The organism is Nonomuraea sp. NPDC049695 (assembly GCF_040674955.1).
Taxonomy (GTDB): domain Bacteria; phylum Actinomycetota; class Actinomycetes; order Streptosporangiales; family Streptosporangiaceae; genus Nonomuraea; species Nonomuraea helvata.
On record NZ_JBFANV010000004.1, the window covers coordinates 168,933 to 269,437 of the forward strand.

The 100,505-nt window shown below is 68.8% G+C and carries 102 protein-coding genes and 1 rRNA gene (1 of these 103 only partly in view); 48 read left to right on the top strand and 55 right to left on the bottom strand.

The annotated features are described in order from the left end of the window. The 6 genes in view from AB0J64_RS05615 to AB0J64_RS05640 are tightly spaced (at most 15 nt apart) and all read right to left on the bottom strand, a layout consistent with a single transcriptional unit that may run on beyond the window. A protein-coding gene (locus tag AB0J64_RS05615; protein WP_364021135.1) for an ABC transporter permease crosses the window boundary here: on the bottom strand, positions 1 to 479 show its 5' portion. 511 nt of this gene lie to the left of the window's left edge; only the first 479 of its 990 coding nucleotides appear in the window; the start codon lies at positions 477 to 479; the stop codon falls past the left edge of the window. After that, on the bottom strand, positions 476 to 1,957 hold the full coding sequence (locus tag AB0J64_RS05620) for a sugar ABC transporter ATP-binding protein (RefSeq protein ID WP_364021138.1): 1,482 nt from the start codon (positions 1,955 to 1,957) through the stop codon (positions 476 to 478). The genes AB0J64_RS05615 and AB0J64_RS05620 overlap by 4 nt, the downstream gene beginning before the upstream one ends. Then, a complete protein-coding gene (locus tag AB0J64_RS05625) occupies positions 1,957 to 2,979 on the bottom strand; it encodes a sugar ABC transporter substrate-binding protein (RefSeq protein ID WP_364021142.1) in 1,023 nt (340 codons plus the stop codon). The genes AB0J64_RS05620 and AB0J64_RS05625 overlap by 1 nt, the downstream gene beginning before the upstream one ends. A gap of 15 nt (positions 2,980 to 2,994) precedes the next feature. Next, entirely contained in the window at positions 2,995 to 3,729 is a 735-nt protein-coding gene (locus tag AB0J64_RS05630; RefSeq protein ID WP_364021145.1) for an SDR family oxidoreductase, read from the bottom strand. Then, a complete protein-coding gene (locus AB0J64_RS05635; RefSeq protein ID WP_364021148.1) occupies positions 3,726 to 5,024 on the bottom strand; it encodes an L-fuconate dehydratase in 1,299 nt (432 codons plus the stop codon). Before AB0J64_RS05635 ends, AB0J64_RS05630 begins: the two co-directional genes overlap by 4 nt. Continuing rightward, on the bottom strand, positions 5,021 to 5,866 hold the full coding sequence (locus tag AB0J64_RS05640; protein WP_364021151.1) for a fumarylacetoacetate hydrolase family protein: 846 nt from the start codon (positions 5,864 to 5,866) through the stop codon (positions 5,021 to 5,023). The genes AB0J64_RS05635 and AB0J64_RS05640 overlap by 4 nt, the downstream gene beginning before the upstream one ends. A gap of 508 nt (positions 5,867 to 6,374) precedes the next feature. Here AB0J64_RS05640 and AB0J64_RS05645 point away from each other — a divergent pair. After that, entirely contained in the window at positions 6,375 to 7,559 is a 1,185-nt protein-coding gene (locus AB0J64_RS05645) for a cytochrome P450 (protein WP_364021154.1), read from the top strand. Positions 7,560 to 7,933: 374 nt separating this feature from the next. Here the strand turns inward: AB0J64_RS05645 and AB0J64_RS05650 are convergent, their stop codons facing one another. The 5 genes from AB0J64_RS05650 to AB0J64_RS05670 form a co-directional block, all read right to left on the bottom strand. Beyond that, a complete protein-coding gene (locus tag AB0J64_RS05650; RefSeq protein WP_364021157.1) occupies positions 7,934 to 8,716 on the bottom strand; it encodes a DUF559 domain-containing protein in 783 nt (260 codons plus the stop codon). A gap of 160 nt (positions 8,717 to 8,876) precedes the next feature. Continuing rightward, complete coding sequence (locus tag AB0J64_RS05655) at positions 8,877 to 9,287, bottom strand: DUF2000 domain-containing protein (protein WP_364021160.1); 411 nt, start codon at positions 9,285 to 9,287, stop codon at positions 8,877 to 8,879. A gap of 55 nt (positions 9,288 to 9,342) precedes the next feature. Continuing rightward, on the bottom strand, positions 9,343 to 10,176 hold the full coding sequence (locus AB0J64_RS05660) for an SRPBCC domain-containing protein (protein WP_364021162.1): 834 nt from the start codon (positions 10,174 to 10,176) through the stop codon (positions 9,343 to 9,345). Between the two features lie 24 nt (positions 10,177 to 10,200). After that, a complete protein-coding gene (locus AB0J64_RS05665) occupies positions 10,201 to 10,776 on the bottom strand; it encodes a helix-turn-helix domain-containing protein (RefSeq protein ID WP_364021165.1) in 576 nt (191 codons plus the stop codon). Between the two features lie 117 nt (positions 10,777 to 10,893). Further along, positions 10,894 to 11,913 (bottom strand): GDP-mannose 4,6-dehydratase, encoded by a 1,020-nt coding sequence (locus AB0J64_RS05670; protein WP_364021168.1) that lies wholly within the window; start codon positions 11,911 to 11,913, stop codon positions 10,894 to 10,896. Positions 11,914 to 12,162: 249 nt separating this feature from the next. Between AB0J64_RS05670 and AB0J64_RS05675 the strand changes: the two genes are divergently transcribed. The 4 genes from AB0J64_RS05675 to AB0J64_RS05690 all read left to right on the top strand — a co-directional run bounded on the left by AB0J64_RS05675 (position 12,163) and on the right by AB0J64_RS05690 (position 16,312). Then, positions 12,163 to 13,419 (top strand): glycosyltransferase family 4 protein, encoded by a 1,257-nt coding sequence (locus AB0J64_RS05675; RefSeq protein WP_364021171.1) that lies wholly within the window; start codon positions 12,163 to 12,165, stop codon positions 13,417 to 13,419. A gap of 3 nt (positions 13,420 to 13,422) precedes the next feature. Next, positions 13,423 to 14,133: a methyltransferase domain-containing protein gene (locus AB0J64_RS05680; RefSeq protein WP_344992041.1), complete on the top strand. Its 711-nt coding sequence runs from the start codon at positions 13,423 to 13,425 to the stop codon at positions 14,131 to 14,133. Further along, positions 14,130 to 15,185: a prenyltransferase gene (locus tag AB0J64_RS05685; RefSeq protein ID WP_364021174.1), complete on the top strand. Its 1,056-nt coding sequence runs from the start codon at positions 14,130 to 14,132 to the stop codon at positions 15,183 to 15,185. The genes AB0J64_RS05680 and AB0J64_RS05685 overlap by 4 nt, the downstream gene beginning before the upstream one ends. 131 nt (positions 15,186 to 15,316) lie before the next feature. Further along, positions 15,317 to 16,312: a DUF1702 family protein gene (locus AB0J64_RS05690; protein ID WP_364021176.1), complete on the top strand. Its 996-nt coding sequence runs from the start codon at positions 15,317 to 15,319 to the stop codon at positions 16,310 to 16,312. Between the two features lie 163 nt (positions 16,313 to 16,475). Here the strand turns inward: AB0J64_RS05690 and AB0J64_RS05695 are convergent, their stop codons facing one another. Further along, positions 16,476 to 17,105 carry a class I SAM-dependent methyltransferase gene (locus AB0J64_RS05695; protein ID WP_364021409.1) on the bottom strand — a complete coding sequence of 210 codons (630 nt, stop codon included), beginning with the start codon at positions 17,103 to 17,105 and terminating at the stop codon, positions 16,476 to 16,478. Between the two features lie 86 nt (positions 17,106 to 17,191). Between AB0J64_RS05695 and AB0J64_RS05700 the strand changes: the two genes are divergently transcribed. The 3 genes from AB0J64_RS05700 to AB0J64_RS05710 are packed head-to-tail and all read left to right on the top strand — an operon-like array spanning position 17,192 to position 18,954. After that, positions 17,192 to 17,644 (top strand): pyridoxamine 5'-phosphate oxidase family protein, encoded by a 453-nt coding sequence (locus AB0J64_RS05700; protein ID WP_364021179.1) that lies wholly within the window; start codon positions 17,192 to 17,194, stop codon positions 17,642 to 17,644. Next, the gene (locus tag AB0J64_RS05705; RefSeq protein ID WP_168009876.1) at positions 17,641 to 17,832 is read left to right on the top strand and encodes a ferredoxin; all 192 of its coding nucleotides are present in this window, start codon (positions 17,641 to 17,643) and stop codon (positions 17,830 to 17,832) included. The genes AB0J64_RS05700 and AB0J64_RS05705 overlap by 4 nt, the downstream gene beginning before the upstream one ends. 33 nt (positions 17,833 to 17,865) lie before the next feature. Continuing rightward, positions 17,866 to 18,954 (top strand): Zn-dependent alcohol dehydrogenase, encoded by a 1,089-nt coding sequence (locus AB0J64_RS05710; protein ID WP_364021183.1) that lies wholly within the window; start codon positions 17,866 to 17,868, stop codon positions 18,952 to 18,954. A gap of 55 nt (positions 18,955 to 19,009) precedes the next feature. Here AB0J64_RS05710 and AB0J64_RS05715 read toward each other — a convergent pair whose 3' ends face one another. Further along, positions 19,010 to 20,263, bottom strand: a complete 1,254-nt coding sequence (locus tag AB0J64_RS05715; RefSeq protein WP_364021186.1) for a hypothetical protein — start codon at positions 20,261 to 20,263, stop codon at positions 19,010 to 19,012. A gap of 221 nt (positions 20,264 to 20,484) precedes the next feature. Further along, positions 20,485 to 20,973: a hypothetical protein gene (locus AB0J64_RS05720; protein WP_364021188.1), complete on the bottom strand. Its 489-nt coding sequence runs from the start codon at positions 20,971 to 20,973 to the stop codon at positions 20,485 to 20,487. 78 nt (positions 20,974 to 21,051) lie between these two features. Between AB0J64_RS05720 and AB0J64_RS05725 the strand changes: the two genes are divergently transcribed. Next, entirely contained in the window at positions 21,052 to 21,708 is a 657-nt protein-coding gene (locus AB0J64_RS05725; protein WP_364021191.1) for a helix-turn-helix domain-containing protein, read from the top strand. Positions 21,709 to 22,024: 316 nt separating this feature from the next. On the opposite strand, the gene AB0J64_RS05730 is transcribed toward AB0J64_RS05725, so the two are convergent. The 8 genes from AB0J64_RS05730 to AB0J64_RS05765 form a co-directional block, all read right to left on the bottom strand. Beyond that, on the bottom strand, positions 22,025 to 23,026 hold the full coding sequence (locus tag AB0J64_RS05730; protein ID WP_364021194.1) for a sugar phosphate isomerase/epimerase family protein: 1,002 nt from the start codon (positions 23,024 to 23,026) through the stop codon (positions 22,025 to 22,027). Positions 23,027 to 23,029: 3 nt separating this feature from the next. Next, on the bottom strand, positions 23,030 to 24,181 hold the full coding sequence (locus AB0J64_RS05735) for a Gfo/Idh/MocA family oxidoreductase (protein ID WP_364021197.1): 1,152 nt from the start codon (positions 24,179 to 24,181) through the stop codon (positions 23,030 to 23,032). Between the two features lie 11 nt (positions 24,182 to 24,192). Next, positions 24,193 to 25,239 (bottom strand): ABC transporter substrate-binding protein, encoded by a 1,047-nt coding sequence (locus AB0J64_RS05740; protein WP_364021200.1) that lies wholly within the window; start codon positions 25,237 to 25,239, stop codon positions 24,193 to 24,195. Continuing rightward, positions 25,236 to 26,234: an ABC transporter permease gene (locus AB0J64_RS05745; protein ID WP_364021203.1), complete on the bottom strand. Its 999-nt coding sequence runs from the start codon at positions 26,232 to 26,234 to the stop codon at positions 25,236 to 25,238. Before AB0J64_RS05745 ends, AB0J64_RS05740 begins: the two co-directional genes overlap by 4 nt. Continuing rightward, the gene (locus tag AB0J64_RS05750) at positions 26,234 to 27,718 is read right to left on the bottom strand and encodes a sugar ABC transporter ATP-binding protein (RefSeq protein WP_364021206.1); all 1,485 of its coding nucleotides are present in this window, start codon (positions 27,716 to 27,718) and stop codon (positions 26,234 to 26,236) included. Before AB0J64_RS05750 ends, AB0J64_RS05745 begins: the two co-directional genes overlap by 1 nt. 14 nt (positions 27,719 to 27,732) lie before the next feature. Continuing rightward, entirely contained in the window at positions 27,733 to 28,890 is a 1,158-nt protein-coding gene (locus AB0J64_RS05755; protein ID WP_364021209.1) for an ROK family transcriptional regulator, read from the bottom strand. Between the two features lie 174 nt (positions 28,891 to 29,064). Beyond that, positions 29,065 to 29,937 (bottom strand): SDR family oxidoreductase, encoded by an 873-nt coding sequence (locus tag AB0J64_RS05760; protein ID WP_364021212.1) that lies wholly within the window; start codon positions 29,935 to 29,937, stop codon positions 29,065 to 29,067. A gap of 51 nt (positions 29,938 to 29,988) precedes the next feature. Further along, complete coding sequence (locus AB0J64_RS05765) at positions 29,989 to 31,047, bottom strand: MBL fold metallo-hydrolase (protein ID WP_364021215.1); 1,059 nt, start codon at positions 31,045 to 31,047, stop codon at positions 29,989 to 29,991. Between the two features lie 45 nt (positions 31,048 to 31,092). On the opposite strand from AB0J64_RS05765, the gene AB0J64_RS05770 reads away from it, so the two are divergent. Then, positions 31,093 to 31,938, top strand: coding sequence for a glutathione S-transferase C-terminal domain-containing protein (locus tag AB0J64_RS05770; RefSeq protein ID WP_364021217.1), 846 nt, complete (start codon positions 31,093 to 31,095; stop codon positions 31,936 to 31,938). Here AB0J64_RS05770 and AB0J64_RS05775 read toward each other — a convergent pair. Then, a complete protein-coding gene (locus tag AB0J64_RS05775) occupies positions 31,886 to 33,169 on the bottom strand; it encodes an MFS transporter (protein WP_364021219.1) in 1,284 nt (427 codons plus the stop codon). The two genes, AB0J64_RS05770 and AB0J64_RS05775, sit on opposite strands and share 53 nt — an antisense overlap. After that, positions 33,166 to 33,732, bottom strand: coding sequence for a helix-turn-helix domain-containing protein (locus AB0J64_RS05780; protein ID WP_364021221.1), 567 nt, complete (start codon positions 33,730 to 33,732; stop codon positions 33,166 to 33,168). Before AB0J64_RS05780 ends, AB0J64_RS05775 begins: the two co-directional genes overlap by 4 nt. A gap of 75 nt (positions 33,733 to 33,807) precedes the next feature. On the opposite strand from AB0J64_RS05780, the gene AB0J64_RS05785 reads away from it, so the two are divergent. The 5 genes from AB0J64_RS05785 (at position 33,808) to AB0J64_RS05805 (ending at position 40,190) form a co-directional block, all read left to right on the top strand. Next, positions 33,808 to 34,452: a phenylalanine--tRNA ligase beta subunit-related protein gene (locus AB0J64_RS05785; RefSeq protein WP_364021223.1), complete on the top strand. Its 645-nt coding sequence runs from the start codon at positions 33,808 to 33,810 to the stop codon at positions 34,450 to 34,452. 204 nt (positions 34,453 to 34,656) lie between these two features. Continuing rightward, complete coding sequence (locus AB0J64_RS05790) at positions 34,657 to 38,298, top strand: multifunctional oxoglutarate decarboxylase/oxoglutarate dehydrogenase thiamine pyrophosphate-binding subunit/dihydrolipoyllysine-residue succinyltransferase subunit (protein ID WP_364021225.1); 3,642 nt, start codon at positions 34,657 to 34,659, stop codon at positions 38,296 to 38,298. A gap of 71 nt (positions 38,299 to 38,369) precedes the next feature. Then, positions 38,370 to 38,549, top strand: a complete 180-nt coding sequence (locus tag AB0J64_RS05795; RefSeq protein ID WP_357602224.1) for a DUF6104 family protein — start codon at positions 38,370 to 38,372, stop codon at positions 38,547 to 38,549. Positions 38,550 to 38,649: 100 nt separating this feature from the next. After that, positions 38,650 to 39,453, top strand: coding sequence for a DUF4097 family beta strand repeat-containing protein (locus AB0J64_RS05800; RefSeq protein WP_364021227.1), 804 nt, complete (start codon positions 38,650 to 38,652; stop codon positions 39,451 to 39,453). Beyond that, complete coding sequence (locus tag AB0J64_RS05805; RefSeq protein ID WP_364021229.1) at positions 39,450 to 40,190, top strand: PadR family transcriptional regulator; 741 nt, start codon at positions 39,450 to 39,452, stop codon at positions 40,188 to 40,190. The genes AB0J64_RS05800 and AB0J64_RS05805 overlap by 4 nt, the downstream gene beginning before the upstream one ends. 45 nt (positions 40,191 to 40,235) lie before the next feature. Here the strand turns inward: AB0J64_RS05805 and AB0J64_RS05810 are convergent, their stop codons facing one another. From AB0J64_RS05810 to AB0J64_RS05840, 7 genes are all read right to left on the bottom strand, one after another. Beyond that, entirely contained in the window at positions 40,236 to 41,096 is an 861-nt protein-coding gene (locus AB0J64_RS05810; RefSeq protein WP_364021232.1) for an oxygenase MpaB family protein, read from the bottom strand. Between the two features lie 77 nt (positions 41,097 to 41,173). Continuing rightward, positions 41,174 to 42,130, bottom strand: a complete 957-nt coding sequence (locus AB0J64_RS05815; RefSeq protein WP_364021235.1) for a zinc-binding dehydrogenase — start codon at positions 42,128 to 42,130, stop codon at positions 41,174 to 41,176. A 29-nt stretch (positions 42,131 to 42,159) separates the two neighbouring features. Then, positions 42,160 to 43,047: a hypothetical protein gene (locus tag AB0J64_RS05820; protein WP_364021238.1), complete on the bottom strand. Its 888-nt coding sequence runs from the start codon at positions 43,045 to 43,047 to the stop codon at positions 42,160 to 42,162. A gap of 47 nt (positions 43,048 to 43,094) precedes the next feature. Further along, a complete protein-coding gene (locus tag AB0J64_RS05825) occupies positions 43,095 to 43,523 on the bottom strand; it encodes a type II toxin-antitoxin system VapC family toxin (protein ID WP_364021241.1) in 429 nt (142 codons plus the stop codon). Next, the gene (locus AB0J64_RS05830) at positions 43,510 to 43,803 is read right to left on the bottom strand and encodes a DUF6364 family protein (protein ID WP_364021244.1); all 294 of its coding nucleotides are present in this window, start codon (positions 43,801 to 43,803) and stop codon (positions 43,510 to 43,512) included. The genes AB0J64_RS05825 and AB0J64_RS05830 overlap by 14 nt, the downstream gene beginning before the upstream one ends. An 82-nt stretch (positions 43,804 to 43,885) precedes the next feature. Continuing rightward, positions 43,886 to 44,206 carry a hypothetical protein gene (locus AB0J64_RS05835; protein ID WP_364021247.1) on the bottom strand — a complete coding sequence of 107 codons (321 nt, stop codon included), beginning with the start codon at positions 44,204 to 44,206 and terminating at the stop codon, positions 43,886 to 43,888. A gap of 30 nt (positions 44,207 to 44,236) precedes the next feature. Then, complete coding sequence (locus AB0J64_RS05840) at positions 44,237 to 45,322, bottom strand: acetyl-CoA synthetase (RefSeq protein ID WP_364021250.1); 1,086 nt, start codon at positions 45,320 to 45,322, stop codon at positions 44,237 to 44,239. Between the two features lie 284 nt (positions 45,323 to 45,606). Here AB0J64_RS05840 and AB0J64_RS05845 point away from each other — a divergent pair, with 284 nt between their 5' ends. The 3 genes from AB0J64_RS05845 (at position 45,607) to AB0J64_RS05855 (ending at position 49,472) form a co-directional block, all read left to right on the top strand. Further along, a complete protein-coding gene (locus AB0J64_RS05845; protein ID WP_364021253.1) occupies positions 45,607 to 46,719 on the top strand; it encodes a serine protease in 1,113 nt (370 codons plus the stop codon). Positions 46,720 to 47,008: 289 nt separating this feature from the next. Continuing rightward, the gene (locus tag AB0J64_RS05850) at positions 47,009 to 48,112 is read left to right on the top strand and encodes a hypothetical protein (RefSeq protein ID WP_364021256.1); all 1,104 of its coding nucleotides are present in this window, start codon (positions 47,009 to 47,011) and stop codon (positions 48,110 to 48,112) included. A 196-nt stretch (positions 48,113 to 48,308) separates the two neighbouring features. Further along, complete coding sequence (locus AB0J64_RS05855) at positions 48,309 to 49,472, top strand: hypothetical protein (RefSeq protein WP_364021259.1); 1,164 nt, start codon at positions 48,309 to 48,311, stop codon at positions 49,470 to 49,472. Between the two features lie 174 nt (positions 49,473 to 49,646). Here the strand turns inward: AB0J64_RS05855 and AB0J64_RS05860 are convergent, their stop codons facing one another. Continuing rightward, a complete protein-coding gene (locus AB0J64_RS05860) occupies positions 49,647 to 50,228 on the bottom strand; it encodes an NUDIX domain-containing protein (protein WP_364021263.1) in 582 nt (193 codons plus the stop codon). Next, positions 50,212 to 50,493 (bottom strand): hypothetical protein, encoded by a 282-nt coding sequence (locus AB0J64_RS05865; RefSeq protein WP_364021266.1) that lies wholly within the window; start codon positions 50,491 to 50,493, stop codon positions 50,212 to 50,214. The genes AB0J64_RS05860 and AB0J64_RS05865 overlap by 17 nt, the downstream gene beginning before the upstream one ends. Positions 50,494 to 50,629: 136 nt before the next feature. On the opposite strand from AB0J64_RS05865, the gene AB0J64_RS05870 reads away from it, so the two are divergent. The 4 genes from AB0J64_RS05870 (at position 50,630) to AB0J64_RS05885 (ending at position 56,806) form a co-directional block, all read left to right on the top strand. Next, positions 50,630 to 51,022: a transposase gene (locus AB0J64_RS05870; RefSeq protein WP_364021269.1), complete on the top strand. Its 393-nt coding sequence runs from the start codon at positions 50,630 to 50,632 to the stop codon at positions 51,020 to 51,022. 634 nt (positions 51,023 to 51,656) lie between these two features. Further along, a complete protein-coding gene (locus AB0J64_RS05875; RefSeq protein ID WP_364021272.1) occupies positions 51,657 to 53,183 on the top strand; it encodes a hypothetical protein in 1,527 nt (508 codons plus the stop codon). A gap of 435 nt (positions 53,184 to 53,618) precedes the next feature. Then, positions 53,619 to 55,139 carry a hypothetical protein gene (locus AB0J64_RS05880; protein ID WP_364021275.1) on the top strand — a complete coding sequence of 507 codons (1,521 nt, stop codon included), beginning with the start codon at positions 53,619 to 53,621 and terminating at the stop codon, positions 55,137 to 55,139. 173 nt (positions 55,140 to 55,312) lie between these two features. After that, complete coding sequence (locus AB0J64_RS05885; RefSeq protein ID WP_364021277.1) at positions 55,313 to 56,806, top strand: hypothetical protein; 1,494 nt, start codon at positions 55,313 to 55,315, stop codon at positions 56,804 to 56,806. An 88-nt stretch (positions 56,807 to 56,894) separates the two neighbouring features. Here AB0J64_RS05885 and AB0J64_RS05890 read toward each other — a convergent pair whose 3' ends face one another. Next, positions 56,895 to 58,253 (bottom strand): hypothetical protein, encoded by a 1,359-nt coding sequence (locus AB0J64_RS05890; RefSeq protein ID WP_364021280.1) that lies wholly within the window; start codon positions 58,251 to 58,253, stop codon positions 56,895 to 56,897. Between the two features lie 145 nt (positions 58,254 to 58,398). Next, a complete protein-coding gene (locus AB0J64_RS05895) occupies positions 58,399 to 59,589 on the bottom strand; it encodes an NADP-dependent malic enzyme (protein WP_364021283.1) in 1,191 nt (396 codons plus the stop codon). 278 nt (positions 59,590 to 59,867) lie between these two features. On the opposite strand from AB0J64_RS05895, the gene AB0J64_RS05900 reads away from it, so the two are divergent. The 4 genes from AB0J64_RS05900 (at position 59,868) to AB0J64_RS05915 (ending at position 62,805) form a co-directional block, all read left to right on the top strand. Beyond that, positions 59,868 to 60,725: an ABC transporter substrate-binding protein gene (locus AB0J64_RS05900; protein ID WP_364021286.1), complete on the top strand. Its 858-nt coding sequence runs from the start codon at positions 59,868 to 59,870 to the stop codon at positions 60,723 to 60,725. 3 nt (positions 60,726 to 60,728) lie between these two features. Then, positions 60,729 to 61,556, top strand: a complete 828-nt coding sequence (locus tag AB0J64_RS05905) for an amino acid ABC transporter permease (RefSeq protein WP_364021289.1) — start codon at positions 60,729 to 60,731, stop codon at positions 61,554 to 61,556. Further along, positions 61,553 to 62,296, top strand: coding sequence for an amino acid ABC transporter ATP-binding protein (locus AB0J64_RS05910; RefSeq protein WP_364021292.1), 744 nt, complete (start codon positions 61,553 to 61,555; stop codon positions 62,294 to 62,296). Before AB0J64_RS05905 ends, AB0J64_RS05910 begins: the two co-directional genes overlap by 4 nt. Before the next feature lie 71 nt (positions 62,297 to 62,367). Next, positions 62,368 to 62,805: a CGNR zinc finger domain-containing protein gene (locus tag AB0J64_RS05915; RefSeq protein ID WP_364021295.1), complete on the top strand. Its 438-nt coding sequence runs from the start codon at positions 62,368 to 62,370 to the stop codon at positions 62,803 to 62,805. On the opposite strand, the gene AB0J64_RS05920 is transcribed toward AB0J64_RS05915, so the two are convergent. Then, a complete protein-coding gene (locus AB0J64_RS05920) occupies positions 62,787 to 63,095 on the bottom strand; it encodes a S24 family peptidase (protein ID WP_364021298.1) in 309 nt (102 codons plus the stop codon). The genes AB0J64_RS05915 and AB0J64_RS05920 overlap by 19 nt on opposite strands. A gap of 172 nt (positions 63,096 to 63,267) precedes the next feature. On the opposite strand from AB0J64_RS05920, the gene sodN reads away from it, so the two are divergent. The 3 genes from sodN (at position 63,268) to AB0J64_RS05935 (ending at position 65,040) form a co-directional block, all read left to right on the top strand. Continuing rightward, positions 63,268 to 63,669, top strand: coding sequence for a superoxide dismutase, Ni (gene sodN, locus AB0J64_RS05925; RefSeq protein WP_344992164.1), 402 nt, complete (start codon positions 63,268 to 63,270; stop codon positions 63,667 to 63,669). A 127-nt stretch (positions 63,670 to 63,796) separates the two neighbouring features. After that, positions 63,797 to 64,243, top strand: coding sequence for an anti-sigma factor (locus AB0J64_RS05930; RefSeq protein ID WP_357602155.1), 447 nt, complete (start codon positions 63,797 to 63,799; stop codon positions 64,241 to 64,243). A gap of 17 nt (positions 64,244 to 64,260) precedes the next feature. Next, a complete protein-coding gene (locus AB0J64_RS05935; RefSeq protein WP_176573444.1) occupies positions 64,261 to 65,040 on the top strand; it encodes an RNA polymerase sigma factor SigF in 780 nt (259 codons plus the stop codon). Here AB0J64_RS05935 and AB0J64_RS05940 read toward each other — a convergent pair. Together AB0J64_RS05940 and AB0J64_RS05945 are read right to left on the bottom strand one after the other, a co-directional pair. Then, positions 65,037 to 65,420: a hypothetical protein gene (locus AB0J64_RS05940; RefSeq protein WP_364021302.1), complete on the bottom strand. Its 384-nt coding sequence runs from the start codon at positions 65,418 to 65,420 to the stop codon at positions 65,037 to 65,039. The genes AB0J64_RS05935 and AB0J64_RS05940 overlap by 4 nt on opposite strands. 117 nt (positions 65,421 to 65,537) lie before the next feature. Then, a complete protein-coding gene (locus tag AB0J64_RS05945) occupies positions 65,538 to 67,055 on the bottom strand; it encodes an IS200/IS605 family accessory protein TnpB-related protein (protein ID WP_364021305.1) in 1,518 nt (505 codons plus the stop codon). A 389-nt stretch (positions 67,056 to 67,444) separates the two neighbouring features. On the opposite strand from AB0J64_RS05945, the gene AB0J64_RS05950 reads away from it, so the two are divergent. After that, complete coding sequence (locus tag AB0J64_RS05950; protein WP_364021308.1) at positions 67,445 to 68,407, top strand: diacylglycerol kinase family protein; 963 nt, start codon at positions 67,445 to 67,447, stop codon at positions 68,405 to 68,407. Positions 68,408 to 68,680: 273 nt separating this feature from the next. Further along, entirely contained in the window at positions 68,681 to 68,935 is a 255-nt protein-coding gene (locus tag AB0J64_RS05955) for a WhiB family transcriptional regulator (RefSeq protein WP_344992174.1), read from the top strand. Between the two features lie 92 nt (positions 68,936 to 69,027). Here the strand turns inward: AB0J64_RS05955 and AB0J64_RS05960 are convergent, their stop codons facing one another. After that, positions 69,028 to 70,497 (bottom strand): histidine kinase N-terminal domain-containing protein, encoded by a 1,470-nt coding sequence (locus tag AB0J64_RS05960; protein WP_364021311.1) that lies wholly within the window; start codon positions 70,495 to 70,497, stop codon positions 69,028 to 69,030. A 452-nt stretch (positions 70,498 to 70,949) separates the two neighbouring features. Between AB0J64_RS05960 and AB0J64_RS05965 the strand changes: the two genes are divergently transcribed. Together AB0J64_RS05965 and bioD are read left to right on the top strand one after the other, a co-directional pair. Beyond that, entirely contained in the window at positions 70,950 to 71,669 is a 720-nt protein-coding gene (locus AB0J64_RS05965) for a GntR family transcriptional regulator (RefSeq protein WP_344992180.1), read from the top strand. 223 nt (positions 71,670 to 71,892) lie between these two features. Then, positions 71,893 to 72,603, top strand: a complete 711-nt coding sequence (gene bioD, locus AB0J64_RS05970; RefSeq protein WP_364021314.1) for a dethiobiotin synthase — start codon at positions 71,893 to 71,895, stop codon at positions 72,601 to 72,603. A gap of 3 nt (positions 72,604 to 72,606) precedes the next feature. On the opposite strand, the gene AB0J64_RS05975 is transcribed toward bioD, so the two are convergent. Continuing rightward, positions 72,607 to 73,185, bottom strand: coding sequence for a hypothetical protein (locus AB0J64_RS05975; RefSeq protein ID WP_364021317.1), 579 nt, complete (start codon positions 73,183 to 73,185; stop codon positions 72,607 to 72,609). Positions 73,186 to 73,333: 148 nt separating this feature from the next. Between AB0J64_RS05975 and AB0J64_RS05980 the strand changes: the two genes are divergently transcribed. From AB0J64_RS05980 to AB0J64_RS05995, 4 genes are read left to right on the top strand one after another with little or no spacing between them, the layout of a single operon-like run. Beyond that, complete coding sequence (locus AB0J64_RS05980) at positions 73,334 to 74,497, top strand: sensor histidine kinase (RefSeq protein WP_364021320.1); 1,164 nt, start codon at positions 73,334 to 73,336, stop codon at positions 74,495 to 74,497. Then, on the top strand, positions 74,488 to 75,144 hold the full coding sequence (locus AB0J64_RS05985) for a response regulator transcription factor (RefSeq protein WP_364021323.1): 657 nt from the start codon (positions 74,488 to 74,490) through the stop codon (positions 75,142 to 75,144). Before AB0J64_RS05980 ends, AB0J64_RS05985 begins: the two co-directional genes overlap by 10 nt. Then, the gene (locus AB0J64_RS05990) at positions 75,141 to 75,914 is read left to right on the top strand and encodes a hypothetical protein (RefSeq protein WP_364021325.1); all 774 of its coding nucleotides are present in this window, start codon (positions 75,141 to 75,143) and stop codon (positions 75,912 to 75,914) included. Before AB0J64_RS05985 ends, AB0J64_RS05990 begins: the two co-directional genes overlap by 4 nt. A gap of 49 nt (positions 75,915 to 75,963) precedes the next feature. Further along, entirely contained in the window at positions 75,964 to 77,610 is a 1,647-nt protein-coding gene (locus tag AB0J64_RS05995) for an acetolactate synthase (RefSeq protein WP_364021328.1), read from the top strand. A 5-nt stretch (positions 77,611 to 77,615) separates the two neighbouring features. On the opposite strand, the gene AB0J64_RS06000 is transcribed toward AB0J64_RS05995, so the two are convergent. Further along, a complete protein-coding gene (locus tag AB0J64_RS06000) occupies positions 77,616 to 79,196 on the bottom strand; it encodes a serine/threonine-protein kinase (protein ID WP_364021331.1) in 1,581 nt (526 codons plus the stop codon). A gap of 251 nt (positions 79,197 to 79,447) precedes the next feature. Here AB0J64_RS06000 and AB0J64_RS06005 point away from each other — a divergent pair, with 251 nt between their 5' ends. Further along, a complete protein-coding gene (locus AB0J64_RS06005) occupies positions 79,448 to 79,831 on the top strand; it encodes a thioesterase family protein (protein WP_364021334.1) in 384 nt (127 codons plus the stop codon). Here the strand turns inward: AB0J64_RS06005 and AB0J64_RS06010 are convergent. The 7 genes from AB0J64_RS06010 to AB0J64_RS06040 form a co-directional block, all read right to left on the bottom strand. After that, positions 79,821 to 80,033, bottom strand: coding sequence for a biotin/lipoyl-binding carrier protein (locus AB0J64_RS06010; protein WP_364021337.1), 213 nt, complete (start codon positions 80,031 to 80,033; stop codon positions 79,821 to 79,823). The two genes, AB0J64_RS06005 and AB0J64_RS06010, sit on opposite strands and share 11 nt — an antisense overlap. Before the next feature lie 32 nt (positions 80,034 to 80,065). Next, entirely contained in the window at positions 80,066 to 81,421 is a 1,356-nt protein-coding gene (locus AB0J64_RS06015) for a biotin carboxylase N-terminal domain-containing protein (RefSeq protein ID WP_364021340.1), read from the bottom strand. A 123-nt stretch (positions 81,422 to 81,544) separates the two neighbouring features. Then, a complete protein-coding gene (locus AB0J64_RS06020) occupies positions 81,545 to 82,840 on the bottom strand; it encodes an HD domain-containing phosphohydrolase (protein WP_364021343.1) in 1,296 nt (431 codons plus the stop codon). Continuing rightward, a complete protein-coding gene (locus tag AB0J64_RS06025; RefSeq protein WP_364021346.1) occupies positions 82,837 to 84,186 on the bottom strand; it encodes an HD-GYP domain-containing protein in 1,350 nt (449 codons plus the stop codon). Before AB0J64_RS06025 ends, AB0J64_RS06020 begins: the two co-directional genes overlap by 4 nt. Before the next feature lie 221 nt (positions 84,187 to 84,407). Next, on the bottom strand, positions 84,408 to 85,349 hold the full coding sequence (locus tag AB0J64_RS06030) for an NAD-dependent epimerase/dehydratase family protein (RefSeq protein WP_364021349.1): 942 nt from the start codon (positions 85,347 to 85,349) through the stop codon (positions 84,408 to 84,410). A 10-nt stretch (positions 85,350 to 85,359) separates the two neighbouring features. Next, positions 85,360 to 85,626: a mycothiol system anti-sigma-R factor gene (gene rsrA / locus AB0J64_RS06035; protein WP_364021352.1), complete on the bottom strand. Its 267-nt coding sequence runs from the start codon at positions 85,624 to 85,626 to the stop codon at positions 85,360 to 85,362. Next, positions 85,623 to 86,228, bottom strand: coding sequence for a sigma-70 family RNA polymerase sigma factor (locus AB0J64_RS06040; protein WP_364021355.1), 606 nt, complete (start codon positions 86,226 to 86,228; stop codon positions 85,623 to 85,625). Before AB0J64_RS06040 ends, rsrA begins: the two co-directional genes overlap by 4 nt. A 233-nt stretch (positions 86,229 to 86,461) precedes the next feature. Here AB0J64_RS06040 and AB0J64_RS06045 point away from each other — a divergent pair, with 233 nt between their 5' ends. Beyond that, positions 86,462 to 87,217 (top strand): methyltransferase domain-containing protein, encoded by a 756-nt coding sequence (locus AB0J64_RS06045; protein ID WP_344992240.1) that lies wholly within the window; start codon positions 86,462 to 86,464, stop codon positions 87,215 to 87,217. Between the two features lie 12 nt (positions 87,218 to 87,229). Here AB0J64_RS06045 and AB0J64_RS06050 read toward each other — a convergent pair whose 3' ends face one another. Both AB0J64_RS06050 and AB0J64_RS06055 read right to left on the bottom strand, forming a co-directional pair. Next, the gene (locus AB0J64_RS06050; RefSeq protein WP_364021359.1) at positions 87,230 to 87,562 is read right to left on the bottom strand and encodes a TraR/DksA C4-type zinc finger protein; all 333 of its coding nucleotides are present in this window, start codon (positions 87,560 to 87,562) and stop codon (positions 87,230 to 87,232) included. Between the two features lie 157 nt (positions 87,563 to 87,719). Continuing rightward, a complete protein-coding gene (locus AB0J64_RS06055) occupies positions 87,720 to 88,466 on the bottom strand; it encodes an SOS response-associated peptidase (protein ID WP_364021362.1) in 747 nt (248 codons plus the stop codon). Between the two features lie 112 nt (positions 88,467 to 88,578). Between AB0J64_RS06055 and aroA the strand changes: the two genes are divergently transcribed. The 3 genes from aroA (at position 88,579) to hisN (ending at position 92,112) form a co-directional block, all read left to right on the top strand. Beyond that, entirely contained in the window at positions 88,579 to 89,865 is a 1,287-nt protein-coding gene (gene aroA / locus AB0J64_RS06060) for a 3-phosphoshikimate 1-carboxyvinyltransferase (protein ID WP_364021365.1), read from the top strand. A 163-nt stretch (positions 89,866 to 90,028) separates the two neighbouring features. After that, positions 90,029 to 91,069 carry a ribosome small subunit-dependent GTPase A gene (gene rsgA / locus AB0J64_RS06065; protein ID WP_364021412.1) on the top strand — a complete coding sequence of 347 codons (1,041 nt, stop codon included), beginning with the start codon at positions 90,029 to 90,031 and terminating at the stop codon, positions 91,067 to 91,069. Positions 91,070 to 91,293: 224 nt separating this feature from the next. Continuing rightward, on the top strand, positions 91,294 to 92,112 hold the full coding sequence (gene hisN / locus AB0J64_RS06070) for a histidinol-phosphatase (protein ID WP_364021368.1): 819 nt from the start codon (positions 91,294 to 91,296) through the stop codon (positions 92,110 to 92,112). On the opposite strand, the gene AB0J64_RS06075 is transcribed toward hisN, so the two are convergent. Both AB0J64_RS06075 and AB0J64_RS06080 read right to left on the bottom strand, forming a co-directional pair. Further along, positions 92,109 to 92,894, bottom strand: coding sequence for a fructosamine kinase family protein (locus tag AB0J64_RS06075; protein WP_364021371.1), 786 nt, complete (start codon positions 92,892 to 92,894; stop codon positions 92,109 to 92,111). The genes hisN and AB0J64_RS06075 overlap by 4 nt on opposite strands. After that, positions 92,881 to 93,354, bottom strand: a complete 474-nt coding sequence (locus AB0J64_RS06080) for a low molecular weight protein-tyrosine-phosphatase (RefSeq protein ID WP_364021374.1) — start codon at positions 93,352 to 93,354, stop codon at positions 92,881 to 92,883. Before AB0J64_RS06080 ends, AB0J64_RS06075 begins: the two co-directional genes overlap by 14 nt. Before the next feature lie 121 nt (positions 93,355 to 93,475). On the opposite strand from AB0J64_RS06080, the gene pstS reads away from it, so the two are divergent. From pstS to AB0J64_RS06105, 5 genes are read left to right on the top strand one after another with little or no spacing between them, the layout of a single operon-like run. Next, on the top strand, positions 93,476 to 94,579 hold the full coding sequence (gene pstS / locus AB0J64_RS06085) for a phosphate ABC transporter substrate-binding protein PstS (RefSeq protein ID WP_364021378.1): 1,104 nt from the start codon (positions 93,476 to 93,478) through the stop codon (positions 94,577 to 94,579). Between the two features lie 6 nt (positions 94,580 to 94,585). Then, entirely contained in the window at positions 94,586 to 95,566 is a 981-nt protein-coding gene (gene pstC, locus AB0J64_RS06090) for a phosphate ABC transporter permease subunit PstC (RefSeq protein WP_364021381.1), read from the top strand. Next, positions 95,563 to 96,438, top strand: a complete 876-nt coding sequence (gene pstA, locus AB0J64_RS06095) for a phosphate ABC transporter permease PstA (RefSeq protein ID WP_364021384.1) — start codon at positions 95,563 to 95,565, stop codon at positions 96,436 to 96,438. Before pstC ends, pstA begins: the two co-directional genes overlap by 4 nt. A 15-nt stretch (positions 96,439 to 96,453) precedes the next feature. Continuing rightward, entirely contained in the window at positions 96,454 to 97,230 is a 777-nt protein-coding gene (gene pstB / locus AB0J64_RS06100; RefSeq protein WP_344992270.1) for a phosphate ABC transporter ATP-binding protein PstB, read from the top strand. Then, entirely contained in the window at positions 97,230 to 97,955 is a 726-nt protein-coding gene (locus tag AB0J64_RS06105; RefSeq protein WP_364021387.1) for a response regulator transcription factor, read from the top strand. Before pstB ends, AB0J64_RS06105 begins: the two co-directional genes overlap by 1 nt. Here AB0J64_RS06105 and AB0J64_RS06110 read toward each other — a convergent pair. Both AB0J64_RS06110 and AB0J64_RS06115 read right to left on the bottom strand, forming a co-directional pair. Then, complete coding sequence (locus AB0J64_RS06110) at positions 97,924 to 98,868, bottom strand: serine hydrolase (RefSeq protein WP_364021390.1); 945 nt, start codon at positions 98,866 to 98,868, stop codon at positions 97,924 to 97,926. The two genes, AB0J64_RS06105 and AB0J64_RS06110, sit on opposite strands and share 32 nt — an antisense overlap. A 33-nt stretch (positions 98,869 to 98,901) precedes the next feature. Continuing rightward, positions 98,902 to 99,789, bottom strand: coding sequence for a phenylalanine 4-monooxygenase (locus AB0J64_RS06115; protein ID WP_364021393.1), 888 nt, complete (start codon positions 99,787 to 99,789; stop codon positions 98,902 to 98,904). 126 nt (positions 99,790 to 99,915) lie between these two features. Here AB0J64_RS06115 and AB0J64_RS06120 point away from each other — a divergent pair, with 126 nt between their 5' ends. Next, positions 99,916 to 100,368: an Lrp/AsnC family transcriptional regulator gene (locus tag AB0J64_RS06120; protein ID WP_364021396.1), complete on the top strand. Its 453-nt coding sequence runs from the start codon at positions 99,916 to 99,918 to the stop codon at positions 100,366 to 100,368. Between the two features lie 55 nt (positions 100,369 to 100,423). Here the strand turns inward: AB0J64_RS06120 and rrf are convergent. Then, positions 100,424 to 100,505, bottom strand: a 5S ribosomal RNA gene (rrf, locus tag AB0J64_RS06125); the annotation flags it as partial.

Genomic DNA, 100,505 nt, shown 5'->3' on the forward strand with positions numbered 1-100,505 from the left:
AGCTGGAAGAGCGTCTTGCCCTCCGTCGGCCCCTGCAGGAAGCCGTGCACGATGATCAGCATCGCCAGCGTGACGATGAACGCCGACAGCTGGAACCTGATGATCAGGAAGCCGTTGAACGCCCCGATGGCCGCGCCGATCAGCAGGGCCAGCGGGATCACCAGGGCGCCCGGCAGCCCGATGCCGAACCCGCCCGCCGACGCCGGGATCACCAGCATCACCGCGATGGCCGGCGCGGTGCCGACCGTCGACTCCAGCGAGAGGTCGAACTTGCCGGCGATGAGGATCATCGCCTCGGCCAGCACGAGGAGCGAGATCGCCGCCTGCTGCTGGAGCACGTTCGTGAGGTTGCCCGCCGTCAGGAAGGTCGGGTCGAGGAACGCGCCCACGACGAGCAGGATCACGATCACCGGCACCAGCGTCAGGTCACGGAACCTGGCGAGGCGCATCCGCGGGGGCGGCGCAGTCAATGTGGTCAATCTTCTATGCCTTCCATCACGGCCACGAGCTCGTGGTCCGCCCAGCCACGCGGCACGTCCTTCACGACCCTTCCGTGGAACATCACCAGCACCCTGTCGCAGATGCGCAGGTCGTCGAGCTCGTCGGAGACCACCACGGCCCCGGCCCCGCGCTCGACCGCGTCCTCGACGGCGCCGAGCAGGGCCTGTTTGGCCTTGACGTCGACGCCGGCGGTCGGGTTGATCACGACCAGCACGGTCGGATCGTCCACGAGTGCCCGCGCGAACACCACTTTCTGCGCGTTGCCCCCGGACAGGTCAGCGACCGGCTGGTCAGGCCCTTCCGTCTTGATGTCGAGATCCCGGATCAGCCGGCCGGCCTTGGCCCGGCGGCGCGCCGGCGACACGAACCCGTACCGGCCCAGCTTGCGCGCGATCGGGAACGTGGCGTTCTCCCCCACCGAGAGCAGCGGGACGAACCCCTCGTGGTGGCGGTCCTCCGGCACGAACCCGAGGCCCGCCCGCATCGCGGCCGGCACGTCACCCGGCCTGACCCGGGTGCCGTTGACCGTGACCGTGCCGGAGTCGGCCTTGCGCAGCCCGACGAGGGTCTCGGCCAGGCCGACCTTGCCGCTGCTCGCGGACCCGGCCAGGCCGACGACCTCGCCCGACTTAACGGAAATATCAATATCTGAGTAGCGGCCGCCGAGCGAGAGGCCCTCGCCCGACAGCACCACCGTGTCGCCGGGCGTGCGGGCGCGCGACTCGTACGCCGCCGTGGCCTCCCCCGTCATCGCGGCGACCAGCTCGTCGTGCGGGAAGCCGGCGACCGGCCTGGTCACGATGTGCCGCGCGTCGCGGAAGACCGTGACGCTCTGGCAGATCTCGTACACCTCGTCGAGGTGATGGGAGATGTACATCATCGTGACGCCCTGCTCGCGCAGCGAGCGCATGCGGGCGAACAGCCGCTCGATGGCCGGCCCGTCGAGCCTCGCGGTCGGCTCGTCCAGGATGATGAACCTGGCGCCGAACGACAGCGCGCGGGCGATCTCCACGAGCTGGCGCTGCTCGACAGTCAGGTCACCGGCCAGCGCCTGGGCGTCGACGTCCACCTCGTACGTCTCCAGCAGCTCACGCGCCCTGGCCCGCAGCGCCCGCCAGTTGATCGTGGCGCCCTTGGCCGCCTGACGGTTGAGGAAGAGGTTCTCCGCGACCGTGAGCGCCGGGATGATCGTGGACTTCTGGTAGACGCAGGCGACGCGCTGCCGCCACGCGTCACGGTCGGCGAGGGCGGGCGCCGGCTCTCCCGAGAACAGCACCTCGCCCTCATCGGCCGGCTGGAGCCCGGTGAGGATCGACACCAGGGTGGACTTACCCGCGCCGTTCCGGCCGACGAGCGCGTGGGTCTCACCCTCGGCGATCGCGATCCCCGCGCCGTTGAGCGCCACGGTCGGGCCGAAGCGCTTGACGACGTTTCGGGCTTCAACGTGATTTTTCATCACTTGACCTGATTACCCCAAAGGCTCTTGTCGTCCACGTTCTCCTTCGTCACGAGCGGCGCGGGGAGCTGGTCCTCCAGGCCGTTCGGGAGCTGGATGATGGTGCTGTCATGGTCGGTGGGGCCGGGCTTGAACGTCTTGCCCTCCAACGCGGCCTTGGCATAGAAGAGCGCGTACTTGGCGTACAGGTCGGCCGGCTGCGACACCGTGGCGTCGATGTCGCCCTTGCGGATCGCCTCGTACTCCTGGGGGATGCCGTCGTTCGACACCACGAAGATGTGCTTGGGGTCGCTCGGCGGGACGAGCAGCCCCTTCTGCTTCAGCGTCTGCAGCGTCGGAGCCAGGTGGACGCCGCCGGCATGCATGTAGATGCCCTTGATGTCAGGGTTCTGCTCCAGACGGGTCTGCAGCATGGACGCGGCCTTGCTGCCCTCCCACTCCGTCGGCTCGCTGAACACCGTGATGCCAGGGAACTTGGTCTTCATGCACTCCAGGAACGCCTCCGACCTGTCACGGCCGTTGATCGAGCTGAGCGCGCCCTGGAGCTGCACGACCTTGCCCTTGCCCCCCAGCTTCTCGCCGAGGAACTCGCAGGCCTTCGTCCCGTACGCGCGGTTGTCGGCGCGTACGACCATGTAGACCTTGCCCTTGTCCGGACGGGTGTCGACGGTCACGACGGGGATCTTCTTGTTCTCCAGCTGCTGCAGGAGATTGGCGACGGCGCCGGTGTCCTGCGGGGCCATGACGATCGCCTTGGCTCCCTGGCCGACCAGCGCCTGCACGTTGTTGACCAGCTTGGCCACGTCGTTCTGCGAGTTCGTGGCAGGCATGAGGTCCACCTTGAGCTCGCCGGCCATCTGGGGGACGTACTTGATGTAGGAGTTCCAGAAGTCGGAGTCGGCGCGCGGGTGGTCGATGCCTATCTTTCCGCCGCCCCCTCCTCCTCCCGACGTTGCGCCTGAGCCACACGCGGTGACGACCGCCAAGAGGGCCGCTGCCGCGACCGCCGATCCGAACTTCATGGGGGGTTACCTTCCTTAGTTGGTCGCCCTGAGGCGGAGCCCCTGCATCCCGCCGTCGACCGCGATCGAGGTCCCGGTGGTCGCACCGGCTTCCGGGCCGGCGAGGTAGGCGATCGCCGCGGCGACCTCCTCCGCGCTGACCAGACGGCCCATCGGCTGCCTGGCGTTGAGTGCGGCACGCTCCGCCTCGGGGTCGTCGGCGGAGTCGAGCAACCTGCCGACCCACGGTGTGTCCGCGGTGCCCGGGTTGACGCAGTTGACCCGGATGCCTTCACGGATGTGGTCCGCGGCCATCGCGAGCGTCAGCGACAGCACCGCGCCCTTGGTCGCGCTGTAGAGCGCCCGCTGCGGCAGCCCCGCGGTGGCCGCGATCGAGCAGGTGTTGACGATGGAGGCGTGCTCGGACCTCCTGAGGTACGGCAGCGCCGCCCGCGCGACCCGGACCATGCCGAGCACGTTGACGTCGAACACCTTCTGCCACTCGCTGTCCGGGTTGTCCTCGATGGTGCCCTGCGCGCCGATGCCCGCGTTGTTGACGAGCACGTCGATGCCGCCGAGGCGGTCGGCGGCCTCCGCCACCGCCGCACGTACCCCGGCGTCGTCCGTCACGTCCACCTTGATCCCGATGAACGGCTCGCCGGGCGGGTTGATGTCGAGGCAGGCGACCTTCATGCCGCGCTCGGCGAGCAGGGTGGCGGCGGCCAGGCCGATGCCGGAGCCGCCGCCGGTGACGATCGCTTTCAGGCTCACGCGTCCCTCCAGATCTCGCCGCCGGGGAAGGTGTGGGCGGCGATCGATTCTGCGTGCATCTCCGCGCTGAAGCCGGGCGCGGAGGGTGCGACGTACCTGCCGTTGCGGATGACGACGGGGTCCACGAAGTGCTCGTGGAGGTGGTCGACGTACTCGATCACGCGGCTGTCCATGGAGCCCGTGACCGCGACGTAGTCGAACATCGACAGGTGCTGCACCAGCTCGCACAGCCCGACACCGCCCGCGTGCGGGCACACCGGCACGCCGAACTTGGCCGCCAGCAGCAGGATCGCCAGGTTCTCGTTGACACCGCCGACCCTGGCCGAGTCGATCTGCAGGTAGGAGATGGCGTTGGCCTGCAGGAGCTGCTTGAACACGATGCGGTTCTGTACGTGCTCGCCGGTGGCCACCGGGATGGGCTCGATCCCCCTGGCGATGGCGGCGTGGCCGAGCACGTCGTCGGGGCTGGTCGGCTCCTCCACCCAGTGGGGGTTGTACTCGCGCAGCGCGTTGATCCACTCGATGGCCGAGCCGACGTCCCAGCGCTGGTTGGCGTCGATCGCGATCGGGAAGTCGGGGCCACAGACCTCGCGGGCCACCCTGAAGCGGCGCCGGTCGTCGTCGAGATCGGCGCCGACCTTGAGCTTGATCTGCTTGAAGCCCTGGTCGAGCGCCTCCTTGCAGAGCCTGCGCAGCTTCTCGTCGTCGTAGCCCAGCCACCCGGGGGAGGTCGTGTAGGCCGGGTAGCCGTCCTCGATGAGCCGGCTTATCCGCTCCTCCTTGCCCTTCTCGGCATTCCTCAGGATCTGAAGGGCTTCGTCGCGCGTGAGGGCGTCGCTCAGGTAGCGGAAGTCAATGAGGTCGACGATCTCCTCGGAGGACATCTCGGACAGCAGCCGCCACAACGGCTTGCCCGCCCGCTTGGCCTTGAGGTCCCACAGGGCGTTGACCACGGCGGAGATCGCCATGTGCATGACCCCCTTCTCGGGGCCCAGCCAGCGCAGCTGCGAGTCGTTGACCATGTCCTTGTAGAGCGCGCCGAGGTCTTCGACGTCCTTGCCGACCACGTACGGCTCGAGCGCGCTGATGGCCGCGGTCTGGATGTCGTTGCCGCGCCCGATCGTGAACGCGAACCCGTGCCCCTCGAACCCGTCATCGGTCTTGAGCACGACATAGGCCGCGGAGTAGTCGGGATCGGGATTCATCGCATCCGAGCCGTCGAGCTCGCGCGATGTCGGGAAGCGCACGTCGTGCGTCTCCATCCCGATGATCCGGTACGAGCCTGGAGTCGTCATGCCTGCCCCACCGTCTGACGCTGCCGGCCGAGCCCTTCGATCTCCAACTCCATCACGTCACCCGCACGCAGGTACGGCTGCCCCGGCATGCCCATCGCCACGCCGGCCGGCGTGCCCGTGTTGATCACATCGCCTGGCTCCAGGACCATGAACTGGCTCAGGTAGCGCACGATCTCGGCCACATCGAAGATCATGTTCTTCGTCTCGCCGTCCTGGCGCGTCTCGCCGTTCACCCAGAGGCGCAGGGCCAGGCTCTGCGGGTCGGCCACCTCGTCCGCCGTCACCAGCCAGGGGCCGAGCGGGTTGAACGTCTCGCACGACTTGCCCTTGTCCCACTGGCCGCCGCGTTCGAGCTGGAACTCGCGCTCGGAGACGTCGTTGGAGATGGCGTACCCGGCGATCACGCCGAGCGCCTCCTCCCGGCTGCCGAGGTAGCGGGCCTCCTGCCCGATGACGATCGCCAGCTCCACCTCCCAGTCGGTCTTCACGCTGCCCCGAGGGACGAGCACCTCGTCGTACGGGCCGATGACGGTGTTGGAGGCCTTCATGAACACGACCGGCTCGGCCGGCACGTCGAGGCCGGACTCGGCGGCGTGGTCGCTGTAGTTCAGGCCGATACAGACGACCTTGCCGGGACGCGCGATCGGAGCGCCGATGCGCAGCCCCTCGGCGTCGACGATGGGCAGGGCACCGCGCTCGAGCGCGTCCCGGACGCGCGCCACTCCCCCGGAAGCGAGGAAAGCCCCATCGATCTCGGGCTCTCCGATGTCGCGCAGGTTACCGGCGTCATCCATGACCACCGGGCGTTCCTGACCGACAGGTCCTACTCGCAGCAGCTTCACACCGCATCCTTCACATATACATCGGATGTCTCGTTTCACGATGCTCGTGCGACCAGCGGGAGCGTGTCAAGGGCGGCGAGAGGGATACCTCCGATCCGTGACCTCGAAAGACATCCTCACGAGCCGGTCGACGCCTGTGAATCGACTTAACCGCTCCGATGGTTACGTTCACATACACGAATGCAAGCCCTCCAAAACATCGGAGGTGAAACCCACCTCAAAGCCCCTCACCAAAGGCGGTTGCGCGCAGGTGACAACTGCGATCAATACCCCTACCCGCCATCAAAACGACACACCCCCCACACCGGGCCAGGAGGCGCAACGCCACACCGGCCGGACGATGTCACGTCACCGCGCCCGCACAGGACCCTGTCGACGCCGGGACCCCATTGGCCCGGCGACATGCGGCCATCGCACACCTACATTCCTCCTTGACGACCGTACAGGGACGTAATAGAACACGTTTCAATAGGACTTAACCAAGCGCTTGATCAAGAGGGTGAATCGGGTGCACATCAACCTCGTCGACAGGGACATTTACGCGACAACCGGACCACCACTCGAGCAGCTCGCCTGGCTCCGCGCGAACTCTCCCGTCCACTGGCACGACGGCGCGCCCGGCTTCTGGGCCGTCACCCGATATGAGGATGTGGTGCACGTATCGCGGCACTCGGACCTCTTCTCCTCGTACCGCAAGCTCGCCCTGTTCGAAGAGCTGACCCAGGAGCAGATCGACCTCCAGCGCCACATGATGCTCAACCAGGACCCGCCCGAGCACACGAGACGGCGTTCGCTGGTCAACCGGGGCTTCACCCCGCGCACCATCGGAAGCCTCGAAGAACACATCCGGGACATCTGCGACGACCTCCTCGACAAGTGCACCGGCGAGATCGACTTCGTCACCGAAGTCGCCGCGCCGCTCCCTCTGTACGTGATCTGCGAGCTGCTCGGCGCGCCCGTGGCCGACCGCGACAAGCTCTTCACCTGGTCCAACCGCATGATCGGCAGCCAGGACCCCGACTACTCGAGCACCCCCGAGCAGGCCTCGGCCGCCGCCATGGAGGTCTACGCCTACGCCAGCGAACTCGCGGCGCGGCGCAAGGCCACCCCGAGGAACGACATCGCCACCAAGCTCCTCCAACCCGACGAGCACGGCGAGACGCTCGACGAGGACGAGTTCCAGCTCTTCGTCCTCCTCCTGGCCGTGGCCGGCAACGAGACCACCCGCAACGCGGCCTCCGGCGGCATGCTCACCCTCTTCGAGCACCCGGACCAGTGGGACCGCCTGGTCGCCGACCCCGCCCTCGCCAAAACCGCCGCCGACGAGATCGTCCGCTGGGTCTCCCCGGTCAACCTCTTCCGCCGCACCTCCACCACCGACCAGGTGCTGGGCGGGCAGGAGATCAAGGCCGACGACAAGGTCGTCGTCTTCTACGCCTCCGCCAACCGTGACCCCTCGGTCTTCTCCGATCCTGAGGTCTTCGACATCACCCGCGACCCGAACCCGCACATCGGCTTCGGGGGCGGCGGCGCCCACTTCTGCCTCGGCAACCACCTGGCCAAACTCGAACTCCGGATCCTCTTCGAACAACTGGCCCGCCGCCGCCCCAACCTCCGCCAGACAGGCCCGGCCCGCCGGTTGCGCTCGAACTTCATCAACGGCATCAAGGAACTTCCCGTCGCAGTCAGCTGACATCTCATCCATCGAGCGGTATGACGCGTGGGTACGGCACGCGCCACCGAGGGGCGCGACGCGTGGGTGCGGCACAAGCCCGCCAAGCGGCGCGACCGGCCCGCGCCGCACACGGGGTGCACCATGCGCCGCCGCTCGTGCGCGTGACGCGCCCACTCGTCGCGGATGGTGCCACGGCACCGCCCTGCCGCAGTGTGGGCGGCGTCGGCATCGCCACCCGACCGCGGGAACCGTAGCCGCGCGGCACCGTGACCACGCCCAGCGCCGTGCCGTGTCGGTCGTCGTCCCGCTCCACGAGCCGGACGGTGAGCCTCCGCCACCAACGCAGGCGACAGACGACGGCCGGACAACCGGAGACGGCGGGCGGCGGTGGATCACCGGAAGCGGGAGCGGCGGCGGGCGGCGCGGATGCGGCCGAGGATGCGGTTGGTGCGTTCCGGCCCCGGCTGCCAGCCGCGCTCGATCAGCGCGTCGGCCACGTGCTGCAGGAGGTCGGCGATCTGGCCGGGGATGACGTCCCTCCGGACGGCGATCACGCGCCAGCCCCGCCTCCGGAGCTCCTCGCGGCGATCGGTGTCGTGTCGCTGGTCGGCGGCCGTGGAGTGGTGCTCCCGGCCGTCGTACTCCACGGCGACCTTGAACTCCTCCCAGCCCAGATCGAGGTACGCGAACCGGTCGCCGTCCGCCTCGACCCTGATCTGGGTGGTGGGCCTGGGAAGCCCGCCCTCGACGAGGATGACCCTGAGCCAACTCTCCCGGGGAGAGGCGGCGCCCCGGTCGGCCAGGGCGAGCGTGTCGCGCAGACACCAGGAGTTGAACGGACGGTGCCACAGGGCTTCGAGATCGACACCCCTGCGCGCGAACTGGTCGAGGACGGCCACCGCCTTCAAGCGAGGCAGCCAGCGGGCGCAGTCGAGAGCCGTGCGCTCGACGGTGGTGAGGCGGACGCCCTTGTGCGTGGCGATGTCCTCCGGCGGAAGGGGTGCCAGGTAGGTGACGCAACCGGGAAGCGCCAGATGGCCGGGGGCGGTCAGCTCTATGGGCCAGTCGGCTTCGCAGGCCTCCAGGACGTCCAGGCCCCAGACGTGGGCGGCCGTCCGGCGGCAGGCGACGGCCTGCGGAACCGCTCGAGTGACCCGGCCGGCCCGCTCGATCAACGAGAGACGAGGGGCCGGAAGAGGGTGACCGTCCGTGGGAGGCCCGTTGGGAGCGGGTGGGAGGTGCGGCATGGCGCCAAGGGTGCTACGGCGCGCTGCCGAGCGGGGCGGCCGAATGGGATTCTGTGGATGAGGGCCGGTCATCCACAGCCACCGAAGGTCAGGGGTGCAGGGAGAGGCCCTTCAGGACCTTGTCCACGCCGTTCTTCGGCCCATGGATCGCCACCCCCACCAGCGCGAGGTCGTCGGCCTCCACCGCCCGCACGGCCGCCCGGTTGTCCGCGTCGTGCCCCGTCTTGAACATCTCCTCGATGTACACGGCGACGTCCATCCCGCGCCCCATCGCCTTCTCGCGGACGCCCCGCAGCTCCGTCAGATCAGCCGCATAGACCAGCACCGGCTGCCGGATCATCGGCAGGTACGAATGGCCCGACCCGTCCTCGTACGGCTCCCCCATGACCCCCGGCACCCCGCCCGCCACGGCGCTGGACAGGAAGGCGGTGACGTTGAGCTTCTGCCATGCGGCCAGATCCGCGCGGACCACAATGCCGATCTTGGTATCGAAACGCATGTCACCAGTGTCCGCCCCCTGTCCAAATCGCGTCTTGCACGCTGGTGCGGTACCGCTACGCCGCGAAGACCGGCTGCCAGTCGGGCACCTCGTGGTAGCGCCGCAGCTCCGCGACCCCGGCCAGGATCCCGCCCCACGCCGCGTACGGAGGCCGTTCCGCGTCGAACCCGCTCTGCACCAGCGTCAGCCGGGTCCTGCCCTCCGACCCCTCCAGCTCCCACGTCCCGACCCCGGTGCCGCCCCAGTCCAGGGAGAACTTCCGGCCGGGCTCGAGCTCGAGCACCTTGGCCGGGCTCGGGTCGTTGGCGAGGCCGCCCATCGCGAACCGGCCGCCCACGTACGGCTCGATCTCGATCGGGAAGCCGAACCACTTGGTCACCGCCTCCGAGTCGATCAGCGAGTCGAACACCTGCGCCGGCGGCGCGTCGATCGTGACCCCGGCACGCAGGTCCGCAGAGGTGTAGTCGACCTTGGGCGTGAGCTCGCGTCCCTCGAAGTGCTCGGCCAGGTTGGCGAGGGCCTGGCACCAGTACGTCTGCAGCACCCCTCGGATGCTCTTGCCGGTGATGGCGTCCTGGAAGTCGAAGTGCGTCTGCGACAACGACACAACGGTCGCGTCCCCGTCCTCCGTTAACTGGAACTCGGCGGTGGTCTCCTCGCCGTCCAGCAGCCACGCGAACCGCACCGTACGCTCGTCGGCATGCAGCAGCCGCTGGTGCGGCGCGTCCCCCTCAGGCGTCGTACGCCCCCAGAACCCGAACCGGTCGGGCAGCTCCACCTCGGCGTGCTCCGCGAGCCAGATCCGCAGCGCGGCCGGGTCGGTGAGCGCGTGGCGGACCTCCTTGAGCGGCGCCTGAACGCGGGCACGAAGAATCATGGGCTCGGTCATGGTCACTTCCTCCTCTGAAAACCGTCAGGGGCCTTCCGTGGCCCCGGGCTGGTCGGCGGCTTTGGGATAGCAGGCGACGGCCAGCTTGAACGCGTCCCCTTCCGCCCCGCCGTACCGCGTGAACAGGTCCTGCAGCATCGTCTGGAGATCGTTCAAGAACTCCTGACGCCTCTCGGGCAGCACGTGGATCTCCCCGGACAGCCCGATCGACGGGAGCTCGGGCGCGCGCCTGTCGAGTGCCGCGACGTCCGCCTGGACCTCCTCCATGAGGTCCAGGAGGTAGCCGAGGCTCAGCTCGTCACGGGCCTTGCGCAGCCCGATCCGGCCGACCAGCCGGGGCGACAGCCAGTACGAGCGCGCGCTGGCCTGGTAGATGCCCTCGTGGACCCCGCGCACCTTGCGCTCCGACACCAGGTCCACGAGGCCCGCCTCGACCAGCCGCTTGACGTGGTAGTACACCCGCTGCGGCGTCTGGCCGAGCCGTTCGGCGACCTCTGAGCACGTACGCGGCTCGGCCAGCTGCCGCAGCACCTCCACGCGCTGCGGCTTGAGCAGCGCCTCGGCCTGCTCGATCTCTTCCAGGTACAGGACGTCTCTCATCGCAAAAACAATCCTTTACGTAAAAATCTGTTTTGTCAATGGCGATCGAGAAGCGAAGAGATGGCATATGACTTGCCCCAGGCGGCTACCGCGAGGCGATCATGAAGACACCGGAGCTCACGGCCAGGAATCCTCGTACGGGTCGGCCCCGTCCGACAGGAGCCGCAGGTCGGATTCGACCATCATCGCGACCAGCTCGTCGAACGACACACCCGGCTCCCACCCCAGCTGCGCCCGCGCCTTCTTCGGATCCGCGCACAGCAGGTCCACCTCGGCCGGACGGTGCAGCGTCTGGTCGGTCACCACGTACCGCTCCCAGTCCAGCCCGGCGGCCGCGAACGCCGCCTCCACCAGCTCCCTGACCGACTTCATCCGCCCGGTCCCGATCACGTAGTCCTCGGGAGTGGCCGCCTGCAGCATCAGGTGCATGGCCTTCACATAGTCGCCGGCGAACCCCCAGTCCCGACGGGCCTCCAGGTTCCCCAGCCGCAGCTCCGTGGCCAGCCCCAGCTTGATCCGGGCCACCCCCAGCGACACCTTCCTGGTGACGAACTCGGCCCCCCGGCGCGGCGACTCGTGGTTGAACAGGATGCCGGACACGGCGAACATCCCGTACGACTCGCGGTAGTTCTGGGTGAGGAAGTGCCCGTACGCCTTGGCCACCCCGTACGGCGAGCGCGGGTGGAAGGCGGTGCGCTCGTTCTGCGGCGTCTCGCTGACCTGGCCGAACATCTCAGAGGAAGAAGCTTGATAAAAGCGGATCTGTCCGGATGAGCCCGAGCCCCGCGACGCCCCCGAGCACACCCGGATCGCCTCCAGCATGCGCAGCACGCCCATCCCGGTCACCTCGGCCGTGAGCTCCGCCTGCTCCCACGACATCGGCACGAACGAGATCGCCCCGAGGTTGTACACCTCGTCCGGCTGAACCCGTTCCACCGCCGAGATCAGGGACCCCTGGTCCAGCAGGTCTCCCCGCACGACCTGGACGTCGGTGAGCAGCTTGCGCATCCGGGAGACCCGCGGGTTCGCCTGCCCCCGGGCCAGCCCCCATACCTCATAGCCCTGTTCGAGCAGGTGCTCCGCCAAGTAGGAACCGTCCTGGCCGGTGATGCCGGTAATCAGAGCGCGCCTGGCCAAGGGTCCTCCAACTATTGCGTACCGCATCCCTTTGGCACGGGAATGTACAGGTAAGCGCACTGACAGGGCATCAGAGCACCTAGAACGTGTTCCACCGAACCACGCTCGGTTACAGCAACGTCGCAGTTCGCACGACGTGTGACGGCTAATGTGAACAATTCCAGGCGACCTACCGAATGGTAGCCTTCTCGGACTAAGGTCATCTTCACGGTACACGCCCGTCTCTGGGCCAAACCGGCGGGGAAAGGGGTGTCCGTGCAGGAGGAGGAAGGCAGGCTGCGGGTAGCGCTGCTGTCCTATCGCAGCAAGCCCACCTGTGGCGGTCAGGGCGTCTATCTCCGCCACGTCAGCCGCGAGCTGGTCGCGCTCGGCCACCACGTCGAGGTGTTCTCCGGACAGCCCTATCCCGAGCTGGACGAGGGCGTCATCCTGCGCGAGGTGCCCAGCCTCGACCTCTACCGCGACGAGGACCCGTTCAGAACCCCCAAGCTCGACGAGTACCGCGACTGGATCGACTGGCTGGAAGTCGGGACGATGTGGACGGCCGGGTTCCCCGAGCCGCTGACGTTCACGCTGCGGGCCTACCGCGAGCTGAAGAAGCGCGTCGGCGACTTCGACGTCGTCCAGGACAACCAGACCCTCGGGTACGGCCTGCTGGGCATCCAGCGGATGTTTCCCGTGGTCGGCACCATCCACCACCCGATCAGCGTCGACCGGCGCATCGAGCTCGAGGCCGCCACGGGCGGCAAGAGGCTGAGCCTGCGCCGCTGGTACGGGTTCGTGAAGATGCAGGCACGCGTCGCGCCCCGGCTGAGTCCCATCCTGACCGTCAGCGAGTCGTCGCTGGCCGACATCCACCGCGACTTCAACGTCCCCCAGGCGAACATGCGCCTGATCCCCCTCGGGGTCGACACCCGCTACTTCCACCCGCGCCCGGACATGCCCAGGCGCAAGGGCTCGATCGTGGCGGTGGCCAGCGCGGACTCGCCGATGAAGGGCGTCGCGACACTGCTGCGCGCGGTCGCCAAGCTGGCCACCGAGCGCGACGTGAACCTCACCGTCGTCAGCCGCCCCACCCCCGGCGGCCCCACTGAGCAGCTCGTCCAGGAGCTCTCGCTGCAGGACCGCGTGCGTTTCGTGCACGGCATCTCCGACGAGGAGCTGGGCGAGCTGGTCGCCACCTCGGAGATCTCGGTCGTCCCCTCGCTCTATGAGGGATTCTCGCTGCCCGCCGTCGAGCACATGGCCTGCGCCACCCCCCTGGTGGCCAGCCGTACGGGGGCGCTGCCCGAGGTCGTGGGCGACGCGGCCATCCAGGTGACCCCCGGCGACCCCGAGGAGCTGGCGTCGGTGCTGCGCCGCCTGCACGACTCCCCCGAGGAGCGCGAACGGGTGGGCAAGGCCGGATACGACCGCGTCATGGAGCGCTACACCTGGCACGTCGTGGCCAGGAGAACCGTCGAGGCGTACCGCGAGGCCATCGCGAACCACAAGAGGAGAGGCTGACCAGTGCTGACCGTGGACTTCGCCCGGCTCCCCGTCGGCCCCGGCGTACGCGTGCTCGACCTGGGCTGCGGCGGCGGCAGGCACGCCTTCGAGGTGCTGCGCCGGGGAGCGGACGTGATCGCGTTCGACATGGACCAGTCGGAGCTGGACGGCGTGGCGGCCATGTTCGCGGCGATGGACAAAGAGGGCGAGGTGCCGCCGGGCGCGAGTGGGCAGACCGTCCAGGGCACGGCTCTGGACATGCCGTTCGAGGACGGCAGCTTCGACCGGGTCATCGCGGCCGAGGTGCTGGAGCACATCCCCGACGACATGGCGGCCATGCGCGAGATCTTCCGCGTGCTCAAGCCGGGCGGAACGGCGGCCGTGACCGTGCCGAGCTTCCTGCCCGAGCGCATCTGCTGGGCGCTGGACGAGGCCTACCACACGGCCCCCGGCGGACATGTCCGGATCTACACGCTGGCCGAGCTCTCGGCGAAGCTGAAGGCCACCGGGTTCGAGATCGGGCCCCACCACCACGCCCACGGGCTGCACGCGCCGTACTGGTGGATCAAGTGCGCCGTCGGCGTCGGCAACGACGACCACCCGCTCGCCAAGGCGTACCACGAGCTGCTGGTCTGGGACATCATGAAGCGCCCCGCGGCGACGAGGATCGCCGAAGCCGTGCTCAACCCGATCATCGGCAAGAGCGTGGTCCTGTACGTCAGGAAGCCATGATCTCCCGCGCGGAGGTCGTGCGGACGGCCGAGAGCATCGCGGCGATACAGCAGGACGACGGCGGCGTGCCGTGGCCGGAAGGCCACGTCGACGCCTGGAACCACGTCGAATGCCTGATGGCCATGGCCGTCGCGGGCCTCGGGGAGCCCGTACGGCGCGGCTACGCGTGGCTGGCCCGCCACCAGCGCCCCGACGGCTCCTGGCCGATGAAGCTGGTCGACGGCGTGCCCACAGAGCTGGGCTGCGAGAGCAACCACGCCGCCTACGTCGCCGCCGGACTCTGGCACCACCATCTCGTCACCGGCGACCAGGCGTTCACCGAGGAGCACTGGCCCATGGTGAAAGCCGCGCTCGACTACGTGGCCGGGCTGCAGACGGAGCGGGGCGAGATCGTCTGGGAGCGCGACGCCCGCGGCAGGGCCTCGACGTACGCGCTGCTCACCGGGTGCTCCTCCATCCACCAGGGGCTGCGCTGCGGCGTGCTGCTCGCCGACCACCTGGGCGATCCGCAGCCGCACTGGGAGCTGGCCGCCGACCGGCTGGCCCACGTGCTGGCAGCCCATCCCGAGGCGTTCACCGACAAGAGCCGCTTCTCCATGGACTGGTACTACCCGGTGCTCGGGGGCGCGGTGCGCGGGCGGCAGGCGTTCGAGCTGCTGGAACGGGAGTGGGCGACGTTCGTGGTGCCCGGGCTCGGGATCAGGTGCGTGTCCGACCAGCCGTGGGTGACGGGGGCGGAGACGTGCGAGCTGGTGCTGGCGCTCGACGCCCTGGGGGACCGGGAGCGGGCGGTCACGTTGTTCGGGGACGTGCAGCATCTGCGGCACGAGGACGGCTCGTACTGGACGGGGTGGCAGTTCGCGAACCGCAAGCACTTCCCCCACGAGCGGTCCGGGTACACGGCCGCCGCGGCCGTCCTGGCGGCGGACGCGCTGCTGGAGCTGACACCGGGATCGGGGCTGTTCCGTGACATCGCGGGGACGGCCGTGTCCGACCCGGAGAGCTGCGGGTGTGCCGCCGGCACCGGGCTCGTTCGGCTGGAGGACCTCTGACCTCGCCTGGCCCACGGGGCACAAGCGCTTTTGCGGGTTCTTTGCCCCCGAAATCCGGTGCGTCGCCGAGGATCGCCGCAATGGGCTTACTAGCTTCGGAGTGACTCGTACGAGGCGTCTTCGGGGGAAGCGTGGGCGACGCGGGCACAACCTTGCTCTTGGATCAGGTCAGGACCGAGCCGACATTGTCCACGGCGACAGGGCTGCGGAGGTTTCTGGCCAAGGATCCGCTGGAGTCCGATCTGAGCCGACGACGGTTCCGGGTCAGAGGCGGGCTCTCCCGGACGGCATTCACCAACGCCGAAAGCTCATACGTTTTCGGCTTCAACGCGGTGATGTCCCGGGAAGTCGAGAAGATCGAGGAAATAACGCCGGATCAGCGGCCCTTCGGCTACGAGGGGGCCGCGGCCGCCTGCACCGTGCTCGACCTGCTCACGCTGACGCGCGGCAGACGTCTTCACGAGCTGCTGACCGGCCCCGCCCAACATCATCGCCACGCCGCCTACCTGGGAGCCGGTCGCGCGTACGCACTGCTGCGGCTGCGCCCCATGCGGGGAGCGAGGCGGGCGCACCCGGTGCTGCGGTGGCTGGCGGTGGACGGGTTCGGCTTCCAGTGGAGCCTGACCAGGGCCGATCGCATGGTGGGCGAGCGTATGATGCCCGACCTGCTGACCAGGGCGCACTGTGCGGTGTTCGACCAGGGGCTGGGACGGCTGCTCTGGTACCACGACTGCGCCGCGCCCGACGACGTCGCCGCCAGGATCGGCGGCTACCCGCCGGGGCGGCGGGCCGATCTGTGGAGCGGGGTCGGGTTCGCCGCCACGTACACCGGCGGTGCCGAGTCCGAAGAGCTGTGGTGGCTGAGCGAGCACGCCGGGGCCGACGGGTTCCGCGCCCATCTGGCGCAGGGCTGCGCGTTCGCCGTGGCCGCCAGGCTACGCTCGGGGACGCTGCCGGACCACACGGCGCAGGCGGTGCCGATCCTGGCGGGGGCCGGCCCGGAGGAGGCCGCGTCGTGGACGGACGAGGCGCTCATCGCGCTCGGGCACGAGGCGCACACGCACGAGGACTTCCAGCACTGGCAGTCCCAGACCCGCCGCTCCTGGACCCGCCGCCACCGCTACTGAGACGCCACTCAGACCTGCCTGGCCGCGGGCATGGCGGCCGCCCAGGCCGCTCACGTGGGACCAGCACGGCTCACGTCGAACCGGCGCGGCTCACGTCAGACCGGCGCCAGGGAGGCGTGAGCGGCACGCTCAGAGCCGGCACGGCCGGGGAGAGCCGACCCCGTCAGATCCCGGGGCCGACGCGTTCCAGCACGCGCAGCGAGCCCTCCACCGACACCTCCCTGAACGCCCCCGACCGCAGCGCCCGCTGGTAGATCCGGTACGGCGCCTGCCCCCCGTCGGCGGGATCGGGATAGATGTCGTGGAACACCACCGCACCACCCTCCATGACGTGCGGCGCCCACCCCTCGTAGTCCCGGGTCACGGGCTCCTCCGAGTGTCCCCCGTCGATGAACAGCATGCCCAGAGGCGTGTTCCAGAGCGCGGCGACCTGCTCCGACCGGCCCACGATCGCGATCACCTCGTCCTCGAGCCCGGCCGCCGCGATCGTCGTCCTGAACGTCGGCAACGAGTCCATCTTCCCGAACCGGTGATCCACCAGCGTCGGATCGTGATGGGCCCATCCGGGCTGGATCTCCTCCGAGCCCCGGTGATGGTCCACGGTGACGACCACGGACCCGGCCTGCCTGGCCGCCGCGCCGAGGTAGACGGCCGACTTGCCGCAGTAGGTGCCGATCTCGCAGATCGGCCCGAGCTTGCCGTACTGGCAGGCCGCCTCGAACAGGGCCAGCCCCTCGTCGGCCGGCATGAATCCCTTGGCGTGCTTGGCTGCGTGGCGCAGCTCTGACGGCATCGACATAGGGATGCACCCTAGCCGAACCGAATAACATTCCAGGAGCCCCCTTGCAGGGCCGTTCTGAAACCTGTTCTACTTACAACGTGAATCAGCGCGCTCGCATCGCGATGTCGGACGACGACGTCACCGCGTTCCTCGAGAGCTCACGCAAGCTGCAGCTGGCCACCATCAACCCGGACGGCATGCCGCACCTGGTGACCATGTTCTACGGGCTCGACGAGGGGCGCATCACCTTCTGGACCTACGCGAAATCCCAGAAGGCCCGCAACCTGGCGCGCGACCCCCGGGTGAGCTGCCTGGTCGAGACCGGCGACGATTACGGCGAGCTGCGCGGCGTCCTGGTGTACGGGAAGGCCGAGCGGGTGGACGACCGCGATCGCGTCATGGAGGTCGGCCTGATGGTCGCCCGCCGGATGACTCCGGGCGTACCGGACGAACTGCTGCTCCCGTACGTGGAGCAGACCGGGCGCAAGCGGGTTGCGTACGTCGTCGAGCCGACGAAGGTGGTCTCATGGGATCACAGGAGGCTCACATGAAAGTCAAGGTCGACGAGCTGGTCTGCGAGGCCAACGCCGTGTGCATGGGGCTCGCGCCGGAGGTGTTCGAGGTGGACGACGACGACCAGCTCCACATCCTGCTGCCGGAACCACCCCCCGAGTTGCAGGACCGCGTCCGCCACGCGGTCAGGTCCTGCCCCAAAGCCGCTCTGTCCCTCGAGGAATAGCCAGCCCTACGCCTGAGTTCGAGGAGGAACCCCATGCGCGCCGCGATCCTGCACGCCGTAGGCAACGACAAGCTGGACATCCGCGACGACGTCACCCTGGCCCCCGTCGGGCCGGCGGACGTACGCGTACGGATCAAGGCCACGGGCGTCTGCCACTCGGACCTGTCGGCCATGACCGGTGTCCTGCCGCAGCCCGTGCCGTTGGTGCTCGGGCACGAGGGCGCGGGCGAGGTGGTCGAGGTCGGCGAGCACGTCACCTCGCTCAAGCCGGGCGACCACGTGGTCATCAACTGGCGGCCGGGCTGCCAGGAGTGCGACCTGTGCCTGGGCGGCCAGCCGTACCTGTGCATCAAGTACGTGGTCGAGGCGTTCACCAAGGGCAACTTCCGCTTCGGGGGCGACGGGGCGACGGCGTTCGGGATGGCCGGGTGCGGCACCTGGGCCGAGGAGATCGTCGTGCCGTGGCAGGGCGCGATCAAGATCGACGAGGACGTGTCGTGGGAGGCGGCGGCCTTGATCGGCTGCGGCATCACGACCGGCGTGGGCGCCGCGATCAACACCGCCAAGGTGCGTCCGGGCTCGACGGTCGCGGTGATCGGCTGCGGCGGCGTCGGCCTCTCGGTCATCCAGGGCGCCCGCCTCTCCGGCGCCCGTATGATCCTCGCGGTCGACCCCCTGGGGTCCAAGCACGAGCTGGCCAAGAAGGTGGGCGCGACTCACGCGGTGACCCCGGAGCAGGTCCCGGAGGCCCTCAACGAGCTCACCGCCGGCGCGGGCTTCGACTACGGCTTCGAGGTGGTCGGCAAGTCGGCCACGATCCAGAGCGCCTGGCAGCTCACCCGGCAGGGCGGCGACGTCATCGTGGTCGGGGCGGGCGCGGTGGACGACATGGTGTCGATCTCGGCGTTCAGCCTGCTGTTCGAGGGCAAGAACCTGCTGTCCAGCCTGTACGGGGAGGCCGACGTGCGGCACGCCTTCCCCTACTTCGCCAAGCTCCACAAGGCCGGCAAGCTGGACCTGGAGTCGATGATCAGCGCCCGCATCCGCCTGGCCGACCTCAACGACGCCGTGGAGGCGCTGCGGGGCGGCGAGGTGCTCCGCCAGATCGTCGTCATGGACTGACCTTTCGGGAGCCGGCCGCGAGGAGCGTGCGCTCTCGCGGCCGGCGAGCTGCTGATCAGTGGCGGTAGATGACCGCTCTCTGCCCATCGCAGCAGTTCGCCGACCCGGCCAGCAGAAGTGTCGAGGTACCGGGGACGCGGGCCAACGCGTAATCGTTCCAGTCCTCGCTCACCGGGCCGCCGACGTTGAGGTACAGGCGTGTCCATGTACGCCCGTCGTAGTGCAGCAGCATGATCCGTGATGCTTGGGGCATGCCGTACTCCCACACGTCGTTGGTGCCGACCACCCACACGTCGTCGGGGCCTAAGGCGGTCACGCTGTGCAGAGCGCCCTGCCAGTCGGGCAGTTCGACCTGCTTCCAGGAGGTGCCGTCCCAGTGCAGCACCAACAGCCGGCCGCTGCCGCTCTCCCGGCAGAGCACCTGGGTGCCGCGCTCACCCACGGCCCAGACATCGGAGGGACTGTTCTGCCAGATGCTCCGGACGGCGCCGGTGCCCAGCTCCGGCAGGGGCATCTCCACGGGTGAGCTCCGGAAGGACTCCCTGTGCCAGATCGCCGGACGCGAGCCGGCGCATCCTGTACGCGTCCGGCTCCCACCGATCCAGGTGTGCCCGGCGCCGGAGTCCACGGCAGCGAAGCTTCCTGCCTGCTTGAGCTCCTGTTTGCCGAAGCGCGTGCCGTCCCACGACAGCAGCACGGGGGTTTCGTAGTTGTCGCCACCGCTCAAGACGCTTCGTGATCCGATCAGTACGGCCCGCTTGCCGTCCACGGCCACATCGCTCAGGGCGTATCCCGTCGCCTTGCCAAGAGGAGTGCCAAGAGGGGTGAACGCCCTCCAGACGCGACCATCCCAATGCAAGGCGAAAGGAGCGTCCTCGTCGCCGCGCGCGTTCCCCACAGCCCAGACGCTGTTTGGACCGTCGGCGTCGATACCCTCCAGCGGGGTGTCGATCGCAGCCGGAAAACGTTCCGACATGTTCTCCACCACACGCCAACGCCCACCGTCCACGCGCAAGAGCACGCCCTCGGCCGGCTCGTCCTCCGCATCGGCGTAGTATCCGACGGCCCACGCGGTGTCCGGGCCCGTTGCCACGACATCTCTCAGCGACGTCGCCACCCGCTCGTCCCGCGCCACGATCTGCCGCCATCCGACCGCCTCCATCCCCTCCTCCTTGGGCGGCTCGGGCGTCACCGCCGGGAGCATGGTCACAGTCGGTGCGGGGCTCGCGGTGAGTTCCGGCTCACCCGTGCACGCCACCAGCACGAGCAGGCAGGACAGCACCACTATTGCCGTCCGGCGTCCCTTCACGGTACGAAGCTGACCACTTGCGAAGCCATGACGGTGGCCATCGGGAGCAAGACCGACAAAGACCCGCGGAACATCAGAACTCCCGATTCTCAGAGGATCAGGTCGTCAAAGATACACAGTTCTGTAGCGCGAGCTCGGTTATCTGGGATGCTTCGCCCTGGTACGGGGCATCCCATCCTGCAGCATTGAGGCCGGATCGGTGGTTCAGCGGTCGGCGCGGATCAGCGGCAGGCCACGTCCTCGATCAGGCGCCGGCCGTTGTACTGGGGACCGCCGGGATCGTCAGGACCCGAGTAGTCACCGTGTTTGGCGAGGATGCTTACACAATGGTGCTTGCCGTAGACCCTCACCGGCCCCGCGTAGTACTTGAAGTGCCCGTCGTCCGCCTCGATGTTGTCCTTGACGACCTCCGACGGCCACGTGTCGTTCCACATGGTGATGGCCATCGGCGTGCGCTCGCCGTACCTCGATTGGCCGGGACGCTTGGCGAGGACGGCGCAGTTCCAGCCGGTACGGGCGTTGTAGTACAGCTTGATGTCGCTGAGGTAGTAGTACTTGTGCGTGATCTCGTCCTTCAGCGGCAGGGGCCAGCTCTTCACCAGTGACCCGGTGCAGCCGTACCCGCCCGCGCTCGCCGACGCGGAGCCGCCCACCTGCAGGGCCAGGACACAGACGATCGGGAGCAAGACCGACAGAGACCTACGGAACATCACAGCTCTTGGCTGTCGCAAGATCATGCCGACCAAGATACACAATTCCGGAGCACGTGCTCTGTTATAGTGGTGGACATGCCTCGTCCTCGGGTCCACGATCTTGATCGTTTGCTGGACGTCGCCGAGCAACTGGTGGCCGACGGCGGTCCCGAGCGGTTCACGGTACGAGCGCTGGCGACGGCCTCCGGGGTGTCGAACGGCGCGATCTACCACGCGTTCGGGTCGCTACCGGTGCTGCTCGGCCGGCTGTGGCTGAGAGCGGCGGGAGATTACCTGGACCTGCAGACCGAGCTCGTCGACGCGGTACACGGAGGCGACCGCGAGGCGGCAGTCGAGGCGGTGGCGGCGGCGGCGAGCACCCCTGCGGTGTTCGCCGACCGCCGGCCCGCCGCCGCCCGCATGCTCGTGGCGGTGCGCCGTGACCAGTTGCTGGGTCCCGAGGTGCCGCAGGAGCTGGCCGAGGCTATGTTCGCCCTGGACAAGCGGTTGGTGGCGCTGCTGACCCGCCTGTCGCGGGCGCTGTGGGACCGAGCTGACGGGGCCAGCGTCGAGGTGGTGACGCTCTGCGTGGTGGACCTGCCGACCGCCGTGTTCCGCCGAGCGCTGGCCGAGCCGACCACGGACGGCAGGCCCGTGATCGGAGCCGACAGCCGAGAGCGCCTGAAGGCGGCCGTCCGCGCGGTGCTCGCCCTTCCGCCGCCTCCACGGGCCGTGCGGCCATCTGGCGGTTGACGCGTCGACGACCTTCTTGCCGGAACTGATGGACAAGGATCCGACATCGCATTGATCGCTGTAAGAAGATCAGCGGCTCTGTGCGCGCTCAAAGGTCAAGACCAAGGCCCACTGGAGAACCGGTCATGTAGTGATCAGACGCGCTCCCGTCAACTTCTCAAGGGCCGCAAACGCATCCTCCCGACCGGTCAATCAATGACGACTTCGCCTCAGGCCGACGCCGGGGGTGCGCGAGGGGCGGGAGCCTCCTGGGGGGCGCTGCCTGGAGCTCCGTGCGCGCAGCGCCGCCCTTGGGGAAGGCCTTGCTGTCGGCCCCCTACGTCGTCGAGAAGGCGGCGTCGAAGGCGGTGGCCGGTGGGGTGATGGAGTTGAGCTTGCGGATGTACGCCAGAGCCTCCCTGGCCCCGTCGAGGCGGTCCATCCCCGCGTCCTCCCACTCGATCGAGATCGGCCCGTCGTAACCGATCGAGTTCAGGGCACGGAAACAGTCCTCCCACGGCACGTCACCCCGCCCCGTCGAGACGAAGTCCCAGCCGCGGCGCATGTCCGCCCACGGCAGATGCGAGGACAGGCGGCCCTTGCGGCCGTCCCCGACGCGCATGCGCGTGTCCTTGCAGTCCACGTGGTAGATCCGGTCCTTGAAGTCCAGGATGAACCCGACCGGGTCCAGGTCCTGCCAGACCATGTGCGACGGGTCCCAGTTCAGGCCGAACGCGGGACGGTGACCGATCGCCTCCAGCGTCCGCTGGGTCGTGTAGTAGTCGTAGGCGATCTCGCTCGGGTGGACCTCGTGGGCGAAGCGGACCCCGACCTCGTCGAAGACGTCGAGGATCGGGTTCCAGCGATCCGCGAAGTCCTGGTAGCCGGCCTCCACCATCGAAGCGGGCACCGGCGGGAACATGGCCACCGTGTGCCAGATCGACGACCCGGTGAAGCCCACCACCGTGTCCACGCCCAGCAGCGAGGCCGCCCGGGCCGTGTTCTTCATGTCCTCCGCCGCGGCCTGGCGTACCGACTCCGGGTCGCCGGAGCCCCAGATGCGGGCGGGCAGGATGGACTTGTGGCGCTCGTCGATGAGGTCGCAGACGGCCTGGCCGACGAGGTGGTTGGAGATGGTCCAGACCTTGAGTCCGTGCTTGTCGAGCTGAGCGCGCTTCTGCTCCACGTACGACGGGTCCGCCACGGCCTGGGCCACGTCGAAGTGGTCGCCCGAGCAGGCGATCTCCAGGCCGTCGTAGCCCCATTCGGCCGCCAGCCTGCACACTTCCTCGAACGGCAGGTCGGCCCACTGCCCCGTGAACAGGGTGACAGGTCGCATGCGTCAGTCCTCCACGTTCGTGTAGCGGCTGCCCTCAGCCGCGCTCTGCTCGACCGCCTCCAGCACCCGCTGCACCCGCAGCCCGTCCGCGAACGACGGCGACGGCTCGGCCCCGGTGGCGACCGCCTCCAGGAAGTCCTTGATCTCGTGGGTGAAGGTGTGCTCGTAGCCGAGCCCGTGCCCGGGCGGCCACCAGGCGCCCACGTACGGGTGCTCGGGCTCGGTGACCAGGATCCGCTCGAAACCGCCGCCTCCGGAGCTGAACCAGAGCTCGTTCATGGCCTCGAAGTCGAACGCCAGGCTGCCGAGCGAGCCGTTGATCTCGATGCGCATCGCGTTCTTGCGCCCGTTGGCGAAGCGGGTGGCCTCGAACGAGGCCAGCGCGCCGCCCGACAGCCGGCCGATGAACAGGGCGGCGTCGTCCACGGTGACCTGCCCCATGGACTCCGCCCGCGAGGCGCCCAGTCCCGCGGACTCCGCGGCCAGCGGGCGTTCCTTGATGAACGTCTCCGTCAGCGCCGAGACGCCCACGATGTTCTGCCCGGTGATGAACTGCGCCGCGTCCACGATGTGCGCGCCGATGTCGCCCAGCGCGCCCGACCCGGCCTTGTCCTTCTGCAGCCGCCAGACCAGCGGGAACTCCGGGTCGACGATCCAATCCTGCAGGTACGCCGCCCGCACGTGCCTGATCTCGCCGAGCCGGCCCTCCTCGACGAACCGGCGGGCGAGCGCGATCGCGGGCACCCGCCGGTAGTTGAACGCCACCATGCTCCTGCCCGTCGCGGAGGCCGCGGCCCGGACCATGGCCTCGGCCTCCTCGACGGTGTTGGCCAGCGGCTTCTCGCAGATCACGTGCTTGCCCGCCTGCAGCGCGGCGATGGCGATCTCGGCGTGCGAGTCGCCGGGCGTGCAGATGTCGACGATCTGCACGTCGTCACGCTTGATCAGCTCTCTCCAGTCGGTCTCGACATCGGCCCAGCCGAGCTGCGCCGCGGCGGCCTCGGTGCGCTCCTTCGACCGGCCGGCGATCACCGCCATGCGCGGCGTCAGCGGAAGGTCGAAGAAGGCTCCCACGCTCCGCCAGGCCTGGGAGTGAACGCGGCCCATGAAGGCGTAGCCGATCATGCCTACGCCGATGGTGGTCTTGTCTGACATGCAATCCCCGATCAGGATTCGAAGCCGAGCGCCAGGTACTTCTCGACGTTGTCCTTGGTGATGGTCTCGGATGCGAGCGTGATCGACTGCGGAACCTGGTTCTCCACCAGATCACTCATGCCCTTCCCCTGTGCTATCAGACGCGCGAGTTTGATCGCCGAGGAGGCCATCGTTGGGCTGTAGGTGACCGTGGCCTTGAGCACCGACGTGCCCGACTGGATCTCCTTCATCGCGTTCAGCGACCCGGCGCCGCCGACCATGATGAACTCGTTCCTGTTCGCCTCCTTGATGGCGGCGAGCACGCCGATGCCCTGGTCGTCGTCGTGGTTCCACATGGCGTCGATCTTCTTGTGCGCCTGGAGCAGCGAGGTGGCCACCTGGTTGCCGGTCTCGACGGTGAACTTGGCGTCCTGCTTGGCCGCCACGCTGAACCCGTACGTCTTCAGCGCGTCCGCGAACCCCTTGCTGCGGTCCTGCGTCAACGGCAGCGTGGCGATGCCCTGGATCTCGACGATGACCGGGTTGGCCACGCCCTTGTCCTTGAGCTGCTTGCCGATGTAGTGCCCGGCCGCGACGCCCATGCCGTAGTTGTCGCCGCCGATCCAGGTCCGGTACGCCAGCTTGTCGGGGAAGACGCGGTCGAGGTTGATGACCGGGATCCCCGCCTGGGTCGCCTGCAGCGCGACCTGGTTCAGCTGCTGGCCGTCGTTGGGCAGGATGACCAGCGCGTTCACCTTGGCGGCGATGAGCGACTCGACCGCCGAGATCTGCTGGTTGATGTCGTTGGTGGGTTCGACGGGCTTGAAGTCGACGTCGGAGTACTGCTTCGCGGCACTCTCGGCGTTCTTGGCGATGGCCGCGATCCAGCCGTGGTCGGCGGCGGGCGCGGAGAAGCCGATCGTGACCTTCTGGCCGGCCTCGTCGTTGCCGCTCGCGGCGGGGGCGGGAGCGGCGGCCGCGCTGGAGGGCGCCGCCGCGGGCTCGTTGCTGGTGCAGCCGGCCGCTAAGAGTACGGCCCCGCCGACGAGGAATCCCCTGCGCGCGACGTTCTCACTCATGGTGCTCTCTCCTTCAGGTTCCGCCGCTGGAGAAGGACGGCGACGACGATGATCAGGCCCTTGGCGATGAGCTGGTCGCTGGTGTTGAGCCCGTTGAGAATGAAGAGGTTCGTGATGAGGGTGAAGATCAGCAGGCCCAGGATCGAGCCCACGATCGTGCCCCGGCCCCCGGTCAGCAGCGTGCCGCCGATGATGACGGCGGCGATGGCGTCGAGTTCGTACAGGTCGCCGTGGGTGGACGAGCCCGTCGTCGTACGCGCCATGATCAGGATGGCGGCGATGCCGCAGCACAGTCCCGACAGGGCGTACAGCAGCATCGTGTGCTTGCGTACGTCGATCCCGGCGAGCCTGGCCGCCTCGGGGTTGCCCCCGACCGCGTACGTCCGCCGCCCGAACGTCGTGCGGTTGAGCACGATCCACCCGAGCACCACGACCAGGGCGAAGATGTAGACCAGCAGCGGGATGCCGAGCACCCGGGTGGTCGACAGGTCCACGAGGGCGGCGTTGTCCGCCTGGATGAGCTGCGTCTTGCGGTCGGACATGCGCTGCGCCAGCCCGCGGGCGGCGACGAGCATGGCCAGCGTCGCGATGAACGGCACCAGCCGCCCGTAGGCGATGAGTAACCCGTTGACCAGCCCCGCCCCCGTGCCGACCAGGATGGCGCAGATCGCCATCACCACCGGTCCGTACGACTGCGTGGCGAGCGTCGTCGCCCAGACCGAGGCCAGCGCCATGACCGCGCCCACCGACAGGTCGATGCCCCCGCCGATGATGACGAACGTGGCCCCGACCGTGATCACGCCGATCGTGGCGGCCAGGGAGAGAATGCTGACCAGGTTGGAGGCGGTGGCGAAGTTCTCGGGTCTGGTGATCAGGCCGACCACGACCAGCAGCGCCAGGGCCGCCAGCAGCCCGAGATGCCGCATCTCGCCGAGCCCGCCGAAGCCGCGCGAGGACCGGGGCGCGGCCATCACCTCTGTTGTGGGCTCGCTCATCAGGCCGCCCTCCCATTCATGATCATGTCGAGTACGCGGTGTTCGTCCAGCTCGGCGGCGTCGCCCTCGTGGATGACCGTGCCCTCGCGTAACACCAGCACCCGGTCGGCGAGACCGAGCACCTCGGGGACCTCGCTGGAGACCAGCAGCACGCCGATGCCGCGCTCGGCGAGGTCGCGGATCACCGCGTACAGCTCGGCCCTGGCGCCCACGTCCACGCCCCTGGTCGGCTCGTCGAGCAGGAGGAGTTTGCGGCCGCCGAGCAGCCAGCGGGCGAGCACGGCCTTCTGCTGGTTGCCGCCGGAGAGCGTCCTGATCGGGCGTTCGGGGTCGGGTGGCCGGATGTCCAGCATTTCCGACAGGCGCTTGGCCTCGCTCCGCTCACGTTTGCGGTCGATCCAGCCGAACCTGGCGAACCCCGGCAGGCTGCCCAGCGTGATGTTGGCGGTGACGCTCTGGTCGAGGAGCAGGGCCTGGGCCTTGCGCTCCTCCGGGGCCAGGCCCATGCCGCGCCTGACGGTGCCGACGACGCTCCGGCGTACGGGCTGCCCGTCGAGCAGGACGCGTCCCGAGGAGGGGCGGGCGCCGTACACGGCCTCGAGAATCTCCGAGCGCCCCGAGCCGACGAGCCCGGCCAGCCCGACGATCTCGCCCGCACGCACGGAGAACGAGACGCCGGAGAAGACGCCCGGCGAGGACAGGTTCTCGGCCCTGAGCACCTCCTCGCCCAGCGAGCGCTCGGCGCGGGGCGGGAAGACGTACTCGACGTTCCTGCCCGTCATGAGGGAGACGATCTCCGCCGTCGGGGTGTCGCGCGCGGGCAGGCCGACGGCGACCGTGCGGCCGTCCTTGAGCACGGTGACCCGGTCACCGATCTCGCGGATCTCCTCCAGGCGGTGTGAGATGTAGACGACGGCCACGCCCTGGGCGGTGAGCTCGCGGATGATGCGGAAGAGGTTCGCGACCTCGTCGTGGGCGAGAGCGGCGGACGGCTCGTCCATGATGATCAGGCGGGCGTCGTGCGAGAGCGCCCTCGCCATCGACACGACCTGCTTGGCCGCCGGCGACAGCCGCCCCACCTCGGCCGACGGGCGGATCTCCGGGTGGCCCAGCCGCTCGAGCACCTCGCGGGCCGCGCGCCTGGCGGCCGCCCTGTTCACGAAGCCGAAGCGGGCGTGCTCGTGGCCGAGGAAGATGTTCTCGGCCACGCTGAGCCCGTCGACGAGGTCGAGCTCCTGGTAGATGGTGGCGAAGCCGAGCCTGATGGCGTCTATGGGGCTGCTCGGGCGCACTTCCCGCTCGTTGAACGAGATCGTGCCCTCGTCCGGCTGGTGGACCCCGGCCAGCACCTTGATCAGGGTGGACTTGCCGGCGCCGTTCTGGCCGAGCAGGCAGTGCACCTCGCCCGCCTGTACGTCCAGGTCGACCCCGTCCAGCGCGCGCACGCCGGGGAACTGCTTGACGATGCCCTTCATGACCAGCATCGGGAGTGTCCCTTTCAGGCGTTGACGATGCGGTTGATGTTGTCCGGTGAGAGGTAGTGCTCGATGGCGAGGATCCCCGCCCCGAGCGCGGCCGCGTTGATGCCCGCCTGGCTCGGCGTGATCGACAGGTGGTGCGTGGCCAGCGGGAGCGATCTGCGGTAGACCGTCTCCCTGATCCCGGCCAGCAGGTGTTCGTGCACCCTCGACAGCGCGCCGCCGACGACGATGACCTCGGGGTTGAAGAAGTTGACCAAGCTGGCCAGCACCTCGCCGATGTGCCGGCCGGCCTCTCTGACCAGCCGCAGCGCCTGGGTGTTGCCCGCCTGTACGAACGCCACGACGTCGGCTCCCGACTCGGCCGGGAGGCCCAGCTCGGTCAGCCGCCGCGCGATGGCGGCCCCGCCGGCCACCGCCTCCAGGCAGGCGCTGTTGCCGCAGCGGCAGCCCGCGTCCTCGTGGCCGCTGACCCGGATGTGGCCGATGTCGCCGGCCGAGCCCTGGGCGCCCCTGTGCAGCTTGCCCTGGGCCACGATGCCGCAGCCGATGCCCGTGCCGACCTTGACGAACAGCAGGTGGTTGATGTCCGGGAACGAGTGGCGGTGCTCGCCCAGCGCCATGACGTTGACGTCGTTGTCGACCAGCACCGACACGCCGTCGAAGTACTCCGGGACGGGGTAGTCGTTCCAGCCCGGCATGATCGGCGGGTTGTTCGGCCGCCCGGTGGCGAACTCCACCGGCCCCGGCACCCCGATGCCCATCGCGCGCAGCGCGGAGCGCGGCCGGCCCACCTCGCCCAGCAGCCGGTCCAGCCGCCGGTCCACGTGTGCGAGCACCTTCTCCGGACCCTCGCCGATCAGCAGCGCGTCCTCGCACTCGGCCAGCACGTCGCCCGAGATGTCCATCAGCGCGACCCGGCAGTGGGTGGCGCCCAGGTCGACACCCGCGAACGCGTGCTCCTCGGTGTGCAGGCGCAGCTGCCGCGGGGGCCGCCCTCCGGTGGACTCGCCGCTCTCGATCTCCTCGACCAGACCGCGCTCGATCAGCGCGTCCACGCGCTGGGAGATCGTTGACCTGGCCAGGCCGGTGAGCCTCGCGAGATCGGAACGGGTCGTCGCCGAGCCTGCGCTGATCAGCGTCAGGACATCGCCGGCGGAGCCCGGCTGGGGGGTCATGTGGCGACAATAAGATCACCGATGCGGCAAATCAAGAGCAGGAATCGACCAAACTCCCCTGACTTTCGCCGATGATCGAACAAAGACTGATTTGTCAGGCTCTTCGCCGCTCTGGACAGCAGAAGTCCCCGCCACCGGGGTGCCGAACCCGGCGGCGGGGACCACCTGGAGGAGTTAGAGCATCGCCTTCATCGAGTCGGCGGCCGTGAGGACGTAGGGCTGCTCGGCCATGATCGCCTCCCAGTTGCCCGCGACGGCCTCCGGCGTGATCTCGTCGGCCTTCCAGCCGGGTCCCTCGGCCACGAACACCCGCGCCACCCGGCCGCCGCCGACGCTGAACACCTCGCCGCTCGCCTCGCACGTCTCGTGCACGAGGTACGCCACCAGCGCGCTCACCCGCTCGGGCGTGAACTTGGCCTCGAACTCGGCCGGCAGCAGCGACTCCGTCATCCGGGTCCAGGCGATCGGCGCGATGGCGTTGGCCATGATCCCGTTGCGGGCGCCCTCGATGGCGAGCGTCTTGGTCAGGCCCACGAGCCCCATCTTGGCGGTGGAGTAGTTGGCCTGGCCGAAGTTGCCGAACAGGCCGGCCGGGCTGGAGGTGTTGACGATGCGGCCGTAGCCGGCCGCCTTCATCAGCGGGTAGGCGGCCTGGCTGACCAGGTACGAGCCGCGTACGTGCACGGCCAGCACCCCGTCGAAGTCCTCGGCCGTCATCTTGCCGAACGACTTGTCCCGCAGGATGCCCGCGTTGTTGACGACGATGTCCACCTTGCCGAACGCGTCGACGGCGGCCTGCACGATGGCCCTGGCGCCCTCCGGCGTGGCGACGTTGTCGGCGTTGGCCACGGCCTGGCCGCCGTTCTTCGTGATGAGCTCGACCACGTCGGCGGCGGGCCCGGCCGAGGCGCCCGTGCCGTCGAGCGCGCCGCCGAGGTCGTTGACGACCACCTTGGCGCCCCGCTCGGCCAGCAGGAGCGCATGCGACCTGCCGAGACCGTGCCCGGCCCCCGTGATGATCGCGACCCTGTCATCGAACCGAAGCATCGAACCTCCCACGCAGGAGAACAACATTCTGTTACTAGTACGATAGTCGCGTCACGGCAAACGCCACAGATCCGGCTCGCCGGGCTCCCTGCGCACCCGCCCCTTGGCCGCCAGCCACACCAGATGGGCCAGGGTCTCGTTGTTGGCCGAGCGCCGCATGAACGGCGGGATCGTCTCCCACGGCCGCGCCCAGGTCAGGCGGGTGGCCGCGTCCCAGCACGTGACGCCGTCGTGTGAGCCCACGACCTGCTCGATCTCCGCCAGCCGCGCGTCGTGATGCGCCATCACGTGGTCCACCCGCTCGGCCAGCTCCAGGAACCGGTACTCGTGCGCCGGCAGCACCTCCTCCGCCTCCAGCTTGCGTACGGCGGCCAGCGAGTCGAGGTAGTCGGCCAGCGGGTTCGGCGCCGACTGGGGATGGACGGCCACGATCGGCGTGATCTTCGCCAGCACGTGGTCGCCGGAGAGCAGCAGCCTGCGCGAGGGCGAGAAGAAGCACAGGTGGCCCGGCGAGTGTCCGGGCGTCCAGACGGCCCGCAGGTCCCAGCCGGGCAGGCCGAGCTCGTCGCCGTCCTCGACCAGGCGGTCGGGCCTGGCCATCGAGACCACGTGCCTGATCATCATGGAGGCGCCGGCCAGCTCGTCCAGCGTCAGCGGCGGCACCCCGCAGCGGGCGAGCAGCGCGCGCTCCCGCTCGACGAGGGAGTCGATGACCTCGTCGTCGTAGCGCTCCCGGATCAGGCGCGCGTCGGCCGGGTGCAGGGCGATCCAGGCGCCCGACATCTCGCGGACGCGCCCCGCCAGGCCGTAGTGGTCGGGGTGGATGTGGGTGACGAGCACGCCCTTGACGTCGGTGATCGCGTATCCGGCCACGCCGAGGCCCGCGACGAGCGCGTCGTACGCCTCGTCGGTGTTCCAGCCGGCGTCGACGATCGCCACTCCGTCGGGCAGCTCGAGGGCATAGACCAGCACGTACCGGAGGGGATTGACGGGGATCGGCACGGGGATGGACCACAGCCCCGGGCGTACCTGCTCGACCTCGGGGATCGCCCCGCTCACCCACGCCTCCCGCTGCGCCTGGCTAGCGGGAGTCACCACAAATTTCGCCACAATCCCGAATATAGTTCTGTATCAGAAACATGTTCTACTGGGGTCATGAAGCTGAGCGGCGAGACCTCCCGTGATGGCCGCTTCCAACGGCAGCCGAACCGTTTCACCGACCGCCTCGACTCCCCCGAGCCGGGCCGCTACCGCCTCTACGCCTCCTATGCCTGCCCGTGGGCGCAGCGCGTGCTGATCGTCAGAAAGCTGCTGGGCCTGGAGGACCTGCTCGACGTCACGATCGTCGACCCCATCCGGGACGAGAAGGGCTGGCGCATCCCGGACGGCGACCCGGAGTACCTGTCGGAGCTCTACCACGCGAGCGACCCCGGCTACACGGGCCGCTACACCGTTCCCTGCGTGTGGGACACCCAGGACAAACGGATCGTCACCAACGACTTCCCGCAGATCACGCTCGATCTGGAAATGTCATGGGGAACCTCCCCCAACCTCTATCCGGAACGCCTGCGGCCCGACATCGACATCATGAACGACCGCCTGTACCACGGCCTCAACAACGCGGTCTACGAGGCGGGCTTCGCCCGTGACCAGCAGGCGTACGAGGAGGCGGTGGCCCGGGTCTTCAGCACGCTCGACTTCCTCGAGGTACGCCTGGCCGAGTCGGAGTACCTCTTCGACACCCTCACCGACAGCGACGTGCGCCTCTACACGACCCTGGCGAGGTTCGACGCCGTCTACCACTCGCACTTCAAGTGCTCGGTCCGGCGGCTGATCGACTATCCGGCGCTGTGGGCGTACGCGCGGAGGCTGTACGCGATCCCGGCCTTCCGGGAAACCACCGTCTTCGACCAGATCAAGCGTCATTACTACATCACCCAGACCAACATCAACCCGACAAGGATCGTGCCTGTGGGACCGGAGATCGACTGGAGCCTGTAGGCGCGGGCATCCGCACGAACAGCAGGGCCGAGGCCAGCATCACCAGCGCGGCGACGGTCCAGGCGGCGGCCGGGCCCGCCTGGGAGGCCAGGGCCCCCAGCGTGACGTTGGCCACGATCCCGCCGGACTGCAGGGACAGCGAGCTGGTCGAGGTGACGGTGGTGCGCTCGGCGGCACTGACCGCGTTGTGGGTCATCTCCAGGCAGAGCAGGCTCCCCACGGAGAGTCCGACGAACAGCGTCACGTACGCCGCTCCGGCGCTCACCAGCCCGGCCGTGCCGCCCAGCCCCGACGTGGCGGCCAGCCAGCCCACGGAGAGCGCCGCCACCACCGCCCCTGCGATCGCGCCCCTGGCCGAACCACCGGCCAGCCGCGCCACGCGCGGCGCCAGGGCGCTGCCCGCCGCGCTGCCGGCGAACCCGAGCGCCGCGACCACGGCGTAGGCCAGGCTGCCGCGCTCGGCCGTGCCCGCCAGCTCGGCCAGACGTCCCGGGGTGAGCAGCTCGATGCTCATCAGCAGCACGCCCGAGCTCGCCGCCGCCGCCATCAGGCGGCGCAGCACCGGACCTCCAGCCGCCAGCCGGATGCCCGACACGACCGTGGCGGGCACCTCGCGCAGCACGCCCGCGAGCGACCTGCGCGCATGCGGGGGCTCGGGCATCGCGAACACCACCACGACCAGCAGCACGGCCGCCGCCACCGCGCCCAGCAGGGGCGGCGCGGCCAGCGGGAACATCAGCGAGGGCGGCACCAGCAGCGGGACGGCGCCGCCCGCCAGCACGCCCACGCACAGCGCCACCGACTCCATCGCGCCGCCCCTCGCCAGGCCCGGCTTGAGATCGGCGTCGCGGCCCTCGATGTCGTGGAGCGTGTCGACGTACCAGGAGGTGGCGGGGCCGCTGGACAACGCTCTGGCGACACCCTTGAACACGCCGCTCACCAGGAACATCCAGAATGTCGTGGACACACTGATCAGTGCGAGCGCCGCCACGGTGCACGCGGCGGAGGCGGCCAGCACCATCCGCCGCCCGATGACGTCCGCCAGGCCGCCCGTGGGCAGTTCCAGGCCGACGGTGACGATTGAGAACACCGTCACCGACAGCCCCACCTCGGCCAGGCTGAGCCCTCTCGCGGTCATCAGCAGCACCATGGTGGCCACCATGAGCCCCATGGGCAGCCAGGTCAGGAAACTGACGAGCATGTAGCGGCGTAACGCCGAGCGTGCGGTCACAGCTCCTCCTGCGTCGATCTGGGTACGGCGCCGTGCCAGGCGCTGACCTGCCTGGCCTCGGGATCGCCGGCGTACTTGGCGGCAAGGTCGTACAGCAGTTCCTTGGCCTTCTGGTTGAACTCGCGCAGCGCGGCAGGCGGCAGCGAGACGATGTGGTCGCTCATCCCCGCCGTGTCCACCCAGTCGCGGGACCACTCGGCGACGTCGAACTCCTCCAGCATTCGCCGGACCATCTCGGCCTGTCGCAGGTGGATGATCCGCACCGCCTCGCGGCCCTCGGCGGTGGCGGACAGCTCGACGGCGTCCCACGAGGTGTAGCGGTGGCAGGGTCGCCAGCGCCGCTCGCGCCCGTCGCGCCGCTCGGGATCCTCCTCGATGAAGCCGAACTTGAACAGCTCGCGCAGGTGATAGCTGGTCGAGCCGGAGCTCTCGCCGACCTTGCGCGCGAGCTCGCTCGCCGTCGCGGGGCCGTCGGTGCGCAGCAGGCCGAGCAGGCGCACCCGGAGCGGGTGGGCGACCGCCTTGAGCACCTGCGGATCACTGATCTTGTACTGCTCCTCCATGTGGCTCACGATAGACCGCAAAGACAATTTTGCAAAGGGAATTTTGCGGCTTCCCCCGCTCACTAGACTGTGGGGATGCTTGACGACATCTGGGTGGACGACTCCGTCTTCGCGCTGCGCCCCGACTTCGCGGTGCTGATCGTGACCGCGCACGGCCTGCGCAACGGGCCCACGGACGACCGGTCCCGGGCGTGGCTGGCAGCGGCCTCCGAGGTGGAGGTGCAGTCGGACAAGATCGACGCCTGGAAGGACGCGTACCGCGCCTTCGGGGCCAAGCCGCAGCGGACGCGGCCCTCGGTCGACGCGCTCACCCGCAGGATGCCGCTGCCGGAGATCAACCGGGTGGTGGACGCGTACAACTCGATCAGCGTGAAGCACGCGCTGCCGATCGGCGGAGAAGACCTCGACCGCTACGTCGGGCCGGCCCGCCTGGTGCGGGCGACCGGCGACGAGGCGTCCGAGGAGGCGCTCGGCACGCCCGAGCCGGGCGAGGTGATCTGGCGCGACGACGTCGGGGTCACCTGCCGCAGGTGGAACTGGCGCCAGGTGGTGCGCACGAGGCTCACCGAGGAGACCACCAACGCGATCTTCCTGCTCGAACGCCTCGAGCCGATGTCGCTGGAGGAGCTCAAGCAGGCGGGAGAGGAGCTGGCGGACCTTCTGTCCGAGTTGTCCCCTGAGGCGCGGATTGCTAGCAGGCTGCTGTCCAGCGGGAAATAAACCTCACGTAGTGGTGTTGATACCAAAGAGTAATAATTGCGGCACCACCTGGACTGACTAGGGAGGCGTGACGTCTTTGCTCTGTCCTGAGAGGATCGTGCGAGGCGCCACAGCCTCTTCGGCGCGCGCTGCCGGTCCGGGCGAGTAGCCTTGGACAGGTTCTCTAACATCAACGCCGATCTGCGGAAGAGGGCGATTTCCGCCGTGTCGTCTGAGTCGTCGCGGACAAACCCGCTGGCAAGCTTTGGTCAGAACGAGTGGCTTGTCGACGAGCTGTACCAGAAGTACCTCCAAGATCCCGAGTCTGTCGACAAGGCCTGGTGGAACTTCTTCGCTGACTACAACCCTGATTACGGACCGGGCCGAACGGCACCGGGTAGGGAGGCGGCGAACGGCACTGTGACCGCTCCCGCTCCCCCGCAGGCGCCGCCAAAGGCGCCGCCTGCGGCCGAGAAGCCGAAGCAGCCCGCTGCCCCGGTGCCCAAGGGCGCCGAGGAGGTCAAGCTGCGCGGTGCCGCTGCGCGCACGGCCGCCAACATGGACCTGTCGCTGTCGGTCCCGACGGCGACCAGCGTGCGCGCGATTCCGGCCAAGCTGCTGATCGACAACCGCATCGTGATCAACAATCACCTCAAGCGGGGCCGCGGCGGCAAGGTGTCCTTCACGCACCTGATCGGCTATGCGATCGTCAAGGCCCTCAGGGCCATGCCGGAGATGAATCACTCCTACGCGGAGATCGACGGCAAGCCGACGCTGATCAAGCCCGAGCACGTCGGGTTCGGCCTGGCGATCGACGTACAGAAGAGCAACGGTGAGCGCCAGCTCCTCGTGCCCTCGATCAAGGGCGCGGACGAGATGGACTTCCGGCAGTTCTGGATGGCGTACGAGGAGGTCGTACGCAAGGCGCGCGCCGGCAAGCTGGGCGTCGACGACTTCTCCGGCACCACGATCTCGCTGACCAACCCCGGCACGATCGGCACCGTCCACTCCGTGCCACGCCTGATGCCCGGCCAGGGCACCATCATCGGCGTCGGAGCGATGGAATACCCGGCCGAATACCAGGGAGCCTCGCCGGACACGCTCTCGCGCCTGGCCGTTTCCAAGGTCATGACGCTGACCAGCACCTACGACCACCGGATCATCCAGGGCGCCCAGTCGGGTGACTTCCTGCGCCAGATCCACCGGCTGCTGCTGGGCGAGGACGGCTTCTACGACGAGATCTTCGAGGCGCTGCGGATCCCGTACGAGCCGGTCCGCTGGGTCCAGGACGTCTCGGCCTCCCACGACGACGACGTGTCCAAGTCCGCGCGCGTGATCGAGCTGATCCACGCCTACCGCGTGCGCGGCCACCTGATGGCCGAGACCGACCCGCTGGAGTACAAGCAGCGCAAGCACCCCGACCTCGACATCCAGTCCCACGGTCTGACGCTGTGGGACCTGGAGCGCGAGTTCGCCACGGGCGGTTTCGGCGGCCGTCCGCTGATGAAGCTCCGCGAGATCCTCGGCGTGCTGCGCGACTCCTACTGCCGCACGGTCGGCATCGAGTACATGCACATCCAGAACCCCGAGGAGCGGGCCTGGATCCAGGCGCGGGTGGAGAAGCCGCACAAGTCGCCCGAGCGCGACGAGCAGCTCAACATCCTGTCCCGGCTCAACACCGCCGAGGCGTTCGAGACGTTCCTGCAGACGAAGTTCGTCGGCCAGAAGCGCTTCTCCCTGGAGGGCGGCGAGTCCCTGATCCCGCTGCTCGACTCGGTGATCAGTGACGCCGCCGACGAGGACCTCGACGAGGTCGTCATCGGCATGGCCCACCGCGGCCGGCTCAACGTGCTGGCCAACATCGTGGGCAAGTCGTACGCGCAGATCTTCGGCGAGTTCGAGGGCAACATCGACCCGCGCACGGCGCACGGCTCCGGCGACGTGAAGTACCACCTCGGCGCGACGGGTGAGTTCACCGCGCCGAGCGGCAAGACCATCACCGCCTCCGTGGTCGCCAACCCCTCCCACCTGGAGGCGGTCGACCCGGTGCTCGAGGGCGTCGTCCGCGCCAAGCAGGACCTCCTGGAGCGCGGCGAGGAGGGCTTCACCGTCCTGCCCGTCCTCATCCACGGTGACGCGGCCTTCGCCGGCCAGGGCGTCGTGGCCGAGACGCTCAACCTGTCGCAGCTGCGCGGCTACCGCACCGGCGGCACCGTGCATGTGGTGGTCAACAACCAGGTCGGCTTCACGACCTCGCCCGCCTCGTCCCGCTCGTCGGTCTACGCGACCGACGTGGCGCGGATGATCCAGGCGCCGATCTTCCACGTCAACGGCGACGACCCCGAGGCCGTGGTGCGCGTGGGCCAGCTCGCCTACGAATACCGCCAGGCGTTCCGCAAGGACGTCGTCATCGACCTCATCTGCTACCGCCGCCGCGGCCACAACGAGGGCGACAACCCCGCCTTCACCCAGCCGCTGATGTACGACCTGATCGACGCCAAGCGCTCGACCCGCAAGCTCTACACCGAGGCGCTGATCGGCCGGGGCGACATCACGGTCGAGGAGGCCGAGCAGGCGCTCCGCGACTACCAGGCCAAGCTGGAGCAGGCGTTCACCGAGACCCGCGAGGCGGTGAAGAAGCCGGCCGAGGCGGCCGCCATGCGGGTGCCGCCGACCGAGGTCGTCAAGTGGTCGCACGACGAGACGCCGACCGCGATCACCGACGAGACGCTCAAGCGCATCGTCGACACCCAGCTCAACCTGCCCGAGGGCTTCACGCCGCACCCGCGCCTGGCGCCGGTGCTGCAGCGCCGCGGCCAGATGGTCGAGACGGACACGATCGACTGGGCGATGGGCGAGACGCTGGCCTTCGGCTCGCTGCTCATCGACGGCCACCCGGTCCGCCTGGTGGGCCAGGACTCGCGCCGCGGCACGTTCACGCAGCGCCACGCCGTCCTGGTCGACCGGATGACCGGTGCCGACCACACGCCGCTCAAGACCTTCAACGAGGGCACCACAAAGTTCTACGTCTACGACTCGCTGCTGAGCGAGTTCGCGGCGCTCGGCTTCGAGTACGGCTACAGCGTCGTCCGCCCGGACGCCCTGGTCGCCTGGGAGGCGCAGTTCGGCGACTTCGTCAACGGCGCCCAGACGATCATCGACGAGTTCATCTCGTCGGGCGAGCAGAAGTGGGGCCAGAAGTCCTCGGTCGTGCTGCTGCTGCCGCACGGTTTCGAGGGCCAGGGCCCCGACCACTCCTCGGCCCGCATCGAGCGGTTCCTGCAGGTCTGCGCGCTCGACAACATGACGGTCGCGCAGCCCTCGACCCCGGCCAACTACTTCCACCTGCTGCGCTGGCAGGTGGAGTCGGAGCGGCACAAGCCGATGGTGGTCTTCACGCCCAAGTCGCTGCTGCGCCACAAGGCGGCCACGTCCAAGGCGTCCGACTTCACCACGGGCACCTTCCAGCCGGTCCTCGGCGACACGACGGTGGACCCGGCCAAGGTGACCAGGGTCGTGCTCACGTCCGGCAAGCTCTACTACGACCTGGCCGCGGAGCGGGACAAGCGGGGCAGCGACAACGTCGCGATCGTCCGGCTGGAGCGTCTCTACCCGTTCCCGGGTGAGGAGCTGGCCGCCGAGCTGTCGCGCTACGGGGCGCAGGTGGAGCTGGCCTGGGCGCAGGACGAGCCGGCCAACATGGGGCCGTGGCCGTACCTCACGCTGAAGCTGGCGGAGGACCCGCAGACGCTGGGCGGCCGCCCGGTCCGCCGCATCTCGCGCCGGCCCAACAGCTCGCCCGCGACGGGGTCGCACAACACGCACGACACCGAGCTCGAGGAGATCCTCCACGAGGTCTTCGGCTGAGCCAGCGCACCACAGTGAGCCCCCGGCCCCGGCTGGGGGCTCACTGCCGTTTGAGGGAGGAATGGAGAGAGATGTACTTCACGGATCGGGGGATCGAGGAGCTCGTCGAGCGGCGGGGCGAGGAGGAGGTCAGCCTGCTCTGGCTCGGTGAGCGGTTGCGCGAGTTCGTCGACCTCAACCCGGAGTTCGAGATCCCGGTCGAGCGGCTGGCCACCTGGCTGGCGCGGCTGGACGACGACGACGAGGACTGAACCCCCGCTTTGACGAACAAACGCGATACATCTTGAGATTTCATCAAACGCGACATATCGTGTCTGGTGTAGGGATGTGCAGCCAGAAGGGCGGGGGATCATGCAACAGTGGACGATCGACGCACCGGAACACCTGACGTTCGGTCCAGTGAAGTCGCTCAACGTCCGCATCGTCGCCGGTCGGCTGGACGTGCTCGCCAGCGACGGCCCGTCCACGGTGGAGGTGGCCGAGATCGATTCGGCGTCCCCGCTGCTGGTGACGTACGACGAGGACACCGGAACGCTTTCGGTCGCCTACAAGGACCTCACCTGGGACGGCCTGCTCGGCTGGCTGCGGCGCGACCGGCGCAGGACGGTCCTGACGATCGCCGTGCCCAAGGACTGCACCGTCAACGCCGGGGTGGTCTCCGCTCCTGCCGTGGTCGCCGGTTTCGAGAAGACGACGCAGGTCAGGGGCGTGTCTGGAGAGATCGTGCTCGACGGCCTCAGCGGCGACGTGCACGCCACGACCGTCTCGGGCCCCGTGGAGACGCGGGCCCTGGACGGCGACCTCGCGTTCAAGAGCGTCTCGGGCGACCTGACCGTGGCCCACGGCACCCCGCGCAGGCTGCAGGCGAACACCGTGTCCGGCCGGATCACGGCCGACCTCGCGCTGCGGCCGACGGGCTACGTGACACTCCACAGCGTCTCCGGTGACATCCTGGTCAGGCTGCCGGAGAACGTGGAGGCGGACGTGAGCGTGAGGTCCACCTCCGGCAGGCTGGTCAGCACGTTCGACCAACTGTTCAACACGAACGGTCCCGGCACCAAGCAGATGTCGGGCCGGCTGGGCGGCGGCATGGCGTCGCTGTCGGCGATCACGGTCTCCGGCGAGGTCGCGCTGCTCAAGGGGGAGAAGGAATGAGCCCTGTCTTCGGTCACGGCCGGCTCCGGCTGTACCTGCTCAAGCTGCTGGAGGAGAGCCCGCGTCACGGCTACGAGGTCATCAGGCTGCTCCAGGACCGTTTCCTCGGCGTCTACTCGCCCTCCCCCGGCACGATCTACCCGCGCCTCGCCCGCCTGGAGGAAGAGGGCCTGGTGACGCATGAGGTGGTCGAGGGCAAGAAGGTCTTCTCGATCACCGACAAGGGCCGCGAGGAGCTGAACGCCCGGCTCGACGAGCTCGACGACCTCGAGCAGGAGATCTCCGCCTCGGTACGCGACATCGCCCGCGAGGTCAAGGAGGACGTCCGCGACACGGTCAGGTCGCTGCGCGACGAGCTGACGCGGATGGCCAAGGACGTCCGCACGGGGACTGCGGAGGACTCCCGGCGGTTCGGGGACAAGCAGAAAGAGGACTTCAAGCGGCTCAAGGAGCAGCAGAAGCGGCAGTGGATGGAGAACGCCTACCACTGGCAGGACGAGGGCGAGCGGCTCAGCAGGGAGTGGCGCCGGATCTGGTCCGAGGTCTGGTCCACGCTCGGGGGCGCGCCCAAGAGCCGCGCCGACCTCGACGCGGAGCTGGGCGAGCTGCTGGCCGACTTCATCGGCCAGGCCCGCCAGGAGGCCTCCCAGGCCCGGCTGACGCCGGAGATGCTGGCTGAGCTGCGTACGGCGCTCGACGACGCGAGCCGCCGCATCCGCGACATCCTCGAACACTGACCCTCGCCCGAGCGCACAGACATTCCGGTACGGAACGCCTTGGCCCTATGCCGAGTGCCGGAGCTGCCGCTCCAGCCGGCGCGAGCTCCGTTCGGCCTTGCGGGCGTGGTAGGCGATCGGCATGTACCGCAGGCGTTCGGGCAGGCGCGGCGTCAGCACGGCCACGGCGTGCCCGAGCTGCCGTAGCCGCCGCTCGTCCCGTGCCGTCCACCGCAGCCCCAGCTTCCGCCGTACGGAGGGCGGCAAGGTGCCCACCGTCACGAAGTGGTTGAACTCCCCCGATCCAACCCCGACCGGCGTCCACAGCCGGCGCAGCGGTCTCGGCAGCCCGGGCGGCGCCGGTGTGCCACGCAGGACCGAGAGCACGTCGAGCGCGGTCGGGTGAGGCTCCAGCGTGTCGGCCACCATCGCGTCGAAGTAGCGCCAGAACGCCTCCAGGTCGCGGGGCATCTCGCGCTCCGGCACCCGCAGGATCGCGCCGAGGTGCCGCGACTCGTCGTAGAGCCGCCGCTGCTGCTCGACGGTGAACGGGGTCCCGAAATAGCGCCGGAGCGTGATGAACCGCTCGAACAGCGACAGATGCACCCACGCCCACGCCTCGCCGTTCAGCGCGTGATAGGGCCTGCCGAGCTCGTCCACCCCGCTGATCGGCCTGTGCAGCTCTCTGAGCCGCCGGCCCTCGGCGGGGCCGTCCGCCCCGCCGTACACCCACTTCTGGATGGAGACGAGCGTGCGGGTGAGCCGCCCCCACGGGTCGTCCTTGTACGTGGAGTACTCCGCGACGGCCGCGCCGACGGCCGGGTGCATCGTCTGGATGACCAGCGCGCTGCCGGCGACGAGCAGATTGCGGTATTCGCCGGCGGTGTCCCAGTGCATCGAACCTGGGCCGAAGGGCTCGACCTCCATGATGACGGCCTCCCGGGTGAGACAGCTCCCCTCATGCTTGTATCACCCAGGAGCCACCAAAGTAACCCATTACTTATTCATACCGCAAAAACGACTTTTCCGAAGATCTCCCCTGCCGCCATGGCGGCGAACCCGGCACGCGCGTCCACCAGCGACAGCACCCGATCGACGACGGGCCGGACACCGGTCTGCTCCAGGAAGATCGCCAGCCGCTGGAGCTGGTCCCGCGTGCCCATCGTGGAGCCGATGACGGACAGCTGCAGGAAGAAGACCCGGTTCAGGTCGGCGGGCGGGACCGCGCCGCTGGTGGCGCCGGAGACGACGATGCGCCCGCCGGGTTTGAGCGACTTGAGCGAGTGGTCCCAGGTGGCCTGCCCGACGGTCTCCATGACCGCGTCGACCCGTTCCGGCAGCCGCGCCCCCGGCTCGAACACCTGGTCCGCGCCGAGCTGCCGGGCACGTTCGCGCTTCTCCTCGGAACGGCTGGTCGCCCAGACCCGGTAGCCGCCGGCCCGGCCGAGCGCGATCAGCGCGGTGGCGACGCCACCGCCCGCACCCTGCACCAGCACGGTGGAGCCGGGCTGCAGCCCGGCCTTGTCGAACAGCATCCGGTACGCCGTCAGCCAGGCCGTGGGCAGGCAGGCGGCGTCCTCGAAGCTGAGCGCGGACGGCTTCGGCACGAGGTTCGCGCGCGGCACGGCCACCCGTTCGGCGAACGTGCCGTCGTGCACTTCGGACAGCAGCGTGCGCCGGGGGTCGAGGGTCTCGTCCGCGCCGGTGCCGATGACGGAGTGCACGATGACCTCGTTGCCGTCCTCGTCCACTCCCGCCGCGTCGCAGCCGAGCACGATCGGCAGCCGGTCCTGCCTGATGCCGACGCCTTTGAGCGTCCAGAGGTCGTGATGGTTGAGCGCGGCCGCCCGCACGGAGACGGTCGTCCATCCGTCCGGGACCTTCGGCTCCGGATGCTCGCCGAGCGTCAGCCCGGCGAGTGGGTTGTCGGGATCGGTCTGTGTGGCGGTTACGGCGAACATGGCCGCACCTTACTTCAGCACCCTCACCCTCACCCCGGACCGCCTCGCTTGAGCGTGACGCGGATCCCCTCGATCGCCTTCTTCCGGTACGACGGCGACCCCGCGACGGCAACCAGCACGTCACCTCGGCACACCGAGTCGGCAGACCGCCCTCTGAGGACCGCCGGCGCCGTGCCCCGTTTCCTGCAGTCGGGCGTGGGCACGAGCGCGACCATCTCCCCCGCGCCACCGCCGAACCAGAGCTGCGGGCCCGCCGGCTCCCCCTCCGCGATCTCCCCCGGCCTGGCGAGCCGCACGGGCTCCTCGGCCGACAGCACGAGGTAGCCGTCCTTCGTCACCCTCCCCTTGAGCCCTTTGGCGAGCGCCATCCGCTGGTCGAACGTCAGCCCCTGCCCCCGGTCGTACATCGCCAGCCGCCACCGCCCGAACGCGAACAGCAGCACCTGCCCGTAGTGCCCGCTCCCCGCCTGGCGCGGCCAGAGCGTGACGTTGGGCGTGTAGTTCCTGATCGGCTCGCCGCCCTTGGTGACTTCGAACTCACCGCTGTACGGGGCGGTGAACTGCCGGTATGACCCGTCGATCCAGAAGCCCTGGAAAGGCCGCGACCCCATCTCGTCGAGGCCCAGCTCGGCCGGGTAACGCACCTCGGCCCGCACCCCGTGCGGGAACACCACCTCGATGACCTCGTCACCACCCTTGGCCCTGGCAGGGACGCTCAGGATGTTGGGAGCGCCGCCGATCCTGGTGAGCGACCTGATGGGCGCGGGGGTGGGCGTCACCCGCGGCTGCGGCTCGGGATCCCGGCTGGTGATCAGACCGATGATCGGGATCAGCAAGAGCGCGAGCACCGCGGCCAGGCCGATCCACCGGCGGCGGCCTCGCTCGCCTTGCTCGATGACGTCGAACTGGTCAGCCACGACCGTTCCTCGCCGAGTAGTGAGGGCTCGCGCCCCTTCACCTCAGTTCAGTTGAGCGGCGACCTCCAGCGCAAGCCCTGGAACCGGGCGAAGTCCTTGTCGCAGGACACGAATTCGCAACCGTGCTCGATGGCCAGTGCGGCGAGGTAGACATCGGGGACGAGATTGCCGGTGGCGCCCGCCTGACGGCACAGCCGGGTGAAGATCTCCCAGTGCCTCCCCTCCGGCGCGACCACCGTCGCCTGCGGCTGGTTGCGATAGGTCTCGGCGAAGGTCAGAGCGCGCTCGAGGCCGTCGGGGTCCTTGTAGATACGCCGGTTGGTCACCATCCGGATGAAGCCGTTGACGACGAAGTCGCTCACGGCGTAGCTCGAGTCGCCGTTCACCATCTCCTCCATGAACGCATGGCAGCGATCGTGATCGGCGGACTCGTGCCGGAAGGCGTTGACGAGGACGTTGATGTCAGCGAGCAGCATTGCGCAGCTCCGGGAAACGCTCCTCGTCGTCGAGGTCCCACGCGATGTGCTCCAGCTTCTCGCCGGCGTCGAGCCGCTCCTGAACCCACGGCTGGAAGCCGGCCGTGCTGTCGGAAGTGATCAGCTCCACGCGGGGCCGCTCGGCGACCTCCGTGGACCGGTTGAGCAGTTGCCTCAAGGCATCCTCCATCACTGAGTTGAGACTGCGTCCGTTACGTGCCGCGTACGCCTTCGCCTCGTTGAGGAGCGTCTCGTCGATGCGCACAGTTGTCCTCCGCATGACATCCAGCGTCCGCCCGCGACATAAAAATGTCAACACCGGATAGTAGTCACGCGCTCACAGATTTGGCATCCACTTTAGGTCACCACGTAGCCACATTGACCTTCCCGTCGCTCACCAGGCGCACCTGCTGCCCCACCAGCTCCCGCGACTCCGCGTCCGCCAGCAGCCCGGCCTCCTCCACCACGGCATAAGCCCGCCCACCAGGCACCTCGGCCACGAGGACCCCCCTCTCGGCCACCCCGTCCCGCCCGTGCGCGACCGTGTACCCGGCCACCACCCCGTCCCCGTCGAAGGCGCCCACGAGAGGCACCTCCTTGGCCACGAACACCGGCGCCGCACTCCCCAGCCGACCGCCCGGCTCGCTGGACCACACCGCGTACGTGTGCTTCGTCAGATGCATCCCCACCCCGCTCACCAGCCCGTGCCCCGACTACGCGCGCAGCAGCCCCGCCATGGTCGCCGTCGAGTGCAGCACGTAGTCGCTGGCCGGCCCGCCCGCGTACGGCAGCCCGCCGGTGACCGTGAGCCCGCGCCGGTCCAGCGGATCGAGCCCGATCGCGTCGCACGCCTGCCGCAACGCGACCGCGAAGCAGCTGTAGACGTCGAGCGCGTCCATGTCGTCCAGCCCGAGCCCGGCCCGCCGGAAGGCGGCCTCGGCCACCTTCCCGATCGCCTCCGAGGCGCCGAGCGCGGGCCGCGCGGCCACCTCCCAGGTGTCCTCCCCGTACGCCCATCCGCGCAGGTACACGCGCCCCTCGGCAGGCACCCCGAGCCGGTCTGCCAGCTCACTGGCGGCCAGGACGACGGCCGCCGCCTGATCCACCTCGAGCACGGCCACCGTGTTCCTGGTGTAGGGCCAGCCGACGAACCGGTCGCCGTGCGCGAGCTCCTCGGGGGTGCGGACGGTCCTGCGCCAGGCGTACGGGTTCGCGGCGGCCACCTCGGTCATCGGCGCCATCATCCGGCCCCTGTCGCGCATCTCCTCCTCGACCGTGAGCCCGGACGCCGCCCGCCGCGCCGTCTCCATGATCGCGTAGGTGTGCACCGGCAGGAACAGCCCGTGCGCCAGCGCGGACGGGTGCGGCGGTCGTTCCCACCCGTAAGGGGGCTTGGGCACGGCGGGATGGCTCCACGGCACGTGCTCGCCCGCCTGCCTGTACGCCCTGCGCGTCGCCAGCGCCTCGGCCCCCGTGACCAGCGCGGAGTCGATGTCGCCCGCCGCGATCCTGGCCGCCGCCTCGCCGACGAGCAGTTGCGGAGCCGTACCGCCCACCTTGGAGTACGCCCGGTGACGCGGCGTGGCGCCGAGGCGCTCGGCGAGGCGGCCGACCGGGGAGTCGTACTGCCAGGAGTCGGTGTAGACGATCTGGATCGAGTCGAGCCGTTCGACGGGGAGCCGGGCGTCGTCGGCCGCCTCGCGAGCCGTCGACTCCCACAGATCGAGCGGTTCCGGGCCGGGCTGCTCGCGAACGGTGCGTTGCGCGATGCCGATGAGACAGGGGGTGCGTGGATCCATGAATCCAGTTAACCAGAACGCGATTCGGTTGGCCGTGAAGTGGCATTTGATAATGCGAGTTACCGCTGTTGCTGCAGACAAATAACCACCGCCCCCACCTGCGGAGATGCCAATCAGTAATACATGCGATTTCGCTATCTCTATAACGGAACGGAACCGGGCCATGCTTTTTCACGTCGTTTCATGGCCACGCGCTTGCGCCATTCATTAACGTTCCGATCGTTTTCCTGGCCCACCGGGGCGCAGCACCCCGCTCTGGGCCGCCGAAAGCCGAAAGGAGCTCCATGTTTTCCCGAGCAAGGCGCATCGCGATCCCGCTCGCCGGCCTCATGGCCGTCGGGCTGATCAGCGGCACGGCGGCGCGCGCGACCGCATCCCCCTCAGACGTCGTCTCCCAGAACGCCGCCACCCCTGCCGAGCAGGCGATCCAGTTCTGGACGCCCGACCGCGTCAAGCTGGCCACCGACTACGACGACGGCCTCAGCCTGACCTCCAAGGGCGTCAAGGGCACCAACGACGCCCCTGACGGACCCCCTGGATCCGTCCCACCGATCGGCGAGGAGAAGACCAAGGCCAAGAAGAGCAAGCACGTCAACCTGCCCAACACGGTCGGCCGCGTGTTCTTCACGCTGCCCAAGGCCGACCCGCGCGACCCGAGGAGCTGGCGTTACTGCTCGGCGAGTTCGGTGCAGGGCAAGTACCGCAACCTCGTGGCGACCTCCGCCCACTGCGTTTACGACACCAGCAAGAACACCTTCTACGACAACTGGATCTTCATTCCGTCGTACTGGGACGGCAACAATGTCTGGGAGGGCAAGGCGCCCTACGGCATTTACGCCGCCAAGACGTTCAACGCGCACGACGACTTCGTGGTGAAGGAGGACTACGACTTCGACTACGCGTTCGTCAACGTCTACAACGGCATCAAGGTCAACTGGGAGAAGGTCAACGGCCGGTGGCAGTGGACCGTCAAGAACGTCGGCCGCCTCGGTGACAACGTCGGCGGGCAGGGCTTCACCTGGAACAGGAGCACGAAACTGAACGTGTTCTCGTTCGGGTACCCGGCGGGCGAGCACCCCGACGGCGACAAGCCGTACACCGGGCGCACGATGAAGTTCTGCTACGGCAAGACCAAGCCGATGCCGGAGGCCAGGAAGTACAACCTGCAGGAGCACATCGGCTTCAAGTGCTCCTTCACCGCCGGCGCGAGCGGCGGACCGTTCCTCTACAACTACAAGAGCGCGTCGCGCACCGGCTACCTGGTCGGGGTCAACAGCGTCGCGTGGGACACCGACGGCAACGACCGCTACGACTACATCTCGTCGCCGTACTTCAACACCGACACCTACAAGGTCTACAAGGCAGCGGCCAACCGCTGGACCGGCAACTTCCGTTGATCACGCCGGCACCCTGGGCCCCGGTTCCCCGAGAACCGGGGCCTTCCCCTGAGATGTCAATGAGGCGTACGCCACTGGAACGGCACGGAATCACTGCAATTCACCGCACGCCCACAACCGCTCTGACCTGCGGAAACGATGGATTTTAATGATCATTTAGCGGCTTGTCTGACGGCGCCCTTATAGCGCACCCCGCATGGTAGATCAGGTAACGAATCTCTATCCTGGCTGCAATACCACCTGTACATCTGGAAAAATCCACCCTTACGACCCCAAAGAAAGGCATTTCATGATCCCCCGGGCCAGGCACATGGTGGCGGCTGCGCTCAGCAGCGCGCTGCTGATGCTGCCTGCCTTCACGGGGGTCGCGAGTGCCGAGCGCGACAGCCAGGTCTTCGCCGTCGCGCTGGCGAAGACCTCGGTGGACGTGAAGCGGGTCGCCGACTACTGGACGCCCGAACAGCTGAAGAAGGCCGACAGCTACAGCCCGGCCACGCCGGGCGCCGCGGCCACCCCGGCGCCGTCATCCACCCCGGCCGCCTCCGCCCCCGCCACGCAGGCCACGTCCCCGGTCACGCGGGCGATCGCCGCGCAGCCCGTGGCGCCGGCGCTGCCGCGCAAGCGCTCGGCGGCGACGACCATGGGCAAGGTCTTCTTCCGGTTCGGGGACAAGGAGTACTGGTGCTCCGCCAGCGCGATCGCCGCCAAGAACCACAGCGTCGTCGCGACGGCCGGGCACTGCGCGTACGACCCGCGCCAGGCCAAGGCGGCGGAGTTCTGGATCTTCGTCCCCAATCCCGGACCCAACGGCGAGACGCCTGACGGCATCTACGTGGGCTCCTCGATCAGCATGCACGAGGACTGGTCCGGCAAGGGCGACTACGACTTCGACTACGCGTTCGTGACCGTGCACCGCGGCTTCAAGTGGGTGGCCAAAGACGGCGGCGGCTACGTCATGCAGGACGTCGGCCGGCTCCAGGACAACGTGGGCGGCCAGGGCATCGAGCTCAACAAGAAGCCGGGCACGTACTCGGCGGTCGCCTTCGGCTACCCGGCGGGCGCGCAGCCCGACGGCAGCACGCCGTTCAACGGCAAGAAACTGGAGATGTGCGGCGCGGGGCCGACCCGGTGGACCTCGGCCGTCAGCATCGACCTGCAGAAGGGCGTGCAGTTGCTGTCGTGCGACTTCAGCCCCGGCGCGAGCGGCGGGCCCTGGCTGATCGGCTACAACGGCGACCGCGGGCTCGGCAGCCTGAACGGCATCAACAGCCTGACCTGGAACAGAGACGCCAAGGGCTGGTACGACGCGGTGTCGTGCCCGTACTTCGACACCACCACCGGAGAGGTCTACCGACGCGCCGCGGCCTTGACCACACCGTCAAAAGTGACCTAAATCACAGCAACCGTTCCATCACTGCTCGTGATCAGCACATCCTTTGTCTCGGTACGGTCACGGCGCGCGTTGGAACGGTGAGATGATCTACCCGAAATTCACACTGGCTTGGTCAAACCTGTAAATTCCGGGCTGTCCTTTTGCTGAGTTGTGGGGGTGCACCAGGCGCCTCTCATCAGCGCAACCTGGAGTTACCTTGAAGCGAATCCTTCTGCCCGCCGGTGGGGCCATTCTGGCCACCGGCCTGCTCGCCGTGGGTCTGACCGGCACTGCGCAGGCTGACGGGGACGTCTCGCGCGACCCCCTGGCCAGCAGCACGTCCGCCGCCGTCTCCGTCGCCTCCTTCTGGTTCGGCGCGAACGGTGCCGCACTCCGCCAGGCGACCCAGTACACGTGGGACGCGAAAGAGGTCCGCAAGGTCGTCTCCAAGGGCGGCTACACCCCCGACGGCCGCCCCGGCACCACGGCGCCGACCGGCCAGTCGAAGTCGACCGGCTCCGCCCAGAACGTGAACTTCCCCAAGACCATCGGCAAGGTCTTCTTCGTCGACGGCTCGGGCAAGTACCGCTGGTGCTCGGCCACCTCGATCCAGTCGAACTACCGCAACCTGGTCGCCACCGCCGGCCACTGCGTGTACGACACGGACAGCAACAGCGCGCTCCTCGACAAGTGGGTCTTCGTCCCCGGCTACTACGAGGGCAAGCACCCGTGGGGCATCTACGTGGGCAAGCAGGCCTTCACCCACTACGACTTCGACACGTACGAGGACTACGACAAGGACTACGCCTTCGTCAGCGTCTACAACGGCGTCCAGCTCGAGCGCGTCAAGGACGTGGACCGTAAGACCTACGACAGCTTCACCGGCCCGAAGCGCTCGTGGGGCGGCCGTTACCACCTCCTGCTGGTCAAGGACGCGGGTCGCCTCGGCGACAACGTCGGCGGCCAGGGCGTCGCCTGGAACCAGCCCACCGGCAAGCCCGTCCGCGCCTTCGGCTACCCGGCGGCCCCGCACCCGGACGGCAACAAGGTCTACAGCGGCGTCACGCCGAAGACCTGCTACGGCAAGACCACCTCCAAGGCGGTCGGCGCTCCCTGGCTCAAGATCGAGGAGCACATCGGCCTCAAGTGCGCCGTGACCCCCGGCTACGACGGCGGTCCCTGGCTCACCAACTACAGCAACGCCAAGCGCCTGGGCTACGTGAACGGTGTCACCAGCACCTTCGCGGACCAGGACGGCAACGACCGCATCGACTACATCACGTCGCCTTACTTCGACGGTGAGACGGCTGCGGTGTACAACGCGGCCAAGAACTCGTGGTCCGGCAAGCTGGTCGGGTCGAACGGCGAGCTGTACAAGTAAGCCCTTCCAGGGGAACGGCGAGGGTCTCGGCAGTCAACGAGGCCCTCGCCACACCCGTTTCCAGGGGGCGCTTCGCGCTGTGAAGTTCACAGCGCCTCCCAAGAGCGCGAGTCCTCTTTCGGCACCGTAGTGAGCAACACTGAGGATCCTTGGATTCGCAGCGAGCGCGCCAAGCTACGGCGTCGCGCCACGACCGCGACAGGAAAAGCGCACTCCACGGGAGGCGGAAGCCCCGAAACGAGGACTCAGCAGCTCGTACGGCGGCCGCCAGGCGAACGCAGTGTCCGCGTTCCCCGCAATGGACACCCCGCCTCTGTCTGCCATGAAGGCGTATCGGAAATCGGCATGCACATGCGACGGCTCGCCTTCCACCGGACTGGCGGGAACCGCGTGGACGTTGACATCCACCGGAATGTCATCATCCGGCACCGCAGGGATGGTGTCATAGCAGGCAACACCGATCACCGCCTCAAGCCGACGCAGAGCGGCGCCGTACATGGTGGGATCCTCCGGCTCGATATGCCCACCAGGCAAGCGCCACCGCCCGTGCTCCCGGTGCCAGATCATCAGGACGTCGCCGACGGCATCCACAACGACCGCGCTACAGGTGATGTGCAGAGGAAAGGTCCTCCGTGAGGCCACATCGCCACTCACCCCAAGAGCCGAGATCAGCGGAGCCGTGGCAAGTCCTCGGTGGGGAGCGGCAGCGAGATACCGCGCCAGCACGGCGCCGATCTCCTCACGGGAAACAGTCACGATCACATGGAAGGGCCTCCGACAGCTCTCCCGCAATCGACTGCCTGACATTGAATGGCTTCTTCCTCTTGTCGAGAACATGACTGTCAGCCAGTAAATACGCCCATATATACGTTGCTTCAGCGGTGCCCTGTGCGACGTCCCACAGCGCTCCGTCGGCATCCGTGGCCGCGTGCTTGTCGGCTTCCGCCTGTGCGGCAATGGCTTCTGGCCCTTCGAGGAGAACCACCCTGGCGCATCGTGCCGGCGGTTCAAGCCTGCTCACGGCCCTTCCCATAGCTCCAACTGCACGGCAAGAGAACGTCGGCCACCAGCGCGGCGCGGAGCTCGATCAACAAACTCTCACGAAGATCTTCTTTGAATTCGCTGACACACCGTGTTTGCCTTGTCACGATGAGCTTATGCATCGAGGCGATCTGACGAACGCCGAGTGGGAGCGACTCGCGTCGCTGCTTCCCCGAGGCGACAAGCGCGGAGATCGGTGGGATGAACACCGCATCATGATCAACGGCGCCCTCTACCAGGCCCGCACCGGGTTGCGCTGGCGCCATCTCCCCGAGCGCTTCGGCTGCTGGGTGACCATCTACCGGCACCAGCGTCACTGGACGGCCGATGGCACCTGGCGGCGACTGCTGGCCGCAGTCGAGACCGCTCAGAAGAATGTTCCTCGAGCGCGGCAGGACGAGGCTCCGGAGATAACACAACATCCGCGGCCCAAGCGAACCACCAGTGATCCGGTGCTGATCAGCCTGCGCGCCCACCTGACCGCGATAGTCAGGCAGAGAGACCTCTAGATCCCGATCCAGAAGCGGCGATAGTTTCAACGAACTGCCGCTTCGGCTGGTCAGCCACTTCCCATGGCCGGTGGCGCATCGCCACAGAAGCCCACTGAGGCGCCTCAGGCGCTCAGTTCACATAGGACTGGCCGCGGGTCGCTCCCCCAAGACCCGCCTGCCAACCGACGGCCGTCCTCGCCGACCCCTCCCTCCCGGCGAGGACGGCACCAATCCAGTGGGCGCCTATATATAGGCGGCCCCACAACTGCCCGCTCCGAGTGGCGTTCCGGAGGGGTTTCAGGCTCAACCTGAAGATCACCTGTGAGGATTGGAACGTCTTAGACGGATTAGGCGCCAATCCGGTTCCTGTGATCTAAGTCACGTTCAGCTGACTACAGTGCGTGGTGGGCCACTAACGGCACTTCAGTACCATGAGCCACAACCCCTCTATACCCAGCGAAAACGTAACTATCCAATCACCGCGCGCGAAGATCACTGACTGGTAACAGCACGGTAACGGCGGTAAGGCCGACTACCGGATCGCCCAAACCGGGTTCCACCTGCGGAGATCACCACGCTATGTTCCTTGCTATCCCTTTACTGACGCATGGGACGCAAGTTGCGACCCACGACAGAGCAAGGAGCAGTTCCCTTGAAGCGCATCCTCATTCCCGCCGGTGGCGCCCTCGTGGCTACCGGCCTTCTGGCTGCCGGCCTGGCCGGCACCGCCCAGGCCAACAGCGACGTTGCCAGCGACCCGATGGCGACGAGTGCGGCGAACGCCAAGGCCATTGCCCAGTTCTGGGCGGACAACAACGGCGCTGCCCTCCGGGCCGCCAAGGAGTCCAACGTCTGGGACAAGGGCGACATCGCCAAGCTGCAGAGCAAGGGCGGCTACAGCGCCGACACGAAGCCGGGCTCGACGGCTCCGATCGGCCAGGAGAAGAAGACCACCGCCAAGGTGCAGAACGTCAACTTCCCGAAGACCATCGGGAAGGTGTTCTTCGTGAACAGCAAGGGCGAGAAGAAGTGGTGCTCCGCTACTTCGATCCAGTCCCAGTACCGCAACCTGGTCGCCACGGCCGGTCACTGCGTGTACGACACGGCGACCAACTCGGACGTCATGTCCAAGTGGGTCTTCGTCCCCGGTTACTACCAGGGCAAGGCTCCGTTCGGGATCTACGTGGGTAAGCAGGCCTTCACCCACTACGACTTCGACGTGTACGAGGACTGGGACAGGGACTACGCCTTCGTCACCGTGTACAACGGTGTCCAGCTCGGCGCCGGGTCGGCCAAGAAGGTCACCCTCAACGAGTACAAGGACGCTCAGGCCAAGGGTCTGGTCACCGACTACAAGGCGACCGAGGTCGACGAGAAGGAATACCTGTCGGCCATCAAGGACCCGAACAAGTTCCTGTACTACGACATCAAGCCGGGTACAGCGAAGAAGGTCACCGGTCCGGACCACCCCGGCGCCATTGTCGACAAGAAGGAAGTCTCCAAGGCTGACTACGAGGCCGCCCAGGCCAAGGGCAACGGCCGCGGTCAGGGCTTCGTCTACGGCGACCCGGTCGTCGAGAACGTCGACAAGGCCACGTGGCAGGCTTATGACGGCCCCGGCGCCAAGGGCGAAGGCCCGGACAAGTTCGGGAACTACCTGATCACGCACTACTACGTGCAGGACTGGTACGTCCCGGGCACGAGCACCAAGTACTACCGTGTCGACTACTACGTGATCGAGGGCTTCGCCAAGGACGCCGGTCGCCTCGGTGACGTCGTCGGCGGCCAGGGCTTCGCCTGGAACCAGCCCACGGGCAAGGCTGTCCGCGTGTTCGGTTACCCGGCGGCTCCTCACCCCGACGGCAACAAGAACTACACCGGCGTTACTCCGAAGTGGTGCTACGGCAAGACCACGAAGAAGCTGGTCGGTTCGGCTGCCAAGAAGATCGAGGAGCACGTGGCCCTCAAGTGCGCCTTCACTGAGGGCGCCGACGGTGGCCCGTGGCTGTACAACTACAGCAACTCCAAGCGTCTCGGTTACGTGAACGGTGTCGTGAGCACCTTCAACGACCAGGACGGCAACGGCCGCGTGGACTACATCTCGTCGCCGTACTTCGACGGCGAGACCAACACCGTCTACCGGTCGGCTGCGGCTTCGTGGTCCGGCAAGATTGTCTGAAGTAACGGATAGCGACCGGTCATAGACCGTTCGTATAACCGTTGCAACCGAAGGGCCCGGCATCCTGCCGGGCCCTTCGGCGTTCCCGCCGAAAGTGAAGGCGCCTTGGACGCATGGGGCGCCCAGACGGTGCCATGAATCTAATGTGATCTGCATCACATGGCCGATTCGGCCGCGGTCGAGGTGACGCCTCAGCCCCGCGGGCAACGCTGACAACGCGCTTATGTTGATCAGGGCAAATGGTGGCAAGGCGAGCTTCTTTCGCCTCATGGGCATCAGCCGCTTAAACATCACAGAACGGTCACGCCCGGCTTGTCGCATCTTTTCCTTCTAAAGCGGCTACCGGTTAGCAAGATCGACACTGTATGTTCCTGGCTATCCCTTTACTGACGCATGGGACGCAAGAGGCGTTCCACGACAGAGCAAGGAGTTACCGTGAAGCGCATCCTCCTCCCCGCCGGTGGCGCCATTCTGGCCACCGGTCTGCTGGCTGCTGGTCTGGCCAGCACCGCCCAGGCCGACGACACCCTCTCCAGCGACGCGCTGGCGACTCAGGCCCAGGCGGTTGAGACCCTCAACTTCTGGACCGCGTCGAACAACGCGGCCCTCAAGCAGGCCACGGCGTTCAACCCGGACGCTCTCGAGGTGCAGAAGCTCTCCTCCGGTGGCGGTTACAGCGCGGACACCAAGCCGGGCTCGACCGCTCCCATTGGCGAGGAGAAGAAGGTCGCCGCCAAGGTCCAGAACGTCAACTTCCCGAAGACCACGGGCAAGGTGTTCTTCCAGGGCACTGACGGCAAGCTGTACTGGTGCTCCGGCACCTCGATCCAGTCGCAGTACCGCAACCTGGTCGCCACGGCCGGTCACTGCGTGTACGACATCGGCGGCAACGACGAGGTCGTGTCCAAGTGGGTCTTCGTCCCCGGCTACTACCAGGGCAAGGCTCCGTTCGGCGTCTACGTGGGTAAGCAGGCCTTCACCCACTACGACTTCGACGTGTACGAGGACTTCGACCGCGACTACGCCTTCGTCACCGTCTACGACGGCATCGGTGGCGTGCTCAACGCCGCGGACAAGGTCACGTACGAGCAGTACCGTGACGCTGCCGCCAAGGGCCAGGCGACCTCGACCAAGAAGGTCGAGGTCTCCAAGGACGAGTTCGACAAGGCGCAGAACACCCCTGACAAGGTGTACTACGACGTCGAGCTGGGCAAGAACTCGACCGAGGCCGGCCCGGACAAGGTGGGCTCTGTCGTCGACAAGGTCGAGGTCACCGAGGCCGAGTACAACGCGGCCAAGGCCAAGGGCACCGGCCGCGGGCAGGGCTTCCCGTACGGCGAGCCGATCGTCGAGAACGTGGACAAGGCCACCTGGACGTCCTACACCGGCAAGGGCAAGAAGTCTGCCGACGCGGACACGTTCGGGAACTACACGATCACCCACTACTACATCCAGTCGTGGTACGTGCCCGGCACCTCCACCAAGTACTACCGTACCGACTTCTACGTGGTCAGCCACAAGATCAAGAGCATCGGCCGCCTCGGCGACGTTGTTGGCGGTCAGGGCTTCGCGTGGAACCAGCCGGCCGGTAAGGTCGTTCGCGCCTTCGGTTACCCCTACGGCCCGCACCTGGACGGCAGCAAGCCGTACACCGGTGTGACGCCGAAGTGGTGCTACGGCAAGACCGCCAAGAAGGCCCTCCTCATCCCGTCCAAGCGGGTCGAGGAGCAGCTGTCGCTGAAGTGCGCCGTGACCGCCGGCTACGACGGTGGCCCCTGGCTCGCCAACTACAGCAACGCCAAGCGTCTTGGCTACGTCAACGGTGTGACCAGCCTCATCGCGGACGTCGACGGCAACAAGCGCTACGACACGATCACCTCGCCTTACTTCGACGGTGAGACCAACGTCATCTACCAGGCTGCTGCCAAGGCCTGGAGTGGCAAGCTCATCCCGTAGTTCGCTGCGGATCGGAACGAAGACTTGTTCGTCGTTCAGTAGCAAAACCGAAGGGCTCGGCATCCTGCCGGGCCCTTCGGCCTTTTTGTTGAGAAATCTGGTGCCTGACTTACCAGAGTGACTAAAGGGTCGATAGGGTCTTTACACCCTTTTTGACAACAGTGGAGCCTCCCGTGAAGCGCCTGCTCGTCCCCCTGGCAACCGCATGCCTGAGCGCTGCCGCCCTCGCCGTCCCCGCCAGTGCCGCCCCCAGCTGGGCCAGTGACAACCTCCAGCCCAAGCCCGCCGACGCGTACGGCGCCGCCTACTTCTGGCTTGATTCCAACGGGGCCGCGCTGCGCAAGGCCACCGAGTACCGCCTTGACACCAAGAGCGTGTCCAAGATCGTCTCGTCCGGCAGCAACGGCGCCCCTGACGGCAAGCCCGGCATGACCGGCCCCACCGGCACGACGAAGCCGACCACCACCAAGAACGTCAACTTCCCGAAGACCATCGGCAAGGTCTTCTTCCTCGACAAGGCCGGCCAGTACCGCTGGTGCTCGGCGACGTCCATCCAGTCCAGGAACCGCAACCTGGTCGCCACCGCCGGCCACTGCGTCTTCGCCAACGGCAAGGACGACGTCTACGATAAGTGGATTTTCGTTCCCGGCTACTACCAGGGCAAGGCGCCTTTCGGCGTTTACACGGGTGCTTACGCCTTCACGGCTTACGACCTTGACACCTACGACGACTACGACGGCGACTTCGCGTTCGTGGCGGTGCACAACGGCTTCGCGCTGGCGGGCGAGAAGGACGTTTCGCGGAGCCAGTTCAAGGCGTGGGGTGGCGACAAGTGGGTCAAGCCGCGCGAGATCAGTGCCACGGACTTCCTCAAGTGCCAGCTGACCCTCGGCGACTGCTGGTCGGAGGGTGAGGACAAGCCTGCCGACCTCGTAGGCCCCGACTACGCCGGCGCTGTCCTGGAGAAGCTGGAGGTCACCCCGGCCGCGTACAAGGATGCGAAGAGCGGCAGGGGTCAGGGCTTCAAGTTCGGCGAGCCGGTTGTGGAGCAGGTCGACAAGGCCGCCTGGGACGCGTACAAGGGGCCCGGCGACAAGGGCACTAAGCCGGACGAGTTCGGCAACTACACCATCACCCACTACTTCACCCAGAAGTGGGTGAAGCCCGGCACCTCCCGTAAGTACTACGAGGCCCACTACATGATCGGCATCGCCAAGGACATGGGCCGGCTCGGTGACGTGGTCGGTGGGCAGGGTGTGGCCTGGAACCAGCCGCTGGGCCAGCAGGTGACGGCGTTCGGCTACCCCGCCGCCCCGCACCCCGACGGCGACCGGCCGTTCTCCGGTGTGACGCCGAAGTTCTGCTCCGGCAAGACCGCCACCAAGAGCTACCAGATCAACACGTTCAGGGTCGAGACGCACCAGCTGCTCAAGTGCTCCATGACCCCCGGCGCCGACGGCGGCCCGTGGCTCATCAAGTACGACAACGCCAAGCGCACCGGCTACGTCAATGGCGTGACCAGTCTGTTCCACGACAACGACGGCAACGGCCGGATCGACTACATCAGCTCGGCCATCTTCGACGGTGAGGTGGCCGACGTGTACGCGAAGGCCCAGTACGCCGAGACCAAGAAGATCGTCGGCCCCAACGGCGAGCTCCTGCAGTAAAACAAGGACGGCCGGGGGCGCTCAAGGACTCAAAGGCGAGCGCCCCCGGCCGCTTGACGTCCCGAAGTGGCCGCTCGACGCCCCGAAGTCACACGGCCGTGAGCTCGCGCGACTTCTCCCGCAGCGTCAGCACAGCACGCTCGTTCTTGTACGGCTCCAGCCGCCGCCGCAGATCGGCCGCGTAAGACCGGGTCCGGGCCGACTGCAGCTCCCCGGCCAGCGCGAAAGCGGTGGCGGCGGCGGAGCAGGCCTCCTCCAGCTCCCCGCTCTGCAACAGCCCCGCGGCCAGCAGCGACAGGTTGAACATCCGCCCCCGGACGTACCGGGAGTCCATGTCGAGCGACCGCCGAGCGTGCCGCACGGCCCGCTCGCCCTGCCCGAGGTCGCGGAAGCAGTGGGCGAACTTGGCGGACAGATAGGCCTCGTCGAAGTAGCTCAGCCAGGCGGGCTCGTCGGCCGCCTTGCGCGCGTCGAAGGCGCTCTCCGCCTCGTGCAGGGAGGCGCCGCAGCAGCGGGCGTCGCCCAGGCCCGCGTGGGCGTGGGCCTCGAGGACGTGGGCGGAGGCCAGCAGCGTGTGGACGCCGGCGCGGCGGGCGGACATCTGGGCGGCCCTGGCGAGGTCGAGGGCGTGGGCGGGCTGGCCCATGTAGATGGCCTGGTGTGCCATGCCGGCCAGGATCTCGCCGCCCAGAGTGTGGTCGTCGGCGCCCCTGGCCAGGCGGAGCGCCTGGATGAGGTAGCGCTGGGCGAGGCCGTGCTGCTCCATGTCGTAGGCCATCCAGCCGGCCAGGCGGGTCAGCTCGGCGGCCGCGGCGGCCAGCTGCCTGCCGGTGGCCTCGCCGTACAGGCCGTCCTTGAGCAGCGGCGAGACGGCGGTGTCGAGGTATTTGACCACGGAAGAGCGGACGCGGCCGCTGCCGAAGCGGTTGTCCAGCTCGCCGAACGATCGGGTGACCTCCTGGATGGCGGCGATGTCGGCGCGGCCCACCCGCCGCGCGCCCGTGCCGCTCGGATGTCCCTGGGATGGGGATGTCAGCCAGCGGACGGCTCCTACCGAGCCTGCCCCAATGGCGAAAGTCGAGTCGATGAGGAATCTCCGTCTTTCTACGTCGGCCCGCCAGAGCGCCGTCACGGTCGCCACCCCCTCCTGCCACGTGTGCGTGAACTCCTGCCCGAGATCGAGGGGCGTGAGGATGGCGGGCATGCCCAGGTCTTCCGGGGTAACCGGTCGGCCCAGCCGCATCGCGAATATCTCCGTGAGCAGGCTCGGCACGGGATCGCGTGGCCTCTGGCCGCCGATCCAGCGCAGCACGGAGCTGTGGTCGTATTTGAGACCCGGAGTGCCACGCGCAGCTCCCCAATCGTTGAGGCACCTGGCCAGTCCCTTGTGGGAGAACCCTGCCTCCGAGATGAGCTGCCGCAGCAGTCGGTTTGGCTCGCGTTCCATCGCTCTCCTCGTCGCAGGAGTGGGCGCCCACATCCTTACAGAGAGCTATTGTTATATCACCTTGAGTAAAGGTTTAAGGGTGTTTCCCAAGGGACAGCAAAACGGGGGCCCCCACTAAATCAGAGAGGCCCCCGTCATGGGCAGGTCAGAGGCGGGCGACGCCGTCGGCCCGGGCCTGGGCCGAGACGGCGGCCGTCACGGCGGGCGCCACGCGCTCGTCGAACGGGCTCGGGATGACGTACGTCGGCGAGAGGTCGTCGCCGACGACGCCCGCCAGCGCGTCGGCCGCGGCCACCTTCATGTTCTCGGTGATGGAGGAGGCACGCACGTCCAGGGCGCCCCTGAACACCCCGGGGAACGCGAGCACGTTGTTGATCTGGTTGGGGAAGTCGGAGCGCCCGGTGGCCACGACCCTGGCGTGCCTGGCGGCCACCTCGGGGTGGACCTCGGGCGTGGGGTTGGACAGGGCGAAGACGATGGCGTCGGCGGCCATGGAGGCGATGGCCTGCTCGGACACGGTGGACCCGGACAGCCCGAGGAACACGTCGGCGCCGGCCAGCGCGTCCTCCGTCGAGCCGGTGTGACGCGCGCGGTTGGTGTCGCGGGCGAGGGCCTCCTTGACGGGGTTGAGCCCCTCCCTGCCCTCGTAGATCATGCCCTTGGAGTCGGAGACCGCGATGTCGCCGATGCCCGCCTCCAGGAGGATGCGGGTGACCGCGACGCCGGACGCGCCCGCTCCGGCCACGACGGCGCGCAGGTCGCCCAGCGAGCGCCCGGTCAGGCGGGCGGCGTTCTGGAGCGCGGCCAGCGCCACGATGGCGGTGCCGTGCTGGTCGTCGTGGAAGACGGGGATGTCGAGCAGCTCACGCAACCGGTCCTCGACCTCGAAGCAGCGGGGGGCGCTGATGTCCTCCAGGTTGATGCCGCCGAACGACGGCGCGAGGCGCGCGACTGTCTCGACGAGCTCGTCGACGTCGGTGCAGTCGAGGCAGATGGGGACGGCGTCGACGTTCGCGAACTGCTTGAACAGCAGCGCCTTGCCCTCCATGACCGGCATGGCGGCGGAGGGGCCGATGTCGCCCAGGCCGAGCACGGCGGTGCCGTCGGAGACGACGGCGACCACGTTGGAGACCCAGGTGTAGTCGTTGACCAGCGAGGGCGTCTCGGCGATGGCGGTGCAGACCCGGGCGACGCCGGGCGTGTAGGCGAGCGAGAGGTCGTCCGCGTCGCGGACGGGAACGGTCGAGCGGACCTCCAGCTTGCCGCCGCGGTGCAGCGCGAAAGCCGGATCGAGATCGAGTTTCTCAACGGAAGCAGAAGCGGGCGTGACAGCCACAGCGACCCCTGTAGTCATCGGGAGCGGAAGAAACCTTCGGCGAACGAGCGCGAGCGGGCTGGCTTCGGTAGCTGCCAGGATCCCCTCGTCGGTCGTCTCAGAGGGGTACGGGGGTCACCCGTCTCACTATCGTGCCACATGGTGAGATGGTCTCGGTGTCGGCGCCGACGCCGTTCCGTTGACGCATCGTTAAATCTCCGATGACGGACCGCTGCGAAACCCCATTTAAACTGCACAAAACGCAAGCTTCGTGGTATTTCACTTCGAGGAGGCCGTACATGGCCCTCAGTCCCAAGGGCCGCCGTGGCTACGCCGCCGGCGCGCTCGCCTTGATCGCTGCTCTCACGCTGTCCGCGTGCGGCGGCGGCTCCGGCTCGAGCTCCGGCAGCACGACCAGCGCCAGCGCCTCCGCGGCGGGCGGTGTCAAGCTGGTGCAGCCCGGGAAGCTCACGGTCTGCACGAACATCCCGTACGAGCCGTTCCAGTTCAAGGACGCCAGCGGCAAGATCGTCGGCTTCGACGTGGACATCGTCGATCTCGCCGCGAAGAAGCTCGGTGTGACCCAGAACATCGTGGACATCGACTTCGCCGTCATCAAGAGCGGCGCGGCCATGGCGGCCGGCAAGTGCGACGTGGCCGCCGCCGGCATGACGATCACTCCCGAGCGCAAGCAGAACATCGACTTCTCCGACCCGTACTTCGACGCCACGCAGGCGCTGCTGGCCAAGAAGGGCACGGGCGCCAAGTCGCTGGAGGACGTCAAGGCCAAGAACCTCAAGCTGGGCGCCCAGGCCAGCACCACGGGCCTCGACTACGTCAAGAAGCAGGGCCTCAACCCCACCGAGTACGCCGACTCGGCCAAGGAGCTGCTGGCCCTGCAGGCCGGGCAGGCCGACGTGATCGTGCAGGACCTGCCGGTCGTCCTCACCTGGCTGAAGAAGCCGGAGATCGCCGCCAAGTTCGAGCTGATCGGCAGCCTGGACACCGGCGAGCAGTACGGCATCGGCCTGAAGAAGGGCGCCGACCCGGCGCTGCTCAAGACGATCAATGAAGAGATCGCCAAGGCCAAGCAAGACGGCACCTACGAGAAGATCTACGTGAAGTGGTTCGGCAAGAAGCCCGGCGAGCTGGGCTGATCCATGGCCGACCAGCCGAAGACGGCTGAGCCTGCCCGCGCCAGGCTCAGCCCTCGGAAGAAGCAGCGGATCAGCCGGGGCGTCCAGTACGTCGTCCTGGCCGTCGCGCTCGTCGCCCTGGTCCTGTACGCGGACTGGGGCGGCCTGGCCCAGAACTTCGCCAAGCCGGACGTCGCGCGTCACGCGCTGCCGGACCTGTTCACGATCGCGCTGCGCAACACGATCATCTACGCGGTCGGTGGGTTCGCCTTCTCGTTCGTGCTGGGGCTGCTGCTCGCGCTCATGCGGCTCTCGCAGGTCCGGCCGTACCGGTGGATCGCGATCGTCTACATCGAGATCTTCCGCGGGCTCCCCGCACTGCTGATCTTCCTGATGATCACGTTCCTGCCTCTCGCGCTGCCCGGCTTCCAGGTGCCCTTCGGCACGTACGGACAGGGCATCCTGGGGCTGGGCCTGGTGGGGGCGGCGTACCAGGCGGAGGTCTTCCGCGCGGGCCTGCAGGCCGTGCCGAAGGGTCAGACCGAAGCGGCCAGGTCGCTGGGCATGTCGGCCACCCGGGCGCAGGTCACCGTGGTGATCCCCCAGGCCATCCGCATGGTCATCCCGCCGACCACCAACCAGTTCGTGGCCCTGCTCAAGGACTCCTCGCTGGTGCTGTTCCTCGGTGTCTCGGGCGAGTACGTCGAGCTGGCCAAGTTCGGCAACGACCTGGCCTCCCAGTACGCCAACGCCACGCCCATCATGGTCGCGGGCGTGACGTACCTGATCGTCACGATCCCGCTGGGATACCTCGCGTCCCGGCTCGAGCGACGTAAGGGGAGCGCCCGATGACGCACGCGATCGACGTCAGGGACCTGCACAAATACTTCGGCCGTAACGAGGTGCTCAAGGGCATCAACCTGGCGGTCGAGACCGGGCAGGTGGTCTGCGTCATCGGCCCTTCGGGGTCGGGCAAGTCGACCCTGCTGCGCTGCGTGAACCTGCTGGAGCAGCCCACCAAGGGCACGGTGTTCGTACGAGGGGTCGAGGTGACCGACCCCGACGCCGACATCGACGCCGTCAGGCGGCACATCGGCATGGTCTTCCAGCAGTTCAACCTCTTCCCGCACATGACGGCGCTGCAGAACGTCATGATCGCCCAGCAGCGGGTGCTGAAGCGGAGCAAGAAGGAAGCCGAGGTCGTCGCAAGGGAGAACCTGGAGAAGGTGGGCGTCGGCGACAAGTGCGACTCCCTGCCGGGCCAGCTCTCGGGCGGTCAGCAGCAGCGCGTGGCGATCGCCAGGGCGCTGGCCATGAACCCGGACCTGATGCTGTTCGACGAGCCCACCTCGGCGCTCGACCCCGAACTGGTGGGTGACGTGCTCACCGTCATGCGGAAGCTGGCGGAGGAGGGCATGACCATGCTCGTGGTCACCCACGAGATGGGCTTCGCCCGTGAGGTGGCCGATCGGGTGGTGTTCATGGACGGCGGCGTGATCGTCGAGGACGGCACTCCCGCGCAGGTCATCGGCGACCCGCAGCAGGAACGCACCCGTTCCTTCCTGCGCCGCGTCCTCCACCCCGAGGAGTGAATCCCTGGCGCGCCCCTCATTCGGGGGGCGCGCTCCCTCGGCCCCGCGGGCCGATCGTGTAATACTCCGGCATGGACCTCACCTCTTACGCCGAGTGGGCGCTCCGCCTGGTCAACGACCCGGACCCGCCGCCCGAGCTGAGAGGGCTGCGGGACGAGCTGGCCGTCGTCTTCGACGCGGCCGAGGACGAGCAGGCCCCGGTCGAGCGGCTGGTCGAGCGGCTGAACGCCCTGCTCGTGCGCTATCCCGTACGCCCCCAGCTCACCGACCACGACGGCCGGGGCTGGCACCTCCACCTGGCCGAGGAGGACGCCGCCGGCGCCGTGATGGGCCTGGCCGCGGTGGTGGCGGAGCTGGGCGTGGACCGGCTCGGCCGGTGCCAGGAGCCGCGCTGCCGGCAGGCGTTCCTGGACACCTCGTCCAACCGCTCCCGCCGCTACTGCTCGCCCCGCTGCGCCAGCCGCGCGAACGTGGCCGCCTTCCGCGCCCGTCAGCGCGACAGCTCCTGACGCCGTCGCCGCAGGGGCCAGTAGCGCAGCACCACCCGTCCCACGATGTCCTGGACGGGACCGAAGTCCCAGCTGTCGCGGCGTCCGCTCGCCCGCTGGTTGTCGCTCTCCAGCCACCAGCCGTCGGCGCCGTGCCACTGTGCCCGTTTCACGATCAGCCGGTCGGGGTCGCCGGGCAGCCTGGCCACCACGACATCGCCCGGGCGGACGGCGGCGTTCCTGCGTACCAGGAGCCAGTCGCCGGGGACCAGCGCGGGACGCATCGAATCGCCCTCGACACGCACTCTCATGATCTCCTCAAGGACACGCTCGGCGCCGGACGGACGTCTCCGCCCGAACCTGCCGCGGAACAAGCGTAAGACCCACGGGCGCCGAGCAATCCCCCCTCCTCCGCGGTTGTTCCGCACCCGAGTAAGGTCGGTTGTGGACCAAGCTGATTCAGCATCAAGGAAGGACTTTCTGATGCTCGCACGACTGCTACGACCCAAGCAGGTCGCCTCCGCGCACTGTGACCTGCCGTGTGGGGTCTACGACCCCGCTCAGGCCCGCATCGAGGCCGAGTCGGTCAAGGCGATCATGGAGAAGTACGCAGGCAACGAGGACCCGGTCTTCCGCGCCCGCGCGCTGACCATCAAGGAGGAGCGCGCCGAGCTGGTCAAGCACCACCTGTGGGTGCTGTGGACCGACTACTTCAAGCCGCCGCACCTTGAGCAGTACCCTCAGCTTCACCAGCTCTTCTGGGACGCCACGAAGCTCGCGGGCGCCGCCGGCGCCAAGGGCACCGTCGACGTCGCCAAGGCCGAGGACCTGCTGGGCAAGATCGACGAAATCGCCAAGATCTTCTGGGAGACCAAGGCGGCCTAAAACGGCACATAAGGCTCTGTGCGGCGGCGTCCGCGCAGAGCCTTTTCCGTTGATGGCGAGTCTGAATCGTCCAAGCACCTCCCAGGGGCGGTAAGTTGCAGTTGGCGTCGGAAACGCGAGGAGGAACGTGACCGAGGAAACCGAGACGCGCGCGGAGGGCGTGGCCGGCATCCGCGACGTGGTGAGCATCAGGCTCCCCGCCGCCAGTGCCTACCTGTCTGTGCTGCGTACGGCTACCGCCGGGCTGGCGGCGCGGCTTGACTTCACGCTCGACGAGATCGAGGATCTGCGGATCGCGGTCGACGAGGCGTGCGCCATGCTGCTGACGGAGGCGGTGCCAGGCACCGACCTGACCGCCGAGTTCGAGCTGACCGGGCAGGAGATGCAGGTGAGGGTCGAAGTGGCGACCGTCGGCAGCTCCGCGCCCAAGCGCGACGACTTCGCCTGGATGGTGCTGACCGCCCTGGCGGACGAGGTGGACGCGGTGGCGCCTTCCCAAGGCTCCCCCGACACAATGGCGATCGTCCTGCGTAAGCGCCGCGGCGCGGCCCAGAGATCGGCAGGGCCGGCGTGACGGAAAGGACTGGAGCCATGGCCACCAGCGAACACGCCGTGCCCGACAGGGTGCGTGCCCGCATGCTCTTCGCCGAGTTGGCCGAGTTGGGCCCTGAGGAGCCGCGCCGCCAGCGCATCAGAGATGAGCTGGTCGAGCTTCACCTTCCCCTGGTCGAATACCTGGCCCGTCGCTTTCGGAACCGGGGCGAGTGGCTCGACGACCTGACCCAGGTCGCCACCATCGGCCTGATCAAGTCCATCGACCGCTTCGACCTCAACCGCGGCGTGGAGTTCTCCACGTATGCCACGCCCACCATCGTCGGCGAGATCAAGCGCCATTTCCGCGACAAGGGCTGGGCGGTGCGCGTGCCGCGCCGTCTGCAGGAGCTGAAGCTCTCGCTGACCAAGGCGATAAGCGATCTGTCGCAGCGCGAGGGCCGCGCGCCGACCGTGGCCGAGCTGGCCTCCTACCTCAAGATGACCGAGGAGGAGGTGCTCGAGGGCCTCGAGTCGGCCAACGCGTACTCGACCGTGTCACTCGACGCGCCCGACTCCGGCGACGACGACGCCCCCGCGGTGTCCGACTCGCTCGGCATCGTGGACGAGTCGCTCGAGGGCGTCGAATACCGCGAGTCGCTCAAACCGCTGCTCGAGCGGCTGCCGCCACGTGAGAAGCGCATCCTGCTGTTGCGCTTCTTCGGCAATATGACGCAGTCGCAGATCGCCACCGAGCTGGGCATCTCGCAGATGCACGTCTCGCGCCTGCTGGCCCGCACGCTGGCCCAGCTGCGCGAGGGCCTGACCGCCGAAGACTAGCCGTCCCCGTAGAGGGCGTGGGTGGTGGGCGGCGCGAGCAGCGTCGCCAGCCCGGCCACGGCGATCACGATCAGCGGGATCCCCAGCTGCGGCTGGCCCGACTGGATCAGCGTGACGGCGACCGGCAGCACGAAGATCTGGGCCAGCACGCCGGGCGACCTGCCCCACCGCTCCATCCTGAACAGCCCGCCCCACGCCACCCAGAGCAGCCCCGCCCCGATCAGCACGCCGAAGGCCGACTCCGCGATGGCGGTGGTGAGGTTGTCCGGGGTGCTGACGAGGGTCTCGACGCCGACGTAGATCCCGAGTCCGAGCGCGGCCAGGCCCTCCAGGGCGACGATGGCGGCGGCGACGACGAGGGTGACCGGACGACTGCTCACGCCCGTACCCTACCGTTCCTAAGGACTGAGCCTGAGTTGCACATGCTCAGCCGAATGCTCCGAACGGTGTTGAGCGTTCTGGTCGCCCGCGTTCGTGCCGCGTCCGGCGCCGGCGGATCATGTCCGTGGTCCAGGGATGCGGGGGCGGGGTCCCTCACGCCCGCGGGCTTGCGTTCCGGTCTGGTCGGTCCGATGCCCCTGCCCATCGCTCCGGTGGGCAGGGGGCGGTGCCGTCCGACGCCGGATCGGGTGCCCTTGGGCGCGTCTGCCGATCGCCACGGCGGCTGCGTCGTGGCGGGTGGTCGTGCGTTTCGTGGAGGTGAGGGGCTTTTGCCAGTGCTGGGCGCCCCACTTCGAGGTGTACGCCGGATCGGCGGCGATGATCGCGATCCCGCTCTGGTCGGCCATCGAGGTCAGCCGGGCGCGTAGCCTGCTCGTGGGCATGCCGGAGATGAGCTGGCGGAAGCGTTTGCGGGTGCCGTGCTTCTCCCGGGTCTTTTCAGTCTGGAAGTCGAGGTCTTCGATGGCGACGGCCTTCACGCCGCAGGTGCCCGCCCAGTGCAGCAGCCGGGTCAGGGCGTGGCGGACTTGGGCATCGCGGTGCTCAGCCGACCCGCTCAGGTCGTAGGTGAAGCGGCGCGGGTTGCCGATGGGGTTGCCGTGGACGTCCAGGCGCCAGGCGGCGAGGTGGTCGGCGTTGGTGTCCACGCCGATCACCCCGGCGGCGAGCGCGGCCGCCATGGGGATGGCGGGGGCTGCAGGGCGTTGCCAGGAAGCGGTGATGTACCAGCGCCCGCGCGCCGCGTCCAGGTGGATGCGGTAGGCCACGGCTCGGTTGGCCTCAACCCGATCGGCCCATTCGGTGCCACGGTGAGCGAAGCGCACCCGGGCGGCGAGCACATAGCGGCCGTGCGGCGCGTTCGCATGGTGCGCCAGCGGGGCGGGCAGCTTGATCGACACCTGGCCGTCGGGGGTGACGCGGATGGTCTCGTTACCGAAGCGCTTGCCGGACTCACCGTCGGCGGCCAGGAACCAGCGCTCGGCCTCCCACCGCTGCCGCCATCCGTCCGCTGTGAGCCCGGCGGCGTCCAGGTGGTGACGGGCGTGGGCGAGTCGTTTGCCGCCGCGCACCACGCGGACCCGCCCGGCTTGGTGATCGGCTCGCAAACGCTTCAGCCGGTCTTGGAGGAGGTGCAGGCGGCGGGACTTGGCGAACCATTCCTGTGCCGAGCGGTAGCCGCCCGGCTCCTTGCGGGTTCCCTTCTTTCCGAGGGGCTGAGACAGCCGGCGGCTGATCGTGGCGATGGCGGCCTGGAGGTCGCGAATGTGGTCGGCCTGGACGCGGCGGGCCAGCGCCCACTGATCATGGGACGCTTTGGTGATGGCCCCGGCCCAGCGCGCCGACGACTGCACGGTCAACTCGCGCTTACGGGCCGCCCAGGTATCGGCGCAGTGTCCCAGCCCGTCAGCGCATCGGTTTTTCAGGTCGGCGGACGCCAGAGCGCCCAGATGCGCGCCGACCAAACGCAACATCGTGTCATCTTCTACGGTGAGGCGCTTGAGCCGGTCGCGGACAGCGACACCGGACGGGCCGGCCACCACGAAGGCGGGTGCGATCGGGCGCAGCTCAGCCATGCTCGGCGGCCTCCAGATCGGGACTGCATGGGCATGCCTGCATGATCCGCACCCCTCGAAGGTTCGCGTTGCGTAGCAGCAACGATACCAAGAGTTGGCATCGCTGAGTAGAACGTGTGCGCGATAGGTGTCGGCAAACGCACAACACAACTCCAGGAGCCGAGCCGAACCCGAGCAGGTCGGCTCTGACGCGACAGCGGTATGCCGGAGGAGGCTGACTCCCTGCACGCACAAATGCCGTCGAATCCGCGCTGGCGACCACATCGCCAGAGCCTCTGTACGTTCATGCGCACTCAGACACCAACAGCTTGAAGCCCTCGGGTCGGTCGGCCCGAGAAATGGGACGTTCGGCCGATAAAGCGCGCGTGGCCAGCGGATACGCTGGCGATATGCGCGCCATGCTACTGGTGAATCCCAAGGCCACGACCACGAACGCGCGTACGCGTGACGTGCTGATCCGCGCGCTCGGCGCGGCCGTGGAGCTGTCGGTCGAGGAGACCCGCTACCGCGGGCACGCCGCCGCGCTGGCGGCCACCGCGCGGGCCAAAGGGTACGACGTGGTGGCGGTGCTCGGCGGCGACGGGACGATCAACGAGGCCGCCAACGGCCTGCTGAACCCGGTGAACGGCCACGAGGTCCCCTCGGACGATCCCAGCGCCGGGCGGCCCGCGCTCATCGTCATCCCCGGCGGCAGCGCGAACGTGTTCGCCCGCGCGCTGGGGCTGCCGAACGACCCGGTGGAGTCCACGGGGGCCGTGCTGGAGGCGCTGCGGGAGGGCCGGCGCAAGACCGTGGGCCTGGGCCAGGCCCTGTGGGAGGGCCAGAGCCGCTACTTCACCTTCTGCTCGGGGATGGGGTACGACGCAGAGGTTGTACGGGCCGTGGAAGGCCTGCGAGGGACCGGGCGTAAGGCGTCACCGGCACGTTATGTGAACACCGCTCTACGGCACTATCTGGCCACGGACAAACGGCATCCACCGATGACGCTGACCGGTCCCGGGATACCGACCGTCGAGGGGGTGTTCATGGCGATCATCTCGAACACCTCGCCGTGGACGTACGTCGGCACCAGGCCCGTGCACCCGACCCCGTGGGCCGGTTTCGACACGGGCCTCGACCTCCTCGGCCTGCGGCGCATGGGGCTGACCACGATCGGGCCATTGATCCGACAGATTCTCACGGAGAGTGACGCTCTTCCGGGCGGCCGGCACCTTGTACAGCTCCATGACGAGGCCGAGTTCACACTGACCGCGGACCGGCCCGTGGCCTTCCAGCTGGACGGGGACTACCTGGGCGAACGCGAAACCGTGACATTCCGGTCTACACCGCACGCGTTACAAGTTTTGGTCTAGATGGTTACAATCGGTCATTGTGTGACGCATCCGACATCCATAACAGCCAAAACTTCCCGCCAACCCTCTTGCGTGCACACAGCGTGGCTGACAGTCTCAAGACTGACGTCGGAACGTAGGACCTTTAACAACCCCAAGGGTCCTCCGAGTGTCAGTGGGCAATCCCGGGTTCTCGCAGGTCCGGGCAATTGTTCGCGCGAGTTAGTGAAACTCTTCACAAAGTAGTAGCCGCACGGAGCCGACCAAAGGCTTCATCTACTAAGGAGTGGACGCATGGACTGGCGCCACCGAGCTGCCTGCCGTGACGTGGACCCCGAGCTGTTCTTCCCGATCGGCAACACCGGCCCGGCACTCATGCAGATCGAGGAGGCCAAGCAGGTCTGCCGGTCCTGCTCGGCCGTCGAGGCCTGCCTGAAGTGGGCGCTGGAGTCCGGGCAGGACGCCGGTGTCTGGGGCGGTCTCAGCGAGGACGAGCGTCGCGCCCTCAAGCGCCGCACCGCTCGCCAGCGCGCCCGCCTCACCGCCTGACCTGCTCATCCGAGCCACTGCCGGCTGACACCGGCGCCTGAGCCGCGACAGACACTCATGCGCCGCCGCCGGCGCGCGCCCCCACAGGGAGATCAGGCCGCCGGGAGCGGGATCGACAGCGTGACCTCCGTGCCCCCTTCGAGCCGCGGCTGGATGCTCAGCCGGCCCGACAGTTCGCCTTCGACCAGCGTACGGACGATCTGCAGCCCCAGGCTGGTGGAGCCCTCGAGGTCGAAGCCGGCCGGAAGCCCGCGGCCGTCGTCCCAGACCGTGACGTTGAGCCGGTCGAGCGCGGGCTCGACCACCACCTCGAGCCGCTTGGGCCGCCCGTGCTGCATCGCGTTCTGCAACAGCTCGGTCAGCGCCATGGCCAGCGGTGTGGCGATGAGCGAAGGCAGCACGCCGAACCCGCCGACCCTCCTCGGCATCACGGCCGACTCGGCTGCCGACACCTCTCCCGTCATCGCGATCACCCGGTCGGCGATCTCGTCGAAGTCCACGAACTCCTCGGGTGCGTGGGACAGCGTCTCGTGCACGATCGCGATCGACCCGACCCGGCGTACCGCCTCCTCCAGCGCCTCCCTGCCCTCGGGCACCTGCAGCCGCCTGGCCTGGAGCCGGAGCAGCGCGGCCACGGTCTGCAGGTTGTTCTTGACCCGGTGGTGGATCTCGCGGATGGTGGCGTCCTTGGTCATCAGCTCGCGCTCGCGCCGCCGCAGCTCCGTCACGTCCCTGATGAGCACCAGCGCGCCGATGCGGCCGCCGCCGACGATCAGCGGGATGGCTCTGAGCTGCACGATCGTGCCGCCCGACTCGACCTCGGTCTCCTTGGCCGCGCGCCCGCTGGCCACGATCATGAGGTCTTCGTTGATCGGCTCGTCGGAGTAGCAGAGCGCCGCGGTGACCGGGCCCAGCTCGGCGCCGACCAGGTCGGCGTGGAGGCCGAGCCGCCGGTAGGCGGACAGGGCGTTCGGGGAGGCGTACGTGACGCGCCCGGCCCGGTCGAGCCTGAGCAGGCCGTCGCCGACGCGCGGCGATCGCACCAGGATCGGCTCCTCGCCCGAGAACGGGAAGCGCCCCTCGGCCACCATCTGCGCCAGGTCGGACGCGCTCTGCAGGTAGGTCAGCTCCAGGCGGGACGGGGTGCGGGCGGAGGAGAGGTTCGTGGAGCGCTGGATCACCCCCAGGAAACGCCCCTCGCCGCCCTCGACGGTCCGCCGCACGGGGATGGTCTCCTCGCGCACCGGGACCCCCGTGGACCAGTCGGGGTCGCCTTCGCGGCAGATCCGGCGCTCGTTCCACGCGGTGTCGATGAGATAGCGCTCGCCCTTGGCGGCGACGCTGCCGACGATGTCGTCGTGATAGACGGTGGGGCCGGTGGTCGGGCGCATCTGGGCGATCGCGATCCAGCCGCTCCCGCCCAGGAGCGGCGCCCACAGGATGAGGTCGGCGAAGGACAGGTCGGCCAGCAGCTGCCAGTCGGAGACCAGCGAGTGCAGCCAGTCGAGATCCGCCTCGTCAAGGGCGGTGTGACGGGCTACGAGGTCGCTGAGAGTCGGCACAGATGCATCATGCGTGCTTTCCGCCGCAACAACCAAACCGACCCCCTGGTTGAATGCCCACCCGTGTACGAGGGCAGTACTCCGCACAGCACGGCCGCACGCCCGTCGTGCAGCCCGCTGGACCTATCGGGAATCTCATATTGTGAGAACCGTCACACTGCCGAACCTGTTCGGACACCAGGACGGAGCAGTACGGAGGTGATCGCCACGGGCAGGTGGTTCCACCGCGACACGGCTCACGTATCGGACTCGGTTGTTATCGCGCACGCTGCTGTGGATATCCTTCACAATCAGCCTGAGCTGCCCGGATCCGTGCGCGCCAGCCGCCGTGCCCACCCGGTGCCGGTCGGCCGCCACGGCCCGCGGTTGACCACTCGGGCAGAAGTGAGTTCCGATGATCTCGCGGTGACCAGACACGCCCTCACCGCCGTGGCAGAAGTGAAGGTGAGAGCGTGACAGACGACAGCCCCCGCGTACCGAAGTACTACGACGTCAAACGCAGCCTGCTCGAGCTCACCAAGACGCTGTCACCGGGCACGGCGCTGCCGCCTGAACGCACGCTCGCCGTGCGGTTCGAGACCTCGCGCACCACGGTCAGGCAGGCGCTGACCGAGCTGGTGGTGGAGGGCCGGCTGCTGCGCATCCAGGGCAAGGGCACGTTCGTGGCGCAGCCGAAGGTCGCGCAGGTGCTGCAGCTCACCTCGTACATCGGCGACCTGCGCACGGCGGGCCTGGAGCCGGACACCAAGATCCTGGAGATCGGCTACATCACCGCCGACGAGGCCCTGGCCAGGCGCCTGGCCATCAACCCCGGCGGCCGGGTGCTGCGCATCCACCGCCTCCGGCTGGCCAACGGCGAGCCCGTCTCGATCGACACCACCCACCTGTCCGCGCGCCGCTTCCCGCGGCTGCGGCGGGAGCTGGAGGTGCACGCGTCGCTGTACGAGACGCTGCACAACGCCTACAACGTGCGGCTCACGGACGCCGAGGAGATCATCGAGACCGTGCTGGCCACCCCGTACGACGCCAAGGCCCTCGGCGTCGACGTCGGCCTCCCCATGCTCCTCCTGACCCGCCACGCCTTCGACGCCGACGGCAACCCCGTCGAGTGGGCGCAGTCGCTCTACCGCGGCGACCGCTACAAGTTCGTCACCAGGCTCCGCAGGCCGTAGCACCCCTCGGCCATGCCGACGAGGTTGTTCCTGTGGCTGGGCGGAGCCGCCTGTGGGACAGTCGGGCCCACGTGGTCGTAGGGCCGGGCAGGAGGAGGGCGGCTCGTGTCCACGCCGCCTGGGACGGGTCCGTTGGATCCCGATCCGCATGGGATCGACCCCGGCCTCAGTCGCGCAGGAGCGGTCCCGTCACTTCGGGTGACCGGGGCCTACGCTTAGGGTCATGAGCATCCTCGTCGTCACCGGCACCGACGCCGGAGTGGGCAAGACCGTCGTGGCGGCGGCGCTGGCGGCGCTGGCGTTGGGGCGCGGGTCTTCCGTCGCCGTGGTCAAGCCGGCGCAGACCGGGTTGGCGCCGGGTGAGCCCGGGGATGTGGACCAGGTGATCCGGCTGTCCGGGGTCACCACCACCTTCGAGCTGTGCCGGTTCGCCGAGCCGCTCTCCCCGGCCGCCGCCGCCCGGGTCGCCGGGTTGCCGCCCGTGTCGCTGGCCGGGGTCGCCCAGCTCGTACGGGAGCTGGCCGAGAGCAGCCGGCTGGTGGTCGTGGAGGGGACCGGCGGGCTGCTCGAGCGGTTCGACGAGGACGGCGGGACCATCGCCGATCTCGCGCGATCCTTGAACGCGCAGGTGCTCGTCGTGGCCGGGGTCGGGCGGGGCACGGTCAACCACACCGCGCTCACCCTGGAGGCGCTGGCCCATCGGGGGCTGGAGCCTGCCGGGGTGGTCATCGGACGCTGGCCGGACGAGCCCGGGATCGTGGAGCGGAGTTGCGTGTGCGACCTGGAGATGCTGGCCGCCCGGCCGCTGGCCGGAGTGCTGCCGGAAGGGGCGGGAAGCCTCGACAGGGAGTCGTTCGCCGAGGTGGCGCGTAAGGGGCTGGCCGCCACGCTGGGCGGCACGTTCGACGCCGCCGGCTTCCGGCCGGCCCTCTGACCGCTAGCAGGCCGACTCAGGCAGTTCGCAGATCTTGACGGTCATGCGCTCCGCCTGGTCGATCAGGCCGCGGAACCGGGCGATGGGCAGGCTCTTCGAGGGCCAGGCCGTCTCGCCGACGATGTAGACGGCGGCCCCGCGCCGTACCGCCACCGCCTGCTCGCCGCCCTCGTAGAAGCGGCCTCCCGCGCGCAGCCCGTCGTCCCCCACGCCGAGCGGCTTGCTGAAGTAGCGGTAGCGGTGCGCGCCCTTGCCGACGTCGGCGCACTTCCTGAGGTCGGCGCGGAGCAGGCGCATCGCGCGCTCGGCGTACCGGACGTCCTTGTAGACCACTAACTGCTCGTAGTTCTTCTCGGCTTCGCTCGAGTGGAGCGCCGCGCGCGTCTCCAGCCGCCCCCCGTCGCGGCGGTGGCGGTAGAAGCAGGGGTTGAGCTGGAGCGGCAGCGCCTTCGAGTCGGTCACCTCGAAGGTGTCCCACTCCTTCGTGGGCGGGTGCGACTCCATGAACAGCATGCCGTCAGGCAGCCCGCTGGACATCATCGTCGCCGCCAGCGCGACGGCGACCCCCGTCTGGATGAACATCGTGAACCTCCCCCGGTTCGTGTCTGTCGATCGATGAGATGCGGCGAAAAGCGGATTTGTTCGATGATGGGGGGTGGGGAAAACCCCACCTTCCATCAGCACACCAGGCCTATTTCGCGGCCCACCCGCCGCTCAATACCGTTGAGCCATGAAAGTCCCCCGCCCGTGGTCGGCGCGTGCCTGGCTGGACACGGCCCACGTGATGATCGGCCTGCCGGTCGCCGTGCTGCTCGGCGGGCTGACGCTCGTGATGGCCGTGTGGCCGCCGCTGCTGATGCGGAGCGTGCCGTGGTTCACCAGGGTGCAGCGGTCCAGGTTCGAGGCGTTCCTCGGCTCGCGCATCCCGCCCGTGCGCTCCCCGAGCAACTGGCGCAGCCCGGCCACGTGGCGGCAGATCGGCTACCACCTGCTCTCGCCGTTCGTGGGCTTCGCGGCGGCGGTCCTGGTGGCGCTGGCGTGGGGAGCGGCGATCGTGGGGCTGCTGTCCTTCCTGCCACGGCAGCTGCAGAAGCCGCCGCTGGAGTTCGAGGAGTTCGATCTCAGAGACGGCAGGGTCATCGCGCTGTACGTGGCGGTGGGGCTCGCGATGCTGCTGCTCGCGCCGGTGCTGGCGCGCGGCATGGCGGCGCTGGACCTGTCGGTGGCGCGTACGCTGCTCGGCCCCAGCCGTTCCGAGCTGGGCCAGCGGATCGAGACGCTGACCGAGAGCCGGGCGGGCGTGATCGACGCCGCGGACGCCGAGCGGCGCAGGATCGAACGTGACCTGCACGACGGCGCCCAGCAGCGGCTCGTCTCCCTTGCCATGAACCTCGGCCTGGCCAGGGCCACCCTCACCGACCTGCCCGAGCCCGCCCGCGAGGCCATCGCGCAGGCCCATGAGGAGGCCAAGCAGGCGCTCAAGGAGCTGCGCGACTTCGTCCGCGGCCTGCATCCGGCCGTCCTGAACGACCAGGGCCTGGACGCGGCGCTGTCCGGGGTGGCCGCCCGCGCCCCGTTCCCCGTGAAACTCCACGTCGACATCGAACGGCGTACCACTCCGACCATCGAGGCGGTGGCGTTCTTCATCGTGTCCGAAGCACTGACCAACATCGCCAAGCACGCCGCGGCCACCAAGGCCGAGGTGAGCGTGCGGCGCGTGGGCGACCGCCTGCACCTGCTCGTCTACGACGACGGCTGCGGCGGCGCCCGGCTGGACGGCGGCACGGGCCTGCGCGGCCTGGCCCAGCGGATCCACTCGGTGGACGGGACGCTCCGGCTGTCCAGCCCGCTGGGCGGCCCGACGACGATCGAAGTGGAGCTGCCGTGCGAGTAGTGCTGGCCGAGGACTCCGTGCTGCTGCGCGAGGGGCTGATCCGGCTCCTGGACGCCTCGGGCATGCAGGTGGTGGCGGCCGTGGACGAGGCCGAGGGGCTGCTGCGGGCGGCGGAGGAGCACAAGCCCGAGCTGGTCATCACGGACGTCCGGATGCCGCCCACGCACACCGACGAGGGCCTGCGGGCCGCACTCGTGCTGCGCCGCCAGCAGCCGGGGCTGGCGGTCCTGGTGCTCTCGCAGTACGTCGAGGAGCGCTACGCCGCCCAGCTCCTCGCCTCCGCCGCGACAGGCGGGGTCGGTTACCTGCTCAAGGATCGGATCGCGGACGTGTCGGAGTTCATCGACGCCCTGCGCAGGGTGGCCACAGGCGGCACCGCGCTCGATCCGGAGGTGGTGGCCCAGCTCCTGCTGCGCGGCAACAGCGACCCGCTCGAACGGCTGACGCCCCGGGAGCACGAGGTGCTCAAGCTGATGGCGGAGGGCCGCTCCAACGCCGGCATCGGCCAGGCGCTGGTGCTCAGCGAGGGGGCGGTGGGCAAGCACATCGGCAACATCTTCACCAAGCTCGACCTCTCGCCTGCCGAGGGCGACCACCGGCGCGTGCTGGCCGTGCTGCAGTTCCTCAAGATCAGGAGCCTGCCGTGAAAGCGGCCTGGCTGGCGGCGGGCGCCGTGGCGACCGCCATCGCGCTGGTGATCTCCAGCATGCTGCTCTGGCGCGGGTTCGCCAGGGCCAGGATGCCGACGGAGAACTCGCAGAAGTCCATCGCCCTCGGGGCCAAGAACGTGCGGATCAAAGTGGGCAAGGGCTCCCAGGTGGACCTGATGCTCCTGCCCGGCCAGGCCGGCACATTGCTGATCGAAAGGTCGCTGCGGTGGTCGAGTGACCGGCCGAACGCGACCGAGACCTGGGACGCCCGCTCCGGCACCCTGCGACTCGACGCGGCCTGTTCCGACGACCACGGAACCCCCGTCTGCCAGGCCGAGTACGTGGTGTTCGTGCCGCCGGAGACCGACATCGAGGCCAGTACGACCACCGGCGAGCTCGCCGTCAACGAGGTCTTCGGCAACGTGCGGCTCAGCTCCGTGTCCGGCGTCATCCGGGCGGAGGGTATCTCCGGCTCCCTCTGGGCGAGGACGGGCACGGGCAACGTGGACGCCTCCGGGCTCGACAGCGACCGGGCCGACGTGGAGGTCGGCTCAGGGGAGGTGAGCCTGTCGTTCGTCAACGCGCCCACGGCCGTCAAAGCAGTCGTCAGAACGACGGGCAACGTCGACGTCACCGTGCCCACGGCCGCCTACCAGGTGATGGCGGACGGCCACAGTACCAACGTGGACGTCAAGCAGAACCCCGAGTCGTCGCGGAAGATCGTCGCGAAGGCGCCGAGAGGCATCGTGTCCATCTGCTGCCAATGAAGATCCTTAAGATCTGTTTACTCCGCTGGCTGGAAGGTAAGTTCCGGGCATGGAGTCTGCGAAGCACGCCGGTGACGCCGCCGTCGCCGTGTCCAAGGCCTATGGCGTCGAGACCATGTTCACCCTCTCCGGAGGTCACGTCTTCCCGCTCTACGACGGCGCGGTGCACGAGGACATGCGCATCCTCGACGTACGCCACGAGCAGAGCGCGGTCTTCGCCGCCGAGGCGACGGCCAGGCTGACCAGGAGGCCGGGGATGGCCGTGCTGACCGCGGGTCCGGGCATCACCAACGGCGTCAGCGGCGTCGCGACCGCCCACTTCAACGGCTCCCCCGTCGTGGTCTTGGGCGGCCGGGCGCCCCAGTCGCGCTGGGGCAGCGGCGCGCTCCAGGAGATGGACCACCCGCCGCTGCTCAAGCCGATCACCAAGCTGTCGTTCACGGCGACCGACGCCGAGTCCGTCGGCCAGGACGTCGAGCTGGCCTTCCGCACGGCCGTCGCGCCCCACCGCGGCCCGGTCTTCCTCGACTTCTACATGGACCACCTGTTCGCGCCGTCCCTGCCGCACGAGGTGCGGACGCAGACGCCGTCACCGCTCGAGCCCGACCCCGACGGCCTGGCCGCCATCGCGCGCCTGCTGGCCGAGGCCGAGCGGCCCGTGCTGGTGTACGGGTCCGACGTGTGGATGGACCGGGCCGAGGAGGCCGCGCGCGACTTCGCCGAAACGTGGCGGCTGCCGGTCATCCCCAACGGCCAGGGCCGCGGCATCCTGCCAGCGGGCCACGAACTGCTCGTCACGCGGGCCCGCGGCCTCGCCTTCGCCCAGGCCGACCTGGTCATCGTGGTCGGCACCCCACTCGACTTCCGCCTGGGCTACGGCTGGTTCGGTGGCAAGGAAGGCGCCCCACTGGCCCGTGTCGTGCACATCGCCGACGCGCCCTCGCAGCTGGCCACCCACATGACGCCCGCCGCGTCGGCCGCAGGCGACCTTTCAGTGGTGCTCTGGAGCCTCGGCACCGCGTGCGGCGACGCGGGGGTCAAGCCAGACGCGTACGCCTCCTGGGTGTCGAAGCTGGGCGACGCGGCGGCCGCGGCCATCGCGGGCGACGCCGAGCTGCTGGCCTCCGACTCCGACCCGATCCACCCCATGCGCGTGTACGGCGAGCTGGGCAAGGTCCTGGCCGACGACGCGGTGGTGATCGGCGACGGCGGCGACTTCGTCTCCTACGCGGGCAAGTACGTCGAGCCGAAGCAGCCGGGCAACTGGCTCGACCCCGGCCCGTACGGCTGCCTCGGCACGGGGCTCGGCTACTCCATCGCCGCCCGCCTGGCCAGGCCGTCCTCTCAGGTGGTGCTGCTGCTGGGCGACGGCGCCGCCGGCTTCTCGCTCATGGACGTCGACACCCTCGTACGCCACAGGCTGCCCGTCGTCATGATCTGCGGCAACAACGGCATGTGGGGCCTGGAGAAGCACCCCATGCAGCTCCTGTACGGCTACGACGTGGCCGCCGAGCTCCAGCCGCAGTGCCGTTACGACCAGGTCGTGACCGCGCTGGGCGGAGGCGGCGAGCTGGTCACCAAGCCGTCGGAGATCGGGCCGGCGCTGCGCAGGGCGTTCGACTCGGGCATCCCGTACATGGTGAACATCGCGACAGACCCGCAGGTCGCCTACCCCCGCAACACGACGGGGGTGTGACGCTCCTACTTGGGCGTGGCGGTGGGGCTGGGGGTCGGGCTGGTGTCCTCCGGGCAGACGCCGTCCGTGACCACCAGTTTGACCGGCTTGTTCACCGGCCACGCCGTCCCCGCGCCCGGCACCGTCTGCGTGATCACGCCGCAGCGCATGCCGTTCGAGGTGGAGGTCCGGTCATCGGGGATCACGTCCTCGAAGCCCGCCGCGATGACCATCTCCTGCCCCTTCAGGAACTCCTTCCCGACCACCGGCGGCACGACCACCTTCTTGACGCTCGGTGAGGGACTGCTCGACGTCGGGGTCTTGGTCGGAGTCTTGGTGGCGGGCGGCGTGGTGCTGGGCGTCTCCTCCGGCTCCTCTGCCTTCTCCGTGACCCGCACTGTCGGCCTGGAGGTGGTGGGCTTGGGATCCGGCGTCGTCGGCTCGGCCGTCGGCGTCTTGATCCGCCTGGACGGCGGCTTGGTCGTCGTCTTGGAGATGTTCTTCGAGTCGTCGGACGCCGGGGAGGCGGTGCTCGTCGGCGGCGCGGGGTTGGTTATGCCGGTCAGCGCGATCGCGGTGGCGCCCGCGCCGAGCACCACCGCGGCGGCGATGCCCGCGATCAGCCCGGTCCTGCGCGGGGCCTTGACCGCCCGGCGGCTGCCCCCGCGCCGGTCGGCCACCGTCGTGGTCTCCTCCTGGGGACGTGCCTGATGCGCCCCCGTCTGGTACGCCTCCACCGGTGCCGCCATCGGGGCCCCGGTGGCGGGGACAGGTTCGGGGGCCGCGGGTGTCTGCCCGCTCGCGATGGCCTTGGCGGCCTCGCTCATCGCCCTGGCCGTCGGGTAGCGCCTGGCCGGGTCCTTGGACAGGGCGACCTCGACCAGCGTGCGGACCGCCGGAGGGATCTCGGCGGGCAACGGGGGCGGCGCCTCGCGGATGTGCTTGAGCGCGATCGTGACCGCGCTGTCGCCGTCGAACGGCCGCTGCCCCACCAGGCACTCGTACGCGACCACGCCGAGCGCGTAAATGTCGACCGCGGGCGTGACAGGGGCGCCCTCGGCCTGCTCGGGGGCACAGTAGGCGGCCGTGCCGAGCACCATGCCGGCGTCGGTGAGCCGGTTGGCCAGGTCGGAGCGTGCGATGCCGAAGTCGGTCAGCACCAGCGTGCCGTCGCGCTGCACCAGCAGGTTGCCCGGCTTGACGTCGCGGTGCACGATCCCCTGGTCATGGACGGCCTGCAGCGCCGACGCCGCCTGCGCGATCAGCTCCATGGCCGCCTGCGGCGGGATCCGGCCCAGCCTGGCCAGCAGCCGGTCGAGCGGTTCGCCGTCGACGAACTTCATCACCAGGTAGACGGTGTCGCCGCTGACGCCGTAGTCGTAGACGTCGACGACTCCGGCGTGGTTGATCGTGGCCATCGCCCGCGCTTCCCCCTGAAAGCGAGCGACGAAGCCGGGGTCCTGCGTACGGCCGGGAAGCAGCACCTTGACAGCGACGGTGCGCGCCAGGACGACGTCCTCGCCCCGCCACACCTCGCCCATGCCACCGGCGCCGATGCGGGTATCCAGCCGATATCGCCCCGCCAGCGTCGTCCCTTGGGCCACCATGTCTCCCCCGTTACCCCCCTACACCTGTAACCTCTCGCACCCCGCGGCTCTCCAACAAAGCGAACTTTTGTCGCGTTCAGGTCACACAGTGGTCACGGAAGTCAGAGAGTGTACGACTCAGCTGTCCCACATGCCACTCAAGTGCTCTTAAGCCGTACAAACCCTATCCTGGGGCCTTATGGCGGCACTTGTCCGCGTTTCCAGGAAGTCAACGGCCCCATTAGCCGGTGTGACCACCTTAGGCTGAGCCCATGACGCTCGCTCCCGGCCTCCGCTCCCAGCTGCTCATCATGGTCGAGATGGAGGACACCGCCAAGAAGATCGGCAGCGGTGACGTACCCGTGCTGGCCACGCCCCGGCTGCTCGCGCTGGCCGAGGCGGCGACCGTACGGGCCGTGGAGCAGCACCTCCAGCCCGGCGAGACGTCGGTCGGCACGCGGGTCGAGCTCGAACACCTGGCCGCCAGCCCACTGGGGACGCACGTGCAGATCGGTGTCGAACTCACCGAGGTCGACGGCCGGCGCCTGGTCTTCGCCTTCGAAGCCCACGACCGGCACGCCATCGTGGGCAGGGGCACGATCGAGCGCATCGTCGTCGATCGCGCCAAGTTCATGACGAGGGCGACTAGTCGATGACGGCGATCAGGTCGCCCTCCTGGATGACGTCGCCCTCGGCCACCTTGATCTGGGCCACCACGCCGTCGTCCTCGGCGAGCACGGGGATCTCCATCTTCATCGACTCAAGGATGACGAGCGTGTCGCCCTCGGAGACGGTGTCACCCTCACTGACGACGACCTTCCAGACGTTCGCCACCATCTCAGCGCGTACCTCAGCCACCGCAACTCCCCTCTTTCATCACTCTATTCACCTTAGGCCCGCATCCGCGCGACCAGGCCCGTGTCGTAGTCGCCGGTGACGAACTCCGCATTGTCCAGCAGCTCCGCGCAGAACGGCAGGTTGTTCTTGGGGCCCTCGACGACGAACGCGTCCACCGCCTTGCGCCCACGCTCCAGCGCGTCGGCGCGGGTCTCGCCGTAGACGCAGAGCTTGGCCATCAGGGGGTCGTAGAACGGGGTGACCGTGTTGCCCGCGGTGTAGCCCGAGTCCACGCGTACGCCCTCGCCGTCCGGCTCCACCCACTCCGTGATCGTGCCGGGGCCGGGGAAGAACCGCTTGGGATCCTCCGCGTAGACCCTGAACTCGATCGCGTGCCCGGTGGTCACGGGCCGCACCTCGGGGCTCTCCCCCGCGGCGACGCGCAGCTGCAGCTCGACCAGGTCGAGCCCGGTGACGAGCTCGGTGACCGGGTGCTCGACCTGCAGCCTGGTGTTCATCTCCAGGAACACGAAGTCCTGCTTGTCGGCGTCGACCAGGCACTCGACCGTGCCCGCGCCAAGATAGCCGACGGCCTCGCCGGCCCGCGCGGCGGCGGCCAGCATGCGCTCGCGCAGCTCCGGGGTGATGCCCGGGGACGGCGACTCCTCGACGACCTTCTGATGGCGACGCTGCACCGAGCAGTCGCGCTCGCCCAGCGCCACGACGCGGCCGTCGGGCAGGCCGAGGATCTGCACCTCGACGTGGCGGGCCCGCTCGATGTAGCGCTCGAGCAGCACGGCGGGCCCGTCGAGCGCGTCGCCCGCGAACCTGGCCGCCGCCCTGGCGGCCTGCTCGAACGCCTTGGCCAGGCCCTCGTCGTCGTGGGCCACGCTCATGCCGATGCCACCGCCGCCGCCCGCGGTCTTGACCATGACCGGGTAGCCGATGGACTCGGCGGCCTTGAGCGCCTGCGACAGGTCGGCGACCGGCTCGCGGGTGCCCGCGGCGACCGGCACGCCGGCGCTCTCCATGAGGTTCCTGGCGTTGATCTTGTCGCCCATCTTGTCGATGGCCTCGGGCGCGGGCCCGATCCACACCAGCCCGGCGTCGATCACGGCCCTGGCGAACGCGGCATTCTCCGCGAGGAACCCGTAACCCGGGTGAATCGCCTTGGCGCCGGTCGCGCGGGCCGCCTCCAGCACCTTGGCGGCGTCGAGATAGCTCTGCGCGGGGTTGGCCGGTCCGATCAGCACGGCCTCGTCGGCCTCACGTACGAACGGCAGGTCGCCGTCGGCCTCGGAGTGCACGGCGATGGCGCGCAGCCCCAGCCGCTTGACCGTGCGGATGATCCGCCGCGCGATCTCCCCTCGGTTGGCGATCAGAACGGGTCCGAGCGTCTCAGTAAGCACGCCGATCAGCCTATGACCGCGACCGATCCGCCCCCTTTCCCCCTAAACCACCGATCCGAAGAGCGCGATCTGTAGGAACCCCACAATGGCGAGCGGCCCGAAACGGGACAGCGGTTGTTCAGGCTAGACGCGCCCGCGGTCGATCACGCGCGTGAGCGCCTCGATCGCGGAGGGATCGTACGCGCTGCCGGACGACAGCCGGATACGCTCCAGCGCGGCCCCGGCGCGATCGCGGTCGGTCGAGGGCCCCACGAGGTCGTCGTAGGCGTTGGCGACCTTGATGATGCGGCTCGACAGCGGCGGGTCGTCGGCGATCGGGTCGCACTGCCGCTTCACCACGTCGGCCACCCGGTCGAGCACGCCGGTCTGCCTGATCACCTCGGCGCCCAGCTCGGCGATGCGCCGCGCCTGCTCGGGCTCGGTCAGCACCGTGGCGCCGCCGGGGATGGGGTCGCGCAGCGAGAGCTGGCCGATGTCGTGCATCAGCGAGGCGTACTCCAGCTCGAGCAGCTCGGGCTCGGCCATGCCGAGCTCTCTGCCGATCGCCACGGCCAGGCGGCTCACCCGGCGCGAATGGCCGGGCTCGACGTAGCCGCCGACCTCGGTGACCCGCGACAGGGCGCGTACGGTCTGCAGGTAGGTCGCGCGGATCCCGGCGTACTTCCTGAAGGCCACCTGCGTGACCAGCAGCGGCGCGGCGAACACCAGCAGCGCGACCAGGTCCATGCTGTGCGTGGCCAGCGCGAGCAGCACGCCCGACGAGGCCACGGCCGCGCCCAGCGGGAAGGCCATGTTGATCTCGTCGCGTACGGCCACCCTGAACGCCGTGCGCAGCTGCTCGGCCCGGAGCAGCGCGGCGATCAGCACGTCGATCATGAGAGAGATCATGATGAGCGTCACCATCACCACGAGCGCGGGCCACCAGGTGCTGGTCGGCGGCTTCGTCAGCGCGTAGAGCGGGTCGGCCAGCGGGCGGAACGCGAAGGCCAGCAGCGCGCCGGTGAGCAGCCGCCGCGCCATCGCATCCAGCCGGGGCGGACGGCCGACCGCCAGGTGCGGGAGCGCGCCGGCCAGCATCCCGACCGCGATCACCGCCACGACCTGCAGCGCCGAGTGGCGGAGCGGGTGCTGGCTGAGGTCGAGCAGCAGCGTGTAGCCCAGGGCGGCGGCGGCGCCGATGGGCGCGACCTCCCTGTTGCCCGGCATGGTGAGCCTGGCCAGCTCACCGACCGCGATCAGCGCGCCGAACCCGACCGCGATCTCCGGGCGGTCGAGCCCGACGGCGGCGGTGTGGGCGACGCCCGCGACCGCGGCCAGCCCCGCCGCGCAGATGAGCAGCAGCTGGCCGGAGTCGAGTCGGCGCAGGACCGTGTTGAGCGAGCGTTCTGCACGCCTGGGGCGGCGCTCTGTGGTGATCATTGCCCGGTCACGACCTGGATGGGCATGGTCGGGTCGTCGTGGTCCTTGATCGGGGTCTCGTCGGGCGGCGGCGCCTCGACCTTGCGCGGCGGCTGCCACGGCTCCCGCTCGAGCGCGCGGATGAAGGCCGTGACCATGACCGGGTCGAAGTGGGTGCCCGCGGTCTTGCGCAGCTCGGCGAGCGCCTCCCCGACTGGCCTGGCGCCGCGGTAGGAGCGGTCGGAGGTCATCGAGTCGAACGCGTCGGCCACCGCGATGACCTTGGCGAACTCGGGGATCTCGTCACCGGCCAGCCCCATCGGGTAGCCGGTGCCGTCGTGGCGCTCGTGGTGGTGCATGATCCCGGCGTACGCCTCGTCGAGGAAGCCGATGCCGCGGACGATCTCCAGGCCCCGCATGGGGTGGAGCTGGATCGCGGCGAACTCCTCCTCGGTGAGCGGCCCGTCCTTCTGCAGCACCTTGGTCGGCACCCCGAGCTTGCCCACGTCGTGCAGCATGCCCGCGTAGCGGATGGCCCGCACCCGCTCGGGGCCCATGCCGATCTCCTGAGCGATCATGGACGAGGCGAGCGAGACCCGCGTGCAGTGGCCTCGGGTGTAGTAGTCCTTGGTCTCCACGGCCTGGCAGAGCGCGGCGATGGTGGCGTCGTACGAGCGCTGCTGCGCGTGATATTGACCGAACGCCCATCGCGCCACGAACAGCGGCAGCAGCACCAGCACCGCCGAGATCGACTGCACGGTGGCCCAGAGCCCGGCCACCAGCAGCCCGAACGTGCCGTAGCCCAGATACGACAGCAGGAACTGGGCCATGCCGCGCATCGGCACCTCGGTGGCCCGCACTCGCGTGGCCAGCCCGACTATGGTCAGCGTGAGCGCGATGTTGAGCGGCACGAACACGGCGGTGGCCGCGGCGTAGGGGCCGATGAGATCGTCGAACGCGTTGACCTGGGGCACGCCGACCTGCCCGCCGAGGCCCTCGTAGACCCGCCCGGCCGCGTAGCCGCAGATGGCGAACTGCGCGCCGTTGAACAGCCGCTTGATCAGCGGCAGCCCGGGACGCACGCTCAGGACCGCGGTCAGCCCGACCAGCGCGGCGCCCTCCGGCCCGATCAGCACCACCGCCGCCAGCGCGGCGGAGAAGCTGACCGACACCGCGAACTGCTCCACGTTGAGCAGCGTCGGCATCGACTCGCACACCAGGAACAGCAGGGCGAGCACCAGCAGGACGTCCAGGTCCTCCGGCGCCACGAGGGTGCCGGAGACGATCACGCTGCGCGCCATGAGAGCGGCCGCCGCCCCGATCACGGCAACCAGATAGACCCTTGCAGGCCACGGCAGATCACGCATTGCGGCCCCCTACGGAGATCAGGTCCAGGACACCCCAGGAGGAAGCGCTCCCCCGATCAGCATGATCACCGGGGTGATCAACAGGATGGCCGTGAGCAGCCGGGCGACCGTAACCTTCATCATCCACATGCCTCCACGTCGACTTCTGGAGTTCACGCTACAGAAGAGGACGTCACCGGATGGGCAGAGTCGGAAATCGCAAGCAAAGCGTAATCAAGCAACTACTTCTGGCGACGATTTCTCGCCCATTCGACCGTTTTCTTCACCCCAGTCGGCAGGTCCGTACGCGGCTGCCAGCCGAGCCCCTCGTGGGCGGGCACCGGATCGACCGCCATGGCCGGCAGGTCGCCCGGGCGCGGCGGCGCGAACCCCGGATGGTCGTGCGCGCCCGCCGCGTCGGCGATCAGCGAGTGGAGCCGCCGGTCGGTGGTCTGAATGCCGGTGCCGAGGTTGAACCTGCGGCCGTCGCCCCGCTGGCCGCACGCCACGACGAACCCGTCGACCACGTCGTCGACGTAGACGTAGTCGCGCGTCTGGTCGCCGTCGCCGTGGACGACCGTGGGCGTGCCGCCGAGCAGCGCGTCGGTGAAGATCGCGACCACGCCCGCCTCGCCTTCGGGCGACTGGCGCGGGCCGTAGACGTTGGAGAGCACCAGCGCGGTGTATTCAATGCCGTAGAGGGCGCGGAAGGCGGCGAGGTAGGTCTCGCCGCTGAGCTTCGACGCGGCGTACGGCGAGCGCGGGTCGGTGGCCGCGTCGCCGGGCACGGGGATCGTGGCGGGCCTGCCGTAGACGGCCACGGAGGAGGCGAACACCACCTTGCGCGCGCGTCCCTCGTGGGCCGCGGCCAGCACGGCCGCGGTGCCCTCGACGTTGACCCTGGCGTCGCGCCTCGGGTCGGCCACGCTCTTGCGCACGCTGATCTGCGCGGCCAGGTGGCAGACGACCTCCGGCTGCAGGCCGGCCACGAGGCCGGGCAGCGCGGGATCGAGCACGTCGAGGACGTGCAGCCGGAAGCGATCGCTCTCGGCGGCCTCGGCCAGGTTGTCCCTGCACCCGGACGACAGGTCGTCGACCACGTCGACGTCATGGCCTTCGGCGAGCAGACGATCGACGAGATTGGACCCGATGAACCCGGCGCCCCCGGTGACCAGCACACGCATGGTGTGCATCTTAGTCGGACAGCTGCGACCTGACCTGCGCGATGCGCGCCAGCACCTTGGAACGCAGGTCAGCGGGGACCGGGTCGCAGCCGCAGTGCTTGTGCACGAGCGCCTTGACCGCCTTGTCCAGGTCGTATTCCTTCAGGCACGGGCCGCACTCGTCAAGATGCACGCGGATGTCGACGACGTCGGTCTCGGTCAGCTCGCCGTCGAGATAGGCGTAGACCTTGTCGAGCACCTCGCGACAGTCGGTGTCATGCGGGTTGCCACAGCTCATTTCGATCCCTCCGCCGGGACCAGGCCACGCTCGCGAGCATAGTCCTCAAGGAGGCCCCGGAGCTGCCTGCGTCCCCTGTGCAGCCTCGACATCACGGTGCCGATCGGAGTGCCCATGATGTCGGCGATCTCCTTGTAGGGGAAGCCTTCGACGTCGGCCAGGTAGACCGCGATCCTGAACTCCTCCGGCAGGGCCGCGAGCGCCTGCTTGATGTCGCCGTCGGGCAGGTGCTCGAGCGCCTCGACCTCCGCCGACTTCAGACCGCCCGAGGTGTGGGACTCCGCCCGCGCGAGCTGCCAGTCCTCGATCTCCTCGGTGCCGGACTGCTTCGGCTCACGCTGCTTCTTGCGGTAGCTGTTGATGAACGTGTTCGTCAGGATCCGGTAGAGCCACGCCTTGAGGTTGGTGCCCTCCTGGAACTGGTGGAACGACGCGAACGCCTTGGCGAAGGTCTCCTGAAGCAGGTCCTCCGCGTCCGCGGGATTCCGGGTCATCCGGAGCGCGGCGGAGTAGAGCTGCTCGAGATACGGCATCACGTCGCGCTCGAATCGCTCGCTTCGCTGCTCCAGCGTCTCCGCGCCTGTCGCGGGCACCGGACCCACCCCCCTAAGATCACCGGTGGCCGGCTGTTGCGGAACACCGTACTCAGGGGAGGATACCCGCTGGCCGATGAGGCGCCGCTCAGCGGGGAGGGGGTCAGCCAATGTGAGCATGCTCGTCGCAACACACCCGCGCCCTTGTCTGTTCCCGCAAGATAGAAGGTACGAAGGACCCGGTGCGGGGAACGTCATACGTACCGGCTGGTAGCCCTTTACCCGGAACCCAGGAGTCGCGTGTGCTGCCCATTCCGGCCGAGGAACTGAACGGCTCAGGGACGCTCGGGCCGTACTGGACCTTCTACCGCGCCGTCGCCGCCGAACAACTCAACCGATGGCTCCCCGCCGAACCCTCCGTCATCCTCGATCTCTCCGGCGGCCAGGGGCGCTGGTCCGGCCAGGCGGCCAGGGCAGGGCACAAGGTGATCGAGGTGCTCGACTTCCGCCGTACGGTCGACGGGCAGTCCCGGTTGCGGGATGCCGACCGGGTTCGTCACGTACGCGCCGACGATCTGGCGTTCCTGCCCGACGCGAGCGTGGACGCGGTGCTCGCCGAGGAGCGCGTGCTGTCGATCGAGCTGATGGCCGAATCCGCGATGAACGACGTGGCCAGGGTGCTGCGGCCGGGCGGGCGGGCGCTGGTATGCGTCGACTCGCTGGTGCTGGGCATGGCGATCCTGGCCGAGCAGGAGCAGTGGCAGCACCTGCGGCAGACCGGCGAGGTCATGCTCGTGCCGTGGCCGGACGGCAGCATCACGCGCTGCTTCAGCAGCGGGCAGCTGCGCGAGCTGCTGGTCGGCGCCGGGCTGGAGGTCGAGTGGATGCGGCCGCGCACGGTGCTGTCGCCGTCCACGGTGGACCACGTCCTCGGGTCCGACGCGCGTGCGCTCAACTATCTGGTACGCACGGAGCTGGAGGCCCATCCGGACGACGACGACACGGTCGGCATCCATCTGGTGGCCAGCTGCCGCAAGAGCCCGTCCCACCCGGCCTGAGCGCCGCCGGCGTCAGCGGCGCCGCTCCTGCTTGCCTTGACACTGCACGCAGCGGGCGGCCTCCGGGCGCGCCTCCAGCCGTCCTTCCGGCACCGGCTTGGCGCAGTCGACGCATCGGCCGTACGCGCCTTCTTCCAGGCGCTTGATCGCCTCGATCACCGCACGGCGCTGCGTCGTGGCGACGGCCAGCATGGCCTGCGCGCGGTCGGCGTCGGTCAGGTCCGAGCCTGCGTCGGCCGCCGAATGCTCGCGTACGGCGACGGGATCGCCCTGGAGGACCCCGATCGACCGGTCCAGTTCCGCGAGCATGTCTTCCAGCCGCTCACGAGCGGTCGTGACGTCCACGAATCCGCACCTCCGGGTGAATCACGGCAACCCGCGGCTAGGACTCCCCGGTTGTCCCGCCCGGTGCAATTAGGGGGCATTTTTGGCGGTGACACCGAGTGAACGGATGCATCGCGCTTTCCTCACCGGATGCCCACTTACAGCGCTTCTTACACCTTTAGAAAAGGGCGGTTTCCCCCTCCTCGGGTAGCGGTTTGATGAGGTCGGGGCCGTTGTTTCTGACGTTGTTGACGTCAGTGGAGACCGGATACGCCGTGAGCCGCCCCTGTTCGGCGGGCACCAGCAACCGGGTGGCCCGCTCGACGTCGTTGAACTTGGGGTCGAGCCACTCCTCCCAGCGCTCCCGCTCGATCATCATGGGCATCCTGTCGTGGATGCGGCCGAGCTCGTCCTCCGCGTCCGTGGTGATGACGGTGCAGGTCACCAGCCACTTGAGCGGGTCGTCGTCGGCACGCGACGGGTCCTTCCAGAACTCGTACAGGCCCGCCATGGCCAGCACCCCGCCGTCCTCCGGATGGATGAAGTACGGCTGCTTCTTCTTCTTTTCGCCTTCGACGGGCATCCACTCGAAGTAGCCGTCGGCCGGAAGCAGGCACCTGCGCTTGGCGAACGCCTGACGGAACGACGGCTTCTCGGCCACCGTCTCGATCCTGGCGTTGATCAACCGGGACCCGATCGACGGGTCCTTGGCCCAGGCGGGCACCAGCCCCCACTTGACGATCCTGAGCTGCCGTACCGCCCGCTCGGCCTCCCTGGGGACGCGACTGAGCACGGCGTAGACGTTCTTGGTCGGCGCGACGTTGTAGTCGGCGCCGAGCTCCTTGTCGGGGTCGCCGTCCTGCTCGACCTGGAACTCCTCGAGCAGCTCGTGCTTCTTGCGCGCCGAGGCGTATCTACCGCACATAACCCCACCCTGCCACGTACGTCCTGCGCCCGCGCCTGTTGTCCACAGGGGGGAAGGAGCAGGCCGTCTACAGGCCGTGAACCCGCCCTGCCACTCCCAGTAGTCTTTGACCATGCCCGCTACGCACTGGCCCGCGCCCACGGCGACCGCTCCGGTGACCGCCACCGTCTCGCTGCCCGGCTCCAAGTCGGTGACCAACCGCGCGCTCGTCCTCGCCGCGCTCGCCGACGGCCCCGGCGTCGTGCGCAGCGCGCTGCGCAGCCGCGACGCGGACCTGATGGTCTCGGCCCTGCGTGCCCTGGGCGCCACCCTGGTGTCCACCGGCGAGAGCGCCGCCGGGGCCGACTGGCAGGTGACGCCGGGCCCGATCCGGGGCGGCGCGAGCATCGACGCCGGGCTGGCGGGCACGGTCATGCGTTTCGTCCCGCCGATGGCCGCCCTGGCCGACGGCCCGGTCTCCTTCGACGGCGACCCCCACGCCCGCAAGCGCCCGATGGGCCCCATCCTCGACGCCCTGCGTTCGCTGGGCGCGCGCGTCGACAACGACGCGCTCCCGTTCACGATCAGCGGGCCACTGGCGGGCGGCGAGGTCACGCTGGACGCCTCGGGCTCGTCGCAGTTCGTCTCCGGGCTGCTGCTGACGGCGGCGCGGTTCGAGAAGGGCGTCACGATCCGCCACGTCGGCCCGCCCGTGCCCTCGCAGCCGCACATCGAGATGACCGTGGAGATGCTCAGGGCGGTGGGCGTCACGGTGGACGACAGCGAGCGCGACGTGTGGCGGGTCGAGCCAGGCCCGATCGCGGCCAGGGACATGACGGTGGAGCCCGATCTGTCCAACGCGGCCCCGTTCCTGGCCGCCGCCCTGGTCACGGGCGGCACAGTCACGATCCCCGCCTGGCCGGCCCGCACCACCCAGCCGGGCGACGCCCTGCGCGGCCTGCTCGGCGCGATGGGCGCCGAGGTCACCCGCTCCCCCGACGGATCCGACCTGGTGGTCACGGGGCGACCGGCAGGCGAGATCACCGGCCTCGACACCGACCTCCACGAGGTGGGCGAGCTGACCCCGACGATCGCCGCCCTCGCCGCGCTCGCGACCACGCCGAGCCGCATCAGGGGCGTGGCCCACCTGCGCGGCCACGAGACCGACCGCCTGGCCGCGCTGGCCACCGAGATCAACCGCCTGGGCGGCGACGCGGAGGAGACCGAGGACGGCCTGATCATCCGCCCCCGCCCGCTGCACGGCGGCACCTTCCACAGCTACGACGACCACCGCATGGCCACGGCCGGAGCCGTGATCGGCCTGAGGGTGCCCGGTGTGGAGGTGGAGAACATCGCGACGACGGCCAAGACCCTCCCCGAGTTCGTCCAGATGTGGGCCGGCATGCTGGAAGCCCGATGAGCCGGGTCCGCAGCCGCCCTCCAGCGGCGGGTTTCGCGATGGGAACGCCGGGCACGTCGGAAAAGGGCGGCACGTGGGGGTCGGCCGCCCCTATGACGAGATCCACCGGCACGACGTCATTGCCGCATGCCCACAGAGGGAGAGAGCGCATGGGAGCAGACCGCTGAAGAAGCGGGAGTACGACGAGGACGACGTACGGGTCCGGCCGGGCAAGGGCTCGAGGCCGCGGACCCGGATCCGTCCTGCGCACGAGGACGCCGTCGAGGGGTTCGTGGTGGCCGTGGACCGCGGCCGCTACACGACGCTGGTCGAGCCGGAACGCCCCAAGGGGTCCGCGCAGAAGCGCAAGCAGCCGCAGAGCCGTCTCGTGGTGGCCATGAAGGCCCGCGAGCTGGGCCGCAAGGGCATCGTCGTGGGCGACCGGGTCGCCCTGGTCGGCGACGTCTCCGGCCGCCCCGACACCCTGGCCAGAGTCGTACGCGTGGAGCCCCGCACGTCGATGCTCCGCCGCTCGGCCGACGACACGGACGACACCGACGGCATCGAGCGCCCGGTCGTGGCCAACGCCGACCAGCTCGTCATCGTCACCGCCCTGGCCGACCCACCGCCCCGCCCCCGCATGATCGACCGCATCCTGGTGGCCGCCTTCGACGCCGAGATCGACACGCTGCTCTGCCTCACCAAGCCCGACCTCGCCCCGCCCGACGAGCTGGTGTCCCTCTACGAGCCCCTGGGCGTCGCGCACGTGGTCGTGCACAAGGGCGGCCCTCTGGAGGAGCTCCGCGACCATCTGGCAGACCGCGTCAGCGTCCTGGTCGGCCACTCGGGCGTCGGCAAGTCCACGCTCGTCAACGCCCTGGTGCCCGACGCCAACCGCGCCGTCTCCCAGGTCAACGCCGTGACCGGGCGCGGCCGTCACACCTCCACCTCGGCCGTGGCCCTGGAGCTGCCGGAAGGCGGCTGGATCATCGACACACCGGGCGTGCGCAGCTTCGGCCTGGCCCACGTACACATGGAGACGGTTCTGGCCGCGTTCCCGGATCTCGTGGAAGGCACGGTCGACTGTCCCAAGGGCTGCACCCACCTGGGCCCCGAGTGCGCCCTGGACGCCTGGGTCGCCAAGGGCAACGCCGACCCCGTCCGCCTCGAGTCGCTGCGCCGCCTGCTCTCCAGCCGCGAAGGCACCGTCGACGACGCTCCCTGATATCGCCAACACCCACTGGAATCACACTTTCCCGCCAAAGAGTGAGCCTCATTCTCTGTCGCGATCATGCGCGCCAAACACGGGAATCAGCTGATCTGAGCCGTCTGGACGCCCTTTTACCTTCACGGCGAAACAGCAGTTCTTGTCCAGTCCCACGGAAAAGTCCGGTTTACCCCCGACCTGAAGCCGGAGCACTGAGGACAATTCCGGTAGCGTTGGCGACCGTGCAGGGTTATAACGATGATCTTCGCCTCGCGCATGTCATGGCGGACGCCGCCGATGACCTGACCATGCGGCGGTTCAAGGCGGTCGATCTCAAGGTCGACACCAAGCCCGATCTGACGCCGGTCAGCGACGCCGACCGTGCCGTGGAGGAGGCCATCCGGGGCACGTTGCGCCGCGCCAGGCCCCGCGACGCGGTCGTGGGCGAGGAGTTCGGCAAGACCGGCTGGGGCGCCCGTTCGTGGATCATCGACCCGATCGACGGCACCAAGAACTACGTACGCGGCGTCCCGGTGTGGGCGACCCTGATCGCGCTCATGGAGTACGGCAAGGTCGTCGTCGGCCTGGTGTCGGCCCCGGCGCTCGGCCGGAGATGGTGGGCGGCGATCGAGGGCGGCGCGTGGACCGGCAAGAGCCTGACCAAGGCGTCCAGGATGCGGGTCTCCTCCGTGTCCAGCCTGGAGGACGCGTCGTTCTCGTACTCCAGCTTCGGCGGATGGGAGAAGGCGGGCAAGCTCGAGAACTTCCTCGACCTCGGCCGCGCCTGCTGGCGCACCAGGGCGTACGGCGACTTCTGGTCGCACATGATGGTCGCCGAGGGATCGGCGGACCTGTCGGCCGAGCCCGAGCTGTCGCCGTGGGACATGGCGGCGCTCACGGTGATCGTCGAGGAGGCCGGCGGCCGCTGGACCGACGTCGCCGGGGTGCGGGGCTTGGAGGGCGGCAGCCTGGTCTGCACCAACGGGATCCTGCACGACGAGGTGATCAACCGCCTCAACGGCACCTCGTTCACCCCGAGTTCACCGATCCACGGCGTCTAGAGCGCCAGCACCCGCCGTACCGCGTTCATCAACCCGTCTCGGTAGGACCCGCCGAACAGCACCACGTGGACGAGCAGCGGATGCAGCTGGTGCAGCGGCACCCGCTCCCGCCAGCCCTCCGCGGGCGGGAACTCCTCGTGGTAGGCCCCCAGCACCCGATCGAGGTACGGCAGCCCGAAAAGCGCAAGCATGGCCAGGTCTGTTTCCCGGTGCCCGCCATGGGCCGCAGGGTCGACCAGCACCGCCGACCCTTGCGACCACAGCACGTTCCCGCTCCACAGATCCCCGTGGATCCGCGCGGGCGGCTCGGCAGGCCCCGCCACCGCGGCGAACCGCTCCACGGCCCGCTCGACGAGCGCCAGGTCGGATGAGGGCAGCCCGGCCTGCCGGGCGAAGGGCAGCACCCGCCGGGAGGCGTAGAAGGAGGGCCAGTCGGCGGCGGGCGAATTGTCCATCGGCAGCTCGGCGATGAACCCCGGCCACGGCGCACCGAAGCCGGCGGCACCCGCCCGATGCAGCCGGGCCAGCGAACGCCCGAACCGCTCGGCCGCCGCCGCGCTGGGCGCCTCCTCCCGTACCCATGACAGGACGAGCCGATCGGGACCGACCTCGATCACCTCGGGCACCGCGATCGCCTCGCCCAGCCAGCGCAGCCCGGCGGCCTCCGAGGCGAACATCTCTGAGGCGGTCCCGGTTTTGGCGAACACCTCGCGCCCGTCGTCCAGCACGCCCCGCAGCAGCCGCCGCCCGTGGGACGAGCCCAGGCTCTCAGTCGATCTCATCGGCGATGTGCTTGGCCACGCCCTCGGAGGCGGACTCGACCAGCGCGAGCACCTCCTCGAATCCCTCGCGGCCCCCGTAGTACGGATCGGGCACCTCGGCCCCTTCCTCGGCGGCGGGGTCGAACGCCCGGAACAGCTGCACCTCCACCCCGGAGGGCGCGATCCGTCGTAGGTTGGCCAGGTTGTCCCGGTCCATGGCCAGCACCAGGTCGTAGCGGTCGAACCAGTCCCGGGTGAACTGCCGGGCCCGGTGCGCCGCTCCGTCATAGCCATGCTGTTCGAGGATGGCCAGCGCCCGTTCATCCATGGGGTCACCGGCGTGCCAGCCGCCGGTCCCGGCGCTCTCGACGGTGACGCGGTCGCCCAGCCCGCGGTCGGCCAGCGTCTGGCGGAGCACCACCTCCGCCATGGGGGATCGGCAGATGTTTCCCATGCACACCAGGCATACGCGATAGGTCATAACTCCCATCATGGGGGCGACCGGGCGCGTTCACCGAACGTTCACCCTTGTCGGGGGGTTCAAGTCACCTTGGCTGCATACGTTCATGGCGACTAAGGACCAAGTGGGAGGAAACCCAACCGTGAAGTATGCAGGCCGGCTCGCCGCTGTCGCCGTCGTCGGCGCGCTCTCCCTCGCTGCGTGCGGCACAGACAACAATGCCAGCGGCGGCGGCACCACGTCCGCCAGCGCGCCCGCCGCGGGCAACGACAATGGTCTGAGCGGCACGATTCAGGCCGCGGGCTCCTCCGCCCAGGCCAACGCGATCACCGAGTGGACGAAGAACTTCACGGCCACGAACTCGGGTGTGACCATCAACTACCAGCCCAGCGGCTCCGGCGCGGGCGTGCAGTCGTTCATCCAGGGCACGGTCTCCTTCGCGGGCTCGGACTCGGCGCTGAAGCCGGAAGAGGCCCCGCAGGCCGACGCCCGCTGCAAGACCGGCAAGGCCATCAACATCCCGATGGTGACCGGCCCCATCGCGGTGGTCTACAACCTCCCCGGCGTCGAGGGCCTCCAGCTCTCCCCCAAGACGCTCGCCGGGATCTTCAACAGCAAGATCACCAAGTGGGACGACGCCGCCATCAAGGCCGAGAACCCCGACGCCAAGCTGCCGTCCACCCCGATCCAGGCCTTCCACCGCTCGGACGAGTCGGGCACCAGCGACAACTTCACCAAGTTCCTCAAGGCCACCGGCGGCTGGGCGTACGAGCCCGCCAAGGCGTGGCCCGCCGAGGCCAAGGGCCAGGGCGCCAAGGGCTCCGACGGCATCGCCTCCTCCATCAAGGACACCGAGGGCGCGATCAGCTACGTCGAGCTCTCATACGCCGAGAACTCCTCGCTCCAGAAGGCCAAGGTCGCCAACGGCGCGAACGAGTACGTCGAGCTGACCCCCGAGAGCGCGGCCAAGACCATCGAGAGCGCTCAGATCAAGGGCACCGGCAACGACCTCGCCCTGTCGATCGACTACGCCACCAAGACCGCCGGCGCGTACCCGATCGTGCTGGTGACGTACGAGATCACCTGCGAGAAGGGCCTGCCGGCCGACCAGTCGAAGGTGGTCAAGGCGTTCCTCACCTACACCGCCAGCGACGAGGGCCAGTCGGCGCTGAAGGAGCTGGGCTACGCCCCGCTGGCCGGCACCCTGCTCACCAAGGTCCGGTCCGCTGTCGAGGCGATCTCCTGATTGCAGATGACCACAAATCTGAAGACCCGTGACGGCGGGCCGGCCACGAGCCGGCCCGCCTCGCGGCGCACCCATGGTGAAGGCCTCTTCCGCTTCGTCTCCACCGCGGCCGGCGTCATCCTGCTGGCGATCATGGCGGCCATCGCCGTGTTCCTCATCAGCGAGGCGATCCCCGCCCTGCAGGCGAACAAGGCGTCCTTCTTTTTCGAGCTGACCTGGGACCCCAACGGCCAGAAGGTGTTCGGCATCGCCGCCCTGGCCTTCGGCACGGTGCTCAGCTCGGCACTCGCCCTGGTCATCGCCACCCCGATCGCCGTCGGGGTGGCGTTGTTCATCTCGCACTACGCGCCCCGCCGCCTGGCCTCGCCGCTCGGCTACCTGATCGACCTGCTCGCCGCCGTGCCCAGCGTGGTCTACGGCCTGTGGGGCCTGGCGTTCCTGGTGCCGCTGCTGCGCGAGCCGTCGAAGTGGCTGAACGAGAACCTCGGCTGGTTCCCGCTGTTCGCCGGCGAGGGCGCCGTCGGCGGCAAGACCATGCTCGCGGGCTCCATCGTGCTGGCCATCATGATCCTGCCGATCATCGCCGCCATCTCCCGCGAGGTGTTCCTCCAGGCGCCGAAGATGAACGAGGAGGCGGCGCTCGCGCTCGGCGCCACCCGCTGGGAAATGATCAGGATGGCCGTGCTGCCGTTCGGCCGCCCGGGCATCATCAGCGCCGCCATGCTCGGCCTCGGCCGGGCCATGGGCGAGACCATCGCGGTCGCGCTGATCTTCCCCGCGACCTTCGACATCACCTTCGAGATCCTCACGCCCCACGCCAACAGCATCGCCGCGAACATCGCCAACGGCTTCGGCGAGGCCACCCAGATCGGCCGCGGCGCGCTGATCGCCTCCGGTCTGGTGCTGTTCATCATCACGCTGCTGGTCAACATGGGTGCGCGCATGATCATCAACCGGCGCAAGGAGTACGGGAGGGCCGGCGCATGACGGGAATCCAGCACATCTCGGCCGGCCGCCGGATCAAGGACAAGTTCGTCCAAGGGCTGGTCTACCTGGCGTTCGCGCTCGCGGTGGTGCCCCTCGTCTCGGTGCTCTGGCTGGTCATCTCCAACGGCCTGGCCCGCTTCGACCTCGAGTTCCTCACCCACTCGATGCGCGGCATCGGCGCCCGTGACGCGGGCGGAGGCGCGTACCACGCGATCATCGGGACGCTGGAGCAGGTCCTGCTCGCCTCGCTCATCTCCGTCCCCATCGGCCTGTTCACCGCGATCTACCTGGTCGAGTACGGCAACGGCGGCCGGCTCAGCCGCTCGATCAGCTTCTTCGTGGACGTCATGACCGGCGTCCCCTCGGTGGTCGCCGGCCTGTTCGTCTTCGCGTTCTGGATCCTCGTCCTCGGCTTCCAGTTCTCCGGCTGGGCGGGCGCGCTCGCGCTGTCGATCCTGATGATGCCGACGGTGGTCAGATCGGCCGAGGAGATGCTCCGGCTGGTGCCCAACGACCTACGCGAGGCCTCGTACGCGCTGGGCGTGGCCAAGTGGCGCACGATCCTGAAGGTCGTGCTGCCGACGGCGTTCACCGGCATCGTCACCGGCGTGATGCTGGCCGTGGCCAGGGTCGCCGGCGAGACCGCGCCGCTGCTGATGACGGTGTTCTTCACCAACTCCATCAACAACGATCCGTTCACCGGACCGCAGATGGGCCTGCCGCTCTTCGTCTTCGACCAGGCGGCCCGGCCCAACGACACCGCCATCGACCGGGCGTGGACCGGCGCCCTCACGCTCATCCTGATCGTCATGCTGCTCAACCTGGTGGCGCGCCTGATTGCCTGGTGGCGCGCGCCCGCCAGGGGCCGATAGGGGGTTATCGACGCAATGTCCAAGCAGATCCAGGTCTCGGGTCTCGACGCGTACTACGGGTCGCACAAGGCGATCGAGGACGTGTCCATGACCATCGAGCCCCGCTCGATCACCGCGTTCATCGGCCCGTCCGGATGCGGCAAGTCGACGTTCCTCCGCACGCTCAACCGCATGCACGAGGTCATCCCCGGCGCCCGTGTCGAGGGCAAGGTCCTGCTCGACGGCGAGGACCTGTACGCCCCCACCGTCGCGCCCGTCTCGGTGCGCCGGATGATCGGCATGGTCTTCCAGCGCCCCAACCCGTTCCCCACGATGTCGATCGCCGAGAACGTGGCCGCCGGGCTCCGGCTCAACGGCCGGGTCAGCAAGTCGGAGCTCGACGGCATCGTGGAGGAGTCGCTCAAGGGCGCCAACCTCTGGAACGAGGTCAAGGACCGCCTCAACAAGCCGGGCGCCGGCCTGTCGGGCGGTCAGCAGCAGCGGCTCTGCATCGCCCGGGCCATCGCGGTCAAGCCGCAGGTCCTGCTGATGGACGAGCCGTGCTCGGCGCTCGACCCGATCTCCACGCTGGCCATCGAGGACCTCATGGCCAAGCTCAAGGACCAGTACACGATCGTCATCGTCACCCACAACATGCAGCAGGCCGCCCGGGTCAGCGACAGGACCGCGTTCTTCAACCTCGCCGAGCAGGGCAAGCCCGGCAAGGTGATCGAGATGGACGAGACGTCCCGCATGTTCACCAACCCGTCCCAGAAGGCCACAGAGGACTACATCACGGGGCGCTTCGGCTGATGACCCAACAGCAGGCGGCACTCACGGTGAACGGGGACACACGGACCAAGCCCGTACTGCTCATAGCCGACCCCGACGACGCCGTCGTGGAGGACCTCGCCACGGCGCTCGAACGCGAGGGCGTGGCCGTCACAGGCGCGCCCGACGGTGCTCAGGGCCTCCTCCAGGCGGGGGCCCTGCAGCCTGACGTGGTGCTCGTCTCGGCCACGCTCACGGTCATCGACGCGGTGGAGTTCGTCCGCGCGGTACGCCTCGCGCGCGCCGTCCCTGTGCTGCTCGGTGTCGGCGAGGGCCACGCCGAGCAGGCGGTGCGCGCGCTCGCGGCCGGCGCGGCCGCCTGCGTGGCCAGGCCCTACCGGGTGACGGAGCTGCTGCCGTTCATCCAGGCGGCCTCGCCCGGATCACGCCAGGTGCTGGCCGTTGGCGGGGTCGAGCTGGACGTGCAGGCCTATCAGGTACGCGTGGGCGGGCGGGCCGTGCACCTGCCGCTGCGCGAGTTCGAGTTGCTGCATTACCTGATGCGCAACGCCGACCGTACGGTCACCCGCGAACAGATCATGCGTCACGTGTGGCACGCGGCGGCGACCACCTCGACCAACACGATCGCGGTGCACGTCAAACGCCTGCGCGCCCGGCTGGGCGACGAGGACGACCAGCTCATCCAGACCGTGCGGGGCGTCGGCTACCGCCTCGTCACGCCGGGCACTTCCGGAAGTCCTGCATGATCCGCTTCGCCACGCCTTCGACGGTCGCTATGCCGTACCCCACCTGAGGGCTTCCCTCGGTGAGTACGGCAATGGCGTAGTCGTGGCCGTCGCCTCTGAGCAGGCCCACGCTGACCGTGGCCCAGAGCTTGTTCGAGACGCGCTTGAGCCAGCCGTTCTTCAGCGCCACGCGGTCGCCTTTGCACGCGGCGGCGCTGATCCCCCAGTTCTGGCCGTCGATGACCCGGCCCATGAGGCTGAGGACCTGGTCGCGGTCCTTGGCCCTGAGCGGGCTCTTGGGGGACGCCAGGGCGCGCATGAGGCGGATCTGGTCGTCCACCGACGTTCGGGTGATTCCCCAGCAGTACAGGTCCACGCAGTTGCCCGGGACGCCCTGCGTGTGCTTGAGCCCGAACTTCCTGCCGGCCTTCGTGAAGCCGGGCGCGCCGCCGATGCGCAGCCAGAGTCGGTCGGCGGCGTGGTTGTCGCTGTAGCGGATCATGATCTCGGCGTCGTGCCGGACGGCCTGTGGCAGCTTCTTCCACGGGGTCTTCAGCAGCAGGCCCATGAGGATCTGCGCCTTGGCGGTGCTGGCGGTGATCATTCGCTCGCCCGGGTGATAGCGGTAGAGCCGCCCGGTCGCCAGGTCCTTGACCATGGCGGTGACCTTCCCGGACCGGCCCGCGAGATAGCCGTCGAGCCGCTTGCTCATCCGCTTGGCCGGGACCGGCGCCAGGGTCTCCTCGGCCGAGACCTGCTCCAGCCGGGCTCCGGTGGCCTCCTCGCGGATCCCCAGCAGCACCGGGGCCCGTCGTGCCAGAGGCACCGATGCGGGTGCCGGTAATCGCGGGGCGGCCGATGCCGGGACGAGGGCGGCGAGCAGGGCCAGGGCGATGACCGCTCGTGGTACTGCCTGTCCTCGGCTCGCCACCATTGACGCATTATCACGAAAAATTGCGACAGGCCGCTAGACGGCGGCGGCGATGAGTTTCGCGATCGAGTCGTCGTCACACGTGCCCCAGAAGTCCCCCACGACGTCTTCCAGGTGCTGGAGAGACTCGGCCCGGAAGAGTACGTCCTGATATTTCGTGATGTCGTAGTGGGTCGTGCCCATCGCGGACAGGTCCAGCGGCCGGATGTCCATGCCGCGGAACTCCTCGATCTCCCCGTACGACGACAGGATGCCGGCCCCGTACGCCTTGAGCTCGCCCGCCTCCCGCATGACCCCGAACTCCAGCGTGAACCAGAACACCTTCGACACGAACTCCAGCGCCTCGTCCGACTGGACCCGGCGCGCGGCCTGGCCCGCCAGCCGGTAGAGGGCGGCGTACCGGGAGCTCGCCAGCGCGTTGGCGTGCCCGATCACCTCGTGGATGACGTCGGGCTCCGGCGTGTAGAAGGGCACGGAGTGGTGCCGGATGTACTGCGTCGAGTGGAAGTACCCGTCGGCCAGCACGCCGTAGAAGTCCCGCAGCGGCACCAGCCCCGCGGCCGGCAGATAGCGGAACCCCGTCAGCGGCTCCAGCAGGCGCGAGACCTCCTCGAGCTGCGGGATCCGCTCCTGGGACAGCCCCAGGCGGTCGACGCCGTCGAGGTACTCGGCGGTGGCGAACTTGGCGTGCTTCACCGCCAGCTCCCTGGTGACCAGGGCCCAGACCTCGTGCTCCTGCTCGGTGTACTCGGCGGCCGGGATGGGCGTGCCCGGGCGGTAGTTGACGGCCAGCCCGGCGATCGCGTTCCGCCGCGCCCGATACACCGGATCCGCGAACCCCGGGTGGGACGCGGACAGCTCGACCACCACCGATCCGTCCTGCTGGGCCGCGACGGGGGCGAAGTACTGCGCTTCCTCAAACATGTCCAAATGACAGCAAACCCGGGTTTTCCTGGCAAGAGCGCCCAGTTCTGCTGAGCGATACGCTAGCTTCCGCACTCTAAGTAGTGAAATTTCTGGTCGAATCGCACAGCATGGGAGGGGCATGCCATGGACGATCTGGACGCGAGGTTGCTGGTGACCATGCGTGCCCACCCCCGCATCGGGCTGACGGAGTTGGCCCGGCTGCTGGGCGTGGCGCGCGGCACCGTACAGGCTCGGGTGGAGAAGCTGACCGCCAGGGGCGTGATCGAGGACTTCGGCCCGACCGTGTCACCGGCGCAGGCCGGTTATCCCATCCTGGCCTTCGTGTGGCTGCAGATCGCCCAGGGCCGGCTGATGGAGGCTGTGGAGGCGCTGCGGGCCGTACCGCAGATCCTGGAGGTTCACGGTACGAGCGGCCAGCACGACCTGCTGTGCCGGGTGGTGGCACACACAACGGACCATCTCCAGGAGATCATCGCCCACATCCTGGCGTCGCCGGCGGTGCAACGGACGGACACGACCATCTCCCTGTCCACCCAGATCCCCTACCGGATCGAGCCCCTCCTGAACATCCGCTGAGTGCCGTACAAAAGAAAAGGGCCACCCCGAAGGGTGGCCCTTTTTCATAAATATTGTGCGGCGGTGACCTACTCTCCCACACCCTCCCGAGTGCAGTACCATCGGCGCTGGGAAGCTTAACTTCCGGGTTCGGAATG

Bases quoted from the DNA above. Each gene is read 5' to 3' on its own strand.
- AB0J64_RS05620 (WP_364021138.1), bottom strand. From the start codon at position 1,957: ATGAAAAATCACGTTGAAGCCCGAAACGTCGTCAAGCGCTTCGGCCCG.
- AB0J64_RS05625 (WP_364021142.1), bottom strand. From the start codon at position 2,979: ATGAAGTTCGGATCGGCGGTCGCGGCAGCGGCCCTCTTGGCGGTCGTC.
- AB0J64_RS05635 (WP_364021148.1), bottom strand. From the start codon at position 5,024: ATGACGACTCCAGGCTCGTACCGGATCATCGGGATGGAGACGCACGAC.
- AB0J64_RS05655 (WP_364021160.1), bottom strand. From the start codon at position 9,287: ATGCGTTTCGATACCAAGATCGGCATTGTGGTCCGCGCGGATCTGGCC.
- AB0J64_RS05660 (WP_364021162.1), bottom strand. From the start codon at position 10,176: ATGACCGAGCCCATGATTCTTCGTGCCCGCGTTCAGGCGCCGCTCAAG.
- AB0J64_RS05665 (WP_364021165.1), bottom strand. From the start codon at position 10,776: ATGAGAGACGTCCTGTACCTGGAAGAGATCGAGCAGGCCGAGGCGCTG.
- AB0J64_RS05685 (WP_364021174.1), top strand. From the start codon at position 14,130: ATGATCTCCCGCGCGGAGGTCGTGCGGACGGCCGAGAGCATCGCGGCG.
- AB0J64_RS05695 (WP_364021409.1), bottom strand. From the start codon at position 17,105: ATGCCGTCAGAGCTGCGCCACGCAGCCAAGCACGCCAAGGGATTCATG.
- AB0J64_RS05705 (WP_168009876.1), top strand. From the start codon at position 17,641: ATGAAAGTCAAGGTCGACGAGCTGGTCTGCGAGGCCAACGCCGTGTGC.
- AB0J64_RS05710 (WP_364021183.1), top strand. From the start codon at position 17,866: ATGCGCGCCGCGATCCTGCACGCCGTAGGCAACGACAAGCTGGACATC.
- AB0J64_RS05720 (WP_364021188.1), bottom strand. From the start codon at position 20,973: ATGTTCCGTAGGTCTCTGTCGGTCTTGCTCCCGATCGTCTGTGTCCTG.
- AB0J64_RS05725 (WP_364021191.1), top strand. From the start codon at position 21,052: ATGCCTCGTCCTCGGGTCCACGATCTTGATCGTTTGCTGGACGTCGCC.
- AB0J64_RS05730 (WP_364021194.1), bottom strand. From the start codon at position 23,026: ATGCGACCTGTCACCCTGTTCACGGGGCAGTGGGCCGACCTGCCGTTC.
- AB0J64_RS05735 (WP_364021197.1), bottom strand. From the start codon at position 24,181: ATGTCAGACAAGACCACCATCGGCGTAGGCATGATCGGCTACGCCTTC.
- AB0J64_RS05740 (WP_364021200.1), bottom strand. From the start codon at position 25,239: ATGAGTGAGAACGTCGCGCGCAGGGGATTCCTCGTCGGCGGGGCCGTA.
- AB0J64_RS05745 (WP_364021203.1), bottom strand. From the start codon at position 26,234: ATGAGCGAGCCCACAACAGAGGTGATGGCCGCGCCCCGGTCCTCGCGC.
- AB0J64_RS05750 (WP_364021206.1), bottom strand. From the start codon at position 27,718: ATGCTGGTCATGAAGGGCATCGTCAAGCAGTTCCCCGGCGTGCGCGCG.
- AB0J64_RS05755 (WP_364021209.1), bottom strand. From the start codon at position 28,890: ATGACCCCCCAGCCGGGCTCCGCCGGCGATGTCCTGACGCTGATCAGC.
- AB0J64_RS05760 (WP_364021212.1), bottom strand. From the start codon at position 29,937: ATGCTTCGGTTCGATGACAGGGTCGCGATCATCACGGGGGCCGGGCAC.
- AB0J64_RS05770 (WP_364021217.1), top strand. From the start codon at position 31,093: ATGAAGCTGAGCGGCGAGACCTCCCGTGATGGCCGCTTCCAACGGCAG.
- AB0J64_RS05780 (WP_364021221.1), bottom strand. From the start codon at position 33,732: ATGGAGGAGCAGTACAAGATCAGTGATCCGCAGGTGCTCAAGGCGGTC.
- AB0J64_RS05785 (WP_364021223.1), top strand. From the start codon at position 33,808: ATGCTTGACGACATCTGGGTGGACGACTCCGTCTTCGCGCTGCGCCCC.
- AB0J64_RS05795 (WP_357602224.1), top strand. From the start codon at position 38,370: ATGTACTTCACGGATCGGGGGATCGAGGAGCTCGTCGAGCGGCGGGGC.
- AB0J64_RS05800 (WP_364021227.1), top strand. From the start codon at position 38,650: ATGCAACAGTGGACGATCGACGCACCGGAACACCTGACGTTCGGTCCA.
- AB0J64_RS05805 (WP_364021229.1), top strand. From the start codon at position 39,450: ATGAGCCCTGTCTTCGGTCACGGCCGGCTCCGGCTGTACCTGCTCAAG.
- AB0J64_RS05810 (WP_364021232.1), bottom strand. From the start codon at position 41,096: ATGGAGGTCGAGCCCTTCGGCCCAGGTTCGATGCACTGGGACACCGCC.
- AB0J64_RS05815 (WP_364021235.1), bottom strand. From the start codon at position 42,130: ATGTTCGCCGTAACCGCCACACAGACCGATCCCGACAACCCACTCGCC.
- AB0J64_RS05825 (WP_364021241.1), bottom strand. From the start codon at position 43,523: ATGCTGCTCGCTGACATCAACGTCCTCGTCAACGCCTTCCGGCACGAG.
- AB0J64_RS05830 (WP_364021244.1), bottom strand. From the start codon at position 43,803: ATGCGGAGGACAACTGTGCGCATCGACGAGACGCTCCTCAACGAGGCG.
- AB0J64_RS05835 (WP_364021247.1), bottom strand. From the start codon at position 44,206: ATGCATCTGACGAAGCACACGTACGCGGTGTGGTCCAGCGAGCCGGGC.
- AB0J64_RS05840 (WP_364021250.1), bottom strand. From the start codon at position 45,322: ATGGATCCACGCACCCCCTGTCTCATCGGCATCGCGCAACGCACCGTT.
- AB0J64_RS05845 (WP_364021253.1), top strand. From the start codon at position 45,607: ATGTTTTCCCGAGCAAGGCGCATCGCGATCCCGCTCGCCGGCCTCATG.
- AB0J64_RS05850 (WP_364021256.1), top strand. From the start codon at position 47,009: ATGATCCCCCGGGCCAGGCACATGGTGGCGGCTGCGCTCAGCAGCGCG.
- AB0J64_RS05870 (WP_364021269.1), top strand. From the start codon at position 50,630: ATGCATCGAGGCGATCTGACGAACGCCGAGTGGGAGCGACTCGCGTCG.
- AB0J64_RS05890 (WP_364021280.1), bottom strand. From the start codon at position 58,253: ATGGAACGCGAGCCAAACCGACTGCTGCGGCAGCTCATCTCGGAGGCA.
- AB0J64_RS05900 (WP_364021286.1), top strand. From the start codon at position 59,868: ATGGCCCTCAGTCCCAAGGGCCGCCGTGGCTACGCCGCCGGCGCGCTC.
- AB0J64_RS05905 (WP_364021289.1), top strand. From the start codon at position 60,729: ATGGCCGACCAGCCGAAGACGGCTGAGCCTGCCCGCGCCAGGCTCAGC.
- AB0J64_RS05910 (WP_364021292.1), top strand. From the start codon at position 61,553: ATGACGCACGCGATCGACGTCAGGGACCTGCACAAATACTTCGGCCGT.
- AB0J64_RS05915 (WP_364021295.1), top strand. From the start codon at position 62,368: ATGGACCTCACCTCTTACGCCGAGTGGGCGCTCCGCCTGGTCAACGAC.
- AB0J64_RS05920 (WP_364021298.1), bottom strand. From the start codon at position 63,095: ATGAGAGTGCGTGTCGAGGGCGATTCGATGCGTCCCGCGCTGGTCCCC.
- sodN (WP_344992164.1), top strand. From the start codon at position 63,268: ATGCTCGCACGACTGCTACGACCCAAGCAGGTCGCCTCCGCGCACTGT.
- AB0J64_RS05935 (WP_176573444.1), top strand. From the start codon at position 64,261: ATGGCCACCAGCGAACACGCCGTGCCCGACAGGGTGCGTGCCCGCATG.
- AB0J64_RS05945 (WP_364021305.1), bottom strand. From the start codon at position 67,055: ATGGCTGAGCTGCGCCCGATCGCACCCGCCTTCGTGGTGGCCGGCCCG.
- AB0J64_RS05950 (WP_364021308.1), top strand. From the start codon at position 67,445: ATGCGCGCCATGCTACTGGTGAATCCCAAGGCCACGACCACGAACGCG.
- AB0J64_RS05955 (WP_344992174.1), top strand. From the start codon at position 68,681: ATGGACTGGCGCCACCGAGCTGCCTGCCGTGACGTGGACCCCGAGCTG.
- bioD (WP_364021314.1), top strand. From the start codon at position 71,893: ATGAGCATCCTCGTCGTCACCGGCACCGACGCCGGAGTGGGCAAGACC.
- AB0J64_RS05975 (WP_364021317.1), bottom strand. From the start codon at position 73,185: ATGTTCATCCAGACGGGGGTCGCCGTCGCGCTGGCGGCGACGATGATG.
- AB0J64_RS05980 (WP_364021320.1), top strand. From the start codon at position 73,334: ATGAAAGTCCCCCGCCCGTGGTCGGCGCGTGCCTGGCTGGACACGGCC.
- AB0J64_RS05995 (WP_364021328.1), top strand. From the start codon at position 75,964: ATGGAGTCTGCGAAGCACGCCGGTGACGCCGCCGTCGCCGTGTCCAAG.
- AB0J64_RS06000 (WP_364021331.1), bottom strand. From the start codon at position 79,196: ATGGTGGCCCAAGGGACGACGCTGGCGGGGCGATATCGGCTGGATACC.
- AB0J64_RS06005 (WP_364021334.1), top strand. From the start codon at position 79,448: ATGACGCTCGCTCCCGGCCTCCGCTCCCAGCTGCTCATCATGGTCGAG.
- AB0J64_RS06020 (WP_364021343.1), bottom strand. From the start codon at position 82,840: ATGATCACCACAGAGCGCCGCCCCAGGCGTGCAGAACGCTCGCTCAAC.
- AB0J64_RS06025 (WP_364021346.1), bottom strand. From the start codon at position 84,186: ATGCGTGATCTGCCGTGGCCTGCAAGGGTCTATCTGGTTGCCGTGATC.
- AB0J64_RS06030 (WP_364021349.1), bottom strand. From the start codon at position 85,349: ATGCGTGTGCTGGTCACCGGGGGCGCCGGGTTCATCGGGTCCAATCTC.
- rsrA (WP_364021352.1), bottom strand. From the start codon at position 85,626: ATGAGCTGTGGCAACCCGCATGACACCGACTGTCGCGAGGTGCTCGAC.
- AB0J64_RS06055 (WP_364021362.1), bottom strand. From the start codon at position 88,466: ATGTGCGGTAGATACGCCTCGGCGCGCAAGAAGCACGAGCTGCTCGAG.
- aroA (WP_364021365.1), top strand. From the start codon at position 88,579: ATGCCCGCTACGCACTGGCCCGCGCCCACGGCGACCGCTCCGGTGACC.
- AB0J64_RS06075 (WP_364021371.1), bottom strand. From the start codon at position 92,894: ATGAGATCGACTGAGAGCCTGGGCTCGTCCCACGGGCGGCGGCTGCTG.
- AB0J64_RS06080 (WP_364021374.1), bottom strand. From the start codon at position 93,354: ATGACCTATCGCGTATGCCTGGTGTGCATGGGAAACATCTGCCGATCC.
- pstC (WP_364021381.1), top strand. From the start codon at position 94,586: ATGACCACAAATCTGAAGACCCGTGACGGCGGGCCGGCCACGAGCCGG.
- pstA (WP_364021384.1), top strand. From the start codon at position 95,563: ATGACGGGAATCCAGCACATCTCGGCCGGCCGCCGGATCAAGGACAAG.
- pstB (WP_344992270.1), top strand. From the start codon at position 96,454: ATGTCCAAGCAGATCCAGGTCTCGGGTCTCGACGCGTACTACGGGTCG.
- AB0J64_RS06105 (WP_364021387.1), top strand. From the start codon at position 97,230: ATGACCCAACAGCAGGCGGCACTCACGGTGAACGGGGACACACGGACC.
- AB0J64_RS06110 (WP_364021390.1), bottom strand. From the start codon at position 98,868: ATGGTGGCGAGCCGAGGACAGGCAGTACCACGAGCGGTCATCGCCCTG.
- AB0J64_RS06115 (WP_364021393.1), bottom strand. From the start codon at position 99,789: ATGTTTGAGGAAGCGCAGTACTTCGCCCCCGTCGCGGCCCAGCAGGAC.
- AB0J64_RS06120 (WP_364021396.1), top strand. From the start codon at position 99,916: ATGGACGATCTGGACGCGAGGTTGCTGGTGACCATGCGTGCCCACCCC.